Source organism: Dyella sp. AD56, from assembly GCF_002878475.1.
GTDB lineage: Bacteria > Pseudomonadota > Gammaproteobacteria > Xanthomonadales > Rhodanobacteraceae > Dyella.
Genome location: NZ_NRDP01000011.1, coordinates 112,564 through 227,906, shown reverse-complemented (window position 1 = coordinate 227,906; position 115,343 = coordinate 112,564). Strand labels below are relative to the sequence as shown.

Sequence of the window (115,343 nt, the reverse complement as noted above, 5' to 3'; positions counted from 1 at the left end):
TGAACAAATCTGCAACTCTCGACAATGGCATCACCCGTGAAGACGGCCGTTATGCGCTGCCCTCTACGACGCTGATCGATCTGCCCAAGGGTTACCGCCCCTCGAACGACGAGGAGTACATGAACCCCAAGCACCTGGCCTACTTCCGTAACAAGCTGCGCGAATGGCGTGAGCAGTTGGTGGAAGAGTCGCGCCAGACCATGGAGAACCTGCGTGATGAGGTGCGTGATGTGGGCGATGAAGCTGAACGCGCCACCCGCGAGACCGAAAACTCGCTGGAGCTGCGTACGCGTGATCGTTACCGCAAGCTGATCTCCAAGATCGACAAGGCCCTGCGCCGCATCGAAGAAGGCCGCTACGGCTTCTGCGAAGAGACCGACGAGGAAATTGGCGTGGAGCGTCTCGACGCCCGCCCGATTGCCACCTTGTCGCTCGATGCGCAGGAGCGTCGCGAGCATCTGCAGAAGCAGATGGGCGACTAAGCGGTCGCACCTTTGCCGTGTGCCGCATGAAACAAAGCCCCGCTGCGCGGGGCTTTGTTTTGATGTGTCTTGTAATGGCCGGGTCAGGCTTTCAGCGTGGCCGCGGCATACGCCTTGATCTTCGTCAGCATGGCGGCGAGGCCGTTCGAGCGCGTGGGCGAAAGGTGCTTCGCCAGGCCGATGGCTTGGATAAAGCTCGGTTCCGTGGCGACGATGTCGCGGGCGGAGCGGTCCGAATACACGCGTAGCACCAGGGCGATCAGTCCGGAGACGATGGCGGAGTCACTGGTGGCCTGGAAGTGCAGCTTGCCCGCATCACCGCTGGGCACCAGCCACACCATCGACTGGCAGCCGTGCACGCGGTAATCCTCGATCTTCAGGTCTTCCGGAAAGTCCGGCAATTGCTTGCCCAGGTCGATCAGGTACTGGTAGCGCTCAGTCCAGTCTCCAAAGAAGGCAAATTCGTCGACGATGTCTTGCTGCGCCTGTTCGGCGCTGGAAGTGGCGATGGCATTCATAGCGCCATTATCGCGCGTTTGAGCATGCGCCGCTTTTCTGCGCCCTCTCCCCTGTGGGGAGAGGGCTGGGGTGAGGAGTCAGTCTAGCCCCGTCATTACATAGGGGGCTGGAAGGCTGCTCAGCCCTTCACGACGCTCCAGCGCGTACCTTGCGCCCCATCCTCAATCGCGACACCCATCGCGGTGAGTTCCTCTCGGATGGCGTCGGCGCGCTTGAAGTCCTTGGCAGCGCGGGCGCTGCGGCGCTCTGCAAGCAGTGCCTCGACGCGCGCTTCATCAACGGCATCTTCGCCGCCAGCCTGCTTGAACCAGGTTTCCGGATCCTGTTGCAGTAGGCCAAGCACGGCGCCGGCACCGAGCAGGGTCGCCTTGGCATCGTGTCGGGCTTCAGGAGTGCTTGCCTGACGAGCGGTATCGGCCAGCTGGGACAGTTCGGCCAGTGCCTGCGGCGTATTGAGGTCGTCGCACAGTGCCGCCTCAATCGTCGCCGGAACGGGCAGGTTGGCCGTATCCACGTCGACATCGGCCAAGTCGCGCAGCACGCGATACCAGCCGTCGAGGGTGCTGATCGCCTGCGCCACAGCGCTGTCTGACCAGTCCAGCGGCTGACGGTAATGGCCGCGCAGCAGCAGCAGGCGCAAGGCCTCCGGCGGATGCTGCTTCAGCAATTCGTGCACCAACATCACGTTGCCCAGCGACTTTGACATCTTGCGGCCGCTAAAGGTCAGCATGCCGTTGTGCAGCCAGAAGCGGGCGAAGGTTTTGCCGCCGTGGGCGCAAGTGGACTGGGCGATCTCATTCTCGTGGTGCGGGAACTGCAGATCGACGCCACCGGCATGGATGTCGATGGTTTCGCCCAGGTGGGCCTCGCTCATGGCCGAGCATTCGATGTGCCAACCCGGGCGGCCGCGACCCCAGGGGCTGTCCCAGCCCGGCAGTTCGGGGGTGGAGGGCTTCCACAGCACGAAGTCGCCTGGGCTTTCCTTATAGGGCGCCACTTCCACGCGCGCGCCAGCCAACAGTTCCTCGGGGTCGCGTCCCGAAAGTGCGCCGTAGGCAGGGTACGAGCCCACCTTGAACAGCACATGGCCTTCCGCCGCGTAGGCGTGGCCGCTGGCGATCAGGCGCTCGATCATGGCGATGATCTGAGGGATGTGCGCCGTGGCGTGTGGCTCCACGTCCGGCGGGGCAATGCCCAGCTTGGCCATGTCCTCGCGATAGGCCTGGGCGTAGCGCGTGGTGATGCTTTCGATGCCCACGCCCAACTGCTGGGCCGCCGCGTTGATCTTGTCGTCGACGTCGGTGATGTTGCGGGCGTAGACCACGTTCGGATAGTGGCGGCGCAACAGCTTCGCCAGCACGTCGAACAGCACCGGTCCGCGCGCATTGCCGATGTGCACGTAGTTGTAGACCGTCGGCCCGCACAGGTACATCGTGACCCGGTTCGGGTCGAGCGGGGTGAATGGTTCTACGCGGCGCGTCAGGCTGTTATGGAGCGAAATCGGCATCGGTCGGGTGGTCCGGACGGTGGATAGCGGCGCCGGGCGGCGCAAGCCAGTCGCGCATCTTAACAAGCCGTAGAGCGCTCCGCAGGCCACAGGGCCCCGGCCTGCCGGTTGCCCGCCGGAACAGAGCCGGATGGATGAACAACGGCAGACGTTCGTCCAACTTTAGGACAACTTCTAAGCGTCGATTCAGAGTGAATTTGCTGGAATGGATGCTATGAGGTGCAGAGATGCGCCCCGAGTTGCTCCTTGCGGAGGTCGTAATGACCAAGTGGTTGTTCCCTGCGCTGGTGCTGTCCCTAGTGACCACTGGCGTGTTTGCGCAGGATGCGCGGTACCAGAATCAACAGAATGACGACAACACCCACTATGGATGGGCGGATGTGCTGCGCGTCGATCCGGTGTATGGCGTGGCACGCACCGAAGTGCCGCGCCAGGAATGCTATGACCAACAGGTAGTGCGTCAGACCCCCAGCCAGGGGTCGGCTGCCGGCACCATCCTGGGTGCTGTGGTGGGTGGCGTGCTGGGCAGTACCGTGGGCCGGGGCAGTGGCCGTACGGCGGCAACCGTGGTTGGCGCCGTGGCGGGTGGTGCCGTCGGAAACAGCGCCACTCAGTCGGGCGGTGGTGAGTACGAGACCACTGAAACCCATTGCCGACAGGTCAGCGAAGTGAGCGAGCAGCGCCGCATCATGGGCTATGACGTGGAATACCGTTACCGGGGCGAGGTGTACCTGTCCCGGCTCAACTACGACCCCGGCGAACGCTTGCGTGTGCGGGTGAGCGTTTCTCCCGCCGACTGAGATCCAGGCCGACATCGCCGCCTTCGGGCGGCGATATTCTATCCGTGGGCACTTGTTGTTGCATGGCAGCGAAATTCCCGTCATGATGCGAGTTCAACCTCCCGGAACTTCCATGTCCGCAGCCGTCTATACCGCCACCGTCCTCACTAGCGCCCGCATGGCCGCTGGGATGACGTCGCGTGCTCGCCGACCGCTGCTCCGCCAATTGGCCGGGTAGGCTGTCGCACGCGTTTAACGTGCATCGACGACAAAACCCGGCTAGCAGCCGGGTTTTTTTGTTTCTGGATTCCGACGATTCGACAAGGGCAACCTCCATCATGACGCTCCGCCACTTTCTGACCACCCAGGATTACAGTCGCGCTGAGATCGATGCGCTGCTTGAGCAGGCCTCGGCTTTTAAGCGCTCGCCGCGCGGCCAGCAGTTGGCAGGCAAGTCGGTGGCGCTGATGTTCTTCAACCCGTCCATGCGCACGCGTACCAGCTTTGAGCTGGGCGCCTTCCACCTGGGTGGCCATGCCATCGTGCTGGCACCGGGCAAGGACGCGTGGCCGATCGAGTTCGAAGTTGGCACGGTGATGGACGGTGATACCGAAGAGCACATCGCGGAAGTGGCGCGCGTGCTGTCGCGCTATGTGGACCTGATCGCTGTGCGAGCCTTTCCGAAATTCCAGGACTGGGCAGTGGACCGCGAGGACAACGTCATCAAGGCGTTCGCCAAGTACGCCACGGTGCCGGTGATCAACATGGAAACCATCACCCATCCGTGCCAGGAGCTGGCGCACGCGATGGCGCTGAAGGAACACCTGGGCAACCTGCAGAACAAGAAGTACGTGCTCACCTGGACGTACCACCCCAAGCCGCTTAACACGGCCGTCGCCAACTCGGCTCTGCTCATCGCCACCAAGATGGGCATGGACGTGACCCTGCTGTGCCCCACGCCTGACTATGTGCTCGACGAGCGCTACATGGAGTTCGGCTACCAGAACGCCAAGGAAAACGGCGGCTCGTTCAAGGTGAGTCACGATATCGAGGACGCCTACCGTGGCGCCGATGTCGTGTATGCCAAGAGCTGGGGCGCGCTGCCGTTCTTCGGTCGTTGGGAACAGGAAAAGCCGGTCCGCGAAGCCAATAAGCACTTCATCGTCGACGAGGCGAAGATGGCACTGACCAACAATGGTCTCTTCAGCCACTGCTTGCCGCTGCGCCGCAACGTGAAGGCTACCGACGCGGTGATGGATTCGCCGGCCTGCATCGCCATCGACGAAGCCGAGAACCGTCTGCACGTGCAGAAGGCGGTAATGGCCTCGCTGATGGGTCATCGCTGATCATGTACGTTCCCACGCATTTCAAGGAAGCGAACAGCGAGAAGCTGCACGCACTGATGCATGCGTATCCGTTCGCCACCATAGTGACGCACGGCGAGGGTGGTCTGGCGGCGAATCATCTGCCGCTTGAGCTGGTGGACGGAAAACTACACGGGCACGTCGCGCGCGGTAACGAGCTGTCGCGCATGGATGGTGCCGAAGTGCTGGTGATCTTCCGTGGCCCTGACGGCTACGTGAGTCCGAATTGGTACCCCAGCAAGCGGGAAACCCATCGCGAAGTGCCGACGTGGAACTACGCCGTGGTGCATGTGCATGGCCGCCTGCGTACGGTCAGCGATGGCGTGTGGCTGCGCACGCTGCTGGAGCGCCTGACCGATCGCCACGAAGCTGGCCAGCCTGAGCCGTGGCACGTGTCGGACGCGCCAGAAGACCACATTGAAAAGATGCTGCGCGCCATCGTGGGTCTCGAGATTTCCATCGAGCGCATCGAAGGTAAGTTCAAGCTGAGCCAGAACCATCCTGATGCCAATCGCGCGGGCGTGCATGCGGGATTGGGTGAGCGCGCCGGTCGTGGCGACGCGGAGCTGGCCGATCTCATGTCACAACAAGAAAAGGACAGGTCGTGAGCCATACGCATCAGCACAGCTACAAGGTCGACGTCACCTGGACAGGCAACCAGGGCACTGGCACCAAGACTTACCAAGGTTACGGTCGCGCGCATGAGATCCGCATTGCAGGCAAGCCGATGCTGGAGGGTTCATCCGATCCGGCGTTTCGCGGCGACGCCAGCAAGCACAACCCCGAGGACATGCTGGTGACGGCGCTGTCCACCTGCCACATGTTGTCGTACCTGCACCAGGCCGTGCTCGCCGGAGTGGTCGTCACGGCGTACGCCGACAGCGCAGAGGGCACGATGGAAACGGACGTCCATGGCGGCCACTTCACCGAGGTGGTGTTGCATCCAATCGTCACCATTACGGCCGACAGCGACCCGGCCAAGGCCGAGGCTGCGCACGATCCCGCGCACCACGGTTGCTTCATTGCCAATTCCGTGAACTTCCCGGTGCGCGTGGAACCGCGCATCGTGGTTGAATCCATCTAATCATTCCCGTTTAGCCATCCATTTCAGGATTCGCAAGTCATGAGCAAAGACATCGTTCTCGCCTTCTCCGGTGGCCTCGACACCAGCTTCTGCGTGCCTTACCTCAAGGAGCGCGGCTGGGCCGTGCACACCGTCTTCGCCGACACCGGCGGCGTGGATGCCGAGGAGCGCGCCTATATCGAGCAGCGCGCCAAGGAACTGGGCGTGGCGAGCCATGTCACGGTCGACGGCGGCCCGGCGATCTGGAATGGTTTCGTGAAGCCCTTCGTGCAGGCTGGCGAGGCCTATCAGGGTCAATACCCGTTGCTGGTGTCGGACCGCTACCTGATCGTGGACGCGGCCATCGCACGCGCCAAGGAACTGGGCACCAAAGCCATCGCGCACGGTTGCACCGGCATGGGCAACGACCAGGTCCGTTTCGACCTGGCCGTGAAGGCGCTGGGCGACTACCAGATCGTGGCGCCGATCCGCGAGATCCAGAAGGAACACACCCAGACGCGCGCTTACGAGCAAGCCTATCTGGAGGAGCGTGGCTTTGAAGTCCGCGCCAAGCAGAAGAGTTACACCATCAACGAGAATCTCCTGGGCGTGACGCTTTCCGGTGGCGAGATTGACCATTGGAAGACCCCGGGCGAGGGCGCACGTGGCTGGTGCAAGCCGCGTTCTGAGTGGCCGTCCGAAAAGCTCACGGTCACCCTTGGCTTCGAGAAGGGTGAGGCGGTGTCGCTCAATGGCGAGAAGCTGCCGGGCGCGAACTTGCTGGCCAAGCTCAATGAACTGTTTGCGCCGTACGGCGTGGGTCGCGGCATGTATACCGGCGACACCACCATCGGCCTCAAGGGCCGCATCGTGTACGAAGCGCCGGGCCTGATCTCGCTGCTCGCCGCACATCGTGCGCTGGAAGAAGCTGTGCTGACCAAGCAGCAGAACCGCTTCAAGCCGGAAGTGGCGCGCAAGTGGGTGGAAGTGGTTTACGAAGGTTTCTTCCACGATCCGATCAAGACCGACTTGGAAGCGTACCTGGCCTCCAGCCAGAGCACCGTCAACGGCGAAGTGGTGCTGGAGACCTCGGGTGCGCAGGTCACGGCGGTGGAAGTCCGTTCTCCGCACATCCTCAATGCCAAGGGCGCGACCTACGCCCAGTCGGCGGACTGGGGTGTGGAAGAGGCCGAAGGTTTCATCAAGCTGTTCGGCATGAGCAGCACGCTGTGGGCGGAAATCAATCGCGCCTAAGCATAGTCAGGAGCACGGCGTGATGGACGAGAACCTGCACATCTCCACCGACAAGAATCAGCTCGATCTGGCGCTGATTCATGGGTTCCTTTCGACCGGGTCCACCTGGGCGCAAGGCATTCCACTGTCGACGGTGCGCCGGTCCATCGAACACTCGCTGTGCTTTGGCGGCTACGTGAACGGCAACCAGGTGGCGTTTGCGCGAGTCATTTCTGACTTTGCGACATTCGCCAACCTGGTCGACGTGTTCGTGCTGCCCGATCATCGCGGCAAGGCTTACGGCAAGCTCATGGTGGATGCGGTGTTGGAGCATCCGGATCTGCAAGGGTTGCGCCGTTTCACGCTGGCCACCTTCGATGCTCATGAGCTTTACGCCCGGCACGGTTTTACCGCGCCTTCACGTCCCGAGACGCTGATGGAAATCTATCGGCCGGACATCTACCAGCTGGCTCGTTTCTGACGGGCCCGGCGACGCATCTATTACGACGGACTTCATGAGCTCATTACTCGACGACACCCTTCGACATCTTCGCGCGCTGGTCAGCTACGACACGCGCAATCCGCCGCGCGAAATTGGCACCGGCGGCATCTTCGATTACCTGCGGGAGAACCTGCCGGGCTTCGACGTCAGCGTGACCGATTACGGCGCTGGCGCTGTGACGCTGTATGCCGTGCGTGGAAACCCCAAGGTGCTGTTCAACGTGCACTTGGATACGGTGCCGGATTCGCCGCACTGGACGGCGAGCCCGCACGAACTTCGCGTAACGGAAGATCGCGCCATTGGCCTGGGTGCCTGCGATATCAAGGGTGCGGCCGCTGCCTTGGTGGCGGTCGCCAACGTCACCCAGGGCGATATGGCGCTGCTGCTTTCGACCGATGAGGAAGCGAACGATCCACGTTGCATCGCTGGCTTCCTCAAGGACAAGCCAGCGTACGACGCCATCATCGTGGCCGAGCCGACCAAGGGCGAGGCGGTACTTGCGCATCGTGGCATCCATTCCGTGCATATGCGCTTCAAGGGCAGTGCAGGGCATGCCTCGGGCGAACAGAAGCCCAGCGACAGCGCCGTGCATCAGGCCGTACGCTGGAGCGCGGCAGCGCTGGATTACGTGGATAAGCAGGCGCACGAGCGCTTCGGTGGACTCACCGGCCTGCGCTTCAACATCGGTCGCGTGGACGGCGGCATCAAGGCGAACATGATCGCCCCGTCGGCGGAGGTGCGTTTTGGTTTTCGTCCGCTGCCGACCATGGCGCCAGATCAGTTGCTGCAAACCTTCCGCACGCTGGTGGAGCCGCAGCCGGTGTCGTTCGAGGAGCTGTTCCGCGGCGATTCGCTGCCAGCCGGTGACACGGCCACTGCGGAAGCCCGTCGTCTGGCCGCGCGGGACCTGGCGGACGAGCTCAACATTCCCATCGGCAATGCCGTGGACTTCTGGACAGAAGCGGCCCTGTTCTCCGCCGCTGGCTACATCAGTTTCGTTTACGGCCCCGGCGACATTGCGCAGGCGCATACCGCCGACGAGTGGGTCTCGCTCGAACAGCTGAAGCACTACGCCGACACCATTCATCGCATCATCGACAAGAGCTAAGCAACAGTGGAAGCCCACAAGCACACCCGGAAAACCATCGTTCGCCTGCTTTCGAGCATGGGCAGTGCGAAGGAGATCCAGCAATACCTCAAGCGCTTCTCGCAGCTCGACGCCAAGCGCTTTGCCGTGGTGAAGGTCGGCGGCGCGGTGCTGCGCGATGATCTGCCGGCACTTACGTCCTCGCTGACCTTCCTGCAGCAGGTCGGCCTGACGCCCATCGTGTTGCATGGCGCCGGTCCACAGTTGGACGAAGAGCTGTCGGCCGCCGGCATCGAGAAGCACACGGTGAATGGTCTGCGCGTGACCACGCCCAGGGCGCTCTCCATCGTGCGTAAAGTGTTCCAGGACCAGAACCTGCGTCTGGTCGAGGCACTGCAGACCATGGACACACGCGCCACCTCGGTGCTGTCGGGTGTGTTCACGGCAAGCTATCTGGATCGCGACACCTACGGTCTCGTGGGTAAGGTCAGCAGCATCAACCTCGCGCCGATTGAGGCCAGCCTGCGCGCCGGTTCCATTCCGGTGATCGCCAGCCTGGGCGAGACGGAAGAGGGCCAGATCCTCAACGTCAACGCGGACTTCGCCGCCAATGAACTGGTGCGCGTGCTGCAGCCGTACAAGATCGTGTTCCTCACGGGTACGGGTGGCCTGCTGGACGACAAGGGCAACATCATCGACTCGATCAACCTGAGTACCGAGTTCGAGCACCTGATGGCGCAGCCGTGGATCAACGGCGGCATGCGTCTGAAGATCGAGCAGATCGCGGATCTGCTCAACGACCTGCCGCTCACGTCCTCGGTGTCGATCACCAAGCCGTCGGAGCTGGCCAAGGAGCTGTTCACGCACAAGGGCTCGGGCACGCTGGTGCGCCGTGGCGAGAAGGTGAAGCGCTTCGAGTCGTGGGAAGGTATCGACCTGGCGCGCATGCGCGAGCTGATCGAGTCGAGCTTTGGCCGCACGCTGGTACCGGATTACTTCGAACGCACCAAGCCGTTCCGCATCTACGTGAGCGAAAACTACCGCACGGCGATGATCCTCACCCAGGAAGATGGGTTGCCGTACCTGGACAAGTTCGCCGTGCTCGACGACGCGCAAGGTGAAGGCCTGGGCCGCGCCGTGTGGCAGGTGATGCGCGAGGAAAATCCGAAGCTGTTCTGGCGCTCGCGCCACGGCAATGCCGTCAATCACTTCTATTACGCCGAATCGGACGGTTGCCTCAAGCAGCCACGCTGGAAAGTGTTCTGGTACGGCATTGAAGACTTCGAGACGATCGCCCACTGCGTCGCCCATTGCGCGCAGCGGCAACCGACCTTGGTGGATTGAATCATGAGTACGACCAAACATCGCATCGGTATCGTCGGCGCGCGCGGCCACACTGGCGCCGAACTCATCCGCCTGGTGGCGGCGCACCCCGCACTGGAACTGGCCTTCGTTTCCTCGCGTGAGTTGGACGGCCAGCGCGTGGCCGATCAGGTGGACGGCTTCCACGGCGACCTGCGCTACGCCAGCCTCGATCCCGAGGCCGTGGCTGCGCAGGGCGCAGATGTTGTGGTGCTCGCCTTGCCCAACGGCAAGGCGGCGCCGTTCGTCGAGGCCATCGACAAGGCGAAGCAGGACACGCTCATCGTCGACCTGTCGGCGGATTACCGTTTCAACGAGAAGTGGTACTACGGCCTACCTGAGCTGACCCGCGAACGTTGGCGCGGCGAGAAGCGCATCAGCAATCCCGGCTGCTACGCAACGGCGATCCAGTTGTCGATCGCCCCGCTGAAGGATCTGCTCGCGGCACCGCCAGTGAGCTTCGGCGTGTCGGGTTATTCGGGCGCCGGCACCACGCCGTCCGACAAGAACGACCCGGAGAAGCTGCGCGACAACCTGATGCCGTACTCGCTTACTGGCCACATGCACGAGAAGGAGGCCAGCCGCCACCTCAACGTGCCGGTGGAGTTCATGCCGCACGTGGCGCCGCATTTCCGTGGCCTTACCGTCACCACGAATCTGTATTTGGCACGTCAGGTGAAGCGCGAAGATATCGTCAACCGTTTCAAAGCCGCGTACGAAGGCGAGAAACTGGTGCGCGTGGTCGAGGAAGCGCCTTGGGTCAGCCAGATCGCGCACAAGCATCACGTGGATATCGGAGGCTTCGCTGTATCGAACGACGGCAAGCGCGTGGTGGTGGTGGCGACGCTGGACAACCTGTTGAAGGGTGCGGCGACCCAGGCCATGCAGAACATCAATCGCGCCATTGGCGTGGACGAATACACGGCGATTCCGGTCGCCTGAGCGGGTGCCCGGCTTATGCCGGGCAGACCGGAATTCACCGTTTGCAGGGAGATACCCATGACCCAACCCCTTTGGCAGAAATCCAACATCAAGATCGACGCGCGCATCATGGCGTTCCTCGCCGGCGACGATGTGATACTGGATCGCGAGTTCTTCCTGCACGACATCACCGCAAGCAAGGCGCACGTCGAAGGCCTGGCCAACATCGGGGTCGTGAGCGCGGATGAAGCAGCGGCGCTCAAGCGCGAACTGGATGTGCTGGCGGAAGACTTCCGCGCCGGCCACTTCGTGCTGGACGATCGCTACGAAGACGGCCATTCGGCCATCGAGGCACGCCTGACCGAGCGCCTGGGCGATGCGGGCCGCCGTGTGCATACGGGCCGCAGCCGCAATGACCAGATCCTGGTTGCCACGCGCCTGTGGCTGAAGGAGCAGCTCGGCGCACTGGAGCAGCACTGCCGCGCCATCGCCAAGGTCTGCCTCGATCGCGCAGCGCAACCGGCGATTCCCTTGCCGGGCTATACGCACCTGCAGCGTGCCGTGGTGTCGTCGACTGGCATGTGGTTTGCCGGCTTCGCGGAAGGCTTTATCGACAACGCGTTGCGCGCACAGCAGACGGCGCTGCTGATCGATGCCAATCCGCTGGGTACCGCCGCCGGCTATGGCGTAAACCTCAAGCTGGATCGCGAGCACACCACGCAGGCGCTGGGCTTTGCCCGCATGCAGGTGTCGCCGATCTATGCACAGTTGTCGCGTGGCAAGTTCGAGATGGCCGTCCTCGAAGCCATCGCCGGTGCGTTGCTCGACGTGCGTCGCATGGCGTGGGATCTCTCGCTGTTCACCACGGCGGAGTTCAATTTCGTGAAGCTGCCGTCCGAGTACACCACCGGCAGCTCGATCATGCCGAACAAGCGCAATCCGGACGTGGTGGAACTGCTGCGCGCCAGTTACGCGAGCGTGGCGGCGGCCCGCACCGAGATCGAGCAATTGCTATCGCTACCGTCTGGCTACCAGCGTGACCTGCAGTTCTCCAAGGGCTCGTTGTTCCACGGTTGCCGTCATGGCCTGGCCGCGCTGGAGCTGGTGCCCGACCTGCTGGCGCGCATGGAGTGGAATGAACCGGCCATGCGTGCCGCGATCGAGCCAGCCATGTATGCCACTGACGTAGCCATTGAGCAGGCCGCAGCGGGCGTGCCGTTCCGTGATGCCTATCGCGCTGCGGCAGACGCCGCTGCCTCAGCGGGCGAAGGACGTACGCCGGAGGCCAGCCTCGCGGCCCGTGTGTCGCCCGGATCCGGTCATGACCTGCGTTTGGATGTGTTGCGCGATAGACTCGATCGTCTGGACGGCTAAACGGAGCATCGGCATGGGAACCGTCAGTACGGGCAGTGCCGAACATTACCGATGGGGACAGGGTTGCGACGGCTGGCATCTGCTGGCCGGTGACGACCTGAGTGTGATCGAAGAGCGCATGCCGCCGGGCACCTGGGAAGTTCGCCACCGGCATGCGTGCTCCCGCCAGTTCTTCTACGTGCTGCAGGGCGAGCTGACCCTGGAGCTGGAGGGGACGTCCCATCGGCTCGCGACAGGGCATGGCTTGCACGTGCCTCCCGGTGCGGCTCACCAGGTGCGCAACGACAGTGGTGCGGAAGTGCGGATGCTGGTCGTTTCGTCACCCCGCAGCCATGGTGACCGCATCGATGCACCCTTAGAGGCGAACCCATGAGCGACGCCATTTCTGCGCAGGCGTTGCCATCATGGCGCCGTGCCGTCCTCAAAGTGGGTAGCAACCTATTGGCCGCCGATGGCGGTGGCCTTACTCCGCGCTACGCCGCCGCCCTGGCGGGTTTCATCCAGGCGAGCCGCGTCGCAGGCCGGCAGGTGGTGCTGGTGTCGTCCGGTGCGGTGGCGGCGGGTCGTGCGCAGTTGCGCGCCCATGCGCCCAGCGGCGGTGATCTTGCTGCAAAACAGGCGTTGGCAGCGCTGGGTCAGGCACCCATGATCGCGCTGTGGCAGTCGCTCAGTCCGTGCCCGGTTGCCCAGGTGTTGCTGACGCATGACGATCTGCGTAACCGCAGACGTTATCTCAACGCGCGGGCCACCTTGCGCGAACTGCTCGCACTCGACGTGCTGCCGGTGGTGAACGAGAACGACACCGTCGCGGTCGACGAGTTGAAGTTGGGCGATAACGACAACCTCGCGGCCATCGTAGCGGCGCTGGTGGATGCGGACCTGCTGCTGATTGCATCGGATATCGATGCGCTCTACACAGCCGACCCGCGTCGCGATCCTTCCGCCGTACCGTTGGTACGGGTGGAATCGTTGACACCCGAGATCGTGGCCATGGCCGGCGGCAGCGGTAGTGCTGTCGGCACCGGTGGTATGCGCACCAAACTGGAGGCCGCCGCCAAGGCAGCGGCGGCCGGCGTACCCACGGCGCTGTTCAGCGGCAGGCATGACGACACCGTTGCAGCGCTTGCACAGGGCCAGTTGCGGGGCACCTATTTCGCGGCGGGGCGCAGCCGCATGCAGGCGCGCAAGTACTGGCTGCGTCATGCACCATCGGCGCCGGGATGCGTCAAGGTAGACGCGGGCGCCGTGAAGGCGCTGGCGAGTGGACGCGCCTCACTGTTGCCGGGTGGGGTGCTGGAGGTAGCCGGCGAATTCCATCGTGGCGATCTGGTGGAGATCGTCGACGCATCCGGTCGAGCCATCGCGCGCGGCTTGTGCCAGTACGGTGCAACCGAGGTACAGCGGCTGGCTGGGCGTCACAGTCGCGATATCGATGTCGTGCTTGGCTACAGCTATGGCGCCGAGATCGTGCATCGCGACGACCTTGCCACGTTGGCCGAGATCGAAAGCACGGGAGATATCGACGCATGAGTGACATCCGTTCACTGGCCATCGCCTGCCGCGATGCGGCACCGCTGCTGTCGGTGCTCGATACTCCGGCGAAGCGGGCGCTGCTGAATGACATGGCTGATGTCTTGTCGCGTCGCACAGCCGGTGTCCTTGAGGCGAACGCGAAGGACATACATTCAGCTGTTGAGAAAGGGCTGCAGGGTGCGATGCTCGACCGTCTTCGCCTGGACGAGGTGCGCGTGGCCGGCATCGTCCATGCATTGCGCGAGGTCGCGTCGCTGCCCGATCCGGTAGGGATCGTCACCCGTCGCGACACGCTGCCCAATGGCGTCGTGGTGGAGCGCGTGCGCATTCCGCTCGGCGTGGTGGCGATGATTTACGAAGCCCGCCCCAATGTGACCGCCGACGCTGCCGCACTCTGCCTGATGGCAGGTAATGCGGTGATCTTGCGCGGTGGTTCCGAGGCCCTCCAATCCAACCGTGCTATCGCCGCAGCCTTGCATGAAGCATTGCGCGCACATGGCCTGCCCGAGGCGGCCGTGACGCTAGTAGAGGACCTTCGCCGCGAGACCATGGTCGAACTGCTGCAGCTGAGCGACGTGGTGGACCTAGCCATCCCGCGCGGTGGCGAGGGTTTGATCCGCTTCGTCACGGAGCATGCGCGCGTGCCGGTCATCAAGCACTACAAGGGTGTGTGTCACCTCTACGTGGATGCTTCTGCCGATCTGACGCTTGCGTTAAACCTGCTGGTCGATGGCAAGACATCTCGCCCAGGTGTATGCAATGCGCTGGAAACCGTGCTGATTCATCGCGACGTGGCGAGCGACTTTCTACCTCGTGCCGCCACCGCGTTGCGCGAACGCGGCGTGGAGTTGCGCGGTGATGCCGCCACGCGTGCACTCGTACCCGGCGTGAGCGTTGCTGATGAGGACGATTACGCGGCCGAGTTTCTCGATCTGATTATCGCGGTGCGTGTGGTGGACAGCTTCGACGAAGCGATTGCCCATATTCGCCGCTACGGCTCGGATCACACGGAGGTCATTGCCACCAACGACGATGCGACGGCGAGGAAATTCGTGCAGTCGCTGCGCTCCGCGGTGGTGATGGTCAACGCCTCATCGCGGTTTTCCGACGGTGGACAGCTGGGGTTGGGCGCGGAGATCGGCATTTCGACGACGCGCTTGCATGCCTACGGCCCGATGGGCGCGGAGTCGCTGACTATCGAGCGCTTCGTTGTGCGCGGGGAAGGGCAAGTGCGGCATCCGGAAAGCCGCCTCGTCTGACGACGTCACTGAGCATCCAGGAGCGCATGCGTGCGCTCCTGGATGAAAGCTGTGGGCTATTTCCCAGTCTCGATGGCGTGGTGGTCGTAACTGATCACGCGTGTCATCTGCCACTGGCCGTCCTTATAGCGCCAGATGTTGAGGAACTTGCCAACGCCCACGCACTTGCCGGTATCGAGCTCGCAGAAGCGGTGTGAGCCAACTTCCATGGCGCCATAGTCCTTGATCGGATATACCTCGAGGGAGCCAACCAGTTCCCGGCGCACCTTGTGGCAGATGTTCCGGCGCGTGGCATCCACCACCGCGTCGCGGGATGTCATGAGGCCACCGGTGTCATGGTAGAACTCCACGTCTTCGCTGAAGTACCCGCCGAAGGTCTTCAGGTCGCAGGTGTTGTAGGCATCGAAGACCTTGGTGTCGAGCGCGGCGATGGTGTGGTTGAGGGCATCGCCGGTGGGAATGGCGTCTGCGCTCTGTGCGCATGCCGTAGAAAGTACGAATAAGGGGGCAAGCAGGCAGGCCAGTCGTGCGAGCGAAGCGTTGCGCATGGGCTTTCCTTGTCTTGATGGTGATGATGGCAAAGCTACTAACCATCCCGCCGGTGGTTAAACGGACGGCCAGACGTCCCGGTCACTGGTTCAGCGGGGCCGTGGCCGTTGCGACGTTAGCAGCCTGAGTTGTTCCAGCAGGAGTGCCACAGGTACTTCCAGGCGAGGCGGCAGGGCGCGGTGGATCAGCCAAGCGATCATGTCCATTTGGAAGTCGGTGACAGTGAGCACCTTGACCTGCTTGCGGTATGGACTGGCGGCCAACAGGTCAGGGGTGACAATGCCGATGCCCGTGCCACGCGCGACGAGTGACAGTTGCAGGTCCGAGCCGAAGGCTTCGACGCCGACGTTGCAGGGCAGGCCGCGCTCTTCCATGGTTCGTTGAAGCGTGGAGCGCATGCCGCATCCGTTTTGGCTGAGCACCCACGGGAATGCGGAAAGGTCTTTGAGCGACACGCGGCCGCGCAAGCCGAGCGAGGGCGCCGCCACGATGCGTATTGGCTGGCGGTCGAAGGCGTGAGCGGTCATGGCCTGTGGTGGTGGCGAGCTCTCCGACAGCAGTACCGCGGAAACGTCCAATTGCCCTTGCTCAACCTGTTCCATCAGCCCAGGCGACCAGGACGAGTGAACGCGCAGGGTAAGGCCGGGGAAGCGCAGGCGGAGCTGGTCGATGGGTCCGGCCAGGGCGCGCTCGGCGAGATACGGGGGCATGCCTAGCCGAAACTCTCCGGTGGGTTCCGTGTCGGTGCGGGCGAGCGCGAGCAGGCTCGCTTCCGCGTCCAGTAGATCGCGGCCTTTCCGGTAGATCTCCAGCCCCGCCGCGGTGGGGCGCAGTGGCTTGGATTGGCGGTTCAGCAGCTCGATGCCCAGCAGGGCCTCCAGGCTCTGTACCCGGCGTGTCACACCAGGCTGGGTAAGGTGCAACTGGGCTGCGGCCTGCACGATGGAGCCCGTGTCCACGACGGCGACGAAAGCCCTGACGTCTCGCGTATTCATGCGTGGATAGTCTCTTTCATTATGCTAAATGCGCATGAAGTTTATGAATATTATTCACTGTGATCATGGTCTGACTGTATTTAGCATCCATAGCCTGATGAATGGCAAGGCCTCAGGTCATGGAATATCGCTCCCATCGCCGTATCGAAATCGCTGCGGATGAAGTGCAAACGGAACTCACCACGCCGCTGACGCTGCTGTTCGCTTTCGCGGTGGGCGTCATCATCATCAACCTCACGGCCGCACAGCCGCTCGCTGGCCCCGTGGCCCGCGCCATGCACCTACCGGCCTCGCTGACCGGCCTCGTGGCTATGCTTCCGCAGTTGGGTTACGCGGTGGGCATGTTGTTCCTCGTGCCGCTTGCCGACTTGTTCGAGAATCGCCGCCTCACCACGTTCACGCTGGTGGCTTGCGCGCTGGCGCTGGGTGCGGCGGCAGTGGCGCAGCAGGCATGGTGGCTGTTGCTCGCGGTGTGCGTGGCGGGCACGACATCGTGCGCCATCCAGATTCTTGTGCCGCTGGCGGCGGCCATGGCAAGGCCAGAACATCGCGGTAGTGCGGTGGGCAACGTAATGAGTGGCGTCATGCTCGGCATTCTGTTGTCGCGTCCGTTCGCCAGCCTGATTGAAGGCACGTGGGGTTGGCGCGCGTGTTACGGCCTGTTGGGCGTCTTCGATGCACTGCTTGCCGTCGCCCTGTGGTTTGCCTTGCCAACACGGCAGCCGCCCGTCCATACCTCGTACCGCGGGTTGATCGCGTCCATGTGGTCACTCTGGCGTAACGAGCGGGTGTTGCGCCGGTATGCGGTGTCTGCGGCGATCCTCATGGCCGCGTTCAGTACCTTCTGGACGGGGATCGCGTTGCGCTTGGTGCAAGCGCCATTTCTGCTGGACAGTCACAGCCTCGCCTGGTTTGCCCTGGCCGGTGTGGCTGGCACGGTGGTCGCACCGTTGGCGGGCAAGGCGGGCGACCGTGGCTACAGCGTGGTCGGCATGCCCATTGCTCACGTGGTGGCTACAGCTGGTTTCGTACTGGCGGGCGTGGCCGGCGCGGGATGGCTGGGGCTGGATGTTGCAGGCCATCCGCGGCTGGCGCTGGGCCTGCTGGTGGTGGCGGCCATCGTGCTGGATGCAGGTGCCGTCGGTGACCAGACGCTGGGGCGGCGTGCCGTCAACATGCTCGATCCGGCAGCACGCAGCCGTCTGAATGGCCTTTTCGTCGGCGTGTTCTTTATCGGCGGTGGCGCGGGTGCCGTAGCCGCCGGCAGTGCGTGGGCCATCGCCGGCTGGACGGGCGTGTGCGTGGTCGGCCTCGGTTTGTGTGCGCTGGCTTTTGTGGGCGATGCGTTGGCACGGCGCGGCATCAGCCGCGCCGTCTGATCATCCCTGCTGCGCCCAGCGTCGGGTGGCTTCGACAAACGCTACGCAATCGGCAAAGCGGTTGTACAGCGGCGTCGGCGAAATGCGGATCACGTCCGGCTCGCGCCAGTCGCCGACAATGCCTTGCTCCATCAGGTACTCGAACAGGGCGCGGCCGCGCGCGCGGCCACCCTGCACGCGGATGGAAAGCTGCGAACCACGGCGTGCAGGATCGCGTGGTGTCACTACTTCCAGCACATCACTCAACTGCGTCTGCACCAGCCATTCCAGATATCCGGTAAGGCGCACCGATTTCTCGCGTAGATTCGACATGCCGGCGCGACGGAAGATCTCCAGCGACACGCGCAGCGGTGCCAGCGCGAGGATGGGCGGGTTGCTGAGCTGCCAGCCATCCGCGCCATAGGTCGGCACGAACTGCGGACCCATCTGGAAACGCGTGGTCTTGTCGTGGCCCCACCAGCCCGCGAAACGCGGCAGCGTGGTGCGCGCGTGGCGCCCATGCACGAAGGCGCCGCCGACGGCACCCGGGCCGCTATTGAGGTACTTGTAGCTGCACCAGATGGCAAAGTCCGCGCCGGTGTCGTGCAACTGCAGTGGCAGGTTGCCCACCGCATGCGCCAGGTCAAAGCCCACCATGCACCCATGGCGATTGGCCAGGCGCGTGATGGCCGCGAGGTCGAAGGCCTGACCCGTGCGGTACTGCACGCCCGGCAGCATCACCAGCGCGATGCGCGAGCCGTGCTCGGCCAGCACGCGCTCGATGGCTTCCATGGATATCGTGCCATTCGCTTCGTCGCCTTGAAGTTCGATCAGTGACGTAGCTGGGTCGAAGCCGTGGAAGCGCACTTGCGACTCCACTGCGTAGCGGTCGGTTGGGAACGAACCCGCTTCGATCAGAATGGCGTGGCGTTCCTGCGTGGGACGATAGAAGCTGACCATCATCAGGTGCAGGTTTACGCCCAGCGTATTCATCGCGACCACTTCGGACGGCTGCGCGCCCACCACGGCGGCAAGGTCATCGCGCACAAACTCGTGGTAGTTCATCCACGGCAGACGGCCCTTGAAGTGGCCTTCCACCGCCAGCCCGGCCCAGTCGTCCAGCTCGGCGCTCAGTGCATCGCGCACGGCGCGTGGCTGCAAACCCAGCGAGTTGCCGCAGAAGTAGTGGCTGTCGTGGCCTTCGTGCGGAGGAATCAGGAATTCGTCGCGAAAGCTGCGCAGCGGATCAGCGGCATCCTGGGCCTGCGCCCAGGCAAGGGTGGCTTCGAAGGGAGCGGACATCGGGGAGTCTCTTGCAGAAGCGTCGTGCTGATGGCGGCACGACGCGAATGAGCGGCTTACTTCAGGCGTGCGGCGATATCGCTGCAGCCTTTGTCGAACGCATTTTGCCATGCGGCGCCGGCTTGGCTTTGCGCCGGTCGCACGCAACGCAACTGGATGGCATGGTTGTTCTTGAACCAGTACCGCTCGCTGTAGCTGTACTGCGCGCCATTTTCCTGCGCGGTGTAGACGAAGTTGTCCGCCGCGCCGCCGGTGGCTGCCTGATAGCCGGTAAGGGCCTTGGCCTTGCCCATGGCGCCCGCGACGTATTGCTGGAACTCGCCGTTGTCGCTCACCTGCTTCACCGTGACGGAAATGCGGGCAAGGCTGTTGTTGCCGTTGGGCGACGGGTCGGGCACCTGGAACACGCGCACTTCCGGGTCGCCTTCGGTTTCCATGATGCCCATCCACTGGTCGGGCGTGCTGAAGGTGACACTGCCGCCCGCCATGCTGACGTCGGAAGCCTTTGCGGCTCCGCTGAGCACCAGGAGGCTGGCGATAACCGTATTGCGGAAGAAGCTCATGCCGTTTCCTGTTGGGCGTGGGGTTGGAATCGGTGCAACGGCAGCCCCAGCCATTCCAGGGCAGTGCCGTGGAAGAGCTGCGCGCGGTCAGCGTGACCGAGTTCGAGTGACTCGATACCGCTGCCCGGATGCTGTTCCCCCAGCGGGAAAGGATAGTCGGTCCCCAGCATCACGCGCTCGACCCCGGTCACATCCAGAAGGTAGCGCAGGGCCTGCGGGTCGTGCACGCAGGAGTCGAAATACAGGCGCTTGAGGTACTCGCGCGGGTTGCGCGGGTTGTCGGTGGCCACCAGGTCCGGGCGCATGCGGAAGCCGTGCTCGATGCGGCCGATGGACCAGGGGAAGCTGCCGCCGCCGTGGGCCAGCATCACGCGCAGCTTCGGCAGGCGCTCCAGTACGCCGCCGAACACCAGGCAGCAGCCTGCACGCGCCTGTTCGGCCGGCATACCGACCAGCCAGGGCAGCCAGTACTTGGGCATGCTGGCGGCGCCCATCATGTCCCACGGGTGCACCATGATCGCAGCGCCAAGGTCGGCCGCGGCCTCGAAGAAGGGGAACAGCTCCGGCGCGTCGAGGTTCCAGTCGTTGCAGTGCGAGCCCACTTGCACGCCCTGCAGGCCGAGCTCATCGATGCAACGCTCCAGCTCGCGTATCGCCAGATCCGGCGATTGCAGCGGCACGGTGCCGATGCCGGCATAGTGGCGCGGATAGTCGTTGCAGATCTGCGCCATCTGGTCGTTCAGGTGGCGATGCAGTTCCAGCGCCTGATAGCCCGGCGCCCAGTAGGAGAACAGCACCGGCACGGTGGAGACCACCTGCACGCTCACCCCGAAACGGGCGTAGTCGTCGATGCGCTGCTGCGGGTCGAAGGCGGAGTCCCAGACCTCCCGGAAGAACTTGCCATCTTTGTAGATGCGATGGCGCCCGTCGTTGTGGATCATCACGGGAAAGCGCTCGTCACCGAACTTGGCGGCAAGGTTCGGCCAGTCACGGGGCAGGATGTGGGCGTGCGTATCGATTTTGAGCATGCTCCAGAGTGTATGCCACGGCCGGGGCGCCGTCTCGGCGCGGTGCAGCGTAATCGGGAGCGCTCAGGGTCACCCGCTCAGGGGAAGCGAGATTCCGACAGCGCTGACGGAACCGCCGCACGTACGGCGCACGGGTGAACTACCGCCATTTGGAAGATGCAAAGCGCAAGGATTTCCCGTCATCATGGCGGGTGCCATCGCGTTCCCTTGCCGTGGGAGGCAACATGAAGTTCCTGGTCATGATTTACAACGACGACACCCTGCTCGATGCCCTGCCGGCAGGCGAGTTCGACACCATGATGCGCGGCTGTTTCGAGCATGCCGATGAACTGCGCGATCAGGGCCACCTGCTCGATTCCGTGCAGCTCGAATCCCCTGGTCAGATCAAGTCGTTGCGCATGCGCGACGAAAAAATGAGCGTGATGGATGGCCCATTCGCCGAGGCGAAGGAATACCTGGGCGGCTTCAACGTGATCGAGGCGGCGAACATGGACGAAGCCCTGCGCATCGCCTCGGAATTCCCGTGGGCGCGCACGGGGCGCATCGACGTATGGCCCATTCGAGATATCGATGCGGTGCGTCGCCGCGTGGGGGCCTGAGGCAGCGTTCCCAACGTAGCGGCGTACAAGTGCGCCGCTACAGAGGATAGGCCCGGCTTACACCGTTGCCGTGGACTTGCTGTGGCTGCGCCCCGTGATGTGCGCGAGCGTGTTCACGTTGTCTACCAGTCGGTCGCTGATGCGCGCGAGCAATTCGGCGGCCTGGCGGTCTTCAGCCATGTTCAGCAGTGCCGCGAAGGTGCGCTGCAGGCCGCGCAGGTCGGGTAGGTGTTCGGGAGCACGCTGCGCACGCAAGGCGTTGGCGATGGCGTGGAGTGCGCCGGCGGCGTGGTCCACGAAAGAACACATCTCCGCCGTTTCCGGCAGGCTGTGGTGATCATCGATCAGTGCTTCCAGCGTCATCGCCGTACGTGCGAGGCGGTTGCCGTTGGAAAAGAGCGCATTGGCCAGTTCCAGCAATGGCGCTGGCGTACCCGGTTCCGCGCGCATGCGGTCAAGCGATGCCTGCGCGTTGCTGCGTGCGGTGCGGGCTGCGGTGCGTGCTTCGCGGCGACCGTCGCGACGCTCGGGGCGGGCGAGTGCGTTGAGGTAATCGGCATAGGCATCGAGCATGTCTGAGAGGGCCGCACGCGCACGTGCACGCTCCCACGTGGGCCAAAGCACATAGGCCAGCAAGGCCATGCCGCTGCCCAGCGCCGTGTTGATCACACGGTCCAGTACCGCATCGCTGGAGTTCACGCCCTCGAACGACAAGAGGATCACCACGGTGCCGGTGAGCGCCGCGACCGCCACGCCGTAGTGTGCCGTGGCGAGATAGCGGAAACCCATGCAGAGCACCGCCATGAGTGCGAGGTGCGCCCACGGGTCGTGCGGTGTGAAGTGCAGCAGTGCGGTGGTGAGCACCAGGCCGAGTACCGTGCCGACCACGCGTAACAGACCGAAGTTGAAGGTCGCGGCAAAATCCGGGCGCAGCACAATGGCTGCCGTCATGGGTAGCCAGTAACCATGGGGCAGGCCGAGTTCGCGTGAGACGAGCAGGGTGGCCGAGAGCGTGATGGCGGTGCGTATGGCGTGGCGAAAAGCCACCGAATGCGGCGTCAGGTTTGCACGTAGGGTCGCGCGCGCCGAACTGCTGCGCAGCGCAGCGGGTAGCGGTGTTTCTGCGGCGGCGGCGCGCAATTCGCCACGGCTGCCGGCCCAGTTGGCATTACGTACGGCTGCGGCAAGCTGGCCCGATAGGGCGTGGATATGCGTGGCCAGGCCATCCGCATTGCCGCCATTAACGAGCAGGGCGTTCTCGCTGGCTTGCAACGTCTGCAAGGCGTGCTCGGCCTGTCGTGGCGACTCGGCTACCTCCAGCGCATCCGCGATGGCGGCAAGTACGCGCGCTGCGTCCCCGCGGAACATGGCGTGGATGGTGGGGTTGGCACGCAGCTCAGCCATGGCAACGAGTTCGAGGCGGATGCGTTCGGCCAGTTCCAACAGCACGCCGAAGGCCTCCATGGCGCGGCCGCGCGCATGGTGGCGTCCCAGCAGCGTGTGTTGCAGCGTGGTCATGGCATCGGTCAGCGCGGGCACGTCGGCGTCGTCATGCTCCTGCTGCCGCGCGAGCGACGATAGGCCGCGATATACCTCAGCCAGTGCATGGCGCTCCGGACGGTAGCGTTGCAGCGGCCATGCCGCTACCGAAAACAGCGTAAGCAGCAATCCACCGGCGAAGATCAATGCGGATGCGCCCAGGGCTTCGCCGAATGGTCGCGGTGTGGCGGCCGTGACCACCAACAGAATCATGCTGGTCATGCCCACGCGCGCCATGTCGGCGCCGAACACCACCAACATGCCACCGAAGAAGCCGAAGGCGGCGGTGGCGATCAGGATAGGAATCAGTTGGTCGCCGATCAGGAAACCGATCAGTGACGCCAGCCCGGCAGCAAGCGAGGCGAGCAGCAGCCGCGTCATGCGTTGGCGATAAGGGCCCGGCTGGTCCGAGAACATGGTGTCCAACGCACCCGCGCCAATACCAAGGCCGATGCCTGGGTGGCCAGCCATAATGCCAATCGCCAGCGGCAGGACGACCGCCGCGGTGTTGCGCACGACCACGCGCACCGGCACATCCGGTCGCTTGGTGGTGAGCAGGCTGTCGACGACTGTGGCGCGCAGCGAATAACCCGTCGAAGACATGGCGCGGCGAAGCTCCTTGGTGACGCACAGATTTTGCCTCAGTCAGCCTGAAGCAAACGCGACGAATCGATAGCTCTTAGCCGGCCGGTACGCCCGCGGTGCCACCACCGGCACCCAACTGTCGTGACAGCGCGTACAGAATGCGCAAATCCTGGGCGTCCAGCGTGTCGCCGCTTACGCCGACGTCCATGCCGCGGAAGTGGTGATGGAACGAATGCACTGCGGCGGTACGGTTATCCAACGGGTAGCCGATCAGCCCCAGTGCCGCCCACGGATCGAACCCCAGTGGCGGATCGACCAGCGACCCCTGTGGCCACAGGCCGAAGCCAGCCTGCGCTAGTTGCTGCCAGGGGAAGCGCGGGCCGGGATCATCCTTGCGGCCGGGGGCGAGGTCTTCGTGGCCGATGATCTGCGTGCGCGGAATACGCAGGCGGTCGGTGAGGTCGGCCAGCAGGCGCAGCAGACTGTCGATCTGCACCTGGGTAAAAGGCGAGTCGCCGTCGTTGTCCAGCTCGATGCCGATGGACGCTGAGTTCACGTCAGTGATGGTGCCCCAGCGACCGGCACCTGCATGCCACGCGCGCGCGCTGTCCTCGACCAGTTGGTAAATGTGGCCGTCATCGCCGACCAGATAATGCGCGCTCACCGGGCCGCCGCTGTTGGCCGTGCGCAAGGTATGCAGCGCCTGCGATGCGGAATGCTCGTTGGTGAAATGGATGACGATCAGCACCGGACGGCGTGCATCGTAGTTGGGTGAAGGCACCCACTGTGCGATGGGATTACGTACCGGCGTCGGCGCGCAGGCGGAAAGCACCGTCGCAAGGCATAGGGGCATCAGCCAACGATGCACAGCGAATCGGCGGGCGTGTGGGGCGTGGGGGCGCGACACGGCATTCCATCCTGGAAGGGAAGAGGCGAACGTGCCCCAGCCGGGCCATGTCGTCAAGCGAATAAAAAAGCGCCGGGTTACCCCGGCGCTTTGGACGTTGCATCGATCGTGGCGATCAGGCGCGGCCGGCGAACTCACCCGTCAGCGTATTCACCCACACTTTTTCTTCGTTGGTGATGTACTCGGGCACCTGGATTTCGACGCCGGTGTTGAGCTTGGCCGGCTTGGTGCGTTTGGTGGCGCTGGCGCCCTTCAGTTCCGGTGCGGTATCGACAACGGTCAGCGTCACGCTGGTCGGCACCTGCAGGCCTACCGGTGCATCGTCGATGAGCTGCACGTAGTAGCCCTCGACGTCCTCGACGATGTAGCCCGAGTTGTCGCCGACCAGTTCCGGCGAGAGAAGGTATTGGGTGTAATCCTCTTTGTCCATGAACACGAAGACTTCGCCATCCATGTACGAGAAGTTGGCCTCGCGACGGACCAGATCCATTTCCTTGAGATCATCGTCAGCGCGCAGGCTCAGGTCGAACTTGCGGCCGCCGGGGATCGAATACATGGTGAAGCGGAAGGTGACGTTGCCGCCACGCGCAGTCGGCGAACTGCGTTCGATGTCGCGCACCTGGTAGACGGTGCCTTCGTGTTCGACCACATTGCCTTTCTTGACGTCGGAAGCTTTCATGGATGTTTGATCGTTTGATGGGACGTTTGGTGGTCGTCATGTCAGCGCATGCCAGCAGAGGCCCTGCGCGGGGATGACAGCTGAAAAGACTTACTTCGGCTGCAGACGCACCGCGCCGTCAAGGCGGATGGTTTCACCGTTGATGTAGCGATTGCCAAGGATGAAGCCCACCGTCGTTGCGTACTCATCCGGCTTGCCCAGGCGCGAAGGGAACGGGATGGCGGCGGACAGCGATTCCTGCACCTGCGGCGGCATGCCATCCACCATCGGCGTCCAGAAGATGCCCGGGGCGATGGTCACCACGCGGATGCCGAAGCGGGACAACTCGCGCGCCATCGGCAGCGTCATGCCGACCACGCCACCCTTGGATGCGGAGTAGGCGGCCTGGCCGATCTGGCCTTCGAACGCGGCCACGGAGGCGGTGTTGATGATCACGCCGCGCTCGCCGTCTTCACCGGCTTCGTTGTTCTGCATCAGAGCGGCGCCGGCCTTGGCGACGTTGAAGCTGCCCACCAGGTTCACCATCACCGTGGTGGCAAAGGTGTTGAGCGGCATCGGGCCTTCTTTGCCCAGCATGCGGCCCGCGCCCAGGATGCCGGCGCAGTTCACCACCACGTTGAGGCCGCCCATGGCCGCACTGGCGGCGGCGACGTTCGTCGAGACACCTTCCTCGGAGGTGACGTCCGTGCGGAAGAAGTGGCCGCTCAGCGCCTTGGCGGCTTCCTGGCCCTTCTCTTCGTTCACGTCGAACAGGGCCACCTTGCCGCCGTTGGCGACAAGGTACTGGGCCACCGCGTGGCCGAGACCGGAGGCGCCGCCGGTGATGATCGCCTTGACCTGATTGAGCTGCATGGAGCGTCCTCGGACATGCCAAAAAGCCAATGGTAGCCGAGGAGGGGGCAGGGACGCGCGGGCGACAGGCGGGCGCGGCCCGGAGCGTCAGGCGTTTGCGCGCCGCAGCAAGGCAACCCACTCCTGAGTCTCACGCAGTTCCGCGAACGGCGCCACGCGCAGGGGTGGGTTCTGCGGCGCTTGCAGTTCCAATTGCCACACGCCCACGTCCCACCAGGCGTCGAGCTTGTAGCCCGAGCTACGCCACACGCCTGCCGGCGTGAAGCCCATGGCCTCGTGCATGGCGACGCTGCTCTGGCCGGGCAGCGTGATCACGCCGACAGCCTGGTTGATGCCCTGCAACCGCATGGCATCGAGCAGCGTGTAGTACAGGCGGCGGGCGATACCGCGGCGGCGTGCATCGGGGTGGACGTAGATGGATGTTTCGGCGATCCAATCGTAGGCAGCGCGCTCGCGGAATCGGCTGGCGTAGGCGTAGGCCAGCACTCGGCCGTTCTCCTCCCAGACGATCCACGGGTACTGACACAGGCGCGTAAGGATGCGCTCGCGCATGGCGTCGACACCCGGCAACTCGGTTTCGAACGTTTCCACGCCGTGGAGTACCGACGGCGTGTAGATGTCGTGGACGGCTGCAGCGTCGTCGCCATGGGCAATGCGGATCATTGGATGGCTTTCTCCATGCAGATGCTGCGCGGGTTGGCGCGGTGTTCGCCGAACGGTGGACAGCGACGATAACCAGCGTGCTCGTAGAGTTCCAGCGCCTCCGTCTGCGCGGTGCCGGTTTCCAGGCGAACCAACCCGCCACTGGCACGAGCGATCTCCGCTTCCAGCGCGTCCAGTAGCTGCTTGCCCAGCCCCAGGCCGCGGCAGGCCGGCAGCACGTACATGCGCTTTACTTCCACATAACCGTCATGCCGAACGAGTGCGCCGCAGGCCACCGGCGTACCGTCGATGCGCGCGGTCAGAAAGGTGACGTTGGGCGCTTTCAGTGCTTCGGCAGTCACCGGGTGTATGTTTCCGGTGGGGTAAAGTTCAGTGAGATAGCCGTCCAGCTCACGGATCAGCGGCGAGACGTCAGGCGCGTCTGGATCGTCGATTCCGAAATGCAGCCGGGGCGCTTTCTGCATTACTCGTATTTCCAGTTGCGCCGCTTGCCAGCGGCCAGCCACTCCAGTGTAGTCGCGATGCGTTTCGTGCGCGTGGTGTTGGTCTTCGCCTCGTTGATCCACTCCACGTAATCGCGTTGTGCGCTGGGCGGAAAGGCTTCGTAGGTCTCGCGGGCGGCGTTGTGCTCCTCCTTCGCGAGCAGGGCGGCTACATCCTCGGGGAGCATCGGCGGGGGCTTGACCGCGGCTCGTGCGCGTTTGGATTTCACGCCCGCTTCGTTAAGCGCCATCGCTTTGTGGATGTACGCCACCAGGGTTTCGCTGGGCGGCAGATCCTTCAGCGACATCAGTTTGCCGAACTGACTCGTGCCTTCTACGTTTTTACGGCCGACGATGTCCTTATAACGCCAGAAGCCTAAGGAGCAGTGTTGCTTGAAAGCCGCCATCGAACAGATGGGCGAACCCTTGTAGTTGAAAAAGGGCATGCTCCATTTGATGTCCTCCTCGACCTCGGGACACACCTCGTGCACGAGGTCACGCAGATGTTCGAGGATGGGTTGGGCGAATGGCTGCGCTTCCTTGATGTAAGTGCCAACGCGGTGATCACGGACCATGGTGATTTCCTGGGATTACTCTGATCGTTTCACTAGTAGGGGCGCTATTCCATGGCCCCTCGATGGGTGCAGCACTGGCGACCGCGGAACATGTATTTCGTTCGGGCGGAAACGTCTCGCCATAGAGATCCGTGTGCTCCTGTGCCGCGATGCGCGACACGTCCGAACAGTCCGCTCGCGCGGCGCCAGACCTCACACCCTACGAGCTTGCGAACGCAGATTCCACACTTCACCGAAGGGATCAGAGCATTCTTAAATTTCGCGGAGAAAAAACCGATCGCAGCTGAAATGCCCCGTGCCGCCCATCGGTGCATCGATGACGCGAAAACCATGGCGGAGATAGAGCTCGCGGGCCGCGTCCATGCCGGTGAGCGTTTCCAGGTAGCAGCGACGGAAGCCATGTGCGCGTGCGGCGTCCAGACAACGCAACATCATCGCGCTACCTGCACCAATGCCTCGCGCTTCGGGCAGGAAGTACATCTTGCGCAGTTCGCATACGTCGGTATCGCCGCCTTCCAACGGCGCAACGCCGCCACCACCGATCACTCGTCCGTCGCGCTCCACCACGAAGTACGCGCTGCGTGGGCGAGCATAGGCTTCGTACATGGCGTCCACCTCCGCGTCGTGGATGGCGAAGCCGGGGCCGTCGGCGCCGAATTCCGGCATGACGGCTCGGATGATGTTGGCTACAGCTGCGTTGTCGCGTGCTTCGATGGGGCGGATGCGGACGTCAGTCATGGCGTACCCTGCGGTGTGCGGTAGATGGTGCCGTCCTTCATCACGAAGACGGGATGCTGAAGATCGTCGACGTGTGCGCTGGGATCGCCAGCGAATGCGACGAGGTCGGCACGCAGGCCGGGAGCGATACGGCCAAAGCTATTCTGCTTGCGCAGGATGCGTGCGGCGACATCGGTGGCGGCATGCAATGCCTGCGGCGGCGTCATGCCATCGCGCACCATATTGGTGGGTTCGCGCCAGTTGTCGCCGTGGGTGAACACGCCCACGTCGCTGCCATTGCCGATGGTGACACCAAGCTTGAGGGCCGTGCGGAAGGCACGCTCGGCTTCCTTCATGCGCGCCGTGGGCTCACTTTGACCGGGCACGTAGTGTTCGAAATACTGCGCGGTGGATTCCACGGCCGTCAGCGTGGGCTCGTAGGCCGTGCCGTGTTGCTTGAGCAGGCGGAAGGTCGCCTCACTCGCGCGATAACCATGCTCGATACTATCCACGCCTGCTTCCACCGCGAGACGTACGCCTTCGTCGCTGGAAGCATGTGCGGCCACGGGGCGGCCGGAGAGATGCGCCGTATCGACGATGGCTTTCATTTCTGCCAGCGACAACGTGGGTTGCGTACTGCCGTCCACGCCGACGCGATAGTCGGCGTACAGCTTGATCCAGTCCGCACCATGGCCGGCTTGTTCGCGCGTGGCGCGGATGGCTTCGTCCACGCCGCTGATTTCCTGCGCGCCACTGGGCAGATCGATGTCGGGACGGAAACCGCGTGGTCCGGGACCGTAGCTGGCGGTTGCCACGATAGCTCGGGTGGCGACGAACATGCGTGGCCCGGGAATCATGCCTTCATCGATAGCGCGCTTGACCGACACGTCGGCGTAGCCGGCACCTTCGGTGCCGAGGTCCCGCAGGGTGGTGAAGCCGGCAAGCAGGGTGGCGCGCGCATGCGCTGCGGCTTCCAGTGTGCGGTAGTCCTGCGGCTCCTTCAGTACCTGATCGTTCCACAGTGTTTCGTTGTACGGGTGCAGGAACACGTGCGAATGCAGGTCGATCAAGCCCGGCGTGAGCGTGCTGCCGGGTAGGGCGATCCGTTGCGCGCCGGCGGGTGTCTTGAGCGTGTCGACGGGACCTACGGCGGTGATCGCACCGTCATGCACCAACACGCCCCATCCAGCGTGTGCGGCGTCGCCGTCGGCAGTCCAGACGCGGTCAGGTACCAGCAGAATGTCGCCCTTGGGCGGTACGGCGGTCGCGGCGGTGACACTGGTGATGGCCAACGCTGCCAGCAGTCCCGCCCAAGTCTTGCCCCGTGTCCAGCGCATCGCGTACTCCCCGTCGTCGATACGCCCGATTGTAGGGCGTGCTCAAGGCGTAGCGGGAGCCGCACTGGCGAGCTGGCGGGCGCAGGCATTGGGGTTGACCTGCGTGGTGGTGACGCAACTGGCAAAGTCTTCGGGCAGGCGTGTGAGCAACAGCGTATCGCCTTGGCGCATGGAGAAGACAGTAATGGGTGACTTGCAGTTCACCTGGCGGGTGCCGCACGAGCCGGGCAGCACCATGTAGTGGCATTGGCCGCTGTCGCTGCGAACACAGCGGAACGTAGCCAGTTCACCGGTGATCTGGATCTTGCTGTCGATCAGATCGATGCCGTTGACGACCTCATGCGTGTCGACGTTTCGCGTCGGCTCGCAGCCGGTAAGCGACAACAACAGATAGAACAGAAGAATCAGCTTTTCCATGGTGACCTCTCGTGATTCTGGGCAGCGTATGGCCGCCTACATGTTTCGGAACAACGTCATGAAGGGTTGGCTCACTACCAGCGTCTCAGGTCGCTGTTTCAGGCGCAGCGTGCCTTTGCCCGTGTCGTCGCGGACCACCGAAGCGACCGCGCGCAGGTTGACGATGGTGGAGCGGTGGATCTGCTTGAACACCGAGGGATCGAGCATGGCGGCCAGTTCACGGATGGGCTTGCGCAGCAGCGCCTCGCCCTCGGCCGTCATGGCGACGGTGTACTTGTTGTCGGCGCGGAAATACGCCACGTCGTCCACCATGATCAGTCGCGTTTCGCGGCCATTGCTGGCGGTGATCCAGGTGAGTGGTTCGGTGCGCGAGCCGGAATGAAGCATCACGTCACGCAGCAATTGGGAGAGCTGGGCCGCCTCGGCGGCCTTCGGCGCGGCCCGTGACTGCAGGCGCTGCATGGTGGCGGTAAGCCGCGTTTCGGTGATGGGCTTGAGCAGGTAATCCACCGCCCCTCGCTCGAAGGCATCGATGGCGTACTGGTCGTAGGCGGTGGTGAACACCACTTGCGTCTGCGGGCTGGCTTCCGCCGCGGCGGCAGCGACTTCCAATCCGCTGAGCCCGGGCATACGGATGTCGAGGAAGGCGATGTCCGGGTGCTGCGCATCGATGGCCTCCAATGCACTCGCGCCGTCTTCGCACTCGGCGACGATCTGCAGCTCCGGCCAGACACGGGCGAGCAGATCACGCAGGGCCGTGCGCAGCAGAACTTCGTCTTCGGCAAGGATGGCAGTGGTCACGACGCGTTATCCGGGGTGTCGGTGCGCAGGGGCACGGTGATCGTGGCGGCCACACCTTCCGGTGCGTTGCTCACGACGGAGAGCGATGCATCGGCACCGTAGATCAGGCGCAGCCGTTCGCGCACATTCTTCAGGCCGATACCGGTGCCACCACCCGCTTCGTTGAAGCCGCGGCCGTCGTCCGCCACGGTGATGGCGATGGCATCGTCGTCGCGGCGCGCCAGGATCCACACGCTGCCGCCGCCGGGCTTGGGCTCCAGGCCATGCTTGATCGCGTTCTCCACCAACGTCTGCAGCATCATCGGCGGGATGGCGACGGCACGCAGTGTGTCGGGCACGTCGATCTGCAGCGAAAGGCGGGGGCCCATGCGCAGACGCATGATCTCAAGGTAAGCGCGTGTGCGTTCCAGTTCGTCGCCGAGCGTGGACAAGGCATCGTCGCGTTGGGGCAGGGAGTGGCGCAGGTAGTGGATCAGGTGGCCCAACATGTGGTCTGCCTGCTGCGGATCGGTGCGCGTCAGGTACTGCGCGCTGGCCAGCGTGTTGTAGAGAAAGTGCGGTTCCACCTGTGCGTGCAGCAGGTTGAGTCGCGCGACGGTGCGCTCTTTCTCGTTCTCCGTCTGGCGGGCGCGCATCTGCTCGTTGCGGCGTTTTTCGGCAATGCGACGCGTGATGGCGCGGGTGATGCCTTCAGCATTTTCCAGGTTGGTGCCGTCATCCACGCGGAACCAGTCGCTCCACGCGCCGGCCTCGGGTTCGCAGATCAGGGTGACGCTGCCAATGCCGTCGCCGGGCGTGACGGTGGCGAAGATCTGGTTACGCAGATGGCCGAACCACTTGGACGGATCGAGCCGTCCCAACGGGTTGTGCGCGCCGTAGGGCTTGGGGCGCTGCACCTTGGCGCGGATCTGCAGGCTATCGCGAGCGCTTTCCACGTCTTCCGTGCGCGGCAGTTCGCGGATGGCTGCGTCGAGCAGATCGAAAGCCTCGCCCGCTTCGAAGGGAATCTCAATCTGGCGGCGCTGACGATTGCCCATCGTGCTGTCGTCGAGGTGGCCGGCGATCAGGCGCACGCGACGCAGATGCGTGACAGCAGTGGTCACCACCATGAGCAGGGCGATAAAGATCACCAGCACGAACATTGGCGCCGTGTCGCGATAACGGAACATCGGACTGTTGGCGAGCAGCAATGCCGCGAACAGCAACACGAAGAACCAGAACACGACGAGGCGTGCCACGAACATAAAGCTCTTCATTACGACTGCATCCTTGGTTTGGATGGGATGCGCCGAAGAATAACCAGCCCGTTCGGCGCCCGCCCGCGCTTTTCGATGAAAACACGCCCGGGGCGACGAAGCGGCCCCGGGTGGGAGTGAATACGGACAGGGGAGGGCGCGGGGAGTACCTGCGCTGGGCGGATCAGGCGGCCGTAAGCGCGCGGGTCACCCGGCTGGCCGTTTCCTTGTGCAACTGGCCGGCCAGCCAGGCGCCGGTGGCGACCAGGATATCCAGGTCGATGCCGGTTTCCATGCCCAGCCCGTGCAGCATGTAGACCACGTCCTCGCTGGCGACGTTGCCGGTGGCGCCCTTGGCGTACGGGCAACCGCCCGTACCGGATACGGAGCTGTCCACCACGCGCACGCCCTCCTCAAGACAAGCGAGGATATTGGCCAGCGCCTGCCCGTAGGTGTCGTGGAAATGCACGGCGAGCGCAGACATGGGCACTTCCGCGGCCACGGCCTTGAGCATGGCGCGCGCCTTGGCCGGCGTGCCGACGCCAATGGTGTCGCCGAGCGACACTTCGTAGCAGCCGACCTCGTACAAGCGGCGCGCCACGCGCACCACGTCGCTCACGGGGACTTCGCCCTGGTACGGGCAACCCAGCACGGTGGAGACGTAACCGCGCACTTTCACGCCGTCTTGCTGTGCGCGCTTCATCACTGGGAGGAAGCGTTCGATCGACTCGTCGATCGACGCGTTGATATTCTTTTGATTGAAGACTTCCGACGCCGCAGTGAACACAGCGATCTCGGTGACGCCAACCGCGCGTGCGCGTTCGTAGCCTTGCTCGTTGGGTACCAGTACGGGGTAGCTCACGCCGGGCACCTTGCGGATACCTTGGAACACCTCGGCGGCGTCTGCCAGTTGCGGCACCCACTTGGGACTGACGAAGCTGGTGGCTTCGATGGTTTTCAGACCGGTGCTGGAAAGGCGATCGATCAACGCGATCTTCACGTTGGCGGGCAGCAGGGTTTTCTCGTTCTGCAGGCCGTCTCGTGCACCGACTTCGACGATGCGGACATGGTTGCTGGTATTCATGCCGCCGAGCATAGCGCGTTCGTGCGGCGGAAGGCGGGCGCAACGGCCCGCCTCCGTGCCCTTACTGAAGCACGTCCAGGTGCATCTGCTTGAGGTAAGGATCGTACAGCGCCTGCGCCTGGGGGGCGGTCATGCCAGTGGCCGATCGGCCTTCCTTGTCCCTGGCCTGCACCGCGAGAACGTAACGGTCCTTGAGCAGCGCCGACACGGCATCTTCACTGGGACTGATCTTGGCGCCGACATAGATGACGATCGGTTCGCCCGCAGGACCGGTTTCAATGATCGGCATATAGTCCGGGCCGCCAATGACTTCCACCATTGACGGTTGCTGTTCCATCAATTTGCGGGTTTCCACGTAATTCTGCACGCTGAGTTGTGTCAAGGAGCGCGTTCCGTCGGCGGCTTGCTTGAACGTCTCCGCCGTGATCCCCGATTCTTTGTCGAGCTCGGGCGGGCGCGTGTCGGTAAGCATGATTTCCACTTGCTTGCCGCCATCCGTACCGTAAACGGCGCTAAGAGTGTTGAACGTGCAGTGCCAATACCAGAAGGGCAGGTCGCCGACGACGGACTTGGGTGGCATCGCCTTGGTCAGCGGATTGCTTTCGCACTTGGCGGTGGATTCGGCAAGCTCGTTGGCGTTTGAGGCATCGGCCGATCCCTGGGTGTCCGCCGGCGGGCTGGCCGCCGTGGCGTGGTCGTCTGTCGGCTTGCCGCATGCGGCAACCAGCAGGGTGAAGGCCAATAGCGCCGGAAGCCGCCGCAACAGCGGCGAGCCGAGTGTCTTACGCATGGTGCATTCCTTGCTGTGCTGAAAGAACGTCGCGGTTTGCCCGCGGCGCTGGAACAAAATTACTGGACGACCAGTTCCACCCGGCGATTGTTGGCGCGGCCGGCGTCGTCGGTATTGCTGGCGACGGGTGCCAGTGAGGCGACGCTCTTGGCCGCCATGCGTGCGGCCGGCACCTTGTAGTCGGCGGCCAGTGTCTTGGCCACTGCGTCGGCGCGATGCTGGGCCAGATCAAGGTTGTGCGCGAACTGCCCCTGGTTGTCGGTGTGGCCGACGATGTACACCTTGAGCTTGGGATTGTCGTTGAGCAGCTTCGCCATCTCCGTCAGCTCGGGCTTCGACTCGGGTTTGACGTCGGCCTTGTCGGTGTCGAAGTAGATGCCGTAGAGGGCGACCTTGCCGTCACTGTTCAGGGCGTTCTGCATGCTCTTGGCATCGAGTACTTTCACCTGGCCCGTCGCCATGGGTTTGGGTTCGACGATTTCCTCGTAGACGTAGTTGGCCTTGTTGGAATCGGTGTCGTCCATCAGGTAGATGAAGGCCCACGTATCGCCGTCGGGGCCGCTGCGCTTGGCCAGCACGGCGCGTTGCTTGTCGTTGAACGAGGAGGGAAACGCCACCGGCATGACGCGGCCCGAAATGACGACGACGTTACTGAACTCAGCGCCGCACGCCGGACCCTTGCAGCTGTACACGGTCTGGAATTTGCCAGCGGCGAGGGCCTGCTCGTAGTTGCGGCTGATTTCCAGCAGCGAGCGGCTGCCATCGATGCGATAGCCGATGCGCGTGACGCGACCTTCGAGCGGCATCATCTTGCCGTCTTTCGTCGTGATAGGTGCGTTGGGTAGCTCCGCTTCGTCGTAGTCGGACTGCTTGTAGCTCTTGATCTCGGCGCCGGTGAAGCGGCTCAGCAGGGGATGGTCCTTGCTGCCTGTCACGTCTTCTGCGTGACTGGCGAAGGTGGTGGTAGCGAGCAGCAGGCCGAGCAGAAGGGTCGTGCGCAACATCGTGGGTCTTCCTTGAAGTGGGACTGCCTCGTGGGCAGCGCGCCATTTGTACTCGCAAGATTCTTCGTATGTGTGACTGCGGGCTAACCCGGCCGTACGAATGTGCGGCGCTTCAATCTTTTGCTGGCTGAGGGCCAGGGCCGATGCGCAGCGAACCGGCCATCTGCTTGATTACCGGCCCCCAAGTAGCGTGATCCGCCGCGTCGTACTCGAATCGCACCGCGGCATACACATCGTTATGGATGGCCATCTTCTCGTACACGATGCGACCCTTCGGCGTCAGGCAGGAGAAAGCGATGAAGGTGGGTTTGTTCACCTCATACGACACCTTGCCGGGCGCGCAATGCGTTTCATCGTCGTGCAACAGGCTGGCCCGCGTGTCATCCGGTGAGGCGTACTTGCCCCAGACCGCGATGTCCGCCTTGCCGGATTTAGGCGCGAAATCCAGCCCATCACCCGATGCCGATTCGGTGCCCGGCACCAGAAGTTCGTCGGGATAATCCACCATATAGTCGTAGACGACGTTGTGATATGTGGCTGCGGTTTTATCCCGCATCTTGTACAGCGGGTTGGTCGGGTCTGCCCGCTCGGCGAACACGTTGAAGACCAGCCCCGCCGGTCCGATGCACTTGGGCAGCGCGGCGGCGGGATGCTCCAGCGTGAAGTCGACAAATCGCGGATGCGCCGCATCGACGTCTACGCCCAGCTTCACCAGGCCATTGGCCCCGTTGTCACGGAACTGATGCGTTGTCGCCCATTCGCCGTTAGGCAGAGCCTCGGACGTGTCGCCCGATTCGTCGGTTTCGGAAAAGAAGGTTGCCGTGCCATCCACGACGGCGTGGCAGTTCGACGCCGAGTCGTACACCACGTGATACCGGATGGCGCGTTTGCCATCGACCTTGGCGCCTTCGGCGATCGTGATCACCGTGGTGGCGCTTTGCTGCCGATCGGTCAGGGTGGTGCTGGCGATGGTGCGCAAGGCGGGCTTGTCATCCGCATGCTCCGATGCCGCCACGCCCAAAGCCAGAACCGGTATCCATAGGCCTGCGGCCCAGGTTCTCTTGTCGAACATTCGTCGAAACTCCCTTTATGACGATGATGATATGAGCGGGCCACGAGGTGCCGGCGCTGTTCCCCGCAGGCCACATCCGTTGCGCCGCGGGGATGGTATCCGTCAGTCGGCGAAGCGCAGTAGCACCGTGTCGGCTTCGACGAAGTCGCCTTGCGCAGCATGGATGCTCGCGATGTTGCCGGCGCGGGGTGCCTTCAGCGCCAGCTCCATCTTCATCGCTTCCATCACCAGGAGCTCCTGACCTTCTTCCACCGTGTCGCCCGCGCTTGCCTTCACCAGCACGATACGGCCGGGCATCGGTGCAACGATCTGGTTGCCGCCCGCCGCTTCTTTCGACTCCCACGCAAACGCCGCCGCGCGCTCGAACACGTGACGGTAGCCGTGAGCGTCGTGGACGGTCACGCGTGCAGCATCGGTGCGCACTGGCACGCGTACGGACTCGCCGTCGAAGCGCGCGCTGAGTGCCTCGTCGCCGAGTCGCGCACCCTGTACGTCACACGCGGTATCGCCGTGGTGCAGCCGGTAGTTGCCGTCATGGCCGTACGCTTCGACTTCGTGACGTTGGCCGTGCAGCGACAGCGCCACGATGCGTTTGCCGGCATGGCCCACACGCCATGCATCCGCACGCAACCACGGTGAGTGCGGGTCAGCGGGGTTCGCCACGACGCTGCGTTCGTCATGGATCAGCGCAGCGACGGCGGCTGCAAAAAGTACGCGCGCCTGGGGTGCCGCGTCGCCGGCCAGGAATTGGTCCAGATGGCGATCGAGGTAGCCGGTATCGATGCGGCCTTCGACCACCACGGGGTGGCGCGACAGGCGTTCAAGAAACGCAATATTGGATTTTGGTCCGACGATCTCGCTGGCCATCAGTGCATCACGCAAGCGCTGCAGAGCCTGCGGGCGATCGACGTCCCACACGATGAGTTTGGCGATCATCGGGTCGTAGAAGATGGTGACCGTGTCGCCTTCGATCACGCCGCCGTCCAGGCGTACATGGCGCGATGGCGAGGGCAGGCGCAGCTTGATCAGCTTGCCCGAGCCGGGCAGGAAGTTCTGGTCGGGATCTTCGGCGTATAGGCGCACTTCGATGGCGTGACCGTTTGCCTTGATCTGTTCCTGTGCGAGCGGCAGGGGCTGGCCGGCGGCCACGCGCAACTGCCATTCCACCAAGTCCAGTCCAAGCGTTTCTTCGGTGACCGGATGTTCCACTTGCAGGCGCGTATTCATCTCCATGAAGAAGAACTCGCCGCCTTGGCCGACGATGAATTCCACCGTGCCCGCGCCGACGTAGTTCACTGCCTTCGCAGCGGCCACGGCGGCGGCGCCCATCGCGGTGCGGCGTGCATCGTCGAGGAAGGGCGAGGGCGTTTCCTCCAGCACCTTCTGGTAGCGACGTTGCGCGGAGCATTCGCGCTCATTGAGATGGATGACGTTGCCTTGCGTGTCGCCGAATACCTGGAATTCGATGTGGCGCGGATGTTCGACGTAGCGTTCGAGGATGACGCGCGTGTCGCCGAACGAACTGGCTGCCTCGCGCTGTGCGGAGGCGAGCGCCGCGGCAAATTCAGCCTCGCTGTGCACGATGCGCATGCCCTTGCCGCCGCCGCCGGAGGCTGCCTTGATCATCAGCGGGAAACCCGTGCGGCGCGCTTGCTCGGCGAGCACCTCGTCGGACTGGTCCGCGCCGTGGTAACCGGGTACCAACGGCACGTCGTGCTTTTCCATCAGCGCCTTGGCCGCTGCCTTGGAACCCATAGCGTCGATGCTTTCCGGACGCGGGCCGATAAACACGATGCCGGCCTCAGTGCAGGCGCGTGCAAAGGCGGTGTTCTCGGACAGGAAGCCATAGCCGGGGTGAATCGCCTGCGCACCGCTCTTGCGTGCCACGTCCAGGATCACGTCGCCGCGCAGATAGGACTCGGTCGGCCGCGGGCCGCCGATCGGCCACGCCTCATCCGCCAGCCGCACATGCTGCGCGTTGGCGTCGGCCTCCGAATACACCGCGATGGTGTGGATGCCGAGGCGCCGGCAGGTGCGAATGACGCGGCAGGCGATTTCGCCGCGGTTGGCAATGAGTACGCGCTCGAACATGCGGCTTCCGGGGGACGGTGCGAAGCTGTCAAAACTAGCAGATTGCTGCGCTGCCGCCGATGCGCAGCGCAGCATGGGGCGCCCCAGTGGAGCGGGCTGGCGCTATTCGCCTTCCCAGTAACCGACCTGCATGTCCGCGCGCGTCACCATCCTGAAACCTTGCGGCGAACCATCGGCGGCGGGCGGGTACTCGGCAAGGATGCCGATCTTGCCGGTATCCGGGTAATCGCAGATCTCGGGCGTTTCCTTGGAGCTCACCGCGAGGTAGCGCATTTCGGTCGTACCGGTGTTGATGATCTGGTGCGCCTTTTCCGGGCCGCCAGGGGGACAGGCAATTACGTCGCCTACCCGGATCGGATAACGCTGGTCGCCGATGCGCACCTCGCCACTGCCTTCGAGGATGAAAAACATCTCCTCGTTGATGCGATGGTTATGCAGCGGAAATGCGCGCTTGCCCGGTGGCACGGCCGTGATGTTGTAGCCCAGTTTCTTCGCGCCAACCTGCATGGAGAAGCGGCCCATGCGCGCTTCGAACCGCTCGGCGGCGTCGCCGGTGGGGCCCATGCCGGGCGGGAAGGGCTGCAGCTCGACGTCGGCGATGTTGATGATGGGATGCGTCATGGTGTTATGCCCCTGGATGAAATCATTCCGGCGAGTGGCAGACGGCTTCGATGTTGTGCCCATCGGGATCGAGCACAAAGGCGCCGTAGTAATGCGCGTGGTAATGCGGGCGAAGGCCCGGTGCGCCGTTGTCCTTGGCGCCTGCTTCGAGTGCGGCACGGTGGAAGGCCATCACCGCGCCTCGGTTGGGCGCGGTGAATGCCACGTGCACGGCGCCCGTGGCGTGATTGGCCTGCTGCGACGTGCCGATCCAGAACGTGGGGCGGCCACTCATGCCGAAGCCTGCGTGTGCGCCATCGCCGGTCTGCTCTGCCGTGACTTCCATGACCAACTCGCCGCCCAGTGTCGCGAGCACCTTGCGGTAGAACTCGCGGCTTCGTTCGTAACCTGAAACCTGCAACCCTACGTGGTCGATCATGGCACCGTTCCTTTGCGCAATGGAGCGGCGAGTATGCGACAGAAAGCGTCAGCCCTGGTTACACCATGACGCGGCACGCTTGCCGAGGAACGCACCCAGTCCTTCCTGGCCTTCTGCGGACACGCGCAGGCGCGCAATGAGCGCGGCATTTTCGCGATCGATTTGCGCGGCGTGGTTTTCGTCGGCGCCAGCCATGCGCAAGGCAAGCTGCTTGGCTTCGGCCTGTGCCACCGGACCGGCCTTGGCGAGTAGGCCGAGCGTCGTGTTGACGGCGTCGTCCAACTGCTCGACGGGAACGCACTGATGGAGCAGGCCGATCTGCAAGGCCGTGGCCGCATCGAACAGTTCACCGGTGACGAAAAGGCGGCGCGCCTGGCGCAGCCCAATGGCGTGGATGACGTAGGGCGAGATCACCGCTGGCACCAGGCCGAGTTTCACCTCGGTGAGACCAAAGCGTGCCGTATCCACGCCAATGGCAATGTCGCAGCAAGCCACCAGCCCGACGCCGCCGCCATAGGCGGCGCCATTCACGCGGGCGATAGTGGGCTTGGGCAGGTATTGCAGCGTGCGCATCAGTGTGGCGAGGCGCAGGGAGTCTTCGCGGTTCTCCGCTTCGCTCGCACCGACCATGCTGCGCATCCAGTTCAAGTCCGCGCCGGCGGAGAAGCTGGCGCCTTCGCCCGTGAGCACGACTGCACGCACGTTGCCGTCTTCGCCCGCGTGCTCCAGCGCCGCGGTGAGTTCGGCGATCAGGCCATCGTCAAAGGCGTTGTGCACCTGCGGGCGATTCAGGGTGATGCGGCGGACGCCGCCGTGATCGGCGATCTGGATGCTTTGGCTCATGAGTCGCTCCTGCTGGGGAGCGACATCGTAAACCGAACCCTTCCCCACGATGTTCTTCGCCGAAGCGGCGCGCCTCAGTCCTTGGCCGGAAGCACCAGGAATTCCGCGGCTTCCAGGGCCGAGCCCTGCCAGTGGCCGGAAGACACATCGCGCCACCACGGTTGCACGGCTTCGACACGCGCGGGCTCCACGGCTTCACCCAGCCGCGGCATGACCAGGCCTTCGGGCACCTTGGCCAGCAGCACTTCTGCCGGTTCAGCCCACGGATGCATGGCGAGGTTAAAGGTGCCCCAGTGCACCGGCAGGAAGCGTCCGCTGCCAAGCTGGCGCCACGCGGTGATGGCGTTGTCCGGTCCCAGGTGCACGCTGCCCCATGAGGGATGGAACGCGCCCACTTCGATCATCACCAGATCGAACGGCCCCAACCGTTGGCCGATCTCCGCAAAGTGCGGCGACAGGCCCGTATCACCGCTGAAGAACACGGAATGCCGCTCGCCGCGCAATACGAAGGAAGACCATAGCGTGGCATTGCGGTCACGCAGGCTACGCCCGGAAAAGTGGTGCGACGGAGCAGCAGTGAGCCTCAAGCCGCGTGGCAGCGTGGTGCTTTCCCACCAGTCCAGCTCGATGATGCGTTCGGCCGGCACGCCCCACGCTTCCAGATGCACGCCCACGCCCAGCGAGGTGATGAACGGCACCTGCAGCTTTGCCAGCGCACGGATGCTCGAGTAGTCGAGATGGTCGTAGTGGTCGTGCGAGATCAGCACGGCGTCCAGCGGCGGCAACGCGGCGATGTCCACCGGCACCGGCTGGAAGCGCTTGGGCCCCATGAAGGAGAAGGGCGACGCGCGTTCGCCCCAGACCGGATCGGTGAGCACGCGTACGCCGTCGATCTCCAGCAGCACGGTCGAATGGCCCAACCAGGTGGTGCGCAAGCCGGTTTCCACCGGGCGCGTCCACTGCTGGCGGGGATCGAGTGAGGGCAGCGGCTTCGACGGTGTACGGCCTTCGCCTCGGAAGATGAAGTCGACCAGCGACGGCTTGTCGTCCTCGACGCGCGGCGCGCTGGAGCGGTAGGTGTTGACGAAGCTCTCGCCGCCGTACTGCGGGGAAGCTTGCATGCGTTCCAGGCGCAATCCGCCCGCATGTCGGTTGAACAGAGCCATGGAAACCTCGGCATCGATGTGGCCCGGCGGTGCGTTGTCGCCTCACCGGTATGGCTGCGCCGCCATGTCGTCGCGGCGCCTTGTTCAATGGCTATCGGGGCGTCGGCGTCCAGTTCCAAGTGCGCGCCACTGGCGGTGGTTCAGCCTTCATGTTCTTGCGGTGGTGGATGCCACGGCGGCAATGGGCCGCGCTGCAGTCCGCAGGGGAGTAATGTACAATGCGAACCATTCTTATTTGAGTTGGTGACCAGTGCGCCTGTCCGATCTTCCGAAAGGGGCTACTGCCGTGGTGGACCGAGTGGACGATGCTCATGCTTCCGACGTGATCGCGCAGCGACTGCGCGACCTCGGTTTCGTATCGGGCGAGCCGGTTCGCGTGGTGGCGCAGGGTCCGCTGGGCGCGGACCCGTTGCTGATCCAGATCGGCTCCACACGCTTCGCCCTGCGCCGCAAGGAAGCCGAGCGCGTGCTGGTGAACGCGGAGACCGTTGCATGAGTGCGAGCACCCTGCGCATTGCCTTGGTTGGCAATCCCAACTGCGGCAAGACCGCGTTGTTCAACCAGCTCACCGGTGGCCGCCAGAAGGTGGCGAACTACGCCGGCGTGACGGTGGAGCGCAAAGAAGGTCGCTTCACTGCACCCTCCGGCCGCGTGTTGCAGGTGTTGGACTTGCCGGGCACGTACAGCTTCGACGCCACCAGCCCCGACGAGCAGATCACCCGCGACGTGCTGGAAGGCAATTATCCGGGCGAGTCGGTGCCGGATCTGGTTGTCTGCGTGGCCGATGCGACCAACCTGCGCCTGCATCTGCGCTTTGTGCTGGAAGTGAAGCGACTTGGCCTTCCGGTGGTGTTGGCGCTGAACATGATGGACGCGGCGCGCCGCCGTGGCGTGGTGATCGACGTGGCGGAGCTGTCGCGCCGCCTTGGCATCCCCGTGGTGGAAACCGTCGCGGTGAAGCGCGATGGCGTGAAGGCGCTGATTGCCCAGGTCGACGGCGAGATTCCACAGGCCGCACCCGCACAACCCGATGACGCGGCCAGCCGCGCCGACCTTCACGTGCAAGTACGCGAACTGATGGCGGCCACCGTCACCATGCCGCGCGCCACCGCGAAGATCGACGATGCGCTGGATCGCTGGGCACTGCATCCGGTGTTCGGGCTGCTGATTCTCACGGTCGTGATGTTCCTGGTGTTCCAGGCGGTGTACGCCGCTGGCAAACCGATGTCCGACCTGATCGGCGATGGCTTCGGCTGGCTCGGCGAGCACGTCACCGCGTGGATGCCGGCGGGGCCGCTGCAAAGTCTGCTCGTCGATGGCGTGTTCGGCGGCCTGGGCACGGTGATCGGCTTCCTACCCGTCATCCTGGTGCTGTTTTTCTTCATCCTGGTGTTGGAGGAATCCGGCTACCTGCCGCGCGCGGCGTTCCTGCTCGATCGCCTGATGGTGTCGGTCGGTTTGACGGGGCGTTCGTTCATTCCGCTGCTTTCGAGTTTTGCCTGCGCCATCCCCGGCATCATGGGCACGCGCAGCATCACCGATCCGCGTGATCGCCTCTCGACCATTCTCGTCGCGCCGTTGATGACGTGCTCGGCGCGATTGCCGGTGTATGCACTGCTGATCGGCGCGTTCATTCCCACGCGCCGTGTGCTGGGCATCTTCAACATGCAGGGCCTGGTGCTGTTCGCGTTGTATGCGGCGGGCATTGTCGGCGCCATGGTGGTGGGTTGGGTGATGAAGAAGCTGCGACGCGATCGCAGCGAACACGCGCTGCTGATGGAGCTGCCGTCGTACCGCCTGCCGAAGGTGCGCGACGTGGCCATCGGCTTGTGGGAGCGCGGCATGATCTTCCTCAAGCGCCTCACTGGCGTGATCCTGGGCCTGACGATCCTGATGTGGGTGCTGTCCAGCTTCCCGGCGGCGCCTGCTGGCGCTACGGGCCCGGCCATCGACTACAGCTTCGCCGGTTACCTCGGTCGCGGTCTGCAGTACATCTTTTTTGCGCCGCTGGGTTTCAACTGGCAGATCAGCGTGTCGCTGATTCCCGCCTTCGCCGCGCGCGAAACCGCCGTGGCTGCGCTCGCCACGGTGTACGCAGTGGGTGGTGATGGTGCCGATAGCGCGGGTCTAGCGCAGGCGCTGGCGGCCAACTTCTCGCTGCCCAGCGCGCTGTCGCTGCTGGTGTGGTTCGCGTTCGCGCCGCAGTGTATGTCCACGCTGGCGGTGATCCGTCGCGAAACCAACTCCTGGCGCAACGTGGGCATCTCGTTCGGCTACATGTTCGCGGTGGCTTACGTGGCCTCGTTCCTCACCTATCAGATCGCGAGCTGGCTGACATGAGTACCGGTCTGGTCGTGCAGTACGTGATCGTCGGCGTGGTCGCGCTGTTCGGTGTGTGGATTACGTTCCGCAAGCTGGCGCCACGGCTGAGCAGTCGCTGGTTGGCAACGCTGGCGCTTCGTCTCGATCGTTCGGGGAGTGCCGCATGGCAACGCGCGTTTGCGCGTCGCCTGCAGCCCAAGCAATCTACCGGTAACTGCAGCGACGGTTGCGATACCTGCGGCTCCTGTGGCCCGAAGCCACCTGCGGCAGCGCGCGACGTGCATCCGCTGGAGTTCCGCCCGCGCGGTAAGTAACGCGCAACACCCCATAGCGATCGATCGGGACGCGCATAGCGTCCCGATCGTTGTGTCGCTTACCAGGCCGTACCGCCGGCGTAGTCGCTGGACAGGGTGGTGTTCAGCTGGGACAGAATGGTGGCGTCCGTGGTCACCAGACCCAACTCGCGGTTGTAGTTGAGCGAGGCCGAAGAGAAGTTCTCCGAGCCCACGAACGCGCGCGCGTTGGCGGTGCCGTAGTCGGCCACGATGGCCTTGGCATGGATGTACAACGGCGCCGTCTCGGCGTACGTGGTGATGTTCACGCCAGCCTTCTTCAGTGCGTTGAACTCAGTGGCATAGTCGTTGGCATCATTGGTCATGCACACGGTGACGGCCACGCCGCGCTTGGCTGCGTTCTCCAGCGCGGTGACGATGCTGCTGTAGCTCATCTCCTCGTTCTCCACCTGCAGGGTGGACTGCGCACTGTTGATCACATTGAGCAGTTGCGTCTTCGAGTTTGTCGGGCTCCACACCAGGTCGTCACCCACCGGCGGCGTGATGGTCTGAGAGGCGAAGTCCGCGCTGAAGGTGCTTTCGATGGCCGCGACGTCGGCCGCATCGTTCTCGATCACCGCAAAGTCGCGACTGGTGCTGTAGTAACGGCTGGTCAGGTTGAGCGACATGATGGCCGCGGTGGTGCCATCGACCACGATGGATTTCTCATGCGTGGCGTCGTACTTGGTCCAGGCCCAGACCGCCGTTGCACCACAGCTGTTGAGCTGGTTATAGGCGCTGAGGTTGTTGTTGTATTCAAGGTTCTGATCGAGGATCACGCGCACCGCCACGCCGTTGGCGGCAGCTTGGCAAAGCAGGGATTGCGCCTGCGTGTCGACCAGTTCGTACATGGTCATGTCGATGGTGCTGTTGGCCGACTGGATCAGGTTGTAGATCGGGGTCAGGCCCTGATCCGGTTCGATCACCAATGTCCGGGTGACCGTGCTGGCCGACGGCGATGCCGCCAGTGCCGGTGTCGCTACCGTGGCTAGGCCTGCGTACAGCAGGGTGGCGGTGACGACGGGTGCGCAGAGCGCGAACAGATTGCAACGAGACTTCATGACGAGCTCCCTTCGTGATGTGACGTTGGTTGGAGCGCAGCGTGATCGCCGCGCCTTTAGCCGCCCCATGCGTTGCCGCGGCAACGCGGTGAAACGCGCACGCCGGGGGTGATCCGTATGCGGCGGCAGTGCGCATGACACTGCGCTTATATGACAGGGAGCCTTCGCCGAGACTTGGCAAGTTCATGCGGTCAGGCACGATGCAGCTAGTGCTGTTTGCGCGTGATGTAGTTCACCGAAATGTGGTGCGCTGCCATTGCGGCAGTGCAGGTGGTGTGAAAAATTCAGGCACGTTGGCGCGTGTTTTTCGCGTGATCGCATGCGCGCGTTTCAGCGTATCGTGCGCGCCGATGCGTATCCGCTGTGCGTGTTCGACAACGACTACTGGTGATCGGAGGGTGATGCATCCATTGGCGGATTCATCTTGCGCAGTGCCGGATCATCCGGTTTCACCGGGCGGAGAATGCCGACCGTGACCGTGCCCGATCGCAGGTACGAGGTGAACTTCGGATCGTAGGGATCGGTGCTTTCGCGCAGTTGCTCATAGGCGATGACGCCGTCGGTCTGATGTACGCCGGTGACTTCGCCCGGCGCATTGGCGCGGATGCCGCCATTGCCCACGTCATAGTTGGCGAACGAGTCGTGGCCATTTCTACCCGACATACCGCCCACCATGAGGTGAGTCGCCGCTGAGCCAACGCGCGAGCCGGTGGCGGAGATGAGCACTTCGTGCCAGCGCGCCTTGGCACGCGGTAGAGCCGCTGTGTCACCGTACTTCGGCAGTAGCTCGCGCCAGATGATGTTGGCTTGATCGAACTGATCCGGTGTCAGGTGTGCATAGAGCAACTGCTTGGCGTACACGTACTGCGGCTCGTTGCGTTCCGCCGCCAGCGCAAACCATGCCATGGCGCGTGGCAGATCCACCGACGAACCATGGCCGTTGAGGTACAGCACGCCGAGGTTGTATTCAGCCGGTTTGTACGCCCAGGACGCCGATACTTCGAACATGGCGATGGCATGCGCGTAGTCACCTTTCTGGTTGGCCAGCGCGCCAAGGTAGAAGAAGTATTCGCCGGGGCGGCCGTCGTCCTCGGGACGATTGAACGGATCGGTGCGGCTGCTGGGAACGTCCGGAGTCGCGTTGTAGCTCACCACTTTCGGCGGCGGCGACTGCGTGTCGATGGGGATGGTGGGCAGCGTATCTTCCGCAGCGCTTAAGGTGGGCCAGAGCAGAAGCCCAGCGAGGACGATGGCCCGGAGAGAACCCGGCTTCAGGTGATTGCATACGCCCATGGCGACACCTCGCGTCTACCTGCAGAAGACAGCACTTCGAAGCTACTCTCATCTAGGTAGCGGGGCAATCGCCATGGCGATTGCCCGCGCGGGTTACGGGTGGCCGTTGTCGTCGGCCTTCGTGCTGTCCTGGTCTTTGGTGGCCTGGCCTTCCTTGTTGTTGGCCTGGGACAGCGGTCCCACGGTGGCCTGCCCGGTGACTGGCATCACCTTCGGGTCGTAAGGATTGTCGGTCGAGCGCAAGGCTTGATAAGCCACCGAGCCGTCAGCCTGATGCACGCCTGCCAGCTCGGCGGGATTGCCGGTGACATGGTAGCCGTCGTGAGTGTCGTAATTGGGCGACTGCATGTGATTGGGCGTGCCGTCGGCACCACCCACCATGATGTGCGCGGCGGACGAGCCCACGCGTGAACCCGTGGAGTTCTGCATCGCCTCACGCCAGCGTTGCTTGGCGCGCGGCAGCGCAGTCTCGTCGCCATAGGTGGGGATCAGTTCGCGCCAGATGACGTTGGCCTGGTCGTACTGCGCCGGCGTGACGTTGGTGTAGACCAGTTGGCGGGCGCGAATGTATTGCGGGTCGTTGCGCTCCGCGGCCAACGCCAGCCAGGCGAGGGCACGGGGAAGGTCCACCGGTGAACCCTGCCCGTTGAGATACATCACGCCCAGGTTATATTCGGCCGGCTTATACGCCCACGACGCGGCGACCTTGTACATCGCCATGGCGTGTGCATAGTCGTTCTTCTTGACCGCCTGCACGCCCAGCGCGAAGTAATACTCGCCCGGTCGGCCATCGTCAGTCGGCGTGTTGAACGAGCGGGAATTGTCTCCCTGTTTGTCATCCGCCGCTGCGGCGGCGGATGCTGGTGAGAGCACCACGGGTTTGCCGTCGGTTGGGATCTTGCGCTGCGAGAGGTCCTGATCGGCGAAAGCCGTGCCCGTTGCCAGCGCGAGCGCAGCAACGCAGAAAAGGAGCGATGAGGAACGCTTCTGCACGATCATGGCAAACCTTCCCTTGGTTGCGTGTGCTAACGGTGTGGCCGAACTTACTCCCGTGTCCGGCGCTCCGCAATTGTCCGCACGGCGGCGTCAGTCGGACGAAAGCTGCTCGTAGCGCGTCAGCAAGTGGTTGAAAACAGGCCAGAACGGCTGCGGCAAATGGCCGTCCAGACGATCAGCCAACACGTCCAGATGGGTGTGCCAGCCACCGCTGGTACTGATGAGGTCTGCTGGCTTGAGCTTGCGGTGCGTGACCGTCAGGCGTACCTGCCCGTGCTCGGGCGTGAGTTCGAAGGTGACTTCCGACGGGTCATCGAACCCGCCCCAGGTCATGGCAAGCAGGTGCGGCGGCTCGCAGGCAAGTACGCGGTGGCGGGACGACACGCCGTCCGCGTAGACCTTGAAACGTTCTGGTGGTGGTATCGGCGTTTGCGACAGCTCGATGTGATGGAAATGCATTTCGAACTCGCTGCCTACACGCTGCTCCATCGCGCCGGTGGCGAGCCATTGGCCGCGCTTGTCCGAGTCGGTGAGGTACGACCACACGCGTTCGATCGGACCGGGCAGCACGCGTTCGAAGCGGATGGTGTCGGTCGCAAGGCGCTGGCGTGAGGGATGGCGATGCAGGTTCTGCTGCAGGTGCCCGAGGATATCGGTCCAGCCTTGTGTCGTTGCGTTCGCCCATTCGGGCAGCACGTCTTCATGTAACAGCGTCAGCTCGCAACCGGAACCCACGGGGACGATATCGATGCTGACGCGCGTCATGGCATCCGAGTACTTGGGCACGCCGAAGGTGAAGACGAGCCGGCGCGGCCGGTCGATCTCCAGGTACTCGCCCACATGGTCCACGTCCTCACCGTCGCGTCGGTCACGAAAACAGAAGTGCCCACCGACGCGTGCATCGATGTCCACCTTCACCATCTCGCCGTTGGGTGCGGAGAACAGCCAACGCCCGGCCGTAGCGGGATCGAGCCAAGCATCGAACACGCGCTCGGGGCAGGCATCGAAGTGGCGAGTGATACGCAGTGTGCGTAGGGCAACGGTGTTCATCGTGGTGTCCCTTTGGGTTTGGGCTTGCCCGTGGCCGCGTCTTCGGCTCGGAGCAAAGCGTCGAGGGCGTCGAGCCGCTGGTTCCAGAACTGCTCGTAGAAACGCAGCCACTCATCGGCGACGGCCAGTGGCGCGGGCTCCAATCGGCAGATGTGAGTACGCCCCTTAACGATGCGGCGCACCAAGCCAGCGCGTTCCAGCACTTTTACGTGCTTGGAGGCGGCAGCCAGCGACATGTCGAAAGGAGCGGCGAGTTCGCCGATGTTGCGGTCGCCCTCGGCCAGACTGCGCAGCATGGCGCGGCGGGTGCCGTCGGTGAGGGCCTGAAAAACCGTGTCCAGCGCAGGGGTATTTAATTCAACCATAAGGTTGAATATGTGCCTGCATCAAAGGAAAGTCAACCATTAGGTTGAATATGTTGTCAGGTCCCGCTTGTCGGGGTGGTTGCGGGCTTGGCTCCAGGGCGCCAAAGCAACCGCGTCCGCTGGAGCCACAGGTCGGTACCCCACGCGGCGAGCGCGACCAGAGCCATGCAGGGCGGCCAATGGATCGATCCCCACATGCCCATGAAAAATAGCGAGTCTGGCAGTGCGGCCCAGCGGGTTCGCAGGTTGGCCGGTGGCAGTGGGTTACGGGCGCGGTAACGGCCGTAGGCGAGCGACGCAGTGGGCAGCAGTACGCCGAGGGTCACGCCGGTGTGCCCCGTGGCAAACCACACGAGAAGGCCGATGACACACATCACCGGAAGGAACGCGATGCGTAGCAATGGTCGGGGCTGTGCCGGTTCTTCCGGGCGCCGTTGCCAGAGCAGGAGCGCGACGAACGTGAGGTATGCCGCCCACGTCGCTGTGATCACGGCGGCGCTGATCAGCAGGCTGGCCGACCCTTGTTCACCATAGGGTTCCTCAAGGAGGAAGTACCACACGGTATCAAGCAGCGCGCCGAGCACGAGCAAGGTAGCGCATCGAATGATGCCGATCAGCACGCGCGGTCCCGTCACCACATGGGGGCTCGCCGCCGCGACGCAAAAGCGGATGAGCGCCGGGTCGATGGTGCGGGGCAGTCGTGCGGGCACGCCTTCGGAAAGGCGCCAGAGGAACAGGCCGAGCGCCGTCGGCAGGCCCGGAATCCACGCGGTCAGTACGACCCACCACCAGTGAAACGGTCGCTGCACCCAACGAAGGTAACGGCTGCTCTTCTTGATATCGCCATAGGGTTTCTTGGCGTCGCGCACTCGCACTGCGAGTCGTTCGGCGTTCTCCGGCAGCATCAGCCAGCGCACTTCCAACTGGTTCGGCAAGTCCTGCAGGGAAACGCCTCGGCTGGTCGCCAATTCGGACAGGCGGAAATAGTCGAACAGCACGCCAGCCAACGCGGTGGACATGGGCGGACGCTCGCGCACCAAAAGCTCCAGTAGCCCAGGCGCCAACTGCAGCCGCACGTCCCAACTGCGCAATACCGGTTGTGCGTGCAGTGCGGCCGCAGCGGGCTCGCCGGCCTGCTCTCGCGCGAGAGCGCAGAACCAGCGATAGATCACTTCTGCATTCACACCGGCGGGGTCTGCATTCCACGCCTCGACGGCCGGCTCGAAGCGCTGCACCAGCGTGTGTCGTTCGTCGAGATTCGTACGCAGTTGTTGGGTCTGAAAGGGATCGGGTCCCGCCAGTGCGTGATCCAGGCCGAAGAACTGCAGTGTGGCGTCAAACGAGGTGGCACCGATCGGCGGTTGGTCGCGAAACAGTCGGCGCAATACGGCGTGACCAGCTTGCTGCTTGATGCGCAGCGACCAGAGTTCGGGTCGTTCCTGCAGCCAAGTCAAAAGGGCCTGCGTATCGGACACTGCTGCGGTGTCGATATACGCAGTGGCGAAACCTTCGGCATCGAAGCGCACCGGTTCCATCGCAGGTCGCACGGGCGGTGTGTTGTCGAAGCGTACGGCGCGCCACGCAGGGGGCACGTGCGGAGAGGCCATCTCGCCGACTGGCGGTGATGCATCGTCGGTGCGCGGCGTCGGTGGGGCGCTAACCGGCGGATGCTCCTGCGGGATGGCGCGCTGCCTGCACCACGTTTGGGCGGCCTCGTACTTCTTGCGCAGCTCCTGAAACGCTTCCGGATCGACGTCGGGACGCGCTTCCTTCAGCCGTGCGGCGTAGGCACGCTTCAGCTCCCTTTCGTCGGCATCGTCGGGCAAGCCGAACCACGCCAGCGGCGAGGTCATACGTGGGCATCCAGCGTATCGAGCGCCTGACTCAGCTGGCGGCGGTGTTCGCGGATGAGGTGGTCATCCTGCGTGTCCAGAATGTTGCGAAACTGCGCGATCCACTGCTGCAACTGCGCGCGGGCGGCGATGTATTCCTCGTAAAGACGTTCGGCGCGTGCCAGCAGCGCGATGTTTTCGTGCTTGTCGCGCGGATGAATCTTGATCCCCTCCAGCGTCTGGAGGCGTGCACGGATGTCCGCGGGCGTGAGCAAGCCCGGATTCTGTTCGAGCACCAGTTCGTGACGCTCATTCGTTGCGAGCAGAGTGGCTTCTACCTGCAGCACGCCATTCACGTCGTAGGTGAAGCGTAGGTTCACTGCGTTCTGCGCGGCTGAGCGCTGCGACGACAGTGGGATCTCCAGCTCGCCCAGCTTGATGTTGCGGTCCGCCATGGGGTGCTCGCCCTGGTAGACCTCCAGCGTGAGCTTGGTTTGGTTGTCGCGGAACGGTAGGAAGGTTTCCTCGCGGCTTACCGGTACCGTGCTATTGCGATGGATGATCGGCGAGAAGAAGCCCGTCTGCTCGCGACCCTGTTCGTCGCGGCGGGATATCTTAGTGCCCAGGGTGTACGGGCACACATCGGTGAGAATGACCTCATCGAGACGCTGGTCGCGCGATTTGAGGCCGGCCGCAATACATGCACCGAGCGCGATCGCCTGATCCGGGTTGATGTGCCGCAACGGCAGGCGCCCGAACATGCGCGAGACCAGGCGGGCCACGAGTGGCATGCGGCTGGCGCCACCCACCAGCACGATTTCCGCCAGTTGCTCCGGTTGCAGGCGCGCGTCGCGCATCGCGCGTTCCAGCGGCGTGCGCATACGCTGCACGAGCGGTTCGCACAGTCGTGCAAAGCGCTCCTCGTCGATCTGCCAGTTCACTGGACGATCGCCGATACGCCACTCGATGCCTGTGCCTCCCTGCGCGCCAAGCTCGCGCTTGGCCTGCTCCAGGCGGCGGCGCAACTGGCCGTGTTCCTGGGGGGATAGCGTATCGATCGCGATCTTTTCGTCGCCGAGGAAAGCGCTTTCCATCACATCGAGGAAATCCTCGCCGCCGAGGAAGTTGTCGCCTGCGCTGGCATGTACTTCCACTACGCCGTCGAACATTTCCAGCACCGACACGTCGAAAGTACCGCCGCCGAGATCGAACACCAGGAAGCGCGAGCCGTCCGGCTTCTCCTGCAGGCCATAGGCGAGGGCGGCGGCGGTGGGTTCGTTGATCAGGCGTTCGACGCGAATGCCGGCCAACTCACCGGCCGCTCGCGTGGCCTTGCGCTGCGCATCGGAGAAATACGCGGGTACGCTGATCACGGCCTCGGTGATCTTTTCGCCGGAGACGGCCTCGGCGTCAGCGATGAGGGCTCGCAGGATCAGCGCGGACAATTCTTCAGGGCGGAACACATGCGTACCCAAGCGCGTTTCGCGCGCCGTGCCCATGTAGCGCTTGAACGTTGCCACGCTGCTGTCCGGGTGGCTGACCATGCGGTCGCGCGCCGCGCGGCCGACGATGATGTGCCCGTCGCCATCCACACTGACCACCGACGGTGTCAGCAGGTCACCCAGCGCATTGGGAAACAGAACCGAGCCATGTTCCCCGTAGGTACCGATCAGCGAGTGCGTGGTACCCAGATCAATGCCAACGATCATCCTTGCCATACCCTCCGTAGCGCTCCGGCAAGTGTAATCCGGAACGGCCCGGCTGGCGGGTGGTGGGGCGGGTACGCGCGCCTGAGACGGCGGCCGGGTAGAATCCGCCGATCTCCCAGGAGTGTCCCATGCAGCATATTCCCCCGATGGATACCGCCGTGCCGGAAGGCGATACCGCTGAGATCACCGTGCCGCCCACCATGCACCACCCTGCTGGCCATGGCCTGCAGGACACGCTGGACATTGCCGGTCACGATGAAGTCGAGCACGACGAAGCCTTGCGCAATTCGCAGTTGCGGGTGCCGCGCTAACAGGCTTTTGGGCTGCTCCTAAACCAGCAGCGTTTTCACACCCTTGCTTTCCAACGCCTCGACGTATTCCGCCGGGGCAGCGTCGTCGCTGATCACCATATCCAGATCGTTCACCGGGGCGATGACGGACAGGCTGCGCTGACCGAACTTACTGGCGTCGAGCACGGCGATGGTCTGGCGTGACACGCGGATCATCAGCGCGTTGAGCGAAGCCTCCAGCGGGTCGGGCGTGGTCACGCCGACCGCCGGGTCCAGCCCGTCCACACCCAGGAACAGGCGGTCGGCGGAAAGCCTCGACAGGGCCTGCTCGGCATCGGGGCCGGCCAGTGAGTACGAGGTCTGGCGCAACAGGCCGCCCAGCATCATTACCCGCACGGCGGGCGTGGCCGACAGCTCCATGGCGATGTTGAGCGCATTGGTGATGACCGTCAGTGAGGTCCACTTGCGCTGGCGGATCTGCCGGGCGATCTCCACCGTGGTGGAGCCGGAGTCGAGGATGACGGTCTCGCCGTCCTCGATCAGTCGCGCGGCAGCCTGGCCGATGCGCAGCTTCTGCACATGGTGGCGGGTTTCCTTGATATTGAGCGGCGTATCCAGTTGCGTCGTCGCGGCGGGCAGGGCGCCACCGTGGGAGCGGCTGATCGCACCAGCACGATCGAGCGCCTCCAGATCGGCGCGGATGGTCACTGCCGAGATGTCGAACAGGGCGACCAGTTCGTCGACCGTCGCGCGCCCGTTCTCATTGACCAGCTCGACGATGCGACGCCGGCGTTCTTCCACCAGTAGCTTCGGCGGGGGCAGGGCAGCCTTGCGTCGTGTCGTCATGGTTCCTTTCCTGGTGGGCTGGCCCGGTCCGGCATCATCGCGCGAGCTCTGTGGCCATCCTGCCACAGGCGAGAGTCAAGGCATGCCCAGTAGTCTTGCCGCGTTGTCGTGATAGAGCTTGCGCAGGATGTCCTGCGGCAGGCCCACCCCGTAGATGGACCAGCGCCCCTGCGGCGGTGCGGCGGAAGGAGCGTAATCGAAATACTCGTCTTCTGTCTCCAGGAAACGGTAGTAGATCTCGTAAAGCTCATCGCCGAGTAACTGTTGCGGCACATCGTTGCCGTAAGGGGGCGGCACGGCGTCGGTGCCAAACAAGATGCGGTCCTGGTAGCGCTCGAAGAAGCGCCGCGCCATGCGTGGCTGGCGCCCCAATTCACTGATGCGCGCGCTGATATCCACCTGCACGTTGGGGTGGCGGTCCATGCACGCGGCGATGGCTGCTAGATCTTCAGCCTGGTTGCCTACGTGCATCAGCACGAACGTGGTGTTCGGGTGCCGCGCGATCACACGGTTGCGTGCTGCCAGCAGGTCGCGGTGGCTGGGGTATTCCGGGCCGTAGAACGACCAGTCCGGATGCTTGGCCAGTTCCTCGTAGCGCTCGTTGGCGCTGTCGCCCGGCAGGAAGAACGCTTCCGGGTCGGAGGTGTGGATGAACACTGGCATCTTCCGCGCCGCGCAGGTTTCCCACATGGGATCGAAGCGTGCATCGTCCACGCCGACAAGCTCGCCCTGGTCGATGCCTTCACGCAGGTACAGGCCCAGCGTCTTCAATAGCTTCAGGCCCGCCGCACCGATGCGATGCGCCTGTTCGATCGCTTCGGCCTGCAGGCGTGGGTAGTCAGGCTCGGCAAACAGCGCGAACGACGGTTCCGTCATGGTGCGGAACCGTCCGGGCGCTACAGCGTCGAAACGCGCGATGGACTCCGCTAGCCCTTTGCCGGTGCCACCGGTCAGGTTGACCATGGTGCGGATGCCCTTGCGGTCCATCAGCGCCACCAGTTCGGCGGGATCAGCGAAGTACGTCATCGCCTCGCCCAGCGACACGCCATTGCGCGTTTCGCTCATCCAACTCAAGTGCGTGTGTACGTCGATGACCGGGAATGCCGGTTTTTCTACACGGGTCACCGGTACATGCAGCATGCTGCGCGGTTTGAAGTCGGTCAGGCGAAGATTCTCGCCGTCGGCTTTTGCCGCGGTTTGCAGTGGATTCTTGTTGCTGCCACCGCCGAGCATCGGCGGCGCGCAGCAACCGCAACCCGTGGGGGTTGCGGTGAGCAGGTGGCGGCGATCCAGATCGAATCGCCGCCGGGCGCGAGAGTTCGCGTCACGCATCGTGTATGTCCCGATCAGCCCGGATAGCGCGCCATGATGTCGTGCACCTGGCGGGTGAGCGCCACCGCCTGGTCGAACGGCCGCAGCCACATGTTGCGGCCAAACATCACGCCGCTGGCGCCGCTCTGCATGTAGAACTCGACCTTGCGCAGCACCGCTGCGTCATCGTCGTTCTTCTCGCCACCGGAGAACAGCACCATCGTGCGGCCGGCCGAACGCACCACGCGTGCGCAGCGCGCTGCGGCATCTTCCTGCAGCTTGTCGTAGGGCGCGGGCACGTTGGCCACGCTGTCGTTGGGTTCGTGCAGCTTCACGATGTCCGCGCCCAGTTCCAGCGCCACGCGTGCGGCGTAGTCCTGTGCGTAAAGCGTATTGGTGCCGCCCTTGGCGTTGATCGCGCTGCCGCGCGGGTACGACCACACCACCAACGGCATGCCGTAGCGCTCGCAATCCTGGCGCACTTTCTCGAACTGACGGAACTCGTCGTGCTGGCGCGGCGAGCCAACGTACATGGTGTAGCCCACGGCATCCGCGCCCAGGCGCACGGCGTCTTCCACGGATGCAAAGAGCGGCGAGGTCGCCTCCGCGTCGCTGGAGATATTGGTCTTGCCGTTGAGCTTGAGGATCAGCGGCACGCGACCGCAGTACTCCGTCATGTACTTCTCGGCCAGGCCAATGCCCAGCGCGATGGCAGAAAAGCCGCCGGCCTCGGCGAGCTCGAACTGATAGCTCGGATCGACGGCCGGCGGGTGGGGAAAGAAATCGGTCGGGCCATGTTCCAGGCCCTGGTCCAGCGGCAGCACCAGCAGGCTGCCGTTGCGCGGACCGCTGCCATAGAGCAGGCGCCACAGGCGGGTGCGCTTGCCATGCGAAAGAGCCAGCGAAGCCAGCTTGGAGGAGGAAAACGACGGGTCTTGCAACTTGCGTTTCATTTCGAATACCTTGTGTTTGAGGTTTCGTGTTGTTTCGTTTCACATCATATTTAATCAGATGCCCATGCCTGTCAAACCCTCCGTGACTGTTCCGACGCTGGAATCGCTGAAAGCCGCATCGCCCGCCGAGCAGGCGCGCCTGGGCTGTGCCGACACCGTGCGCGAGATCCTTCAGCAGCCCGATACGTGGCGTGACACGGCCTCGCGGCTGTCTGACCCCACCACGCAGGCGACGCTGCGCGAGCTGCTCGCAACGCAGCCAGAGCACATCGTGCTGACCGGCTCCGGCAGTTCCGTCTACGTGGGCGAATGCCTGGCGCCGGTGCTGCAAGAAGGCTTAGGCATTCCCGCCCAAGCGATTGCCGCGGGCACGTTGCTTACGCATCGTCGCGGCACCCTGCCCAAGGGACGTGGCCTGCTGATATCGATCGCGCGCTCGGGCGACAGCCCGGAAAGCGCCAGCGTGGTCGATCAGGTGCTGGAAGCGGAGCCGGACTACCAACACCTGGTGGTGACCTGCAATGTGCAGGGGCAACTCGCCACGCGCTATCGCAACGAACCGCGCGTGCGTGTGATGCAACTGTCGCCGCGCACCAATGACCGCAGCCTGGTGATGACCAGCAGCTTCACCAACCTGGTGTTGGGTGGTAGCGGCTTGTTGCATGTCCATGGCGGCCCTGCGGATGCCAGCCTGGCGGACCTTGCGGCCAACATCGCCACGCACCTGTTCGAACGCTATGGCGACGCGCTCGCGCAACAGGGGGCGGTCGATTTCGATGCTGCGCTGTACCTCGGCAGTGGCGCCGCGTTTGGTGCCGCGCGTGAGGCGGCATTGAAGATGCTGGAGATGTCCGGCGGCGCGGTGAGCGCGATGTGCGAGACCTATCTTGGTTTGCGCCATGGCCCGATGTCCTGGCTGGATCGCCCGTGCCCCGTCGTCGCCTTTCTGTCGAGTGCGCCAGCCGTGCGCGCCTATGAGCTGGACTTGTTGCGCGAAATCGCCCGCAAGAAGCTGGGTGGCGTGCGCATCGTGGTGGGCGAAGCGATTCCCACGGATCTGATCGGCCCCGGCGATGTCGCCGTCGAATTGCCCGGGCTGTCGAGACTGGACGAAGCGCAGCAGGCGATGGTGCACGTTGTCGCCGGTCAGGTACTCGCGCTGTTCCGTTGCCTGTCGCTGGGCCAGCAACCGGATGCACCGTCGCAAGGTGTGTTGACGCGCGTGGTGCAGGCGTTCGCCATTCATGGCGCGGAGAGCGGCACGTGAAGCCGCTGCTGATCGCCGGCGAGATCAACGTCGACCTGGTGCTCACCGGTTGCGAGCGCCTGCCCGAGTTTGGCGGCGAAGTATTGGCATCCGGCTTTCGCCAAGGTCCCGGCAGCTCGTCGATGATCTGCGCGATGGGCTTGGCACGTCTGGGTCATCCGGTTGCCTTCGCGGGCGTCACCGGTATGGATGGCTGGGGCGATTACTGCGTCGATGCGATGCGCGAGGCGCGCATCGACGTATCCGCCGTGCGTCGGGATGCCTCGCTGCAGACGGGCATCACCGTGGCGCTGTCATCGCAGCAGGACCGCGCACTGGTCACCTATGCCGGCGCCATCGGCGCGTTGCGCCAGGACATGATCACCGACGAACGTCTGGCGGGCTGCGGTCATCTGCATGTTTCGTCGTACTACCTGCAGGATCTGCTACAGCCGGGCCTGCGTGAATTGTTCGAGCGGGCACGCCGGGCGGGGCTCACTGTATCGCTCGACCCTGGTTTCGATCCGCACCAGCGCTGGGGCAGGGAGCTGGTCGCGTTGTTGCCGCTGGTTGATGTGTTCTTGCCGAACGAGCGCGAGGCATGCGCGATCAGTGGTGAATCCACCGCGCAGGCATCACTGCATGCCTTGCGCAACGGTCACACGCTGACCGTCGTCAAGCTCGGCGGCGACGGTTGCATCGCGTTGCAGGATGACGGCCCCCTGCTAGCCGTGGCGGCACACGCCGTTGACGTGCTCGACAGCACGGGGGCCGGTGATTCGTTCGACGCCGGTTTCCTGCATGCGTGGCGTCGCGGAATGACGCTGCGCGACTGCCTGCGTTGGGGTAGCGCCTGCGGTTCGCTTTCCACGCGTGGCATTGGCGGCACGGCCTGTCAGGGCAGCGAAGCGGATGTTCGCGCCATGCTGGAGGCAGCCGCGTGATTACGGTGGGGGGATTCAATACGGCGATCGACCGGTTGGTGACCCTCGATGCGCTGCAACCCGGCACCGTGCAACGCGCGAACGCCGTGCAGAGCTACCCCGGCGGCAAGGGCGTCCACGTGGCGCAGACCATCGCCGCACTGGGCGAGCCGGTACAACTGGTCGGCCTGATCGACGCGACGCATCGCAACTTCGTGGCGCGGCGGATGAGCGAGCGCGGCGTGTTGTTCCATGGCGTGGAAATCGGCGATGACCTGCGCCAATGCCTGGCGCTGCGCGAGCGCGACGGCCGCATGACCGAAGTGCTCGATCCAGGCCCGATGCTCAGTGCCGCTACTCGCGATGAACTGATCCGAACGCTGGGGCGCGCACTCGACAACAGCGATGCACTGGTACTCACCGGCAGCCTTCCACGCGGTTTCGAGAGCGACACCTATGCACGCATCGTGCGTCAGGCAAGCGGCAGCGGCATGACCTGCCTGGTAGATGCCAGCGGCGAAGCGTTGCGCCATGTGGCCGATGCGCGCCCCAGCGTCATCAAGCCCAACCGCGATGAGGCTGGGCAACTGGTCGGGCATCCGGTGGAGACGCAAGCACAGGCGGCGTCGTTGTTGCACGAACTCTACGCGAGGGGCGTTTTGCGTCCCGTGATTACGTTGGGTGAGCAGGGCGCATTCGGCTTCGACGGCGAAAGCACATGGCACGCCCGACTCGTGCTGAAACAGAGCACGAATGCGGTGGGCTCGGGCGATTGTTTCCTCGCGGGGCTGGCCGTTGCGCACGAGCGTGGCCTGAGCTTCGACGAGTCCCTGCGCCTCGCGGTGGCGTGCGGCGCAGCCAATGCCATGGGTGAGGAAACCGGTTTTGTGGAGCGGCGCGTCGTGCAGGCGCTGCTTCCTGACGTACGAATTCAGCGCATCGCGGTATCGACAGCAAGCGTTTGATGGCGCGCGTGGCGCGTTGAAGCCACGCGGGCGAAAGGGAGAGTTGTTCGCACCAACCAATCCATGGGGCCCGACTCCATGGGCAGTCATCTAGGCACCGCTACGAACGGGGAGTTCATGCGGTGCGACGACATAGACCACGGGGAGAGAGTGTTCATGAATACGCGGAAGGGTGGTTTTTCATGTAGTAACGGCCATCGCGAGGGGGCGATGCAGGCCAATGCACTGGTGATCGCCATGCGCCTTGCATGGGCTGTCGGTGGCGTGGCCTGGGGTGGCGCCGCACTGGCGCAATCTTCGACACCGCCAGCGGACACGTCGACCAACGCGTCGCCGAAGTCGCAGGCAAAGCAGGACGATGGCAAGGCATCCGAGAAGAACGCCAAGCAGCTGCAGCAGGTGACGGTGACTGGCTCCAACATTCGCAGCGTTGACGTGGCGGATGCACAGCCGGTGATCACCATCAGTCGCGCCGATATCGACCGACAGGGTTTTGCTACTGTCGGCCAGATTCTGCAGAACGTTTCGGCCGCCGCAACACCTGACCTGAGCATGTCGGCACCTGGCGATCTTGGCCCGAATCAGGGCGGACAGTTCATCAACCTGCGTGGCCTGGGTGCGCCACGCACGCTGGTACTGCTGGATGGCCAGCGCATCGGCGCGGCGCATGGCGGTTACACCAACGTCAACGTGATCCCCACGGCAATCATCGACCACATCGATGTGCTCGCCAACGGCGCATCCGCCGTGTACGGCTCCGATGCCATCGCCGGCGTGGTCAACATCATCACGCGCAAGGATTTCAACGGCGTCGAGCTCAACACCTATAACGGCATGTACGCGCCCCATGGCGATGGCGAGCAGAGCCAGTACGACGTGACGTTCGGCAAGACCACCGATCGTTGGGGCGTGGTGTTCAGTGCCTCGTACCAGAACCAGGAGCCGGTGTGGGCCAGCTCGCGCGGTTTCTCCAGCTATCCGTGGACGGATCAGCATCCCCTGTACGGTCGCTCGTACGTGGGCTACCAGCCTGTGATCACCAACGCGACCCTTCCCGATGGTAGCCAGCATTCCATCGTGCTCGGCCCGGGAGGCGACGGGTCCAATCTCAATGACTACCATCAGGTGGTCAAGCCGACTTACGGTCCGAACGGCGACGTGATCAATCCCGGTGATTACACGTACAACAAGGACGCCGGCCATCAGTACATGCTGCACACGGCCGACCGTACCAAGAACCTGTACCTGGATACGCATTACAAGATCACCGACAACATCACGGCCAGGTTCAACGCAGGCTACAACCTGGACAGCGAGTCGGCCACGGCGGGTACGGCCACCTTGTATAGCGGCATGGGCGGGCATGACAACTTCCCATCGGTGCTTTCGGCCCAGAGCTATTACAACCCCTATAACCAGCCGGGCCAAACACCGCAGGACGTGAACTTCTATCGCCGCATCGCTGGCGATACGTTCAACAGCTACAACAAACCCAAGAACACCCGTTACAGCGCGGGCCTGGACGGCGTGTTCAGCCTGGGCGAGCACACGTTCAACTGGGACGTGAACTACTACGACAGCAAGATCACCGGCGTGAACACGCGCACGGGGTATTTCAACCTGCCGAACGCGGCGAACGCGCTGGGGCCATCCTTCCGCGGTTCGGATGGCGTCGTGCGTTGCGGCACGCCGGGCAACGTGATCGCTGGCTGCGTGCCGCTCAATCCGCTGGGCAATGTCACCCAGCAAATGCTCGACTATCTGATGATCAACAGCGTCGAGCGCTATGGCAGTGAGGAAAAGGCAGCATCAGCGGACTTTGGCGGTGACTTGTTCTCCTTGCCGGGCGGACAGTTCACCTTTGCGACCGGCGTGGACCATCGCAACGTGTCGGGCTACGACGAGCCAGATGCCTTTGCCGCCGCCGGCAATTCGACCGATGGTGCGGTGGGCCCCAATCACGGTAGCTACTCCTTGAACGAGGCGTATGTCGAGGTCAACGCGCCGTTCCTGAAGGATCTGCCTGGTGCCAAGAGCCTCGCACTGGATGCCGCGCTCCGCTATTCCGACTACAGCAACTTCGGCAGCACCACCAACGCATCGTTCAAGCTGACCTGGCAACCGTTCGACGACCTGCTGGTTCGTGCGAGCTACGGCACCGGCTTCCGCGCACCCACCGTCAACGATCTCTATCAGGGCCTCTACAACGCGGGCGGCTTCACCGATCCGTGCGATGCGGTGTTCGGCCAAGCTACGTATGGCTATAGCCCCACGGTTGCACAGCGCTGCAAGACGGGATACGGCGGCGTTGCCGGCGTGCCGACGAACTTCCGCCAGATCGACAACACCGGGCAGCCGGTGATCGCGCCTGAGGCAGTTGGCGTCACGGAAAGCTTCAATGGCGGCAATCCGCATCTGCAACCCGAGACGTCGTACAACGGCCAGGTCGGCTTCGTGTACAGCCCATCCTGGCTGCAGGGTTTCAACGCATCGGTCGACTACTGGCGCTACAACATCCGCAACCTGATCACCGGCATCACCAATGACCAGGTGTTGGCCAACTGCTACCAGTACGGCCTCGAGTCGTCTTGCTCGCAGTTCCAGCGTCAGGCGGGCACAGGGCAGATCATCAACCTGATGAACCTGGAAACCAACGCCGGCTGGGAGAAGACGTCGGGCTACGATTTCAATCTCGCTTATGCCTTGCCCGAGTACGCTATCGGACGCTTCAAGCTCAACCTCTCCGGCACCTACGTCACCAGCTACAACATGCTGCCGACCGTAGGCTCGGCGGTGGTCTACGGCACCGGCATCGCGTCGTCCCAGACGGCCATGTCAGTGTGGCGCCTGCGCGGCAACTTCTCGGTGGATTGGGCATGGCGCGACTTTGGCGCCACCTGGACCATGCGCTACTTCTCGCCGCTGAAGGCGCCGTGCGCCTTCCCGCCGCCGAACACGCGCACCGCCTTCCCCTGCACCTTGCCCAACTACTACGCCCCGGGCGTGGGTCCGGAGCCGATGACACAGATCGCCTCGGTCACCTTCGACGACGTCCAGGTGTATTGGAAGGCACCGTGGAAGGCCACCATTTCGCTGGGCGCCAACAACGTGTTCAATCGCAAGGGGCCGTATATCTACGGCGGCTATGCGGGCAGCGATACGCCGTATAACTACAACGCGTCGTATGACATTGGTCGCTATGTCTACCTGCGTTACCAGCAGAAGTTCTGATCGGGCTTGACCCACGCGCGAGCCGCGGCACCTGCCGCGGCTTTTTTGATCCGGGCTGGCCGCGAACGATAGCGCGGTGCGGGCTAGGGCACGAAGAGAGGTGTGAACATGGCAGGGATTGGAGTTGGCCGTACTCAGCGGCTCATTGGCAAGTCACGTACATTGCTGGCATGCATGCTGCTGGCCGGGATGGCTGGCGCAGCAAGTGCAGCGGACGGGCATATGGCAGCCTTTTCGCAACAGGGCGACGCGTATCAGTTCGGCAATGACAGCATCGTCGCCCGATGGAAGATGGCCGACGGCACGCTGGCCGACATGGTGGTGGAGGATCAGCCGAACCATCAGGCGTTGCCGGTAACAGCGCCGATTGAACTGTCCATGGCGGACGGTAGCAAACTCGGTGTGGGGCAGTTGAAGGTGATCTCGGCACCCAAGGCCAGCACGCTGAAGGCAAACGCCAAGGCATCCCGCCTCGCGGAGCGTTTCCCAGGCAGCGCCATGCAGGCGAGCTTCGGTGATGCGGACGGTCGCTTCCGCATCGACTGGCAATGGGTACAGCGCGAAGGCTCGGACTATCTTCGTGCCATCGTCACCATCACCGCGCTGAAGCAGGACGAGAACATCAGCAAGGTGGCCTTGCTGCAAATGCAGGCGGAGGGTGCGGAAGTCGTCGGTGTCGTGCCGGGCTCGCCCATTGTCGCGGGGCATGATTACTTGGGCTTCGAGCATCCCCTCTCGTCCAGTGAAGTGCATGGCAAGCAAGCAAAGTTGTGGATCGAACGCGGCCTGCCACTGCCCAAGGGGCAGTCGATCACGTATTCGGCCGTAGTCGGCGTGACGCATGACAACCAATTGCGCCGCGATTTCCTTACCTATGTCGAACGCGAGCGCGCGCATCCGTATCGCACCTTCCTGCACTACAACTCGTGGTACGACATCGGTTACTTCACGCCGTACACCGAGGCACAGGCATTGGACCGCATTCATGCCTTCGGCGAAGAGCTGAAGGTCAAGCGCGGCGTGACACTCGACTCCTACCTGTTCGACGATGGCTGGGACGATCGCAGCGGCAGCTGGCACTTCAGCAAGGACTTCCCGCACGGTTTCTCGCCGCTGCGTGACGCGGCAGCCAAGTACGGTGCAGCGCCCGGCATGTGGCTGTCCCCGTGGGGTGGTTACGGCAAGCCGAAGGAAGAGCGCGTCAAGAACGGGCAGGCCGCCGGCTACGAAATCATCGATGGCGGTCTCGCGCTCTCCGGTCCCAAGTACTACCAGCGCTTCCACGACGCCGTAATGGATCTGGTGAAGAACGACGGCATCAACCAGTTCAAGTTTGATGGCACGGGTAACGCGGACAAGGTATTTCCGGGCAGCCGCTTCAGCAGCGACTTCGATGCGGCGATCCAGCTGATCGACGACCTGCGCGTGGCTAAGCCGGACCTGTATATCAACCTCACCACCGGGACCATGGCCTCACCGTTCTGGCTGCGCTATGCCGATTCGATCTGGCGTGACGGCGAAGACGACGATCTGGCCGGCGTGGGCACCAAGCGCGAGCGTTGGATCACCTATCGCGATCGCGAGACGTACCACAACATCGTGGAGAAGGGGCCGCTGTATCCGCTCAACTCGCTGATGCTCCACGGCATCATCTACGCCAAGGAAAACCGTCGACTCAACGCCGACCCGGGCCACGATTTCGCCAACGAAGTGCGCTCCTACTTTGGCACTGGCACGCAACTGCAGGAGATGTACATCACACCGGATCTGCTTTCCGCGCAGGACTGGGATGTGCTCGCCGAAGCCGCGCGCTGGTCGCGCACTAACGCGGGTGTGCTCAGGGATGTGCATTGGGTCGGTGGCGACCCTGGGCGATTGGACGTCTACGGCTGGGCCGCGTGGACGCCGACCAAGGCCATCCTCACCTTGCGCAACCCCAGTGACAAACCACAGCTGGCGGTGATCGACCTGGCACGGCAGATGGAGCTTCCGCCCGGTGCGGCGCATCGCTTCAATGCGCGCAGCCCGTGGAAGGAGGACGCGGGCAAGCCGGTGCTGAGTTTCGACGCAGACCAGCCGAGCACGATCACGCTGGCGCCGTTCCAGGTGTTGAACCTGGAGTTGGTACCGGACGCATTGCACTAAGTGTTCCCTTCGGCCGGCATCCCCCCGCCGGCCCTTGGTCCCGATGTATCGAGGGACCTGGCCTCGTCGTGAGACGAGGCCTTTCTTTATCTGCGGTAGCAACCGTTGAGCCAAGCTCCCTTTCACGAGGAGAGAAAACGGGCAAAGACGGGCAGTGACAGGCAACTATCACACTGATTGGATCAGATCTGATGGCGTTTCCACGTGCCACTGTCTGTTCTGCAATGGGTACTGCCTGCGTGGCGGACCGGCGTCGAAAAGAAGATGGATGCTGACGTTTCGGGCGACATGTTTTTCCGCCACGTATAAAGCTACATGCTGAGGAATGTGAGGCTTGCCAAGGGGACGCGAGGAACATATCAAGGCATGGCGCGTAGAACTGGCTGTGGCAGACGTGGGCAAGAATCGATTCTTGGCCGCCCTGCGTGGCGCGCTCAAGTTTGGGCTATACAAACGATGGATCGGTGTCGAGCGGACCATTGCAATGGTCCAGCATGAAAGACGATCAAGTGCCCACTCGCCAGCGTGTCTAACCCCTGTGCATCGCACACACGAGGGGTGGGCGGTAATTTCAGATCGTTCTGATGGACGGTGCTGTTGCTGCGTCGGTAGCGTCAAAAGAAATACCACCTGACGGGATCGCCAGGTCCGAACGCATGCCACGGAGGATGTTCCACGATGTCCCGTAGTGCCGATGTTCGTTACACCTTCACCCCTTCGTCTTCAGCCACCTCTTTTGAGGTCGTGAGCTTCTCGCTCGATGAATCCCTCTCGGCCGATGGGCTCCCATCCGATGACGGCACCCCGTTGCCTTATCGCTTGAGCGTCGAGCTATCTTCTTTCGACGACAACGTCGACTTCTCCACACTGCTTGACGCTCCAGCCCACTTCGCCATCTGGCGTGATGGCCAAGTGGTGCGACATGTCCACGGCATCGTCACGGCCTGGGACCAGGGGGATAGCGGCACACACCGGACGCGATATAGCGCGGTCTTAGAACCTGCGCTCGCCCGCCTCACGCTACGCAGCAATTGCAGAATATTTCAGCAACTGTCGGTGCCCGACATCATCGGCGTGCTGCTCAAGGAGCACGGCCTGTTGGGTGTGGAGTGGAACCTATCGGGTCCGCACCTGCCCCGCGAGTTTGCGTGCCAATGGAATGAGAGTGATTGGGCCTTTGTGCAGAGAATTTCAGCCGACGAAGGCATCGTGCTATCGATTGAGCACGAAGCGAATCACCATCAATTGATCTTCACCGACACCACGCAGAGCCTCCCCAAGGGCGGCGCGTTGATCTACGAGCCGCAAGCCGGCGGCACCGCCGATCAACCCAGCCTGCGCAAATTCCGCTACAGCCAGCGCATGGCCCCGACGAGTACCCGGGGGCGTGAGTACACATTCTGGAACGCCAAATATAATCTGGAGCATCAGGCGGCGCCGTACGCGTCCGAGGCGAAATTGGGGCGAGTCACGTCCGACGTCGAGGTGTCCAGCGAGTACGCCTCATCCGCGCCAAGCACGGCCGGGGCATCTGGGGGGAAATACGAGCGCTACCGCTATCCCGCCGATTACAAGAAGGATGAGGTTGGCAAGCCCTTCACGCGTACCCGCCTCAACGCCGAGCGGCGCGAGGCCGCGCAAGCCTTTGGCGAGGGCGATGCCGCGTTTCTCGTGCCGGGCACGTCGTACAGCCGCGCACGCTCCGCCACCCTGTTGAACTTGATCGACCCACCGCCGGCCACACCGCCACCGCCGCCCGCAACGCCGCTCACGCCCGAGCAAGTAGCGCAGCAGCGTGCCGCGCGCTACGTGCGCGTTGAAGCGGCCATGGCAAACACGGCGGTACGGAAGCGGCTCCGCCGCTGTGTGGTGACGATGGCGACGGAATGGTCCACGGCACTTTTTGAACAACACTGGAACTGGCTCAAAGGCAGGCCTAGCGACTCGCGTGGCATCGGCGTCGAGAGCTGTGTCAGCGATGATGTATACACCCGCTTTCAGCAACACTGCATGGCTTTGTCGTTTTGGGAGGTTGCGGGAATGCCGCTGGACGCGGGGCGGCAGGTGCATTTTCATCCGGGGGAGTTTATTTCGGCGTTCAAGCGTTGCGGGTGGTTGAGCAAGGATGAGTTTAAGAGGGTCTATCCACGAGCAACGCAGCAAAATGTGGACAAGTACCTCATCCACATCAACAAGGTTCGCAATAAATACTCACTAGTTGATGAACTGATTGGATCGCACTTTTTTGGGCAGGCAGCGGTTGAATCAAACCAACTGCTTTGGATGAGTGAGCTATCTAACGGCGATCCAATGACTTACTTTCGGCACTACGAAGCTGCAAAGAACTATGTTGGGTGGCTCGGCAACGTTGAATGGAACGATGGCGGAAAGTTCAGGGGGCGAGGCTTCAAACAGATGACGGGCCGTGGCAACTACCACAAGTACTGGACATATCGTGGATGGCTCGACCCAAAGTCAGTAAAGGATAACTGGTGGACCAATCTCGGTTGGTGGGGCCTTTCGGGCTCATACCATCAAGCGCAAGACGCAAACAAACCCGCAATACAGGATCAAGCAACTGTTGCGCGCCTAATTGCAGAAATGAGGCCGCCCATCATCCAGAATCCCGATATCGTGCAAATTGAACCATTCAATGCCATCGATACTGCAGGTTGGTTTTGGGCAAAGAATCAACTCAATTCCATCGCAGCCAGTGATGACACCGTGACCCTGACAAATCGAATTCGCGGTGATCGCGCGCGGAGCCCTGCGGACTTTCCAACTGCTGCGCACTACCAAGAGCGCGTAGATAGTGCCTCTCGCATCAGGGGGATACTCGGAGATTCGATATGATCAAGCGCGCCCTTACTCTCGCGATACTGAGTTTTGCAAGCGCTTCGGTTGCCGCTGGCGACTCCGAGGCCTTGAGCTACGCCCCGGCCCGAGGGATACGTATCGATGTCCTTTGCACAAAAGAGGCAAAAGGCATGGCGGTGCAAATAAACCTGCAACGAAATGGGCTCCAGGGTAAGGCCGTGATTGTCTCTCTACCCGAGGCGCACCCGTGCAGTGATGTAGTAAGCGTTGACGAAGATTTTGATGGCGATGGGGTCAACGATATAGCCATAAATGATCTATCCATGACGCCTATCTCATCGCGTCAAATTTTCCTCGTATCGATGAGCCAGGGTGCAGTCATTGCGGCCGGTCGCCTGCCGATTGATGCAAGTAAGGAGAAGTCCGGTAATTACGTCAGTGTTCAAACGAGCGGCGGCAGCATTGTGCGCGATGAATATTCGATCCGATACCACAAGTTCGTCTTGATAAGCTCATTCGAGAAAGTGGTTGCGGGTGACGTTTGCACCAGCCCAGTGAAGACAATCGTAAGCGATGATGCCTGCAAGGGAAGATTGATAAGCGCAAGCTTTGAACGGCCAGTGTGCATTAAGCACATGAGTCACAACAGCGCAGCAATCGTACCTAAAGATCGATGCAACTTTTCGTTGTGACGATCATGACTTGTAGCAAGTATGACTATGAGCTCATTCTCTATCGCCCGGCTAATGATGGCTGTTGCCATCGTGATAAGCATCGTGGCCCCCCAGTTGACCAACCAGCACATCAGCCAAACCGCATCGTTCACATCTTCGGCGCGTCGCCTCATCCTTCAAGGAAGCAACTATGTCCTTCCCCACTAAACGCCCCGTACTGGACGGCGACACCACCACCCACGGCGGCACCGTTCGCGCCACGGGCCGCTTTAAGGTGAACGGATGCCGTGTTGCTGTGCTCAATGACACGGTGCATTGCCCACAATGCGGCGCCGCGACGATTACCGAAGGGGACGCGACGTTGCGCGCCGGGTTTGGCGTGGCGTTGCACGGCTTTAGGACGTCGTGCGGCGCAACGCTGATTTCTAGCGTGTCGGTCTGAGTGGGTGACGAGGCTCTTGTCTTCGCCGCAGATCACACCTGCGTCATCGTCATACGCGTTGCGTGCCACCCACACAAAGCAAGCGGCATGGCGCCTGAGGACACCGACGGGTGCTCTCATTTGTCCGGTGGGGAATGTTGCTGCTTGGCAACTCCCGTGGGACACAGAGGGTACTGCCAACCGCCTCGCAAAGCGCCGTGACTAAGAGGACTTAAAGCAATAGCTGGTTACAAGCTTACATGCGGAACACGCCGTAGCGCTGCGGCTCGATCGGTGCATTGAGCGACGCCGAAATCGCCAGCCCCAGCACGCGGCGCGTATCGGCCGGATCGATGATGCCGTCGTCCCACAAGCGGGCACTGGCGTAGTAGGGGTGGCCCTGACGCTCGTACTGGTCGCGGATCGGCGCCTTGAAGGCTTCTTCATCCTCCGCGCTCCAGGACTTGCCGCTGGCTTCGATGCCATCACGGCGCACCGTGGCGAGCACCGACGCGGCCTGCTCGCCACCCATCACGCTGATGCGCGAGTTGGGCCACATCCACAGAAAGCGTGCGCCATAGGCGCGCCCGCACATGGCGTAGTTGCCCGCGCCAAAGCTGCCGCCGATCACCACGGTGAATTTGGGCACATGGGAGCAGGCCACAGCCGTCACCATCTTGGCGCCGTCCTTTGCGATGCCGGCGTTCTCGTACTTCTTGCCAACCATGAAGCCGGTGATGTTCTGCAGGAACACCAGCGGCACGTTGCGCTGGTTGCACAATTCGATGAAGTGCGCGCCCTTGAGCGCGGACTCCGAGAACAGGATGCCGTTGTTGGCGATGATGCCCACGGGATAGCCGTGGATATGCGCGAAACCGCACACCAGGGTCTTGCCGTAACGCGCCTTGAACTCGTGGAATTCCGAGCCGTCGACGATGCGTGCGATCACCTCGCGGATGTCGAACGGACGGCGACTGTCCTGCGGGATGATCCCGTACAACTCATCGGCAGCGTAAAGGGGCTCTGCTGGCGCACGCAGCGCCAGTGGCATGTCCTTCTTGCGGTTGAGGCTGGCGACGATATCGCGGGCAATGGAGAGTGCATGCGCGTCGTTCTCGGCGTAGTGGTCCGCGACGCCCGACACGGACGTATGGACATCCGCACCACCCAGCGCCTCCGCGTCGACCACCTCGCCGGTGGCGGCCTTCACCAACGGCGGGCCGCCGAGGAAGATCGTGCCCTGCTCGCGCACGATGATGGTTTCGTCGCTCATCGCCGGCACATAGGCGCCACCGGCCGTACACGAACCCATCACGACGGCGATCTGCGGAATCCCCAGGCCGGACATGCGTGCCTGGTTGAAGAAAATGCGCCCGAAGTGTTCCTTGTCCGGAAACACCTCATCCTGCAGCGGCAGGAACGCACCGCCGGAGTCGACCAGATAGATGCAGGGCAGGCGGTTCTCCAGCGCGACTTCCTGCGCACGGAGGTGCTTCTTCACTGTCATCGGAAAGTAGGTGCCGCCCTTGACGGTGGCGTCGTTGGCGACCACCAACACTTCGATGCCGTTGACGCGGCCGATGCCGGTGATGATGCCTGCGGCCGGTGCCGCATCGTCGTACATGCCGTGCGCAGCCAGCGGCGACAGCTCGAGGAACGGCGAGCCGGGATCGAGCAGGGCGCGGATGCGCTCACGTGGCAGCAGCTTGCCGCGGGACGTGTGCTTGTCGCGGGCCTTCTCGCCACCGCCTTCAGCGCTGCGCGCCAGTTCGCGATGCAGGTCGTCCACCTGACCCTTCAACTGCGCGCTGCTGGCCTGGAAGTCCGGGGAGCGGGGATCGATCTGCGACGCGATGACACTCATGAGCGGAAGCTGCCGTTCGTGGGGAGTCCCGGATGATAGCCGCCTGTGCTCAAGGGCTAAATCGGCGTCGCAGCATGAATCCGGGCAAGGCGTTGTGAACGCAAAGAAAATCGGCCGCATGATGCGGCCGCTGGCTTTTCATGGGCATAAGAAAAATCGGTGGTGCGAGGCGGCCGCCGGCTTTTCATAGGCACCAAAAAAAACCGACCGCGCAAGGCGGCCGCTGGCTTTTCTCAGGCACAAAAAAAACCGGCCGCGCAAGGCGGCCGGTTTCGGAAGTACACGAGTGTACTTAGTGACCAGCGGTCGAAGCGGCAGCCGGAGCAGCAGCGGTCGAAGCCGGGGTCGGCGCCGGCTGTTCGGCCGGGGCAGCAGCAGCCGCGGTCGAAGCAGCGGCCGGAGCCTGCTCTGCCGGAGCAGCAGCAGCCTTCTGAGCCTGGTCAGCAGCCTGCTGAGCCTGGTCAGCCGACTTCTGAGCGTCCTGCGCGGAATCCTGCGCGCCGTTGCTGCAAGCCGCCAGCAGCGCGACGAGCGCAGAGGCGAGAAGGGTACGCGTGAACTTCATGTTGAATCTCCTTTGCCGTGGAATGCCGTTTGGCGGGCGTATTAATAGCGCTTTCGCGGAAATTGCGCCACCTATTTATGTAAAGCAGCGAAACCGGGTTAACCCCGCTTTCATCGGCGGCCGGATGCCCGGCCACCGGTTCCACGACCTTACAGCAGTTCCACTGCGACGGCAGTAGCCTCACCGCCACCGATGCACAGCGACGCCACGCCACGCTTAAGGCCACGGGTTTTCAGCGCATTGAGCAGCGTGACCACGAGACGGGCACCGCTGGCGCCGATGGGGTGGCCGAGGGCGCAGGCGCCGCCGTTGACGTTGATCTTGTCACGCGGGATGTCGAGCTCACGCATGGCTGCCATGGCGACCACGGCGAAGGCTTCGTTGACTTCGAACAGGTCGACGTCGCTGGTCTTCCAGCCGGCCTTTTCCAGCACCTTGTGCAGGGCACCGACGGGCGCGGTGGTAAACCACTCCGGCTCCTGGGAATGGGTGGCATGGGCGACAACGCGGGCGAGGGGCTTGAGACCACGTGCCTTTGCGTCATCCGCTGACAAGAGCACGAGCGCGGCAGCGCCATCGGAGATGCTGGAGGAGCTGGCGGCGGTGATGGTGCCGTTCTCCTTGCGGAAAGCCGGCTTCAGCGATGGGATCTTGCTGATATCGGAGCGGCCCGGCTGTTCGTCGGTGTCGACCTTGATCTCGCCCTTGCGGCTTGCGACCGTCACCGGGACGATTTCATCGGCGAAGGCGCCGGATGCCTGTGCGGCCTTGGCGCGCTCGACGGATTCCGTCGAGAACGTGTCCTGCTCCTCACGGGTAAAGTGGTACTTGTCGGCACACAGCTCGCCGAACACGCCCATGGCCTTGCCGTCGTACGGGTTGGTCAGGCCGTCCCACGCCATGTGGTCGACCAGCGTGCCATCGCCATAGCGGATGCCCGTGCGTGCGTTGACCATGTGCGGCGCATTGGTCATCGATTCCATGCCGCCCGCGACGACGACCGAGGCCGAGCCGGCCTTGATCAGGTCGTGGCCCAGCATGAGGGCCTTCATGCCCGAGCCGCACACCTTATTGATGGTGGTGCAGCCGGTGGCGGCGGGCAGGCCGGCGCCGAGCGAGGCCTGGCGCGCGGGAGCCTGGCCCAGGTTGGCCGGCAGCACGCAACCCATGATGACTTCAGTGACATCGGCGGGGGCTAGGCCGGACTGCTCCAGCGCGGCACGGATGGCGGTGGCACCCAGCGTGGGGGTGGGTACGCCAGTGAACTGGCCGAGGAAGGAGCCAATGGCAGTGCGCTTGGCACCGACGATGACAACGCTGACGTCCGACATGGATATCTCCGCAAATACTTGAAGGGGTCATGCCCCGGTTGAGTCCGCCGATTATCGCAGCCCGCCAATGACCGGGGCAAACCGGTCATATTTGCGATCACAGTGCGATTCTGACGGTGTTTAGTTGCGATTTCGTTGTGTAAAGATGGGGACGTGCGCGGCAGTTTGATAGGGGGCCGCGCCCGTACTCTGACGAACCAGTGTCGACAGATCCCAATAGGGGCGGGGGCCTTTATGCATACGGTGATGCACGGTTTGCGCTACCGCCGCGGGGCGGTGCTGGTATGGCTGGCGCTTGGCCTGGGCGCCTGCGGTGGCGGGGGTGGCAATACAAAGCCCAGCCAGCCGGCCACCCCGCCCTCGACACCTTCGACGCCGCCGTCGACACCACCCTCGTCGTCCTCGGTGCCTCAGCCGCCCATCGATGCGCAGTTGAGCCTGACCAACACCTATGCCGCGCACAGTGCTGGCTATACCGGGGCGGGCGTCACCATCGGCATCGTGGATACCGGCGTGATGGCCACACACCCGGCGCTGGCGGGGCGTGTGATCAAAGAGCTGACCTATGTCGATTCGAGCACCAACAATCTCAGCATCGACGACGTCAATGGCCATGGCACCTACGTGGCAGAGATCGCGGCAGGCAAGCCGTTCGGGCAATTTGCCGGCGGCATCGCGACGGGTGCGGATATCGTGTCGGCGCGCATCATTGACGACAACGCGCCGGACGATAACGGTTCCACTGCATCGGCACCGGTGACGGGTTCCGATGCGATCCCCCTGGGGCAGGTGAATGCGGACCTGATCGCTAACGGCGTGAAGGTGATGAACAACTCCTGGGGTGGCATCAGCTGGGCCTCGACGGATACGGCGACAACGCAGGCTTTCGACAACGCATACGGCCCCTTCATCAATAGCTGGGGTGGTCTAGTGGTGTTCGCCGCGGGCAATGACTCGCAAGCCAATCCGAGCACCATCGCGGCGCTGCCGAGTCTGGCGCCCGATCTCCAGAAGGGTTGGCTAGTGGTCGTCGCGGTCAACAGCAACAGCCCAGCGCAACTGGACAGTTACTCCAACAAGTGCGGCATCGCGATGAACTACTGCCTGGGAGCGCCAGGCGATGTGATCGTGAGCGGCAAAAGCGACACCAGCACCAGCAACGAAACCTACTGGATTGTCGAAGGCACTTCACTCGCGGCGCCGCAGGTATCGGGCGCGGCGGCACTGGTGTGGCAGGCCTATCCGTACTTCACCAATGATCTGGTGCGACAAACTTTGCTGGGTACGGCGGATCCGCTCGGCGGCTCGCAACCCAACGCGACCTTCGGTTACGGTGAACTCGACGTCGGCAAGGCGGTGAATGGCCCCGAGCAATTCAACTGGGGTGATGTCACCGTGAGTTTCAGCGGCACCTCTAGCTGGAACAATCCGATCTCTGGCGCTGGCGGCTTGATCAAGCAGGGCACCGGCACGCTCACGCTGACGCAACCGTCCAGCTACACCGGCTTGACGCAGGTGCAGGGCGGCATGCTGGTGGCCGCATCGCTGGCATCAAGTGTGAGCATCGGAGCGCAAGGCGTGCTGAGTTCAACGCCGGCGATCGGCGGCTCGGTGACCAACGCGGGCGTGCTTGCTATGGCGGGCACGGATACCACGGTAGGCGGTAATTACGTGCAACAGGGCGCGGGTCGCCTTGCGGTATCGCTGGGATCAGCGTTGCGGGTGAGCGGCACCGCCACGCTGTCCGGTGGTGACTTGTATGTCACCGGCATCAACCAGGGTTACCAGGCCAACACGCATACGGACGTCCTGACGGCTAATGGCGGTATCTCCGGTACGTTCTCGGCGTTGAATGTGGCAACCGGCGTCCTGCTCAATGCCCAGCTCAACTACAACGCCACGGATGCGTGGTTGAACGTAAGTCAGGTACAGGCGTCTGCGGTCACTGGCGTCACCTATACGCCGGCATCGTTCGGCGCGGCGCAGCGCGTCGACGCCGCTTTCAGCCAGATCAATGCGCAGGTGGGTTCGGGTGCGACGGTGACGGGGAATCCATTGCCGAGCTCCTTCATCAGCGGCGCGGCGAGCCTGCAGCAGACGGCCACGGCCAGCGCCTTGCAGCAGTCGTTGAACTCGCTGTCGGGCCAGTTGCACGCAGCGAGCGCGGCAATGACCTTCGACGCGATGGATGCAGGCACGCGCGCCTTGTCCCAACGCTTCGACCAACTGGGCGACGTATACGCCACAGGTGGTTGGACACAGAACCTGGGCAGCTACGGCAGCATGGACCACAGCGGCTACAACAATGTGGGCTACGACCTGAGTGGCTGGATGGTGGGTCAGGATCGCCGCCTCGGCAGCAACGGCGTGTTGGGTTTTGCGGTGAGCCAGAGCGAGGATCTTGGGCGACTGGACGAATTCGCCGACCAGGGACGCAGCCGCGCTGTAGAGGGCATGCTCTACGGCGGCATCGTCCAGAACCAGTGGTATGCGATGGGCCGCCTCGGCATGGGCACGTATCGCGAAGACATGCGTCGCCATCTTGAATTGGGCAGCGACGTCGAGAGCGTCGCCAACGACACCAACGGAACCTACGACGTCGCCTACGGTGAAAGCGGCTACCGCATGCAGTGGGGCGGGGTAAACGTCACCCCGTACATGAACCTGCAGTACGCCAACATCCGCACCGATGGGTTTGATGAACTAGGCGGTGATGGCTTTGGGTTGAAAGCCGCGGCGCAGGCGATTGAACGCTGGCAAGCCGGTGCCGGCCTCCGTGCAGGGAGTGATTGGACGATGTCTGGCGGAAGCCGCTTGAGCCTCCAGGCGCACCTGTTGTGGCAGAGGGCTTTCAGCATGCGTGGCGATGTACTCGACGCCAGCTTCGCGGTGCTCAATCAGTGGGCGCCGGTGGGAGGCATCGGGCTGTCCCGCTATGGCGGTGATGCCGGCCTGAATCTGGCCTGGAGCATCTCGCGACGGGCCAGTCTGTCACTGGGCCTGGACCAGTACGTCGCCCAGCATGAGCACGGCAAGATGGATACGTTGGCCTACCGACTCGCCTTCTGACGACGGCTGCCGCTACTGGCGCCGTATAAACCTGCGCCCAGGGGATAGGCTTTCGGCCTATGATGCGTGCCGCATTTTTTCCGTAACCTTGTGCGATGATTCCGAAAGGAAGTGCTGGCGGAGTCCAGTAATGGACCGCGGCGCTAGGGGAAGCATCGGATGCCCAGCAAGGGCGTGCAGGGGGAACTATGGACGGTGGTCTGGGCGGAATGCGCTTTCGCCAGGTGAGTGTGTTTGTGTGGATGGCGCTGGGCCTGAGTGCCTGCGGCGGCGGTGGCGGCAATGGCAACGTCAAGCCGGCTTCGCCTTACACGCCACCTAGTCCTGGCTACCAGCCACCTTCGCCCGGCCAGGGCGGTGGCAGCACGCCGCCGACGACCCCGCCCACGACCCCGCCCACGACACCACCGACCACGCCACCGCCGCCTACGCCGCCAGCCGATGCGCAGCTGTCGCTGACCAACACCTATGCGGCCCAGAAGGCAGGGTTCATCGGAACCGGTGTGACGATCGGCGTGGTCGACACCGGCATCATGCGCAGTAACCCCGCGCTTGCCGGCAAGGTCACCAAAGAGCTGACCTACATCGACCCCAGCACCAACAACCTGTCGGTGGACGACGTCATCGGCCACGGTACGTGGGTGTCCGAGATCGCGGCGGGCAGCGCCTTCGGCAAATTCGCTGGCGGCATCGCGCCGGGCGCGTCGCTGGTGTCGGCCCGCATCCTTCCCGACAACGCAGGCGACGACAACGGCAGCACGGCACCTTCCACGGTGACCCCATCGACCGGGCTGTCCCTGCAGTCCATCAACGCTGACCTTATCAACGCCCACGTCAAGGTCATGAACAATTCCTGGGGCGGCATTACCTGGAATGCCAGCGACACGGCGACCACCAAGGCGTTTCACGACGCCTACAGCCCCTACGTCAATACGTGGGGTGGCCTTGTCGTGTTCGCGGCAGGTAACGATTCGCAGGCCAATCCCAGCACGACGGCGGCACTGCCGAGCATGCCCGGCGCGCAGGACCTCGAAAAAGGTTGGCTGGCCGTCGTGGCGGTGAACAGCAATAACCCCACGCAGTTGTCGAGCTATTCCAACAAGTGCGGCGTCGCCATGCATTACTGCCTGGCGGCGCCCGGTGAAGTCATCGTCAGCGGCAAAGACGACACCACCTCCAAGCAAAGCTACTGGATTGTCGGCGGCACCTCGTTCGCGGCGCCAGCGGTTTCCGGTGCAGCCGCGCTGGTGTGGCAGGCCTTCCCGTACTTCACCAACGATCAGGTGCGGCAGACGCTGCTTGGCACAGCCGACGATCTCGGTGCACCCGGCGTTGATCCGGTGTTTGGCTACGGCATGCTCGATGTGGGCAACGCAGTGAAGGGCCCCGGGAAGTTTGACTGGGGTACGTTCAACGCCACGCTCAATACCAACTCCACCTGGGGCAACGCCATCAGCGGCGCTGGCGGCCTCACCAAGGATGGTGCCGGCACGCTCACGCTGACACAGGCGCCGAGCTATCAGGGTGATACGCACATTGTGCACGGCACGTTGGCCGCGCCATCGCTCGCCGGTGCGCTTTACATCGACAACGTCGACGCCGTCATGACCGGCGCACACAGTTTCGGCGCGGACGTCCAAAACCTCGGCACCCTGGTCGTTGCTGGCGGCGACGTACACATCAGCGGCAGCTACTACCAGGGCTTCACCCCCACCGACGGCCAGACGGGGCGGCTCGCGTTGGAACTGGGGCGCACCCTCAATGTCGATGGCAAGGCCGTGCTCGCCGGCGGCAATCTCTACGTCATCGGCGCCATGCAGGGCTACGTCGTCAATGCGCACACCACCGTGCTTACGGCGAAGGGTGGGTTGACGGGGCAGTTCACCGGACTCGATGTAGCGCCGGGCGTGTTGCTGTCGGCTACGCCCGGCTATGACACCAACAACGCCTGGTTGAACGTCACCCAGGTGCAGGCCAGTGCCGTTAGCGGCATGAACTACACCCCGGCCTCGTACAGCGCGGCGCAGCGCGTGGACAATGCCTTCAGCGCCATCAACGCACAGCTCGCACAGGGTGGCTCGACGTCGGGCAGTGGCCCGGCGCCTACCGGTTTCGTCGAGGGCGCGGCCAATCTTCAGCAAACGCAGTCGACCGCCGCGCTGCAACGCTCGTTGGAAAGTCTCTCCGGCCAGTTGCACGCTGCCAGTACGGCAATGACGTTTGAGGCGATCGATGCGGGCACGCGCGCGCTGTCCGATCACTTCGACGGGCTGGTCGACACGCACGCCACCGGCGGCTGGGCACAGACACTGGGTTATCACGGCAGCATGAGCCGTAGCGGTTACGGCGACGTCGGTTACGACCTCAGCGGCTGGATGGCAGGCCAGGATCGCAAGCTGGGCAGCAACGGCGTGGTGGGTTTCGCGCTGAGCCAGAGCCAAGGCCTGGGCCGCCTCGCGGAGTATGCAGACCAAGGCACCAGCAACGCCGTCGAAGGCATGCTGTACGGCGGCGTAGTACAGGACAACTGGTACACCATGGGCCGGCTTGGGTATGGCACCTACCGAGAAAACATGCGGCGTCATCTCGAACTGGGCAGCGATTTCGCGGGCGTGGCCAGTGACACCAACGGTCGCTACACCGTGGCTTATGGCGAAAGTGGCTATCGCGCATCGCTCGGCGGTGTGCAGTTCACGCCTTACGCCAACATGCAGTACGCACATATCCAGCGTGACGGCTTCAACGAGCTGGGCGGCTACGGTTTTGGCCTGAAGTCCGGGACGCAAAACGTGGAGCGGTGGCAAGCCGGCGTCGGCGTGCGTGCCGGTCACGAGTGGTCACTCGCCGGCGGCGGTAGCCTCAATCTGCAGGGCCGGATGCAATGGCAGCAGGCGTTCGCCGTGAATGGTGATGTGTTCGACGCGAGTTTTACCGGCGTGGATCAGTGGGCACCGGTAGGGGGCGTGGGCGTATCGCGCTACGAGGGGCAGGTGGGGTTGTCGCTGGATTGGACGATGTCGGCGCGGTCGAGCTTGCAGTTCGGGATGGATCAGTATTTTGGGCAGAACGGTCAGGGGATGATGGGGATGCTCAACTATCGGTTGAATTTCTGAGTTTGAGATGGTTGCTTCCGCGTTGTTTTGGTGAGGGAGACGCGAAGCGTGGGGGTTACCTCAGTTCTTTATAAGCGCGAAACGCTTGGGACGCCTTATGCCCGCTCCCTCTCCCCTCCGGGGTGAGCGTTGGGGTGAGGGGCGGGTGCTCGCCTTATCGTTTCATTGATGCCGTCATCCCGGCGGAGGCCGGGATCCAGTTGCGTCAGTGATCGACTGTCGCCTCATGCGTTACGGCGAACTGGCCGCCTACGCGGCGGGCGTTTCGACCTTCTGCCGAAGGCCGAGTCACTTTTCTTTGCTTGCCCAAAGAAAAGTAACCCAAAGAAAGGGCACCCCGGATGAGGCGCCTTCCGGGCTTCGCCCTCCAGGTACGCGTGCGGGTTCCGGGCTTTTCGACGGGGCTCCTGCCCCGGCGAAAAGTGGCTGGCATCCCTGCCAGCCACCCCTGCGGGGCCTTCTCTCCACCCGCCCGCCGCCTCATACGGGGCCCGGAAGATCAAAAGCGAAAGCGGACGGCTCGTGCAGCTGCGCTGCACATCGCGTCGTGGCAGGTCGCCTTGCTTCTGCTCTAGGGCGCAATGCGAAAGCAAAAGCGAAAAGCTATGTCGTTACACATCGAGTTCCCCGCACCGATCGAGAAGCGCAGCGTCAGCTTTCCCTAGTCCAAGCGATCAAAAGCGTAGCGAAGCCCGCTTCAAGTCCTCTACGCATCAGCGCGATGTGCAGCTCTGCTGCACAAGCCGTGCGCTTTCGCTCTCGCATTTGATCTACCGGGCCCCCTGTGCGGCGGTGAGGGGTGGACGAGAAGGCCCGCAGGGGAATCGGCATGGATGCTGATTCCTTTTCGTCAGGGCAGGAGCCCTGTCGAAAAGCCCGGCCGCCCCTCACGAACTGGCCGGCGCAGCCGGCCAGCGCCAAGTGGGGGTGCCCTTCTCTTTGGTTACTTTCTCTTGGGCATGCAAGAGAAAGTGACTCGGCCTCCGGTAGGAGGTCGAAAGCCCGCGGCAGGCGAGCCAGATCGCGATCACGCGACAACCGAAAGCAATGTCACTGGATGACCAGCCATTCGGCTGTTGAAAAGCGCTTCCGGCCTACGCCGGGATGACGGCTAAAGATGAAACGCTGAGGCGAGCACCCACCCCTCACCCCAACCCTCTCCCCGAAGGAGAGAGGGAGCAAAACATCCAAGCGCATCGACCTGTGGCGAAGCAACCCAACCACAGACCCAGTCACCCACTTCCCAAATCAACAGAAAGCAGCAACAACCATCACGCCTTCCCGTGAAACAACTCCCGCCCAATCAACATCCGGCGAATCTCATTCGTGCCCGCACCAATCTCATAAAGCTTCGCATCGCGCAGCAGGCGACCTGCCGGGAACTCATTGATATAACCGTTGCCACCCAGCGTCTGGATCGCTTCCAACGTCACCTTCACCGCATTTTGCGAAGCGTTGAGCAGGCACGCCGCAGGATCGATGCGCGACTTCACGTTATTGTCGAACTGCTGCGCCACCATGTAAGCAAAACCGCGCGAACTCTGCAGTGCGGTGTACATGTCGGCGATCTTCGCCTGCATCACGCCGAAGGTGCCGATGGGTGCGTTGAACTGCTTGCGCTCGCGCACGTAAGGCAGGGAGATATCCAGCGCCGCCTGCATCAGGCCGATGGGGCCGCCCGATAGCACGAGGCGTTCGGTGTCCAGGCCGCTCATCAGCACGCGCACGCCTTCGTTCACTTCACCGACAATGTTCTCTTCGGGGATCTCGCAATCCTCGAACACCAGTTCGCAAGTGTTGGAGCCGCGCATGCCGAGCTTGTCGAGCTTCTGCGCCGTGCTGAAACCCTTCATGCCCTTTTCGATGATGAAGGCCGTCATGCAGCGACTGCCAGCGGGACGCGGCGCGGTGCGCATATAGACCAGCAACACGTCGGCGTCGGGACCATTGGTGATCCACATCTTGGAGCCATTGGCGACCCATACGTCGCCCTTCTTCTCCGCCTTGCAGATCATCGAGCCGACCACGTCGGAGCCGGCGCCCGGTTCGCTCATCGCCAACGCGCCCACATACTCGCCTGAGCACAGTTTCGGGATGTACTTGCGTCGCTGCGCTTCGTTGCCGTTGTGGTAGATGTTCTGCACGCACAGATTGGAATGCGCGCCATAGGAAAGACCGACCGAGCCGGACGCGCGCGAGATCTCCTCCATCGCCACCATGTGCGCGAGGAAGCCCATACCAGTGCCGCCGTACTCTTCCGGGATAGTGATGCCAAGAAGTCCCATGTCGCCAAACTTGCGCCACAAGTCGGCGGGGAACAGGTTGTCCCTGTCGATATGGTCGGCGCGGGGCGCGATCTCTTTTTCCGAAAACGCGTGCACGCTTTCGCGCAGCAGATCGATCTCTTCACCCAGCGGGAACGGACGCATACCTACAAACTCCGGAATTGCAGAAGGTGATCATGGTACCGCGCCGCTCGTTACAAGCCGTTGCGCGACGCACAACCATGGCCGCCCCGCGAAAGCGGCACAAGGCCTCAGGCCGGATTCAGCGTATTGGCAAGTTCGGCGAGTCGATCACGCTGAACGAGGATTTGCATGAGCTGGCCCAGCACGAGCCGAGCGGTTTCATCATCGATATGCGCAGCGAGTGGCTCCAGCAGGGCGGTATCGTCGGTACTGTCCTGCGCGGCAAGACCGTTGGCCAATGCATCCCCCAACTGTGCCAATGCATCCGCGGTGGTCTTGCCCGCTTTGGTCACAGCTTCGCTGGCGGTTGGTGAGGCGATGGCTGCTCTGTTCACGCCAAGCGCGGAGAGTTGACCGAGCAAGAGATGGGCAGCGGAGAGAAAGCGCAGTAGTGTCTCCGTACCGCGCTGATGTTGGCCGGGTTCGCGCAACATGTTGGCGAGCACGGCGCTGAGCGCGGCGCTTGCGTTGTGTGCATCACGACGCGCGATGCGGTAGTCGAGATCGTCGCGGCGGCCGCTGGCGTATTGGCGAATGATCTGCTCAAGGTAGCGCGCGTCGGTGCGCACCATGTCCGCGAGTACGTCGTCGAAACGCCGACCTTGCCAATCGGGCAGTACCCATCGCATAGCGAGTGCGGCAATCGCGGTACCGATGAGGGTGTCGAGCAGGCGAGGCAACATCGCGTCGTATCCGCTGCCCACCTGGTTGAAACAGAGCACTACAAACAGAGTGATGGCAGTCGTTGCCGTGGCGTAGCGACGCAAGCGGGCGGCGAAGAATGTCACGCCGGAAACAACGATCAACAGCATTTGCCATGGGCCAAACGGCACCAATTGGAGCGTGGCCCAACCGAGCACGAGGCCAGCGACCGTGCCCGCCACGCGCTGGGCCAGCCTCAGGCGCGTGGCGCCGTAGCTTGGCTGGCAAACCAGTAGGGTGGTCAGCAGGATCCAGTAACCATGCTTGGGGTGCACCGCATGCAGCACGGCGTAGCCCACCAGCAGTGCCAGCGCCAGGCGAATCGCGTGGCGAAAGCGAAACGAGCGCGGCGTGAGCTGCATGCGAATGCGGTCCCATGCATCGCCCAACGATTGAGGCGCGGGATCCTGCAGTACGCGTTCTCGCTTGTTTGTAGGCAGTTCCTCGGACGTATCGTTGGCCAGTCGCTGCTGGATGGCGGTCAGATTGCGCACCAGTGCGTCCACGGAGCGAAGCAAGTGTGCCGCGGGTGGGTGCGCCTGCTCGCGCAGCGCTATGAGCGCATCCTGCAGGTCGCGCACGGAAGCTTCGCTATCCGCATTCGTTCGAGGATGGGTGCGCAGACGCATCGCATCAGCGCGCTGCCGGCAAGTACCTGCCTCCAGTCGCAATAGATGTTCGCAGCGGAAAAGTACGTCGCTATGGAACAGCGATTCGGCGAGGGCATCGTACGGATAGTGCGCCGAGCTGATGCGCTCGTGGATATCCTGCGCCAGGAAATACAGCTGCAGGCGTTCGGCCGTCTGACCACGCGGGCGCCGGGCGCCAATGCGGTCGACCAGCATCAGCCGCGTGTCGTTCATCGCTTCGACCACACGTTCATTCTGCATCGCCTGCGACCATTGCATCGCCTCGCGATCGACACCGTGAACCGGCGTGAACAAGGCGGCCTTGCCTTCAAGGTAATCAGCAAGAGCATCAAATAGCCGCGCCAGCGACAAACGCACCGCCTGCTGTGGTGCCAACAGGCTCCACAACAGAGAAAGCACGCCATACCACGCGGCACCGGCGAGCAGCAGCGAGGGTTGATACCACCAGGGGCCGATGCGTGCCTGATCCGCGCAGATCATGGTGTAAACAGCGAGCAACAGGGTTGCGCCAGCCACCGTGGCATAGCGTTCGCTGGCCGCGCCCAACATGACCAGCGCAAAGGTGGATAGCGGCAAACCCACGGCAAACAGAAGGGGGTAGGGAAACAACCATTGCACGGCAAAGGCCGAGATGGCGAAGCAAGTCAACGTCAGCAGCAGCGTGGTCAGGCGGTTGCGCCAGTGGTCCTCCGTTTCGGCCAACGCGCAGGCGATGACGCCAAGCAGGATCGATACCACTTCCTCGGCGTGGCCAGTACCGAAGCACCAGGCAACCGCGCCACCCAGGGCCAGCAGCACGCGCAGGCATTCGGCGTAGCGGTCGGAGCCGCGGAGGCGGCGCCAGCGGAGGGTGAGGGAGTTGAGCATGGTGTGAGGATACGATGTGGCTGTTTTTTTGTTTGGATGGCGTTTGGTTGGGGATGTTCTGGGTGGTGGCGTTGTTGCGCTTGGCGTTGTCATGGGGCCGACCGTTTGGAAGGGGCGTAGACGCGAAGCGCTTGGGACGCCTCATGCCGGCTCCCTCTCCCCTTTGGGGAGAGGGTTGGGGTGAGCCCCGAAAAGGGGGTAAAGGTCGGGTGCTCGCCTTATCGCTTCATCTTTAGCCGTCACCCCGGCGCAGGCCGGGGTCCAGTAGCGGTATCGCTTGATTGCCGCGTGGCGGCGACCTGGCCGCTTACGCAGCGGGCGTTTCGACCTCCTGCCGAACGCGCCGTCACGGAGAGGGCTTAAAGCAGGCATCGCTACGCTTCCCGATCGCAGAGGCTAGGCAAAAGGGACGCTAGGCTTCCCGACCGGTGTGGAGAACTCACCACGTAACGGCATCGTCTCCGTCTACTGCCTTGGCTTTGTGTACTGGCTCTCTGCTCTAGGGCAGGAGCAACGCGACCTGCCGCGATGCGATGTGCAGCGAAGCTGCACGAGCCTTCGGCTCGGCGCTCTTGATCTTCCGGGCCCCGTATGAGGCGGCGGGCGGGTGGAGAAAAGGCCCGCAGGGGAATCGGCATGGATGCCGATTCCTTTTCGCCGGGGCAGGAGCCCCGTCGAAAAGCCCGGAACCCGACCGCGTACCTGGAGGGCGAAGCCCGCAAGGCGCCTCATCCGGGGTGCCCTTTCTTTGGGTTACTTTTCTTTGGGCAAGCAAAGAAAAGTGACTCGGCCTTCGGCAGAAGGTCGAAACGCCCGCCGCGTAGGCGGCCAGGTCGCCCCAACGCGACAATCAAACACCGAGGCCCTGGATCCCGGCCTGCGCCGGGATGACGGCTAAAGATGAAACGCTGAGGCGAGCACCCACCCCTCACCCCAACCCTCTCCCCGAAAGGGAGAGGGAGCAAAGCCTGCGCCACCTCATCACCCCACACACCAAAAAGAAAACGCCGGCACAAAGCCGGCGTCTCCATCAAACCAACAACCACGAAACTTACTGACCGCGCATGCGACCAGCAAAGCGCGGACCATGGTTGCCCATGCTCGGCAGCTTGATCTTGCCGATAGCGTCGATGCGCTCCTCAGCCAGACGGTCAGCGGCCTTGTAGGTCGGCACGCCCTGCGTCTTCGAGATTTCGAAGATGCGGCCCAGGTTGTAATAGATCGTGCGCATCATGCGCATGGCGCGCTCGCGGTTGTAGCCGTCGATTTCCAGCGACACGTTCATCACGCCGCCCGCGTTCACCGCATAGTCCGGCGCGTACAGCACGCCACGACGCTGCAGTTCGTCGCCGATGGCGTCGGTGGCCAGCTGGTTGTTGGCTGCGCCGCAGATGATCTTCGCCTTGATGCGGTCGATGGTCTGCTCGTTGAGCGTGCCGCCCAGTGCGCACGGCGAGTACACGTCGGCGTCGACGTCGTAGATCTCGTCCAGGCCCACGGCTTCGCAGCCCAGCTCGTCCACGCAACGCTGCACGGCATCCTTGTTGATGTCGGTGACGAACACCTTGGCGCCCTGTTCGCGCAGCAGCTTGATGAACTCGCTGCCCACGTGGCCGCAGCCCTGCACGGCGTAGCTGTACTTGCCCACGTCTTCGTTACCGTGCTTGACCTGCAGCGCGGCCATCAGGCCCTGCAAGGTGCCGAACGCGGTGAACGGCGACGGGTCGCCCGAACCGCCGTGCACCTGGTGCACGCCGGTCACGTATTCGGTTTCACGGAACACGTATTCCATGTCGTTGACGTCGATGCCGACGTCCTCGGCCGTGATGTAGCGGCCGTTGAGCGAGTTGACGAAGCGGCCGAAGGCGCGGAACAGCGCTTCGGACTTGTCCTTGCTCGGATCGCCGATGATCACGGCCTTGCCGCCGCCCAGATTCAGGCCGGCAACGGCGTTCTTGTAGGTCATGCCGCGCGACAGGCGCAGCACGTCGTTCACCGCGTCCTGCTCACTCTTGTACGGCCACATGCGCAGGCCGCCGAGCGAGGGGCCCAGCACCGTGTTATGGATCGCGATGATGGCCTTGAGGCCGGCGTCCTGGTTATGACAGAAGACGACTTCTTCGTGACCCGTTTTGGCGATGGTTTCGAAAATCATTGGAACGGAGACTCCATGTTTGGCGGTGCTGTGGGGACGGGCATCCGCAGGAATGGAGGCGGGGTTCGATCCAGTGCGACCCCGCCGGGACTAACAACTAAAGCCTTAAAGTCAAAACCCCGACCAGTGGTCGGGGCGATGAATTTAGTTGAATAGTCTAGTACGTCCCCGGGGCAAGGCTTGTTGCGATGCCGCAAGTGGTTGGCGTACGGAGAAATTTTCCGTAACCCCGTACGCCAGGGGGCGTCAGAACGTCACGGTTGCCCTGAGCCAGTAGTACCGACCCATCACGTCGTAGGTTGCTACGTCGGTGTTCGAGTTCGTCACATTGTTCTGGTAGAGCAGGGGCGGTTGTTTGTTGGTCACGTTGTCGACGCCCAGGTCCAGCCGCGTGTGCCAGGGGGCGAAGTCGTAGCCGGCCTGCACGTTGTGGTACGCATACGCGCCCACTCTGCGCACTACCGCCGGTATTGAAAGGTCGGCCGATAGCTGCTGCTGTTCGTCGGCACTGCCCACCTGCGTGCGGCCGATATAGCGGATGCGCCAGCTCGCGCTCCACGGGCCGCGGATCCAGTTCAGCGTGGCCAGCCCACGCCAGCGGGGGAAGTTGCCATAGGCGTAGGTGTACTTGCCGGCGTTGTGGATGGTGACCGCGGTGGGGTCCGCCGGGTCGGGGTTGACGTCATAGCGTGCTACGTAGGTCCAATCGAGGCGTGCGTTGAAGCGGCCGAAGCGGGTTTCGTCGAAGCGATAGGCCAGGGTGCCATCCACGCCCTTGGTGGATAGCGCGCCGAGGTTCACCGTGGGCTCCGACACGTAGTTGATGTTGCCGGTGTCAAAGCGGTGGATGAAGTTGCAGAACGGGCTGGCTGCGTTGGCGTAGCACTGGTTGAGCACGGTCTGTGCCGAAATCGCGGTAATGGTGTCGTTGAGGTTGATGCGCCATACGTCCGCACTCATCGACAGGCCCGGCAGCCATTGCGGGTCGTACACCACGCCGAAGTCGAACGATTTTCCCTGCTCGGGCTTGAGCTGATAGCCGGCCGGCACCGCGCCCGAGGTCTTCGCGGAGATCTGTGGATTAGCCTGCTGGTAACTGCCATCCACGGGCACGTTGGCGCAGGCCTGTGCGTGGCCGCCTGTGTAGAAATTGCAGGGATCGTTGACGGTCGGCGAATCGTTGGCAATGCCCGAATACAGTTCGTTGATGTTCGGGGCGCGGAACACTTGGGATACGGTGCCGCGCAGCAACAGGTTCTGTATGGGGCGCCACTCCAGTGCAACCTTGCTGCTGGTATTGCTACCTGCCGTGCTGTAGTCGGAATAACGCGAGCCGATGGTGATGTTCAGCGCTTGTGCCCAAGGCTTGTCCGCAAGCAGGGGAAACAGCGCTTCCGCATAGGCTTCCTTCACGTTGAAGCTGCCCGAAAGCACCGAGGTACAAAACTCCACGATGCCGCAAAGACCGTTGGCATCACCGACCGCCAGCGGATCGGTCCAGGTGGATGTGCTCTCCTTGCGATAGGACACGCCTGTAGCAAGGCTCACCTCGCCAGCGGGAAGGCTGAACAGGTTGCCGTTCGCGTTGGCCTCGAACTGCTTGACGATGTAGTCATTGGTGGCCGTTGGGTTGCGTTGGATATCGCGCAGCGCGGCAATGGTGGTCGGATCGTTGACGTTGAAGATATTGATCGGCGTGCAACCGGAAATCGGGCCGCCGGGTGTGCCGCAAGTGACCTTGCCGGTGGACGCATCGAGGAAGGATGGCCCCAGCCCCTGCTGCAGTTGCGCATAGTCGAGAAAGCCGTAATTGACGGACTTCTGTCGCACCTTGCCGTAGTTGAAGTTGGTGTCCCATTGCCAGGAGCTATCGCCGAAGTTACCGCGCAGGCCCGGCGTGAACTGCATGTTGTAGGTCTTGTACTGATAGCGACGGTAGCCCAGCGTGGTGAAGCGCGTATTGAAGTCGCCGTAGTTGTCTCCGGTCACACGATCCGTACCGAAGTTCACGCCGAAGGGGTTGTAATAGTTCTGCGCGGAGACCACGAAGTTATCGCCATTAGCGAACACCGGCACGGGCGCAATCTGCGAATCCGACTGGGTCTTGGTGTAGTAGAAGTTGGCGTACGCCTCGACGGCGTCCGTCAGCTTGTACTTGCCAATCAGGAAGAGGCTGTTGCGCTCCTGTGGCGTCTGCAGAATGTTGTCGCCTTGGTAGTTATAGGTATCGGCGTTGCTGTAGCAGTGATAGTTGTTGAGCGCGGTGGCACCGCTCACGCCAGGGTTGAGCGACACGCGCGAGCCACAACCGATCTGGCCGGCGACCGAACGGGGCAGGGTGATCGAGCCCGATGGCGTGGCGGAGGATCCGCTGACGATCACCTGCCCACCAGTGAGGTTGAGGGCATCGCGCGAGAACGCGCGAGAGCTGGCGGAAACCGCATCCAAGCTTTGGTGGTTGATGCCCGCCACGATGCTGCCACGCTGGCCTGTATGGCCTGCGGTAAGCGAGAAGTTGCGGCGGAAGCCGTCGCTGTGACTGCTCTCGCCGAAATCGCCGGAGAACTGCACGCCGTCGAACTTGTCCCGCAGGATGAAGTTCACCACCCCGCCAATGGCGTCCGAACCGTAAATGGCCGAGGCGCCGTCGCTCAGCACTTCAACGCGGTCAATCATGTTGGCCGGAATGCTGTTGACGTCGTTGTAGGCCAGGCGCACACCATTCACCAGGATGAGGGTGCGCTTGTCACCCATGCCGCGCAGCGAAATCGTGGCGGCGCCGGTGCCACCACCATTGTTGGTGTTGGCGTTGGTAGCGTTGCCGGCGATCGATGGCAGCTCCTGCACAATGTCGCCCAGCGTAGCTTTGCCGCTGGCTGCGATCTGCGAACGGTCGACTGTTACCACGGGATTGGCGGTTTCCACGTCCACGCGGCGGATGCGCGAGCCGGTGACGGTGACGCTTTCGAGTGTCTTGGCCTTGTCAGTGGTGGCCGGCGCGTTGTCGGCGGGTGGGGCGGCGTCCTGTGCGTGAACGATAGTGGGCGCCAGTACGGCCATGATCGCGAGATGCGCCATCAGGGCAAGCGTGAGCGGTTTAGGTCGGAACGTGGGCGGCTGGTCGTACGTGCGATGCATGGAGTTCCTCGCGTGACAGGTCGGCATGGGCTCGGGAGCTATTTCTGCAGGCAACACGGCGCCGTGTCGGGCAAGCCCAACCGAATCGTTTTGCCGTTGTAGAGGCGCGGCGGCGCGCGAGCGCCGAGTGCACTCCGTGACTGCCCGCCGTGATGGCGGCGGGCGGGTTGGCGTCCTCAGCTGTTGCCGAGTGCGCCGGGTTCCGTTTGCCAGTACACGGCGTAACGCTCGCCATGCACTTGATTGAGTGGTGCGACCGGCAGCTTGCCGTCGCGGGTTTGTGCTTCGAAGCGCAGATCCTGCGCCGACAGCACGTTCATCCAGGTCGCCTCATTCGTACCGCTCGCGGTGACCCGCGGTGCGGGCCACGGCTTCGGTTCGGGCTTGGGCGCCGCGTCGTAACCGCAGTACTGCATGTCGCGAGTCAGGCCCTTGTCGCCCAGGCGCGCCGCGAGCACCAGCGGACCGTAGAGCGTGGCCTGCAGGTTGTCGTCACCGGGTAGGGATTCGGTACTCAGGCGCATGGGAAGGTCCATCTCGACGCGATCACCGTCATGCCACTCGCGCTGGAGTGTCAGATAGCTTCCGGGCGAGGCAAACACATCGAGCGGCTGGTCGTTGATACGTACGCGAGCACCGCTGCCGATCCAGCTCGGCACGCGCAGGTTCAATGCAAACGTGGTGGGCGCGGCAAGAGACAGCTTCAACTTTGTGAGTGGTTCGCGCGGGAACGCGGTTTCCTGGCGCAGTCGCAGCTTCCGTTCCTTCCAATCCAATTCCGACGGTATGAACAGGTTGACGTACAGATCGTCGTGGTCGCGGAAGTAAATATTGTCGTTGAAGCGAGCGAACTCCTCGGCGCCAGTGCCGGTGCAGCACCAGAACGAGTCCGTGGGCGAGTTGTAGAACTTCGCGGCGCCTGGCTGCAACGGGTAGTAGTACAGCTTCATGCCGTCCCCATCCTGGGTGCCCAGGCGCGCGTTGTAGAGCGTGCGCTCGTAATAATCGAACGCGCGTGGGTCACCGTTCCACGCATAGATATGGCGCGTCAGTTTCATCAGGTTGTACGCCACGCAGCACTCGGCGCTGTATAGGCCAAGCTGGCCTTTGAGATCACCGGGCGGTGTGTTCCAGAACTCGTCGTTGCTCGAACCACCCGTGGCATAGCTGCGATTGCGCGTCACCGTTTCCCAGAAGAACTCGGCGATGCGTCGGTAGCGTGGTTCGCCAGTCAATTCGTAGCGGCGCGCAGCACCAAGGACTTTTGGTATCTGCGTATTGCTGTGCAGTCCCTGTAATTCGTCGCGATGCGCTGACAGCGGATCGAACAGTGATGCCTGATCAAAACGATGGGCGGCATCGAGATAGCGCCCATTGCCGGTGATCGCATAGAGCCGATACAGGCCGTCGTTCATGCCGCCGTATTCGGTCTTGAGGATGTGCGCCATCTCCGCGTCGGAGAAGCCGTTGAGCCAGCGCACCGTCCAATTGCCGATGCCCACGGCGACCTGCAACGCCTGCGCATTGCCGGCGTACTCGTGCATGTCGAGCATGCCGACGAGGATCTTGTGGATCGTGTAGAACGGCGCCCACACCTTCTGGCCGCTGCTCAGTCGGTCGAAGAAACTCGACGGAAACGCGCTGAGATAGCCGTTGGGTTGTTGGCAGGCTGCCAGCGCAGCAACCAGTTCATCACCACGTTGCTTCAACTCCTGATCGCCCGTGGTCGCATAGGCGATAGCCACTGCTGAAAGATAGTGGCCCCCCGTGAAGTGACCGCGCAATTCGCAATCGGGCTTCTCCCAGCCACCGAGCGGTTTGGCGCTGGACGGAATCCCCGCCTGCACACGGAACGTGTGGACAAGTCGGTCGACGGGAAGTGTGTGGAGGTAACGCTGATTATTCGCCGCTGCGCGGGAGAAGTCGCTGTCGAGCAAGCGCACCTGGCGCAGATCGAAGGGATACACACGACGAACTGGCTGATCCTGCACGCCAGGCGCAAAGCCAGGGGTTGCAGGCGTAGCCGTATCGGCCACGTCCGGCGCAAGCGCCATCGCTTTCGGCAAGACCGCGAGCGACGCCAGCGTCGTCGCTGCGCGCTTCAGAAAGCGTCTGCGGTGATCGACGCGTTCAGGCATGTGGCCTCCCCGACCAGTCTGAGCATCTCGTGTGGCGGTGATGCACTCCACCGCTCTGTATTTCATCCTGCCGTCACATAGGCAAATCGTCTTGTGTCATTTGCGGGAATCGCGTGCGGAATTCCGCACAGTTTTACGACGACGTTCTTTCGTGCGTTTCGCGCGCATAGATACACGCGAAACTATGGACGTGACACGTGATCGCCGTGCGTTTCGTGTTAGCTGGCAGCAGCGAGACGGCTGTTGCGACGCCCGTAGGCCAGGTACAGCACGCAGCCAAGCACCAACCAGATGGTGAAACGGATATAGGTGATCATCGGCAGCCCCCAGATCAGCCAGCAAGAGAAGCCCACGCCGATCAGTGGTATCAGCGGTACTAGTGGCGTACGGAAAGGGCGATGCAGTTCGGGTTGGCGCCAGCGCAGCACGGCCACCGCCGAGCAGATCACGATGAACGCGCCAAGTACGCCGATATTTACCAGCTTGGCCAGTTCGCCAAGGGGAAAGAGTCCCGCCGCTATCGTCGTGACGCCACCGAGTAGAAACGTGGAACGATGTGGCGTGCGCCAGCGTGGATGCACGGCAGCGAACCAGCTTGGCAGCAGGCCGTCGCGGCCCAGGCTGAAGCCGATGCGTGCGCCTGCCATCAGGTTGGCAAAGATCACACTGGTGATGCCGCAGACCGATGCCAGCGAAATCACCACCATCGCCCACGGCAACCCGATGCGGGTGAACGCGTTCGCCACCGGTGCTGCATTGTCCAGCGTCGTATACGGCACGATGCCGGTGAGCACGAGGCAGATGGCGATATAGAGGATCATCGCAATGCCCAGCGAGAGCAGCACGGCGCGGGGAAGGTCGCGTTGCGGGTTGCGCGATTCCTCCGCGGCGGTGGTGAGCATGTCGTAACCGAACACGGCGAAGAACACCACGGCCGCGCCCGTCACCACGCCATGCATGCCGAACGGCATGAAGGGATGCCAGCGCTCCGGCTTCACATAGGCCGCACCCGCGATGACGATCAGCGCCGCACCGGCGATCTTGATCGCTACGATCAGCGTATTGAAGCGCGCACCCCATTCCATACGCACGGCGAGCAGCGCGGTCATGAGCATCGAAATGGCGATGGCCGGAAGGTTCACGACACAGCCCGGTGCGCTTCCCCATGCGCCTTGAGCCCACACGGGCAGCGGTATGCCAGCTGCGTCGAGCAGGGCCTGCATGTAGCCGGACCAGCCCACCGCAACCACGGCGGCGATCAAGGCATATTCGAGCAACAAGTCCCAGCCGATGATCCAGCCGGCGAACTCGCCCAGCACCGCGTAACCGTAGGTATAGGCGCTGCCGGACACCGGGATGAGTCCCGCGAACTCCGCGTAACACAACGCTGCCGCCGCACTGGCGATGCCAGCGATGATGAAAGACAGCAGCACCGCGGGGCCTGCTTGCGTCGCAGCCACGGTGCCGGTGAGCACAAAGATGCCCACGCCGATGATGCCGCCGAGGCCAATGGCGGTGAGTTGCCATAGGCCCAGTACACGGCGCAAGCCGCTACCACCCCTCGCTGCATCACCCTGGAGCAATTCCACGGGCTTTCGTCGCAGCATGTCGTTGATCAGGCTCATCGGTGTCTCCCCGCCAAACTATGTTCTGGTTATGCGGGCGCCGGGTGTGGCGCCCGGTCTTGTCTCGCTGAACTACTTTGTGGCGTACGGTGACTTGCCGCCGCTTGCGATGAACTTGTCCACCTCTTGCTGCAATACCGGCAGTGGCACCGAGCCGAGCGAGAGCACCGTGTCGTGGAAGGCGCGCAGGTCGAAGCGCTCCCCGAGCGCTTTTTCCGCCCTGGTACGTGCATCCACGATGGCGAGTTCGCCCAGGTAGTACGACAGCGCCTGGCCCGGCCATGCGATGTAGCGATCCACCTCGGTCTCGATTTCGTGCTCGCTGAGCGCGGTGTTGTCGCGCATGAAGGCCTGAGCCTGCTCGCGCGTCCAACCCTTGTGGTGGATGCCGGTGTCCACCACCAGGCGACAGGCGCGCCACATCTGATAGCTCAAATAACCGAAGCGATCGTAGGGCGTGTCATACATGTCCATCTCTACGCCTAGTCGCTCGGAGTAGAGCGCCCAGCCTTCGCCGTAAGCGGAGATGTAGGTATAGCGACGGAAGTCCGGCAAGCCTTCGTGTTCGGCGGCCAGCGGCATCTGCAGGGCATGACCCGGCGCTGATTCGTGCAACGTCAGCGCGGTGAGCGAGTACAGCGGGCGCGACGGCAGGTCATAGGTATTCACCAGATAGATGCCCGGGCCACCGCGCCCGCCTGTGTAGAACGGGGCCAGATCGGCGGGCACCGGCTCGATAGCGAAGCGCTGCCGCGGCAGGCGGCCGATGTAGTTACCGATCTTGCCGTCCACACGCTTGGCGATCCACGCGGCGTCCTTGAGCAGTTCGTCGGGCGTCTTCGGGTAGAACTTGGGATCCGTGCGCAGGTAATGCAGGAACTCGGGGAAGCTACCCTTGAAGCCGCTGTCGTGGATGGTTTCATCCATCTCCTGATGGATACGCGCCACTTCCTTGAGACCCAGGCCGTGAATCGCATCCGGCGTCATGTCCAGTGTGGTGAACTCGCGGATCTGCGATTGATAGAACGCTTTGCCCTCCGGCATGGCTTCCGCCGCGAGCGTGGTACGCGCCTGCTTCATGTACGTGTTTTGCATGAAGTCCAGCAACTTCGCGTAGGAGGGAATCACCGAGCGCTGGATGGCATCACGGCCCTGCGCGCGCAACTGCGCTTGTTCGCTTGCCGGGATAATGGATGGCATCTTGCGGAACGGCGTGTAGAACAGGTTGTCGTCGCCCTTGGCATTCGCCACGTCAGCGATGGACTGATCGCGCCCGGTCAGCGTCACGCGGGGCACGCTGAAGCCACGGGCAAGGCCCGCCCGCATGTTGGCGGTCTGCTCATCGAAATAGCGCGGAATGTCCTTCAGTTGGTCGATGTAGTGGCGGTAATCGTCCGCCGTGCGCAGCGTGCGGCGCGCGGTGAAGCCCAGGTTGGTCCAGAACGCCGAGTCGCTATTGAACGGCATTTCCCAGGTGTGGAATTGCTGGTCGGCCAGCAATGTCTGGATCTGGTTGCGGTAGACGGCGTAGTTGACTGGATCATCGCCATGCAATTGGGTGGGCGACATCGCATCGAGCTGTTTCAGCACGTCGGCCCAGTAGCGTTCGCGCTCGGCCTGCGTGGCGGCGTCGACCTTGGGCAGGTGATCGGCCAGCGCGCTGTCGTGGCTGTCTTCGTCATCCTCCCCCTTGAACTGCGCTTGTCGCCAGGCCCACTCCCGTGTGTAGATCGTATGGAAGCGGGTGGTGGTGTCGTCGTCTGCGTGTGCCGGCAGCGTGGCGGCAAGCCAGAGTGTGCAGGCAAGGGCGAGGATGAGAGGCTTCATGTCGCTGTCCTAGGTGTATGCACCGGCAGGAGCGCACCTTGTGCTTGACACGTCGCGAGGAGACGGTCGTGCACAGGGCGCGCGCCTACATGGTGGCGTCGAGATCATGCGAAGGGCTGATCGATGGCGGGTGAGGGCGGCGTAAACCAGGCAGCGCCGTCCTCGGTGACGTAGAAATGGTCTTCCAGGCGCACACCAAAACGGTCGGGCACCACGATCATCGGCTCATTGCTGGCGCACATGCCCGGTTGCAGCAGCGTGTGGTCGCCACGCACCAGGTACGGTGTTTCGTGGATGCTCAGGCCGCAGCCATGACCGGTACGGTGTGGAATGCCTGGCAAGCGGTAGTCCGGGCCCAGGCCGGCCTTTTCCACCACACGCCGCGCAGCGGCATCCACGGCTTCGCAAGCGACCCCGGGCCGTATGGCCTCGAACGCGGCGCGCTGCGCGGCCTGTTCCAGTTCCCAGATGCGCGCCTGCTCCGAACTCGGCTGTCCGAAGATATAAGTGCGAGTGATATCCGAGTGATAGCCCTGCACGGTGCAACCGGTGTCGATCAACACCAGTTCGCCCGGTTGCAGGTATTGCTCGCCGGGAACGCCGTGCGGATAGGCGGTGGCCTGGCCGAACTGCACGATGCAAAAGGTGGAGCCGTTATCCGCACCCAATGCACGATGCGCGTCGTCGATGAAGCGCACGAGTTCGGTGCGACTGATGCCTTCCCGGATCAACCCTGCAGCGAGGCGATGCACGTGTAACGTCATCGCCGTGGCCTGCTTCATCAAGGCCAGTTCCGCCGATGATTTACACATACGGCAGCTGTCGACGATGACGCTGGCGTCGCTCAGCGGCTTGCCGCCGAGCACGGCGCGCAGTCGCTCGGCCACGACGTACGGTGTGGCTGGGTCGAGCGCCAGACTGCCAGCGCCCCGCTCGCGCAAGGCGTTAGCGACGAGCTGCTGCGGATCCTCGTGTTCTTCCCATAAGCGAACGTCGGCCGGAATGCGCAATACCGGCTTCAGCGAGCCTGCTTCGAAACCGGGGCAGATCACGATGGGCTCACCACGCGCGGTGAGCAGCATGCCCACGAGGCGTTCGCTGGCGCCCCACGGTACGCCGGTGAAGTAGCGCAGCGAGGTGCCCGCTGTGATCAGCAGGGCATCGACGCCTTGCTCGCGCAACAGGGCGCGAGCGCGCTCGATGCGTCGTTGGTACTCGTTGGCGTCGATCGGTGGCGCGGTGTCCTGCAAAGCCACGAGCGAGGCGCGTGCCTGTGCAGGATCGAGTCCACCGATCTGTGCATGCGTGCCCATCACGATGCTCCGTGAGCGAGATCGTCCGTGCGCCACGCGCCATCCACCAGACGTGCGATACCGCTGGGGTTGCCGTTACGCAACTCGTGCGGCAACTGCGTCTCGGGCACGTTGTCGTAGCTATGCAGCGCGGTGAAGCGCGTGATGGCCGCTGGCATGCCTACCGCTGTGAAACCCGGATGGCCGGTGCTGGGGTAGGGGCCGCCGTGGTTCATGGCTGGGCTCACCGCCACGCCTGTGGGCATGCGGTTGCCGATCAGACGCCCCACGCGCGGGCGCAATGCATGGGCAACGGTCGGCCATGCCGTGTCGTCGCTGCCATCGTTGCCGCTGTAGATCGTGCCGGTGAGATTGCCTTCGAACGCCTGCGCCACCTGCGCCATTTGCGCGACATCGCGCACGCGGACCAGCAGGCTGACAGGGCCGAAGGCCTCGGTCTGCAAGGCCTTGGGTGCGCGCAGGAAGGTATCGGCATCCACGCTCAGCAGCGTGGGCGCATAGCGGAAGCCGGGCTCGCCCACCGTGCCGCCGGCAAGCACCTCGGCACCGGCCTCGCACAAAGTCGCCACACCGTGTTGTAGGTGCTCCAGCACGCCACGAGAGAACAGCACGCTGGGTGCGGCCGCCGCGAAGTGCGACGTTGCGGTGGCGACAAAGGCGTCGCCGTCGGCGCTCTGCGGCACGATCACCACGCCGGGATTAGTGCAGAACTGGCCGCTGCCCATCGTGCAAGACGCGAAGAACTCCTGCGCAAGCGCCGTGCCGCGTTCGGCCAACGCACCCGGCAGGAGGAACACGGGGTTCACACTGGATAGTTCGACATAGGCGGGAATGCCTGCTTTGTCGGCTGCGGCTTTCAGCGCCAGTCCGCCCGCGCGGCTGCCGGTGAAACCCACCGCACCCAGACGCGCATCACCGGCGAGGCGCGCGCCTGCGGCGTAATCGAAGTGATAGAGCAACTGCACGGAAGCCGACGGCAGCCCGGCCTGTTGAAGCGCGACCAAGGCGATGCGCGCGAGGCGTTCGCTGGTCGCCGGGTGCGAGGGATGCGCCTTGGCGATCACCGGATTGCGTGCGGCGATGGCCGAAGCGAAGTCGCTGCCCGCCACGGCGTTGAACGCGAACGGAAAGTTGTTGGGGCCGAACACCAGCACCGGCTTGGACAGCGGCGCGCGATGTGAACGCAGACCGGTGGCGGTGTCGATTACCGGCTGGGTCCATGCGTAGCTGCGCACCGCTTTTGCGGCAAGACGCAACTGGTTGGTGGTGCGCGGCAACTCCACGGTGGCGAGTCGCGGTTGCTTGGGCAGCGCCGTTTCCGCGTGGGCGAGATCGACCAGCGCCTCGGCGTTCGCCTCGATGCCTGCCGCATAAGCTTCAAGAAACGCGGCGATGCGCTCAGGCGGCGCAGCGGCGAGTTCGTTGGCCACGGCGGAGGCGGCGCTGATCGCCGCCTCCAAATCTGCCGCACCACAAAGCGGGAACGCGGGCCCGATCGGGTCGCCCGTGGTCGGGTCTTCCGCTCGGAAGGCACCGAGCAGCTCGCGCGCCTGACGCCATTCGCCGCCGATCAGCAGAGGCTGTGCATTCATGTCAGAGCACCGGTGTGTGGGCGATGGCGTGATCAATCACGCGCATCGCGGCGTCGCGTTCGGCACCGTGCATGGCGAGACGCGGCGCGCGCACGCGTTCGCTGCCCATGTCGACCTTTTCCTGCACCAGTTTGATCAGCTGCACGAACTTGGGCACCGTATCCAGGCGCAGCAGCGGCAGGAACCAGGCATACAATTCGGCCGCCGCATCGGCGCCACCGTCACGCGCCAGTTCGAACAGCTTCACGGACTCCTTCGGATACGCATTGACCAGGCCCGCGATCCAGCCGCGCGCGCCCATCGCTACGCCTTCCACAATCGCGTCGTCCATGCCCACGAGCAGCTCGAGGCGGTTGCCCAGCAGCGAGCGCAGCGCGGCGAAGCGGCGCACATCGCCAGAGGATTCCTTCACCGCCTGCACATTCGGGAATTCATGCGCGAGTTCAGCGATCTGTTCCGGCGAGAAATCCGTCTTGTAGGCAATGGGGTTGTTGTAGAGCATGCAGGGCAGGTCGGTCGCGGCGATCACGGCGCGCAGGTGCGCACCCATTTCGCGCCAGTCGGTGGAGTAGACATACGGCGGCAGCACCATCAGGCCGGAAGCGCCCAGTGCCTTGGCTTGGCGCGCGAGGCGCACGGCTTCATCGGTGGACAGTGCGGCGATGCCCGGGATAACCGGCGCGCGACCGTCGAGCGCTTTCACCAGCGTGCGGATGATGTCCAGCTTTTCGTCGAACGAAAGCGTGGCTGCTTCGCCTAGCGAACCGAGCGGGACGATGCCCTTGCAGCCACTGTCGATCAGCGTGCGTGCGTGCTTGGCGAGGAAGTCGTGATCGACCTGGCCGTCGGCGGTGAACGGCGTGGTGATGGCGGGAATCACGCCGTGCCAGATGGATGCGTTGCTCATGATCAGCTACCTCGTTGTGCGTCGTCAGAAGGAAGGTTGGCAAGCCCGGCCAGCGTGGCTAGTCGGGCGGGGAAAATAGGCGGCCGTGCGCCGCTGCGGGGAAAGCGGCCAAGCTCAGCCAGCGCTGTGCCGCAGATGCGCCCTTGGCAGGCACCCATGCCGCAGCGTGTAGTGAGTTTTGCGGCCCGTGCATCGGTGAAACCGGCGAGCTCACCCATGCGTACGTCCTCGCAGCGACAGACCAGGGTGAGGTCGTCGGCGAGCTTGTGCAGGCGCGGATCGAGTGCGAAATGCTTGGCGAGCAGCGCGCCGAAGCACCGTTCGCTATCGCGTTGCATCAGTAGCGCGCCCGCGGCATCGGTATGGTTGGTGGCCATGTGCCCCGCAATGGCTCCTTCAACGCGTGCCACGGACAGGCCGCCGATACCGCAGGACTCGCCTGCGGCATACACGTTCGCCACGCTGGTGCGAAACAGTGTGTCGACCCGTACACGCGGATGGATATCCGTGTGGTCCAGCACGCAGCCGATCAGGGATGCGAGTTCGGTATTGGGTACGAGCCCATAACCCACGGCGAGCAAATCGCACTCCACGGTTTGCACGCCATGCGGGGTGTCGATGTCCACACGCTGCACGGTGCCATCGCCGTGGGCTTTGCGCACGAACGAGCCGAAGCGATAGGGGGTGCCCGCGAGACGCAGCCGAAGTCCGGCCGCTTGCCACGCACGTGCGGGCCAGTGCCGAAGTTGAGTGGCGAAGGATCGAACGGCGGCGGCGGAGGCCTGTTCGTAGATACCGAGCACTCGCGCGCCGTGCTTACGCAACGTATCCGCAGCGGCTAGCAGTAGCGGGCCGCTGCCACCGATCACCACGCGTTTGCCGGCTACGGGCCAGCCTTGCTTGGCCAGTGCCTGCAGGCCGCCGGCACCGGTGACACCGGGCAGCGTCCAGCCCGGGAAGGGCAGTAACAGTTCGCGCGCACCGGTGGCGAGCACCAGTGAACCGTAGGAAAGAAGCCGTGTGCCTTGGGGTGTCTCCACACGCAGCGCCGGTGACTCCGTCGCGACTACGCTGTGCTGTGCCAGCCATTCCACACCTTGCAAGCCGTCGACAACCTGGCGTGCAGCACGTGGCAAGGGATGTTGCACATCGTGTCGCCACACTTGCCCGCCGGGGCGTGGTTGCGCGTCGAGCAAACCCACCCGTGCTCCATGCGCAGCAGCCGTCTTCGCTGCGGACATTCCCGCAGGACCCGCGCCGATCACGAGGACGTCGTAGTGATCACGCATCGGTGACCACCTGCATGCCTTCGCTGGCCGGCGTCATGCATGCTCGCACATGGGCAACGCCATCCACCTGCACGCGGCATTCGAAGCACACGCCCATGCCGCACAGCGGTGCGCGAGGAGCGTCGTTCACCGAGCGGCGGAAACGCAACGTGACGTGAGCCACCGCAGCTGCAACGCTGGCGCCAACCGGCACATCCACTGGATGACCATTCACGGTGAGTCGCACCCGCGCAGTCATGCGACCAGCCTCGATGGCGCATACGGCGCGGGATCGATGGCGGGCTGGCGACCGTGGATCAGATCGATCATTAGCTTCGCGCTACCCAAGGCGGTGGTCACGCCAAGGCCTTCATGCCCAGCAGCCACCCATTGGTCGGCGGCATCAGGTACCGCGCCGAGATACGGACGTCCATCCGGTGTGGTGGGGCGAAAGCCGGTCCAGATGCGCAGCGCCTGCAAGTTTTGCAAACCCGGCACGAAGGCGAAGCTGCGTTCCAGCATGCGTTGCACCATGGAAGGCGATACAGCGGCATCGTTCGCGTGGAATTCGCGCGACGAGCCGATCAGGATCTGGCCCGTCGGACGAGGTTGCACGTTGAAGGCCACGCTGCTATCGGCATCGCCATGGGCGCTGTCGGCGTAGCCCAGTTCAAGCAACTGATGACGGATGAAGCCGGGATAACGATCGGTAATGACGAGATGGCCTTTGCGTGCCCGCATAGGAAGCATGGGCAGCAGTGCGGGCAGCGCGCAACCAGTAGCGACCAGCACAGGGCCGGACAGACGCGTGTCGTCATCGAGCAGTACGCCACCGCGCTGCAGTGTTTGCGCGCGGCGGCCTGCGTACAGTCGTGCACCGCGCGATTGCGCGCGTTGCACCAGATGGCTGGCGACGCGCGGCGGATACACCACGGCTTCGCGAGGCACCAACATGCCACCGGCAAGGCCCGGCACCAGCGCGGGTTCCAGTGCATACAGCGTTGCGGCGTCGAGCAGGCGCGCGTCGATGCCGGCGGCGCCCAAGCGCGCGATGCGTTGAGCGGCAGCGGCCAGTTCGTCGTCGTTGCGGGCCACCCACAACGTGCCACAGCGGCTGAATTCAGCCTCTTTCAGATCGGCGAATGCTTCCCATAGACGCAGGGAGTAGCGCGCCAAGGCGAGTTCGGCCGGGTCGTCATCCATGGCTACCAGATGACCCATCGCCGCCGCCGTGGCGCCACCGCCGATCGGGCCGGGCTCGATGATGGCCACGCGCATACCTTCCGCGCTCGCCGCGTCAGCGCATGCAGCGCCGACGATGCCCGCACCGATCACGATCAGGTCGAACGTGGCGGCCGTGCCATTCATTCCGCGCCGCTACCCCAGGTAAAGGCATCGGCCTCGTCGAACAACAAGGTGCTTTGCGCCACTACGAAGGCGGTGCCGGTGATCTGCGGAAGCACGCCGCGCTCACTGTGCGTGTAGCGGCCTTCAAAGACGCTGCCGAGGATGCTTTCCTGCATCCACGTTTCGCCGGGTGCCAGCTCGCCGTCCGCGGCGAGGCAGGCCAGCTTGGCGCTGGTGCCAGTGCCACAGGGCGAGCGGTCGTAGGCAAGACCGGGGCACAACACGAAGTTCCGGCCGTCCAGTCCAGCGACCGGAGACTTCGTGTTGACCTCGATGTGATCGATTTCACCGCCTTCCACGCCGGTGATGCCGTTGGCTTCCAGTGCGTGGCGCACGGCCTCGGTATAGGTGGTGAGCGCGCGCTGGTGCTGAATTTCCACCGGCAGCGGCGTGTCGTGGGTGATAAAGAACCAATTACCGCCCCAGGCGATATCGCCGGTGACAGTGCCATAGCCCGGCACGTCGACGCTGACGTCGGCGGCGTGGCGATAGCTCTCCACGTTGTCGATGGTGACGCGGCCGTCTTCGTGCAGTTCGGCGCCCACGGTGCCCACCGGCGTATCGATGCGGTGCTTGCCCGGGCCGATGCGGCCCATATGCTGCAACGTGCGCACCAGGCCGATAGTGCCGTGGCCACACATGCCGAGATACGACACGTTGTTGAAGTAGATGACGCTGGCGCATGCGCCTTCCGTCTTCGGCGGCAACAGCAACGCGCCGACAACGGTGCTGGAGCCGCGCGGTTCGCACGCAATGGCGCTGCGCCACTTGTCGAAGTCGCGACGGAAGCGCTCGCGTTGCTCCATCAGCGTGCCGTTGCCCAGGTCGGGAAAGCCGGCAATCACGACACGGGTCGGTTCGCCGCCGGTATGTGAGTCGATCACGTCTATGGTATGCATGGCGCTTATGCTCGCGCTGTATCGGCTGGACCGTCTAGAAAAGCTTGGCGTCCTGCGATGCGGAAATCGGCACAATGCACATTCACGTGTTCGGCCTATGCTGCAGTCGCAGCAAGGCTTGGCGCGGGGTAGAGGGCTTTCACCGAGATGAAGATTTCCGCCGACGAACTGGAAGCGCTATTTGACGCCGTGCCTGATGTCGTGTTCTTCGTGAAGGACAGCGAAGGGCGCTACACGCATGCCAACCTCACCCTGGTGCGACGCCTGGGGCTCAAGCATCGCAGCGATGTGATTGGTCGCAACGTGACTGAGTTGTTTCCCACCGCATTGGGTGGTTCCTATGCCACGCAGGACCAGCGCGTGCTCGATGGCGAGGTGATCGAGAACCAGCTTGAAGTGCACATGTTCTCCAATCGCGCCACGGGTTGGTGCCTGACCTGCAAGCGCCCCTTGCGACAGCGTGGCGAGGTGCGCGGCATTGTTGGCATTTCGCGCGATCTGGGCCGGCCGGACGGGCGTCATCCCACGTATGCGCGTTTGCGCCGGGTACTGGCTTATTTGCAAGAGCACTACGCCGAAGGCGTGCGCGTGGCGCACCTGGCGGAATTGGCGGACCTATCCGTGGCGCAACTAGAGCGGCACTTCCGCAAAGTGTTCCAGCTCACGCCGCAACAACTGCAGACCAAATTGCGCATCGAGGAAGCCATGCGCCTTTTGCACGGCAGCGAGAGCGTGGCATCTATCGGACTCGCCTGTGGTTTTGCGGATCAGAGCGCGTTTGCTCGCCAGTTCAAATCCACCGTAGGCATGACACCGCGTGATTACCGCGCCCTGGTGACGGCGGCTGGCGGAAGCCGGCGTCTGCCGGAACCCGACCTGGTGGTCTGAGGCCCAAAAAAAGCCCCGCACGAGGCGGGGCTTTTTTTTGGAGCCGTATGAGGAAGGGAATTAGCCCTGGACCCACACGCCGACATTGAGGTGCCAGCCATCGTTGCGCTGCACGTAGTGCGGATGCACGTAGTGGTAGCCCTGGCGCTCACCTTCCCAATGACCGTGGACCGCGATGTACTGATGGCCGTTCCAATGCCAGTAGCCGCGAGCCCAGATATAACCCGGACGGTGCGGGGGCTCTTCCTCGATCAACACGGTCGGCGGCGGCTGCGGAGCGATCACTTCCACGTATTCGCGCTGCACCGGTTGTTCCTCGACCACGACGGGGCGGGGATGGTGCACGGGCTGTTCCACGACGCAGCCGCTGGCCATCAGGGTCAGGGCGGTAAGTGCGACGAGACGAATCTGCATAGGTGACGTTGCCTCTGTGAAGAGTAAGTGAGTGTGGTGGTCGGACAATGACGCGTAAGGCTGAGGCTTACCTTTCTTGCGGATGATCGTTTTTTTTCTTTTACTGCAAGTATTTACGATGGTTTTGCGGGTCGGCCGCGGATGGCGTCCCGACCGTTTTGCCCTATGTGCCTGACGCAATGCCATTCCTATCCGGGAAGCCCGCGCGGCGTTGACGCTTCGCCGCAAAGATGTGCGGCATCAGCGGCCCCAATAGCCGCCATGCCAGCGCCAACCATCGCGCGCGTGTTCCCAGCGAGCCTGGTGATAGTTGTAGCCCGGGCGGCCACGGACCCAATAGCCACCCATCCAGACATGGCGGTGGCCGTCCCAGCGCCAGTAACCCGGCGCCCACACGTAGCCAACGCGCGGCGGCGGAACCACTTCATAGCGCGGCGGCGGCGGGGCGACGCCAATGCCGACCGACACCGATACCTGTGCGGAGGCGTCCGGTGCATAGGTCACGGCGCCGGCGCCCGCAACGCCTAGGGCCGCGAGCAGGGCGAGTTTGCGGGTGATGCTCAGCATGATGTTGTCTCCCTTGATGTCGGCCGCAACGTGCGGCTTCAGGGCGGGGAACGGCGCATTTCCCTGCCGTGTTGACGACTCGAGCCGGGCTTGTTCAGGTTTGTGTGGGCTTGTAGCGATATTTCGTTCAGTTTTCTTGACGGTAAAAGAACGAACGGTCGTGCTATTTTATGGCCCATGAACTCCGTCGCCCTCAGCAAACGCGCCACCACACGCGAACTCATCCTTGATCACGCCTACGACATGGCGCGCCGGGACGGCCTGGAAGGGCTATCCATTGGCTCGCTGGCGCAAGACGTGGGCATGTCCAAGAGCGGTGTCTTCGCGCATTTCGGTTCCCGCGAAGACCTGCAGTTAGCCGTGCTGGAACTGGGTCAGCAGCGTTTCCTGCAGCGGGTGAAGTGGCCCGCGCTGAAATTGCCTCGTGGTCTGCCCCGCATACGCGCCATCGTTGCCAACTGGGTGGACTGGGGGCGCGAGTACCAGAGCGGTTGCGTGCTGCTCACCGCCGCCAGCGAGTACGACGGCCGCGAAGGCCCGTTGCGTGACAGCGTGACGAAGAGCCAAGCTGGCTGGCGACAGGAGATGTGCCGCGCCATCGGTCACGCGATCGAGAACGGAGAGCTGGGCGCGGATACCGATCCGTCGCAGCTCGCCTTTGAAATCTACGCACTCATGCTGGGTCTGCATCACGATGCGGGCCTGTTTGGATTCGACGAAGCCTGCCGGCACGCGCTGGCAGGCTTCGAGCGCCTGCTCGCCAGCTATAACCCGCCATCGGAGCGGAGGACTGCGCCATGACTCGCCAAACCACCACCACCGTCAAACCCCGTCGTCGCGGCCCCGGGCCCATCACCATCGGCGCCGTACGCGCGGGCTTCGCACTGGGCAGCCGCATTACGCCGAAACGCGCGGTGCAGCGGGCGTTGCGGATCTTCATCACCCCGTTCGCCAGCAGCCGGGCGCGTGCACGGGCGGCCGAAGCGGGTCCGGAGATGCAGCGCGGTGAGTTGCAGGTCCGCGGCCAGCGCATCGCCACCTACACCTGGGGCGATCCATCGCGCCAGCCCTATGTACTGCTGGTGCACGGCTGGTCCAGCTTTGGCCTGCGCTACTTGCCGTGGGTGAAGCCCTTGCGTGATATGGGCTATGCCCTGGTGGCGTTCGACCAGCCTGGGCATGGTCTGAGCGACGGACGGCACTGCACGCTGCCCGATTTCATCGAGACCGTGCGCGAAGTCGGGCGCCATTACGGCGACGCTGCAGTGACCATCGCGCACTCGCTGGGTGGCGCGGCCGCTGCCCTGGCACAGGACGAGGCGTGGCATTCGCACAAGCTCATCCTTATCGCACCTGCCGCCGATCCGGTGGCCGCCACCCAGCGCTTCACGCATTTCGTGCGCCTGGGAGAACACCTGCGCGGCCGCCTGCATGACAGCCTGCAGGCGATGACGGGGATCAATATTCACGACCTGCAGGTGCACCGCCATTTGCCCTCGCTGGGGCAGCCGGCGCTGATCGTGCACGACATGGACGATCACGACGTGCCATGGGCCGAAGGGGAGCGCTATGCCCGCCACTGGCGTGGTGCGCGCCTGCACACCACGCAAGGGCTGGGGCATCACCACGTGCTCGACGCGCCGGAAGTGATCGACGTGTCCCTGGCGTTCCTGCGTGGCGAGAACGTCGGCGAACGTGTCGTGTCGTCGCCCAACTTGCCGTTTGGTGACAGCTGAGCGACAGCCGAAACGCCTCGGGCGCGACGGGGCTGAACGATACCGTTGCGCTCATTTCTGGCGAAAAACGACGCCACCACCGCGCCGCAACATGTTCCAAACGTAACCATCCTCTAAAATCGGGAATCCGACGCACCGCAGTCCCGGAGTCCCCATGAGTTCCCCCGCCCAGCACGTTTCCGCCAGCGCCGCCCAGGCGGAAAGCCGCCCGTTGCGTTTCGTCACCGCCGCCAGTCTGTTCGATGGCCACGATGCCGCCATCAACATCATGCGCCGCATCATCCAGTCGCAAGGCGCAGAGGTGATTCACCTCGGCCACAACCGCTCGGTGGAAGACGTGGTGCGCGCGGCGTTGCAGGAAGACGCCGATGCCATCGCGCTGTCGTCCTACCAGGGCGGCCACGTCGAGTACTTCAAGTACATGGTGGACATGCTTAAGCAGCACAACGCTGCGCACATCCGCGTGTTCGGCGGTGGCGGCGGCACTATCACGCCGGAGGAAATCCGCGAGCTGCAGGCGTACGGCGTCGAACGCATTTATCACCCCAATGACGGCATGAGGCTCGGCCTTACCGAGATGATCGAAGACGTCATGCACCGCACGCGTGCAGCGGCGGTGAAGCGCGCGACGGAAGAACAGTCGTCGGCCATCACGCCCATGGTCGATATCAGCAACGAGATCGCTGTGGGTCACGTGCTGTCCGCCATCGAGGAAGGTGAGCTGCCGGAAGCTGAGCTGGACCATCTACGCAAGCAGTGGAAGATGGCCGGCAAGCAGACGCCGGTGCTCGGTGTCACCGGTACCGGCGGCGCGGGCAAGTCGTCGGTGGTGGATGAATTGCTGCTGCGCTTCCTGCATGCATTCCCGCACATGCGCATCGCCGTACTGGCGGTGGACCCCACGCGTCGCCGCAGTGGCGGCGCGTTGTTGGGCGACCGCATCCGCATGAACTCCCTGCGCAGCCATCGTGTCTACATGCGTTCCATGGCCACGCGCCGCCAGCACGCCGCGACCAGCGCGGTGCTGCGCGACTGCATTGATTTCCTCAAGGCGCAGCCGTACGACCTCATCATCGTTGAAACCGCTGGTATCGGTCAGAGCGATTCGGAAATCGTCGATCTGGTGGATTTCCCCACCTACGTCATGACCAGCGACTACGGTGCGGCCAGCCAGCTCGAAAAGATCGACATGCTGGACTTCGCCGAACTGATCGTGCTCAACAAGTTCGATAAGCGCGGCGCGGAAGACGCATTGCGTGACGTGCGCAAGCAGTGGAAGCGCAACCGCACCGCCTTCACGCTCACCGACGAGCAGGTGCCGGTGTATCCCAGCATCGCCAGTCAGTTCAACGATCCGGGCGTGACCTGGATGTTCAGCAACCTGTGCCGCCTGCTGCGCGAGAAACTCGGCTTGCCGGCGGAAAAATGGACGCCGAACCTCGACACCACGCTGAAGGAGCCGCGCGCCACGGTGCTCATTCCCGGTGCACGCGTGCGTTACCTCGCGGAGATCGCCGAGCAAGGCCGTGGCATCAACAAGGAAATCGAACGCGAAGCCGAGTTCGCCAGTAAAGCTCAGCACTACTACGAATCGCTGAAAGAACTGGGCGACGCGCACCTGCCGCGCCAGTTGGCACGCTACGAGCCCGAAGCGCTGCACGAAGAGGGTGCCGACCGCACGTTGCTGACCCTGCGTCAGCGCTATAACGCGGCCATCAAAGAACTCAGCCACCACGCCATCCACCTGCTGCACGAGTGGCCCGCACGCTATAAGTCGGTGACCGACGAGTTCAACGAGTACAAGGTGCGCGACAAGGTGATCCGCGTGGATAACTACCGCGAATCGCTGAGCCATCAGAAGATCCCGAAGGTGGCGCCGCCCAAGACCAAGGATTGGGGCGACCTGCTGCGCTTCCTGCAGCGCGAAAACCTGCCGGGCCACTATCCGTACACCGGTGGCGTGTATCCGTACCGCCGTACCGGTGAGGACCCCACTCGCATGTTCGCGGGCGAGGGCACGCCGGAGCGCACCAACCGCCGCTTCCATTACCTGAGTCAGGGTGGTGCGGCCACGCGCCTTTCCACCGCGTTCGACTCGGTGACGCTGTACGGTGAAGATCCCGCGCCGCGTCCGGACATCTACGGCAAGATCGGCAATTCCGGCGTCAATATCGCCACGCTGGACGATATGAAGAAGCTGTATTCCGGCTTCGACCTCAGCGCGCCGAGCAGTTCCGTGTCGATGACCATCAACGGTCCCGCGCCGATCATCCTCGCGATGTTCATGAACACCGCGATCGATCAGAACATCGAGAAGTATTTGAAAGAAGACCCGGCGCGCTGGTCGGCGGCCGAAAAGAAGATCGCTTCGCAATTCCCGAATGGCCGTCCGCAATATTCCGGTGACCTGCCCAAGGGCAACGAAGGCCTCGGCCTTGGCCTGCTCGGCATCACCGGTGACCAACTGGTGGATGCGGACACCTACGCGCGCATCAAGGAAGAAACGCTGCAGACGGTGCGCGGCACCGTGCAGGCGGACATCCTGAAAGAAGACCAGGCACAGAACACCTGCATCTTTTCCACCGAGTTCGCGCTGCGCATGATGGGCGACATCCAGCAGTACTTCGTCGACCACAAGGTGCGCAACTTCTACTCGGTGTCCATCTCCGGTTACCACATTGCCGAAGCGGGCGCGAACCCGATCAGCCAGCTGGCCTTCACGCTGAGCAACGGCTTCACCATCGTGGAGTACTACCTCGCGCGCGGCATGCAGATCGACGATTTCGCGCCGAATCTGTCGTTCTTCTTCTCCAACGGCATGGACCCGGAGTACACCGTGATCGGCCGCGTGGCCCGCCGCATCTGGGCTCGCGCCATGCGCGAGCGCTACGGTGCCAGCGCGCGTAGCCAGATGATGAAGTACCACATCCAGACGTCCGGCCGTTCGCTGCACGCGCAGGAAATCCAGTTCAACGACATCCGCACCACGCTACAAGCGCTGTACGCGTTGTTCGATAACTGCAACAGCCTGCACACCAACGCCTACGACGAAGCCATCACCACGCCGACGGAAGAAAGCGTGCGCCGCGCGGTGGCGATCCAGATGATCATCAACAAGGAATTGGGCCTCAACTTCAATGAGAACCCCTGGCAGGGCAGCTACATCGTCGATGCGCTCACCGACATCGTCGAAGAAGCTGTGTACAAGGAATTCGAGGCGATCAGCGAGCGCGGTGGCGTACTCGGCGCGATGGACACCATGTACCAGCGCGGCAAGATCCAGGAAGAGTCGATGTACTACGAGCAGAAGAAGCACGACGGCAGCCTCCCGCTGATCGGCGTGAATACCTTCCTGCCGAAGGACCACGGCGGCGAGATCGCCACGGAGATCGAACTCATCCGTTCGACGGAAGGCGAGAAGGGCCAGCAGATCGAGAACGTGTTGGCCTTCGGTAAGGCGCGCAATGAGTTGGCGCCCGATAGCCTGAAGACGCTGCAGAACACGGCGCGTGATCGACAGAATGTGTTTGAGCAGTTGATGGAAGCGGTGAAGTACAACTCGCTGGGGCAGATCAGTCACGCGTTGTATGACGTGGGTGGTGAGTATCGGCGCAATATGTGAGGCCTGGGTTTTGATGCGCTTGCTTTCTCCCTCTCCCTTTCGGGGAGAGGGTTGGGGTGAGGGGTGGGTGCTCGCCTTACCGTTTCGATGAAACCGTCATCCCTGCGAAAGCAGGGACCCAGTGACTTTTCGCTTGGTTGTCACGTAGTCGTGATCTGGCTCGCCTGCGGCGGGCTTCCGCCCTCCTGCCGGAGGCCGGGTCACTTTCTCTTGCTTGCCCAAGAGAAAGTAACCAAAGAGAAGGGCACCCCCACTTGGCGCTGGCCGGTGAAGCCGGCCAGTTCGTGAGGGGTGGCCGGGCTTTTCGACGGGGCTCCTGCCCCGGCGAAAAGGGATCGGCGTCCTGCCGATCCCCCTGCGGGCCTTCTCGTCCACCCCTCACCGCCGCACAGGGGCCCGAAGGTCAAAAGCGCCGAGCCGTAGGCTCGTGCAGCTGCGCTGCACATCGCATCGCGGCAGGTCGCGTTGCTCCTTCTCTAGGGCGCAAAGCCAAGGCAGAAGAGAAAGACGATGCTGTAACGTGGCGAGTTCTCCACACCGGTCGGGAAGCGTAGCGTCCCCCTTATCTCGCCCCAGCGGTAGGAAAGCGTAGCGTCTGCTTTCCCTAGCCTCTGCGATCGGGAAGCGTAGCGAAGCCTGCTTTAAGTCCTCTCCGCCATGGCGCGTTGCGAAGCGCGCCGACGTACCCTCTGCGTAGCGGCGAAGGTGGCCAAGCCACAACGTTCCTCACCCGTTCGGGCTTATCCCATCGACATGCTGCGGGCGTTAGCCTGTCAGGCCATTTCTTTGGGTTACTTTTCTTTACTCCGGGCATCCTGCCCTCCGCCCTTCGGGCCGGCTTCGCCGTTCGCACGCGCTCCTGCGCGTGCGTGGGCCAACAAAGAAAAGTGACTCGAGCGTCCCACGGGACTAGCTTCGCGTCGTCGGCAGACGATCGAAACGCCCGCTGCGTAAGCGGCCAGGTCGCGAGAACGCGACAACCAAGCGATACCGCTACTGGGTCCCGGCCTGCGCCGGGATGACGGCTAAAGATGAAACCACGAGGCGAGCACCCGCCCCTCACCCCAACCCTCACCCCAAAGGGGCGAGGGAGTAGAACTGAGGCGTTCTGTGGGCTCCTCCAGCCACGCCCTTTGAGCGTGTGCCATGCCCATCGCATCCGCGAAACAGCAACGCGAATTCCACGGCAATAAATCTGAAATACGCCGCCCGAAAGCTTCAGAAAACCAGGTCAAGCCCTGTGCGAAGCACAGAAAGAACCGCCGCACACCAACCCCTCGCCACCCATGCTAGCCTCCGCCATCCACTTCGCCGGCGCCTCCCATGCTCACCGTTCACCACCTCAACAACTCCCGCTCCCAGCGTGTGCTCTGGCTGCTGGAAGAGCTGGAAGTCCCTTACGAGATTCGCAAATATCAGCGTGACCCCAGCACCATGCTGGCGCCGCCGGAATTGCGTGCCATTCATCCGTTGGGCAAGTCGCCAGTGATCGAGGATGAGGGGAGGGTGGTGGCGGAGTCGGGGGCTATCGTGGAGTACCTCGTCGACCATTACGACACGGGGCGCCTAGCGCCATTGCCGGGGATGCCCGACCGGCTACGTTTCACTTATTGGCTGCATTACGCGGAGGGCTCCGCCATGCCGCCGCTGCTGCTCAAGCTGGTGGCGTCACGCATTGCCAGCGCACCGATGCCGTTCTTCGCCAAACCCATTGCGCGGAAAATCGCCAGCAAGCTGCAGAGCACCTTCGTTGATCCGCAGTTGGCGTTGCATTTGCACTATGTCGACAAGGAACTTGCAGCCACGGGCTGGTTCGTTGGTGGTGAGTTCAGTGCGGCGGATATCCAGATGAGCTTTCCCATGGAAGCCGCGATGGCACGCAGTGGCATCGCCGACAAGTTGCCGAACATCGCTGCATTCGTGAAGCGTATTCAGCAGCGGCCAGCATACAAACGCGCACTGGAGCGTGGCGGTCCTTACGCATTGGGTTGACGGATGCAGGGAAAGTTGCGCACAGGGTGCGCTCCTGTTCTCCGCCGGGGGTTTGCGTCTCTCCGGGGATTGGCTGGACCCGTCGATTCGCACGGCGTTGTCTACAGGAGCGCATCCTCTGCGCAATGGCGTCGCTACGTGCGACACCATGAAATCAGGAAGGTTTGCAACCGGTGCCGCAGGTGCATAGTTGCTGCCCGCACACCCGACCTGCGGCTACCCGGCTGCAAGCCTTCCTGATCTCACGCGACTATCTATGACTATGGATGCGTGCCGTGGTTCCCGAAGGAAGAACGTCGGGAGGCACGATGCGATGACAGCGCGAGTTCTTACCAGTGGTTGCGTCGGTGCTGATAGGTCCGCGCCGGTGCAAACAGGCGTCGCTGGCTCAAGCACATCACAAGATAAAGCGACGAGAGCGCAAGGCCTCGCCATAGGGCTGCATCCTGTCCCGGTCGCAGCAGCAGTTCGACGATGGAAAGTGCGAACAGCAGTGCCGACAAAATCATGCCGACGGCGCGCCACCCTATGCTGCGGTGTTGATGCGTGTGAGTCTTCATACGTGCATTGTCGGTGTGCTCTTCGTAAAGAAGCGATATCGCTTCACTTAAGGCACCGTATAGATCACGTAAAGAAGCCCCAGCCAAGTCGGTTCCTGCGTCAGGGCGTGGGAATGCAGGTATGACAGGCCTTGCGGCTGGGTGTCCATTTATTGTTGCGGCAGCCACTGGCGTATCAGGAAAACTTCAAGTTCAAGAAGGGTTTTCTATCTGCAAGAGTTTTTTTCTTGAACGCTGCGTGAAGCGACAAGTTCATGCAAGCAAGCGAAAGGTTATCGCAGCTCTTGGGGAGTAACACATACGGATGCGTTCGATCCGTTGTTTCCATGGAGCGGCAGAGAGCCTCGTGAAGATCCCCATCCTCATGTATCACAACATCGCGGAGGTGCCCGAAGGCATCAACGTGTATCGCAGCCTGTATGTCTCGCCGGGTGCGTTTGCTCGACAGATGGCGTTGCTGCGCATGCTTGGCTATCGCGGTGTATCCATGTCCGACGCCATGCCCTATCTGCAGGGCGGCAAGGAAGGAAAGATCGTCGTCATCACGCTTGACGATGGCTACGTCGACAACCTCGAATGGGCGATGGCGACGTTGCGTCGCTACGGCTTCACCGCTACCTGCTATGCGGTGAGTGGATATATCGGCCAGTACAACGCCTGGGATAATGAGAAGCTCGGCGTGCGCAAGCCGCTGATGTCGGCGGATGAGCTTCGCGCCTGGCATGCGGGCGGCATGGAAGTAGGTGCGCACTCGCGCACGCACGTGCGGCTCAGTCGGTGCAGCGATCAGCAACAGCGCGAGGAGATCCACGGCTGCAAGGCCGAGCTGGAAGATCGCCTCGGCCTCGGCATTACGCAGTTCTGCTACCCGTACGGCGATTACGACGAACGCGCAGTCCACGCGACGCGCGAAGCGGGCTACGTCGCAGCCACCACCACCGATCGCGGACGCGCGACCGGTGGAGTATCCACCGACCTATGGCGCCTGCCGCGCATCCAGGTTGCGCGCCATCACCTGTTGCCGCAGGTGGCGGCAAAGGTGCTCACCCGTTACGAGGACAAGCGCACATGAAGCTGCTCTTCGTTGGCACCAATCCCGAGAACACCGGTGCAGCCACGCACTTCGTGGCGCTTGCACGCGCTTTGTTGCAGGCCGGGCACCCCGTGGAAAGCATCGTTTCCCGCCAAGGTCTGATCGGCGATGGCATGACGGCGGCGCGCGTGCCCGTGTTTCCTGGCAAGTTCCGCAATGTGCTCGACCTGCGTGGCTACACAGCGGTGCTGCGGCGCATTGAGTGGTTCGCACCGGATTGGCTGGTAGGTAATTTCGGCAAGGAATACTGGCCGCTGATTGCCTGTGGCCGCCTGACAGGGACACCGGTGGCGTTGTTCCGTCATCGCAATCCGCGCATGAGCCGGTTGTCCGAATACGGTATTCCGAGGCTGGCGCAGCGCTTCATCGCGGTGTCCGAATTTGCGCGGAATGCCTACTTGGATCAGGGCGTGCCACCGGACCGCGTGCACATCTCCTACAACCCGGTGGACATTCATGAGTTCCGGCCCGATCTGACACGGCGCATGCAAGTGCGTCGCCAGTTCGACATACCCGAGGACGCTATCGTCATGGGCTATGCGGGTCGGATGCACGGTGGCAAGGGCGTTACCCAGTTGATGCAGGCCGCCAACGCCGCTATGGCCGAGGAGCCTCGTTTGCACATGCTCTGGGTAGGCAGCGGAGCCGAGGAACACGTGGTGCACGCGATGGCGGAGCAGGGTGGCGCAGCGGGTCGTCACCACTTCACGGGTTGGGTGAATGATACGTCGCGCTACTACTGCGCGTTCTCGTTCCTGGCGTTTCCTTCGGTAGAGCTCGAAACCTTCGGCCGCGTGGCGATCGAGGCGCAGGCCTGCGGTGTTCCCGTGCTGGGTAGTCGCATCGGCGGCGTGCCGGAAACCATGGAAGACGGCATGACAGGGTGTTTGCTTGAGCCGGGCAATATCGCCGAGTGGCGCGGCGCCATTCTCGCCATGTGCAAGCCCGGCGTATACCGGCGAATGGGCATGGCTGCTCGCGTCCACGTGATGGAGCACTTCAGCAACGCGGCCGTGGCGCGGGATTTCGAACGATTGCTGCGCTTCGGCAGCGAGCCCGTGCATCACCTGCATCACGCCATTACCTAAGCGACCTACGGGACCGTTGCCGCGCCTTCACAAAGTCGCGACGCGAAAGCACTTGACTGTCGATTAACCAAGTGGTTAATTGAACGCATGGCAAATACCGACGACCCGCTGTCCACCACCTTTGCCGCGCTGGCGGACCCCACGCGGCGCGCCATCCTGACTCGCCTGGCCAGAGGCGAGGCGACCGTAGGTGAACTGGGCGAGCCGTTCGAGATGTCCGCGCCGGCCATCTCCAAGCACCTGCGGGTGCTGGAAAGCGCGGGGCTGATCGCGCGTGAAGTTGACGCCCGCTGGCGTATTTGCCGTCTACGTGCCGAACCCATGCACGATGCGCACGATTGGCTAGAAGCGTATCGCCGTCATTGGGAAGGCAACCTGGATCGACTGGTCGAGTTTGTTGAGCGAACCCATCGCGCCGAGGCAAAGCAACCTGCAAGCGGCGCACCACGTGCACCGAGGAAAAAGCCATGACCACCCAAGCCGCAACGTTCGAACTGGAAATGACCCGCCACATCCGCGCGCCGCGCGAAAAGGTGTTTGAAGCCTTCATCGATGAGGCCGCCATGGCCGCCTGGCACTGCCCGCGGGGGCTGAGCGTGGGCGAAGTGAGCGCCGACGCACGCGTAGGTGGGCGCTATCGCATCACCATGGTGACCAAGGATGGTGTGGTGCATGGCTCGGGCGGCGTTTATCAGGTCATCGAGCGCCCGTCGTTTCTCGCCTATACCTGGGCATGGGATGGCGAAGGTGAGGCGGCGGCACGCACGACGCTCATCGAAGTCACGCTCACCGAAAAAGACGGCGGCACGCAGCTCCACATGCGTCATACCGGTTTCCCCGATGCCGCCGTGCGCGACGATCACCATCAGGGTTGGACATCCGTGTTCAATCGCCTGGTCGATTATTTGGATCCGGAAGGCACAGCCGGCAACGTGGTGGTGGTGGGCAGCCCCATCAGCCCGTATACGCGCGCTGTGCGCATTGCGCTGGCGGAGAAGGGCGTGGCGTACGTGCTTAAGTCGGTAGCACCACACAAGCCTGAAGCCGATGCCATCCATCCGTTCGGCCGTATCCCTGCGCTGTACGACGGCCCGCTGGAGTTCTACGAAACGCGAGCCATCCTGCGCTACATCGACGAAGCCTTTGAAGGCCCGGCCCTGTTTCCCGCGGGTGGCGTCACCTCCCGCGCGCGCGCGGAGCAGTGGTATAGCGTGCTGAACGACTACGGTTACGATGCCATCGTCAAGCGTGGCGTGCTGCAGTACATGTTCCCTTCGGGCGAAGGCGGACAGCCGAATCGCGCAATCATCGATGCTGCCGTGCCTGATATCCATCGCCTGCTGGCTACGCTCGATGAGGGTTATGGCCCGCGCGATTACTTGGTAGGCAATACGCCGTGCATTGCGGATTACTTCGCCGCACCGTTGCTCTATTCGTTGTCGAAGATGCCGGGAGGCCAGGCCCTGCTCGCCAAGTATCCCAACGTGCAACGCGCACAGGCGGTGATGCAGGCGCGGCCCAGCTTCATGTCGGCCGAGCCGGATTTCGAAGGCAAGGGCGATGCGTCTAACGTCACGCCACTGCGCAAGGCGAGCGCAGCCTGACGTGGAGATGGAGCGGGCAACGCACGCCGTGGCGTTGCCCGTTCCTGCTACGCCTCAGTCGTGGCCCGCGACGCGCTGAAATGCGTTACGGCACAACCTCGTTCGCCGCTACTGCCAGCCCCGACACCACGCCAAGCGACGGGTCACCGTGCACCAGCGGGATCTCAGGGAAGCATGCCTGCACGCGGGCCTTCACTTGCGGCGAGCGTGAGGTGCCGCCGGTGAGGAATACGCTGGCGGGCAGGGCGGTAAGGTCACCACGCACCGTGGTGAGCGTGCGTTCCAGCAGGGTGAGGAACGGCTCGATGGCCGAATTCAGGTCGTCGTGCGTGGCATCCACGCCAAGGCCGGGCTCGATGAAGTCCAGCCGTGCGCGATGTTCCGTTGCGCCACTCAGCATGATCTTGGTGCGCTCGGCGGCCTGGTTGAGGCGTGTGGTGGCACCCAGTTCCTGCAGTGCGCGCAAACGCGGGCCGTAGGGTGCGGCGACAAGGCGATAGTTTTGTTTGCGGAATTCGCGTTGCTTGGGCAGGTTGTACACGCTGGCCGCTTCAACGAATTGATGCTGCGGTACACGCACGATGTCCTTGCCCATCAGTGGCATGAAACTGTGCAGGCTTACGCCCACGTCCAGATCCGTACCACCCTTGGGCAGACCCCAGTTGCGCGCGACCAGAGGCATGACGTTGCCACCCAGCTCCGCATGCGTCACGTCGGTGGTGCCGCCGCCAATGTCCACGATCAGCGCGTGCTGCCGTTCGTCGAGGCTCTTGTGGTAATGCATCGCCGCCGCAGCGGGTTCTTCGAGGAAACTCACTTCGTCGAAGCCCGCGGTGGTTGCC

General features: G+C 63.4%; 97 protein-coding genes and 1 pseudogene (2 of these 98 only partly in view). 39 read left to right on the top strand and 59 right to left on the bottom strand.

Translation table 11 applies throughout. The annotated features are described in order from the left end of the window. Nucleotides 1-482: the 3' portion of an RNA polymerase-binding protein DksA gene (dksA, locus tag DyAD56_RS09255; RefSeq protein WP_102302606.1), read on the top strand. Its footprint begins 1 nt before the window's first position; the window shows 482 of its 483 coding nt (coding positions 2-483); only part of the start codon is in view: it crosses the left edge, with 2 bases visible at nt 1-2; the stop codon is at nt 480-482. A gap of 83 nt (nt 483-565) precedes the next feature. Here dksA and DyAD56_RS09250 read toward each other — a convergent pair whose 3' ends face one another. Together DyAD56_RS09250 and cysS are read right to left on the bottom strand one after the other, a co-directional pair. Further along, nucleotides 566-1,000: a SufE family protein gene (locus DyAD56_RS09250; protein WP_102302468.1), complete on the bottom strand. Its 435-nt coding sequence runs from the start codon at nt 998-1,000 to the stop codon at nt 566-568. 119 nt (nt 1,001-1,119) lie between these two features. Continuing rightward, nucleotides 1,120-2,508, bottom strand: a complete 1,389-nt coding sequence (cysS, locus tag DyAD56_RS09245; RefSeq protein WP_102302467.1) for a cysteine--tRNA ligase — start codon at nt 2,506-2,508, stop codon at nt 1,120-1,122. Nucleotides 2,509-2,768: 260 nt separating this feature from the next. Between cysS and DyAD56_RS09240 the strand changes: the two genes are divergently transcribed. From DyAD56_RS09240 to DyAD56_RS09180, 13 genes are all read left to right on the top strand, one after another. Then, on the top strand, nt 2,769-3,308 hold the full coding sequence (locus tag DyAD56_RS09240; RefSeq protein ID WP_102302466.1) for a glycine zipper 2TM domain-containing protein: 540 nt from the start codon (nt 2,769-2,771) through the stop codon (nt 3,306-3,308). 317 nt (nt 3,309-3,625) lie between these two features. Then, a complete protein-coding gene (locus tag DyAD56_RS09235) occupies nt 3,626-4,633 on the top strand; it encodes an N-acetylornithine carbamoyltransferase (RefSeq protein WP_102302465.1) in 1,008 nt (335 codons plus the stop codon). 2 nt (nt 4,634-4,635) lie between these two features. After that, a complete protein-coding gene (locus tag DyAD56_RS09230; protein WP_102302464.1) occupies nt 4,636-5,259 on the top strand; it encodes an FMN-binding negative transcriptional regulator in 624 nt (207 codons plus the stop codon). Continuing rightward, nucleotides 5,256-5,735, top strand: a complete 480-nt coding sequence (locus DyAD56_RS09225) for an OsmC family protein (RefSeq protein ID WP_102302463.1) — start codon at nt 5,256-5,258, stop codon at nt 5,733-5,735. Before DyAD56_RS09230 ends, DyAD56_RS09225 begins: the two co-directional genes overlap by 4 nt. Nucleotides 5,736-5,774: 39 nt before the next feature. Next, nucleotides 5,775-6,968 (top strand): argininosuccinate synthase, encoded by a 1,194-nt coding sequence (locus DyAD56_RS09220; protein ID WP_102302462.1) that lies wholly within the window; start codon nt 5,775-5,777, stop codon nt 6,966-6,968. A 22-nt stretch (nt 6,969-6,990) separates the two neighbouring features. Beyond that, a complete protein-coding gene (locus DyAD56_RS09215) occupies nt 6,991-7,428 on the top strand; it encodes a GNAT family N-acetyltransferase (RefSeq protein WP_102302461.1) in 438 nt (145 codons plus the stop codon). 34 nt (nt 7,429-7,462) lie between these two features. Beyond that, nucleotides 7,463-8,557 (top strand): acetylornithine deacetylase, encoded by a 1,095-nt coding sequence (locus DyAD56_RS09210; protein WP_102302460.1) that lies wholly within the window; start codon nt 7,463-7,465, stop codon nt 8,555-8,557. 6 nt (nt 8,558-8,563) lie between these two features. Continuing rightward, nucleotides 8,564-9,880 carry an acetylglutamate kinase gene (locus tag DyAD56_RS09205; RefSeq protein WP_102302459.1) on the top strand — a complete coding sequence of 439 codons (1,317 nt, stop codon included), beginning with the start codon at nt 8,564-8,566 and terminating at the stop codon, nt 9,878-9,880. Nucleotides 9,881-9,883: 3 nt separating this feature from the next. Next, a complete protein-coding gene (gene argC, locus DyAD56_RS09200; RefSeq protein WP_102302458.1) occupies nt 9,884-10,840 on the top strand; it encodes an N-acetyl-gamma-glutamyl-phosphate reductase in 957 nt (318 codons plus the stop codon). Nucleotides 10,841-10,897: 57 nt separating this feature from the next. After that, nucleotides 10,898-12,193: an argininosuccinate lyase gene (gene argH, locus DyAD56_RS09195; protein ID WP_102302457.1), complete on the top strand. Its 1,296-nt coding sequence runs from the start codon at nt 10,898-10,900 to the stop codon at nt 12,191-12,193. Between the two features lie 13 nt (nt 12,194-12,206). Then, nucleotides 12,207-12,566 (top strand): cupin domain-containing protein, encoded by a 360-nt coding sequence (locus tag DyAD56_RS09190; protein WP_102302456.1) that lies wholly within the window; start codon nt 12,207-12,209, stop codon nt 12,564-12,566. Then, the gene (proB, locus tag DyAD56_RS09185) at nt 12,563-13,723 is read left to right on the top strand and encodes a glutamate 5-kinase (RefSeq protein ID WP_102302455.1); all 1,161 of its coding nucleotides are present in this window, start codon (nt 12,563-12,565) and stop codon (nt 13,721-13,723) included. The genes DyAD56_RS09190 and proB overlap by 4 nt, the downstream gene beginning before the upstream one ends. Beyond that, nucleotides 13,720-14,985: a glutamate-5-semialdehyde dehydrogenase gene (locus DyAD56_RS09180; protein WP_102302454.1), complete on the top strand. Its 1,266-nt coding sequence runs from the start codon at nt 13,720-13,722 to the stop codon at nt 14,983-14,985. Before proB ends, DyAD56_RS09180 begins: the two co-directional genes overlap by 4 nt. 56 nt (nt 14,986-15,041) lie before the next feature. Here DyAD56_RS09180 and DyAD56_RS09175 read toward each other — a convergent pair whose 3' ends face one another. Further along, entirely contained in the window at nt 15,042-15,533 is a 492-nt protein-coding gene (locus DyAD56_RS09175) for a nuclear transport factor 2 family protein (protein ID WP_102302453.1), read from the bottom strand. A 90-nt stretch (nt 15,534-15,623) separates the two neighbouring features. Further along, on the bottom strand, nt 15,624-16,529 hold the full coding sequence (locus tag DyAD56_RS09170; RefSeq protein ID WP_102302452.1) for a LysR family transcriptional regulator: 906 nt from the start codon (nt 16,527-16,529) through the stop codon (nt 15,624-15,626). 119 nt (nt 16,530-16,648) lie between these two features. Here DyAD56_RS09170 and DyAD56_RS09165 point away from each other — a divergent pair, with 119 nt between their 5' ends. Then, nucleotides 16,649-17,908: an MFS transporter gene (locus tag DyAD56_RS09165; protein ID WP_158241301.1), complete on the top strand. Its 1,260-nt coding sequence runs from the start codon at nt 16,649-16,651 to the stop codon at nt 17,906-17,908. On the opposite strand, the gene kynU is transcribed toward DyAD56_RS09165, so the two are convergent. The 3 genes from kynU to DyAD56_RS09150 are packed head-to-tail and all read right to left on the bottom strand — an operon-like array spanning nt 17,909 to nt 20,780. Further along, nucleotides 17,909-19,189, bottom strand: coding sequence for a kynureninase (gene kynU, locus DyAD56_RS09160; RefSeq protein ID WP_102302450.1), 1,281 nt, complete (start codon nt 19,187-19,189; stop codon nt 17,909-17,911). Nucleotides 19,190-19,245: 56 nt separating this feature from the next. Further along, nucleotides 19,246-19,752, bottom strand: a complete 507-nt coding sequence (locus DyAD56_RS09155; protein WP_102302449.1) for a hypothetical protein — start codon at nt 19,750-19,752, stop codon at nt 19,246-19,248. Next, on the bottom strand, nt 19,749-20,780 hold the full coding sequence (locus tag DyAD56_RS09150) for an amidohydrolase family protein (RefSeq protein WP_102302448.1): 1,032 nt from the start codon (nt 20,778-20,780) through the stop codon (nt 19,749-19,751). Before DyAD56_RS09150 ends, DyAD56_RS09155 begins: the two co-directional genes overlap by 4 nt. Nucleotides 20,781-21,004: 224 nt before the next feature. Between DyAD56_RS09150 and DyAD56_RS09145 the strand changes: the two genes are divergently transcribed. Further along, entirely contained in the window at nt 21,005-21,379 is a 375-nt protein-coding gene (locus DyAD56_RS09145; protein ID WP_102302605.1) for a YciI family protein, read from the top strand. Nucleotides 21,380-21,436: 57 nt separating this feature from the next. On the opposite strand, the gene DyAD56_RS09140 is transcribed toward DyAD56_RS09145, so the two are convergent. The 21 genes from DyAD56_RS09140 to DyAD56_RS09040 form a co-directional block, all read right to left on the bottom strand. After that, on the bottom strand, nt 21,437-23,521 hold the full coding sequence (locus tag DyAD56_RS09140; RefSeq protein ID WP_102302447.1) for an FUSC family protein: 2,085 nt from the start codon (nt 23,519-23,521) through the stop codon (nt 21,437-21,439). Nucleotides 23,522-23,597: 76 nt separating this feature from the next. After that, nucleotides 23,598-24,356, bottom strand: coding sequence for an N-acetylmuramoyl-L-alanine amidase (locus tag DyAD56_RS09135; protein ID WP_102302604.1), 759 nt, complete (start codon nt 24,354-24,356; stop codon nt 23,598-23,600). Nucleotides 24,357-24,525: 169 nt separating this feature from the next. Continuing rightward, a complete protein-coding gene (gene yeiP, locus DyAD56_RS09130; protein WP_102302446.1) occupies nt 24,526-25,089 on the bottom strand; it encodes an elongation factor P-like protein YeiP in 564 nt (187 codons plus the stop codon). 90 nt (nt 25,090-25,179) lie between these two features. Then, entirely contained in the window at nt 25,180-25,941 is a 762-nt protein-coding gene (locus DyAD56_RS09125; protein WP_102302445.1) for an SDR family NAD(P)-dependent oxidoreductase, read from the bottom strand. An 87-nt stretch (nt 25,942-26,028) separates the two neighbouring features. Continuing rightward, nucleotides 26,029-26,604: a GNAT family N-acetyltransferase gene (locus tag DyAD56_RS09120; protein ID WP_102302444.1), complete on the bottom strand. Its 576-nt coding sequence runs from the start codon at nt 26,602-26,604 to the stop codon at nt 26,029-26,031. After that, nucleotides 26,601-27,068 carry a GNAT family N-acetyltransferase gene (locus tag DyAD56_RS09115; protein WP_102302443.1) on the bottom strand — a complete coding sequence of 156 codons (468 nt, stop codon included), beginning with the start codon at nt 27,066-27,068 and terminating at the stop codon, nt 26,601-26,603. Before DyAD56_RS09115 ends, DyAD56_RS09120 begins: the two co-directional genes overlap by 4 nt. After that, complete coding sequence (locus DyAD56_RS09110) at nt 27,068-27,661, bottom strand: YdeI/OmpD-associated family protein (RefSeq protein ID WP_102302442.1); 594 nt, start codon at nt 27,659-27,661, stop codon at nt 27,068-27,070. The genes DyAD56_RS09115 and DyAD56_RS09110 overlap by 1 nt, the downstream gene beginning before the upstream one ends. Nucleotides 27,662-27,913: 252 nt before the next feature. Further along, the gene (locus DyAD56_RS09105) at nt 27,914-28,399 is read right to left on the bottom strand and encodes a GNAT family N-acetyltransferase (protein ID WP_102302441.1); all 486 of its coding nucleotides are present in this window, start codon (nt 28,397-28,399) and stop codon (nt 27,914-27,916) included. After that, on the bottom strand, nt 28,396-29,715 hold the full coding sequence (locus tag DyAD56_RS09100) for an amidohydrolase family protein (protein WP_102302440.1): 1,320 nt from the start codon (nt 29,713-29,715) through the stop codon (nt 28,396-28,398). Before DyAD56_RS09100 ends, DyAD56_RS09105 begins: the two co-directional genes overlap by 4 nt. A gap of 42 nt (nt 29,716-29,757) precedes the next feature. Continuing rightward, the gene (locus tag DyAD56_RS09095) at nt 29,758-30,132 is read right to left on the bottom strand and encodes a hypothetical protein (protein WP_102302439.1); all 375 of its coding nucleotides are present in this window, start codon (nt 30,130-30,132) and stop codon (nt 29,758-29,760) included. Nucleotides 30,133-30,168: 36 nt separating this feature from the next. Beyond that, nucleotides 30,169-30,933: a LytTR family DNA-binding domain-containing protein gene (locus DyAD56_RS09090; protein WP_102302438.1), complete on the bottom strand. Its 765-nt coding sequence runs from the start codon at nt 30,931-30,933 to the stop codon at nt 30,169-30,171. Then, entirely contained in the window at nt 30,930-32,189 is a 1,260-nt protein-coding gene (locus tag DyAD56_RS09085) for a histidine kinase (protein ID WP_102302437.1), read from the bottom strand. The genes DyAD56_RS09090 and DyAD56_RS09085 overlap by 4 nt, the downstream gene beginning before the upstream one ends. 163 nt (nt 32,190-32,352) lie before the next feature. Beyond that, nucleotides 32,353-33,252 carry a hydroxymethylglutaryl-CoA lyase gene (locus DyAD56_RS09080; protein ID WP_102302603.1) on the bottom strand — a complete coding sequence of 300 codons (900 nt, stop codon included), beginning with the start codon at nt 33,250-33,252 and terminating at the stop codon, nt 32,353-32,355. A 61-nt stretch (nt 33,253-33,313) separates the two neighbouring features. After that, nucleotides 33,314-34,042, bottom strand: a complete 729-nt coding sequence (locus DyAD56_RS09075) for a hypothetical protein (RefSeq protein ID WP_146010475.1) — start codon at nt 34,040-34,042, stop codon at nt 33,314-33,316. A gap of 59 nt (nt 34,043-34,101) precedes the next feature. After that, nucleotides 34,102-35,046 carry an OmpA family protein gene (locus DyAD56_RS09070; RefSeq protein WP_102302435.1) on the bottom strand — a complete coding sequence of 315 codons (945 nt, stop codon included), beginning with the start codon at nt 35,044-35,046 and terminating at the stop codon, nt 34,102-34,104. A 112-nt stretch (nt 35,047-35,158) separates the two neighbouring features. Further along, nucleotides 35,159-36,118: a hypothetical protein gene (locus tag DyAD56_RS09065; RefSeq protein ID WP_102302434.1), complete on the bottom strand. Its 960-nt coding sequence runs from the start codon at nt 36,116-36,118 to the stop codon at nt 35,159-35,161. 102 nt (nt 36,119-36,220) lie between these two features. Then, the gene (locus DyAD56_RS09060) at nt 36,221-38,209 is read right to left on the bottom strand and encodes a biotin carboxylase N-terminal domain-containing protein (RefSeq protein ID WP_102302433.1); all 1,989 of its coding nucleotides are present in this window, start codon (nt 38,207-38,209) and stop codon (nt 36,221-36,223) included. 102 nt (nt 38,210-38,311) lie between these two features. Continuing rightward, nucleotides 38,312-38,830, bottom strand: a complete 519-nt coding sequence (locus tag DyAD56_RS09055; RefSeq protein ID WP_102302432.1) for a cupin domain-containing protein — start codon at nt 38,828-38,830, stop codon at nt 38,312-38,314. Between the two features lie 22 nt (nt 38,831-38,852). Beyond that, entirely contained in the window at nt 38,853-39,248 is a 396-nt protein-coding gene (locus tag DyAD56_RS09050; RefSeq protein ID WP_102302431.1) for a VOC family protein, read from the bottom strand. Between the two features lie 48 nt (nt 39,249-39,296). Next, the gene (locus DyAD56_RS09045) at nt 39,297-40,091 is read right to left on the bottom strand and encodes an enoyl-CoA hydratase/isomerase family protein (protein ID WP_102302430.1); all 795 of its coding nucleotides are present in this window, start codon (nt 40,089-40,091) and stop codon (nt 39,297-39,299) included. A 74-nt stretch (nt 40,092-40,165) separates the two neighbouring features. Beyond that, nucleotides 40,166-41,257, bottom strand: a complete 1,092-nt coding sequence (locus tag DyAD56_RS09040) for an MBL fold metallo-hydrolase (RefSeq protein ID WP_233202354.1) — start codon at nt 41,255-41,257, stop codon at nt 40,166-40,168. A gap of 250 nt (nt 41,258-41,507) precedes the next feature. On the opposite strand from DyAD56_RS09040, the gene DyAD56_RS09035 reads away from it, so the two are divergent. The 3 genes from DyAD56_RS09035 to DyAD56_RS09025 are packed head-to-tail and all read left to right on the top strand — an operon-like array spanning nt 41,508 to nt 43,893. Further along, complete coding sequence (locus tag DyAD56_RS09035) at nt 41,508-41,753, top strand: FeoA family protein (protein WP_102302429.1); 246 nt, start codon at nt 41,508-41,510, stop codon at nt 41,751-41,753. Beyond that, nucleotides 41,750-43,597: a ferrous iron transporter B gene (locus DyAD56_RS09030; RefSeq protein ID WP_102302428.1), complete on the top strand. Its 1,848-nt coding sequence runs from the start codon at nt 41,750-41,752 to the stop codon at nt 43,595-43,597. The genes DyAD56_RS09035 and DyAD56_RS09030 overlap by 4 nt, the downstream gene beginning before the upstream one ends. Continuing rightward, the gene (locus DyAD56_RS09025; RefSeq protein ID WP_102302427.1) at nt 43,594-43,893 is read left to right on the top strand and encodes a DUF6587 family protein; all 300 of its coding nucleotides are present in this window, start codon (nt 43,594-43,596) and stop codon (nt 43,891-43,893) included. Before DyAD56_RS09030 ends, DyAD56_RS09025 begins: the two co-directional genes overlap by 4 nt. Nucleotides 43,894-43,952: 59 nt before the next feature. Here the strand turns inward: DyAD56_RS09025 and DyAD56_RS09020 are convergent, their stop codons facing one another. The 7 genes from DyAD56_RS09020 to DyAD56_RS08990 form a co-directional block, all read right to left on the bottom strand. Continuing rightward, nucleotides 43,953-44,972, bottom strand: a complete 1,020-nt coding sequence (locus DyAD56_RS09020; RefSeq protein ID WP_158241300.1) for a phospholipase D-like domain-containing protein — start codon at nt 44,970-44,972, stop codon at nt 43,953-43,955. A 381-nt stretch (nt 44,973-45,353) separates the two neighbouring features. Then, on the bottom strand, nt 45,354-46,265 hold the full coding sequence (locus DyAD56_RS09015) for a sel1 repeat family protein (RefSeq protein ID WP_102302425.1): 912 nt from the start codon (nt 46,263-46,265) through the stop codon (nt 45,354-45,356). Nucleotides 46,266-46,358: 93 nt separating this feature from the next. Further along, nucleotides 46,359-47,264 carry an SEL1-like repeat protein gene (locus DyAD56_RS09010; RefSeq protein ID WP_102302424.1) on the bottom strand — a complete coding sequence of 302 codons (906 nt, stop codon included), beginning with the start codon at nt 47,262-47,264 and terminating at the stop codon, nt 46,359-46,361. A gap of 87 nt (nt 47,265-47,351) precedes the next feature. Next, entirely contained in the window at nt 47,352-48,311 is a 960-nt protein-coding gene (locus DyAD56_RS24075; protein WP_199178925.1) for an SRPBCC domain-containing protein, read from the bottom strand. After that, the gene (locus tag DyAD56_RS09000; RefSeq protein ID WP_102302423.1) at nt 48,308-48,676 is read right to left on the bottom strand and encodes a metalloregulator ArsR/SmtB family transcription factor; all 369 of its coding nucleotides are present in this window, start codon (nt 48,674-48,676) and stop codon (nt 48,308-48,310) included. The genes DyAD56_RS24075 and DyAD56_RS09000 overlap by 4 nt, the downstream gene beginning before the upstream one ends. A 56-nt stretch (nt 48,677-48,732) precedes the next feature. Continuing rightward, entirely contained in the window at nt 48,733-50,529 is a 1,797-nt protein-coding gene (locus DyAD56_RS08995) for a hypothetical protein (RefSeq protein ID WP_102302422.1), read from the bottom strand. After that, entirely contained in the window at nt 50,526-52,217 is a 1,692-nt protein-coding gene (locus tag DyAD56_RS08990) for a molecular chaperone HscC (RefSeq protein ID WP_102302421.1), read from the bottom strand. The genes DyAD56_RS08995 and DyAD56_RS08990 overlap by 4 nt, the downstream gene beginning before the upstream one ends. A 128-nt stretch (nt 52,218-52,345) precedes the next feature. Here DyAD56_RS08990 and DyAD56_RS08985 point away from each other — a divergent pair, with 128 nt between their 5' ends. After that, nucleotides 52,346-52,528: a hypothetical protein gene (locus tag DyAD56_RS08985; RefSeq protein WP_102302420.1), complete on the top strand. Its 183-nt coding sequence runs from the start codon at nt 52,346-52,348 to the stop codon at nt 52,526-52,528. 18 nt (nt 52,529-52,546) lie between these two features. Here the strand turns inward: DyAD56_RS08985 and agaR are convergent, their stop codons facing one another. The 3 genes from agaR to DyAD56_RS08970 all read right to left on the bottom strand — a co-directional run bounded on the left by agaR (nt 52,547) and on the right by DyAD56_RS08970 (nt 55,617). Beyond that, a complete protein-coding gene (agaR, locus tag DyAD56_RS08980; RefSeq protein ID WP_102302419.1) occupies nt 52,547-53,353 on the bottom strand; it encodes a transcriptional repressor AgaR in 807 nt (268 codons plus the stop codon). Between the two features lie 75 nt (nt 53,354-53,428). Next, nucleotides 53,429-54,685, bottom strand: a complete 1,257-nt coding sequence (locus DyAD56_RS08975; RefSeq protein WP_233202353.1) for an amidohydrolase family protein — start codon at nt 54,683-54,685, stop codon at nt 53,429-53,431. A gap of 14 nt (nt 54,686-54,699) precedes the next feature. Next, the gene (locus tag DyAD56_RS08970) at nt 54,700-55,617 is read right to left on the bottom strand and encodes a fructose-bisphosphate aldolase (RefSeq protein WP_102302418.1); all 918 of its coding nucleotides are present in this window, start codon (nt 55,615-55,617) and stop codon (nt 54,700-54,702) included. Between the two features lie 64 nt (nt 55,618-55,681). Here DyAD56_RS08970 and DyAD56_RS08965 point away from each other — a divergent pair, with 64 nt between their 5' ends. The 8 genes from DyAD56_RS08965 (at nt 55,682) to DyAD56_RS08930 (ending at nt 68,060) form a co-directional block, all read left to right on the top strand. After that, nucleotides 55,682-56,884: a tagatose-6-phosphate ketose isomerase gene (locus tag DyAD56_RS08965; RefSeq protein ID WP_233202352.1), complete on the top strand. Its 1,203-nt coding sequence runs from the start codon at nt 55,682-55,684 to the stop codon at nt 56,882-56,884. Next, nucleotides 56,881-57,807 carry a carbohydrate kinase family protein gene (locus DyAD56_RS08960; RefSeq protein WP_102302416.1) on the top strand — a complete coding sequence of 309 codons (927 nt, stop codon included), beginning with the start codon at nt 56,881-56,883 and terminating at the stop codon, nt 57,805-57,807. Before DyAD56_RS08965 ends, DyAD56_RS08960 begins: the two co-directional genes overlap by 4 nt. Next, complete coding sequence (locus DyAD56_RS08955; protein ID WP_102302415.1) at nt 57,804-58,751, top strand: 1-phosphofructokinase family hexose kinase; 948 nt, start codon at nt 57,804-57,806, stop codon at nt 58,749-58,751. Before DyAD56_RS08960 ends, DyAD56_RS08955 begins: the two co-directional genes overlap by 4 nt. A 156-nt stretch (nt 58,752-58,907) precedes the next feature. Then, nucleotides 58,908-61,982 carry a TonB-dependent receptor gene (locus DyAD56_RS08950; protein WP_158241299.1) on the top strand — a complete coding sequence of 1,025 codons (3,075 nt, stop codon included), beginning with the start codon at nt 58,908-58,910 and terminating at the stop codon, nt 61,980-61,982. A 108-nt stretch (nt 61,983-62,090) separates the two neighbouring features. Beyond that, nucleotides 62,091-64,127, top strand: coding sequence for an enterotoxin (locus tag DyAD56_RS08945; RefSeq protein WP_233202351.1), 2,037 nt, complete (start codon nt 62,091-62,093; stop codon nt 64,125-64,127). Nucleotides 64,128-64,805: 678 nt separating this feature from the next. Beyond that, nucleotides 64,806-66,980 carry a type VI secretion system tip protein VgrG gene (vgrG, locus tag DyAD56_RS08940; protein WP_102302412.1) on the top strand — a complete coding sequence of 725 codons (2,175 nt, stop codon included), beginning with the start codon at nt 64,806-64,808 and terminating at the stop codon, nt 66,978-66,980. Then, nucleotides 66,977-67,636: a hypothetical protein gene (locus DyAD56_RS08935; RefSeq protein ID WP_102302411.1), complete on the top strand. Its 660-nt coding sequence runs from the start codon at nt 66,977-66,979 to the stop codon at nt 67,634-67,636. The genes vgrG and DyAD56_RS08935 overlap by 4 nt, the downstream gene beginning before the upstream one ends. A gap of 172 nt (nt 67,637-67,808) precedes the next feature. Beyond that, nucleotides 67,809-68,060: a PAAR domain-containing protein gene (locus tag DyAD56_RS08930; protein WP_102302410.1), complete on the top strand. Its 252-nt coding sequence runs from the start codon at nt 67,809-67,811 to the stop codon at nt 68,058-68,060. 235 nt (nt 68,061-68,295) lie between these two features. Here the strand turns inward: DyAD56_RS08930 and DyAD56_RS08925 are convergent, their stop codons facing one another. The 3 genes and pseudogenes from DyAD56_RS08925 to DyAD56_RS08915 all read right to left on the bottom strand — a co-directional run bounded on the left by DyAD56_RS08925 (nt 68,296) and on the right by DyAD56_RS08915 (nt 71,799). Next, nucleotides 68,296-69,903 (bottom strand): carboxyl transferase domain-containing protein, encoded by a 1,608-nt coding sequence (locus DyAD56_RS08925; RefSeq protein WP_102302409.1) that lies wholly within the window; start codon nt 69,901-69,903, stop codon nt 68,296-68,298. Nucleotides 69,904-70,207: 304 nt separating this feature from the next. After that, a pseudogene (locus DyAD56_RS08920) lies at nt 70,208-70,468 on the bottom strand (hypothetical protein); the annotation flags it as partial. Between the two features lie 149 nt (nt 70,469-70,617). Continuing rightward, nucleotides 70,618-71,799 (bottom strand): acetyl-CoA C-acyltransferase, encoded by a 1,182-nt coding sequence (locus DyAD56_RS08915; RefSeq protein WP_102302408.1) that lies wholly within the window; start codon nt 71,797-71,799, stop codon nt 70,618-70,620. 234 nt (nt 71,800-72,033) lie between these two features. Between DyAD56_RS08915 and DyAD56_RS08910 the strand changes: the two genes are divergently transcribed. Together DyAD56_RS08910 and DyAD56_RS08905 are read left to right on the top strand one after the other, a co-directional pair. Beyond that, nucleotides 72,034-74,868: an autotransporter serine protease gene (locus tag DyAD56_RS08910; protein ID WP_102302407.1), complete on the top strand. Its 2,835-nt coding sequence runs from the start codon at nt 72,034-72,036 to the stop codon at nt 74,866-74,868. 188 nt (nt 74,869-75,056) lie between these two features. Further along, a complete protein-coding gene (locus tag DyAD56_RS08905) occupies nt 75,057-77,981 on the top strand; it encodes a S8 family serine peptidase (RefSeq protein ID WP_102302406.1) in 2,925 nt (974 codons plus the stop codon). Between the two features lie 1,271 nt (nt 77,982-79,252). Here DyAD56_RS08905 and DyAD56_RS08900 read toward each other — a convergent pair. From DyAD56_RS08900 to DyAD56_RS08835, 14 genes are all read right to left on the bottom strand, one after another. Further along, the gene (locus DyAD56_RS08900) at nt 79,253-80,410 is read right to left on the bottom strand and encodes an isovaleryl-CoA dehydrogenase (RefSeq protein ID WP_102302405.1); all 1,158 of its coding nucleotides are present in this window, start codon (nt 80,408-80,410) and stop codon (nt 79,253-79,255) included. A 107-nt stretch (nt 80,411-80,517) separates the two neighbouring features. After that, nucleotides 80,518-82,668 carry a YccS family putative transporter gene (yccS, locus tag DyAD56_RS08895; protein WP_102302404.1) on the bottom strand — a complete coding sequence of 717 codons (2,151 nt, stop codon included), beginning with the start codon at nt 82,666-82,668 and terminating at the stop codon, nt 80,518-80,520. A gap of 1,051 nt (nt 82,669-83,719) precedes the next feature. Then, the gene (locus DyAD56_RS08890; RefSeq protein ID WP_102302403.1) at nt 83,720-84,823 is read right to left on the bottom strand and encodes a Glu/Leu/Phe/Val dehydrogenase dimerization domain-containing protein; all 1,104 of its coding nucleotides are present in this window, start codon (nt 84,821-84,823) and stop codon (nt 83,720-83,722) included. Between the two features lie 246 nt (nt 84,824-85,069). Beyond that, on the bottom strand, nt 85,070-87,961 hold the full coding sequence (locus DyAD56_RS08885; protein ID WP_233202350.1) for a TonB-dependent receptor: 2,892 nt from the start codon (nt 87,959-87,961) through the stop codon (nt 85,070-85,072). Nucleotides 87,962-88,137: 176 nt separating this feature from the next. Beyond that, entirely contained in the window at nt 88,138-90,099 is a 1,962-nt protein-coding gene (locus DyAD56_RS08880) for a glycoside hydrolase family 127 protein (protein WP_158241298.1), read from the bottom strand. A 218-nt stretch (nt 90,100-90,317) separates the two neighbouring features. Then, nucleotides 90,318-91,724, bottom strand: coding sequence for an amino acid permease (locus DyAD56_RS08875; protein ID WP_102302400.1), 1,407 nt, complete (start codon nt 91,722-91,724; stop codon nt 90,318-90,320). A 72-nt stretch (nt 91,725-91,796) separates the two neighbouring features. Further along, nucleotides 91,797-93,551 (bottom strand): DUF885 family protein, encoded by a 1,755-nt coding sequence (locus DyAD56_RS08870; protein ID WP_102302399.1) that lies wholly within the window; start codon nt 93,549-93,551, stop codon nt 91,797-91,799. A 104-nt stretch (nt 93,552-93,655) separates the two neighbouring features. Continuing rightward, the gene (locus DyAD56_RS08865; RefSeq protein ID WP_102302398.1) at nt 93,656-94,864 is read right to left on the bottom strand and encodes a Xaa-Pro peptidase family protein; all 1,209 of its coding nucleotides are present in this window, start codon (nt 94,862-94,864) and stop codon (nt 93,656-93,658) included. Beyond that, entirely contained in the window at nt 94,864-96,456 is a 1,593-nt protein-coding gene (locus DyAD56_RS08860) for an aldehyde dehydrogenase (NADP(+)) (protein ID WP_102302397.1), read from the bottom strand. The genes DyAD56_RS08865 and DyAD56_RS08860 overlap by 1 nt, the downstream gene beginning before the upstream one ends. Before the next feature lies 1 nt (nt 96,457). Continuing rightward, on the bottom strand, nt 96,458-97,363 hold the full coding sequence (locus tag DyAD56_RS08855; protein WP_102302396.1) for a dihydrodipicolinate synthase family protein: 906 nt from the start codon (nt 97,361-97,363) through the stop codon (nt 96,458-96,460). A gap of 2 nt (nt 97,364-97,365) precedes the next feature. Then, the gene (locus tag DyAD56_RS08850) at nt 97,366-98,652 is read right to left on the bottom strand and encodes an FAD-dependent oxidoreductase (protein WP_102302395.1); all 1,287 of its coding nucleotides are present in this window, start codon (nt 98,650-98,652) and stop codon (nt 97,366-97,368) included. Beyond that, a complete protein-coding gene (locus tag DyAD56_RS08845; protein WP_102302394.1) occupies nt 98,645-98,890 on the bottom strand; it encodes a 2Fe-2S iron-sulfur cluster-binding protein in 246 nt (81 codons plus the stop codon). The genes DyAD56_RS08850 and DyAD56_RS08845 overlap by 8 nt, the downstream gene beginning before the upstream one ends. Continuing rightward, nucleotides 98,887-99,999 carry an FAD-dependent oxidoreductase gene (locus tag DyAD56_RS08840; RefSeq protein WP_102302393.1) on the bottom strand — a complete coding sequence of 371 codons (1,113 nt, stop codon included), beginning with the start codon at nt 99,997-99,999 and terminating at the stop codon, nt 98,887-98,889. Before DyAD56_RS08840 ends, DyAD56_RS08845 begins: the two co-directional genes overlap by 4 nt. Beyond that, the gene (locus tag DyAD56_RS08835; protein WP_102302392.1) at nt 99,996-100,937 is read right to left on the bottom strand and encodes a 4-hydroxyproline epimerase; all 942 of its coding nucleotides are present in this window, start codon (nt 100,935-100,937) and stop codon (nt 99,996-99,998) included. The genes DyAD56_RS08840 and DyAD56_RS08835 overlap by 4 nt, the downstream gene beginning before the upstream one ends. A gap of 147 nt (nt 100,938-101,084) precedes the next feature. On the opposite strand from DyAD56_RS08835, the gene DyAD56_RS08830 reads away from it, so the two are divergent. After that, nucleotides 101,085-101,825 carry an AraC family transcriptional regulator gene (locus DyAD56_RS08830; RefSeq protein WP_102302391.1) on the top strand — a complete coding sequence of 247 codons (741 nt, stop codon included), beginning with the start codon at nt 101,085-101,087 and terminating at the stop codon, nt 101,823-101,825. 60 nt (nt 101,826-101,885) lie between these two features. On the opposite strand, the gene DyAD56_RS08825 is transcribed toward DyAD56_RS08830, so the two are convergent. Further along, nucleotides 101,886-102,239 carry a YXWGXW repeat-containing protein gene (locus DyAD56_RS08825; RefSeq protein WP_102302390.1) on the bottom strand — a complete coding sequence of 118 codons (354 nt, stop codon included), beginning with the start codon at nt 102,237-102,239 and terminating at the stop codon, nt 101,886-101,888. Nucleotides 102,240-102,479: 240 nt separating this feature from the next. Continuing rightward, the gene (locus tag DyAD56_RS08820) at nt 102,480-102,806 is read right to left on the bottom strand and encodes a YXWGXW repeat-containing protein (protein ID WP_102302389.1); all 327 of its coding nucleotides are present in this window, start codon (nt 102,804-102,806) and stop codon (nt 102,480-102,482) included. Nucleotides 102,807-102,983: 177 nt separating this feature from the next. Between DyAD56_RS08820 and DyAD56_RS08815 the strand changes: the two genes are divergently transcribed. From DyAD56_RS08815 to DyAD56_RS08800, 4 genes are all read left to right on the top strand, one after another. After that, entirely contained in the window at nt 102,984-103,607 is a 624-nt protein-coding gene (locus tag DyAD56_RS08815; RefSeq protein WP_102302388.1) for a TetR/AcrR family transcriptional regulator, read from the top strand. Then, the gene (locus DyAD56_RS08810) at nt 103,604-104,542 is read left to right on the top strand and encodes an alpha/beta hydrolase (RefSeq protein ID WP_102302387.1); all 939 of its coding nucleotides are present in this window, start codon (nt 103,604-103,606) and stop codon (nt 104,540-104,542) included. The genes DyAD56_RS08815 and DyAD56_RS08810 overlap by 4 nt, the downstream gene beginning before the upstream one ends. Nucleotides 104,543-104,696: 154 nt before the next feature. Beyond that, on the top strand, nt 104,697-108,164 hold the full coding sequence (locus DyAD56_RS08805) for a methylmalonyl-CoA mutase family protein (RefSeq protein WP_102302386.1): 3,468 nt from the start codon (nt 104,697-104,699) through the stop codon (nt 108,162-108,164). Between the two features lie 1,323 nt (nt 108,165-109,487). After that, a complete protein-coding gene (locus tag DyAD56_RS08800; protein ID WP_102302385.1) occupies nt 109,488-110,156 on the top strand; it encodes a glutathione S-transferase in 669 nt (222 codons plus the stop codon). 329 nt (nt 110,157-110,485) lie between these two features. Here DyAD56_RS08800 and DyAD56_RS24265 read toward each other — a convergent pair whose 3' ends face one another. Next, nucleotides 110,486-110,665: a hypothetical protein gene (locus DyAD56_RS24265; RefSeq protein WP_102302384.1), complete on the bottom strand. Its 180-nt coding sequence runs from the start codon at nt 110,663-110,665 to the stop codon at nt 110,486-110,488. Between the two features lie 415 nt (nt 110,666-111,080). Between DyAD56_RS24265 and DyAD56_RS08790 the strand changes: the two genes are divergently transcribed. The 4 genes from DyAD56_RS08790 to DyAD56_RS08775 all read left to right on the top strand — a co-directional run bounded on the left by DyAD56_RS08790 (nt 111,081) and on the right by DyAD56_RS08775 (nt 114,501). After that, on the top strand, nt 111,081-111,788 hold the full coding sequence (locus DyAD56_RS08790) for a polysaccharide deacetylase family protein (protein ID WP_199178932.1): 708 nt from the start codon (nt 111,081-111,083) through the stop codon (nt 111,786-111,788). Continuing rightward, complete coding sequence (locus DyAD56_RS08785) at nt 111,785-112,897, top strand: glycosyltransferase family 4 protein (protein WP_102302382.1); 1,113 nt, start codon at nt 111,785-111,787, stop codon at nt 112,895-112,897. Before DyAD56_RS08790 ends, DyAD56_RS08785 begins: the two co-directional genes overlap by 4 nt. A gap of 87 nt (nt 112,898-112,984) precedes the next feature. After that, complete coding sequence (locus tag DyAD56_RS08780; RefSeq protein WP_102302381.1) at nt 112,985-113,368, top strand: metalloregulator ArsR/SmtB family transcription factor; 384 nt, start codon at nt 112,985-112,987, stop codon at nt 113,366-113,368. After that, nucleotides 113,365-114,501: an SRPBCC domain-containing protein gene (locus DyAD56_RS08775; protein ID WP_102302380.1), complete on the top strand. Its 1,137-nt coding sequence runs from the start codon at nt 113,365-113,367 to the stop codon at nt 114,499-114,501. Before DyAD56_RS08780 ends, DyAD56_RS08775 begins: the two co-directional genes overlap by 4 nt. A gap of 85 nt (nt 114,502-114,586) precedes the next feature. Here the strand turns inward: DyAD56_RS08775 and DyAD56_RS08770 are convergent, their stop codons facing one another. Further along, on the bottom strand, nt 114,587-115,343 hold the 3' portion of the coding sequence (locus tag DyAD56_RS08770; protein ID WP_102302379.1) for an Hsp70 family protein. Its footprint extends 623 nt past the window's final position; the window shows 757 of its 1,380 coding nt (coding positions 624-1,380); its start codon lies beyond the right edge, outside the window — the gene reads right to left on this strand; the stop codon is at nt 114,587-114,589.

What these genes read in the sequence shown, in the direction of transcription:
- DyAD56_RS08890 (WP_102302403.1), bottom strand. Translation starts at nt 84,823, where the DNA reads ATGATTTTCGAAACCATCGCCAAAACGGGTCACGAAGAAGTCGTCTTC.
- DyAD56_RS08990 (WP_102302421.1), bottom strand. Translation starts at nt 52,217, where the DNA reads ATGATCGTTGGCATTGATCTGGGTACCACGCACTCGCTGATCGGTACC.
- argH (WP_102302457.1), top strand. Translation starts at nt 10,898, where the DNA reads ATGACCCAACCCCTTTGGCAGAAATCCAACATCAAGATCGACGCGCGC.
- DyAD56_RS08905 (WP_102302406.1), top strand. Translation starts at nt 75,057, where the DNA reads ATGGACGGTGGTCTGGGCGGAATGCGCTTTCGCCAGGTGAGTGTGTTT.
- DyAD56_RS08970 (WP_102302418.1), bottom strand. Translation starts at nt 55,617, where the DNA reads ATGAAACGCAAGTTGCAAGACCCGTCGTTTTCCTCCTCCAAGCTGGCT.
- DyAD56_RS09165 (WP_158241301.1), top strand. Translation starts at nt 16,649, where the DNA reads ATGGAATATCGCTCCCATCGCCGTATCGAAATCGCTGCGGATGAAGTG.
- DyAD56_RS09115 (WP_102302443.1), bottom strand. Translation starts at nt 27,068, where the DNA reads ATGCAGAAAGCGCCCCGGCTGCATTTCGGAATCGACGATCCAGACGCG.
- DyAD56_RS08785 (WP_102302382.1), top strand. Translation starts at nt 111,785, where the DNA reads ATGAAGCTGCTCTTCGTTGGCACCAATCCCGAGAACACCGGTGCAGCC.
- DyAD56_RS09070 (WP_102302435.1), bottom strand. Translation starts at nt 35,046, where the DNA reads ATGTTGCGCACGACCCTTCTGCTCGGCCTGCTGCTCGCTACCACCACC.
- DyAD56_RS08805 (WP_102302386.1), top strand. Translation starts at nt 104,697, where the DNA reads ATGAGTTCCCCCGCCCAGCACGTTTCCGCCAGCGCCGCCCAGGCGGAA.
- DyAD56_RS08885 (WP_233202350.1), bottom strand. Translation starts at nt 87,961, where the DNA reads ATGCATCGCACGTACGACCAGCCGCCCACGTTCCGACCTAAACCGCTC.
- DyAD56_RS08860 (WP_102302397.1), bottom strand. Translation starts at nt 96,456, where the DNA reads ATGAATGCACAGCCTCTGCTGATCGGCGGCGAATGGCGTCAGGCGCGC.
- DyAD56_RS09220 (WP_102302462.1), top strand. Translation starts at nt 5,775, where the DNA reads ATGAGCAAAGACATCGTTCTCGCCTTCTCCGGTGGCCTCGACACCAGC.
- DyAD56_RS09235 (WP_102302465.1), top strand. Translation starts at nt 3,626, where the DNA reads ATGACGCTCCGCCACTTTCTGACCACCCAGGATTACAGTCGCGCTGAG.
- DyAD56_RS09025 (WP_102302427.1), top strand. Translation starts at nt 43,594, where the DNA reads ATGAGTACCGGTCTGGTCGTGCAGTACGTGATCGTCGGCGTGGTCGCG.
- yeiP (WP_102302446.1), bottom strand. Translation starts at nt 25,089, where the DNA reads ATGAAAGCTTCCGACGTCAAGAAAGGCAATGTGGTCGAACACGAAGGC.
- DyAD56_RS08985 (WP_102302420.1), top strand. Translation starts at nt 52,346, where the DNA reads ATGCAGCATATTCCCCCGATGGATACCGCCGTGCCGGAAGGCGATACC.
- DyAD56_RS09250 (WP_102302468.1), bottom strand. Translation starts at nt 1,000, where the DNA reads ATGAATGCCATCGCCACTTCCAGCGCCGAACAGGCGCAGCAAGACATC.
- DyAD56_RS09040 (WP_233202354.1), bottom strand. Translation starts at nt 41,257, where the DNA reads ATGGCTCTGTTCAACCGACATGCGGGCGGATTGCGCCTGGAACGCATG.
- DyAD56_RS09110 (WP_102302442.1), bottom strand. Translation starts at nt 27,661, where the DNA reads ATGGTCCGTGATCACCGCGTTGGCACTTACATCAAGGAAGCGCAGCCA.
- DyAD56_RS08975 (WP_233202353.1), bottom strand. Translation starts at nt 54,685, where the DNA reads ATGCGTGACGCGAACTCTCGCGCCCGGCGGCGATTCGATCTGGATCGC.
- DyAD56_RS09105 (WP_102302441.1), bottom strand. Translation starts at nt 28,399, where the DNA reads ATGACTGACGTCCGCATCCGCCCCATCGAAGCACGCGACAACGCAGCT.
- DyAD56_RS08820 (WP_102302389.1), bottom strand. Translation starts at nt 102,806, where the DNA reads ATGCTGAGCATCACCCGCAAACTCGCCCTGCTCGCGGCCCTAGGCGTT.
- DyAD56_RS08835 (WP_102302392.1), bottom strand. Translation starts at nt 100,937, where the DNA reads ATGCATACCATAGACGTGATCGACTCACATACCGGCGGCGAACCGACC.
- DyAD56_RS09100 (WP_102302440.1), bottom strand. Translation starts at nt 29,715, where the DNA reads ATGCGCTGGACACGGGGCAAGACTTGGGCGGGACTGCTGGCAGCGTTG.
- DyAD56_RS09230 (WP_102302464.1), top strand. Translation starts at nt 4,636, where the DNA reads ATGTACGTTCCCACGCATTTCAAGGAAGCGAACAGCGAGAAGCTGCAC.
- DyAD56_RS09080 (WP_102302603.1), bottom strand. Translation starts at nt 33,252, where the DNA reads ATGAATACCAGCAACCATGTCCGCATCGTCGAAGTCGGTGCACGAGAC.
- DyAD56_RS09020 (WP_158241300.1), bottom strand. Translation starts at nt 44,972, where the DNA reads ATGAAGTCTCGTTGCAATCTGTTCGCGCTCTGCGCACCCGTCGTCACC.
- DyAD56_RS08945 (WP_233202351.1), top strand. Translation starts at nt 62,091, where the DNA reads ATGGCAGGGATTGGAGTTGGCCGTACTCAGCGGCTCATTGGCAAGTCA.
- DyAD56_RS09150 (WP_102302448.1), bottom strand. Translation starts at nt 20,780, where the DNA reads ATGCTCAAAATCGATACGCACGCCCACATCCTGCCCCGTGACTGGCCG.
- DyAD56_RS09170 (WP_102302452.1), bottom strand. Translation starts at nt 16,529, where the DNA reads ATGAATACGCGAGACGTCAGGGCTTTCGTCGCCGTCGTGGACACGGGC.
- DyAD56_RS09000 (WP_102302423.1), bottom strand. Translation starts at nt 48,676, where the DNA reads ATGGTTGAATTAAATACCCCTGCGCTGGACACGGTTTTTCAGGCCCTC.
- DyAD56_RS09190 (WP_102302456.1), top strand. Translation starts at nt 12,207, where the DNA reads ATGGGAACCGTCAGTACGGGCAGTGCCGAACATTACCGATGGGGACAG.
- DyAD56_RS08800 (WP_102302385.1), top strand. Translation starts at nt 109,488, where the DNA reads ATGCTCACCGTTCACCACCTCAACAACTCCCGCTCCCAGCGTGTGCTC.
- DyAD56_RS09055 (WP_102302432.1), bottom strand. Translation starts at nt 38,830, where the DNA reads ATGACGCATCCCATCATCAACATCGCCGACGTCGAGCTGCAGCCCTTC.
- DyAD56_RS08925 (WP_102302409.1), bottom strand. Translation starts at nt 69,903, where the DNA reads ATGAGTGTCATCGCGTCGCAGATCGATCCCCGCTCCCCGGACTTCCAG.
- DyAD56_RS09060 (WP_102302433.1), bottom strand. Translation starts at nt 38,209, where the DNA reads ATGTTCGAGCGCGTACTCATTGCCAACCGCGGCGAAATCGCCTGCCGC.
- DyAD56_RS09015 (WP_102302425.1), bottom strand. Translation starts at nt 46,265, where the DNA reads ATGGGCGTATGCAATCACCTGAAGCCGGGTTCTCTCCGGGCCATCGTC.
- DyAD56_RS08775 (WP_102302380.1), top strand. Translation starts at nt 113,365, where the DNA reads ATGACCACCCAAGCCGCAACGTTCGAACTGGAAATGACCCGCCACATC.
- DyAD56_RS08780 (WP_102302381.1), top strand. Translation starts at nt 112,985, where the DNA reads ATGGCAAATACCGACGACCCGCTGTCCACCACCTTTGCCGCGCTGGCG.
- DyAD56_RS08915 (WP_102302408.1), bottom strand. Translation starts at nt 71,799, where the DNA reads ATGTCGGACGTCAGCGTTGTCATCGTCGGTGCCAAGCGCACTGCCATT.
- vgrG (WP_102302412.1), top strand. Translation starts at nt 64,806, where the DNA reads ATGTCCCGTAGTGCCGATGTTCGTTACACCTTCACCCCTTCGTCTTCA.
- DyAD56_RS08815 (WP_102302388.1), top strand. Translation starts at nt 102,984, where the DNA reads ATGAACTCCGTCGCCCTCAGCAAACGCGCCACCACACGCGAACTCATC.
- DyAD56_RS09145 (WP_102302605.1), top strand. Translation starts at nt 21,005, where the DNA reads ATGAAGTTCCTGGTCATGATTTACAACGACGACACCCTGCTCGATGCC.
- DyAD56_RS09175 (WP_102302453.1), bottom strand. Translation starts at nt 15,533, where the DNA reads ATGCGCAACGCTTCGCTCGCACGACTGGCCTGCCTGCTTGCCCCCTTA.
- DyAD56_RS08910 (WP_102302407.1), top strand. Translation starts at nt 72,034, where the DNA reads ATGCATACGGTGATGCACGGTTTGCGCTACCGCCGCGGGGCGGTGCTG.
- DyAD56_RS08965 (WP_233202352.1), top strand. Translation starts at nt 55,682, where the DNA reads ATGCCTGTCAAACCCTCCGTGACTGTTCCGACGCTGGAATCGCTGAAA.
- DyAD56_RS09125 (WP_102302445.1), bottom strand. Translation starts at nt 25,941, where the DNA reads ATGCAGCTCAATCAGGTCAAGGCGATCATCACCGGCGGCGCCTCCGGT.
- cysS (WP_102302467.1), bottom strand. Translation starts at nt 2,508, where the DNA reads ATGCCGATTTCGCTCCATAACAGCCTGACGCGCCGCGTAGAACCATTC.
- kynU (WP_102302450.1), bottom strand. Translation starts at nt 19,189, where the DNA reads ATGTCCGCTCCCTTCGAAGCCACCCTTGCCTGGGCGCAGGCCCAGGAT.
- DyAD56_RS08810 (WP_102302387.1), top strand. Translation starts at nt 103,604, where the DNA reads ATGACTCGCCAAACCACCACCACCGTCAAACCCCGTCGTCGCGGCCCC.
- DyAD56_RS08950 (WP_158241299.1), top strand. Translation starts at nt 58,908, where the DNA reads ATGAATACGCGGAAGGGTGGTTTTTCATGTAGTAACGGCCATCGCGAG.
- DyAD56_RS08870 (WP_102302399.1), bottom strand. Translation starts at nt 93,551, where the DNA reads ATGAAGCCTCTCATCCTCGCCCTTGCCTGCACACTCTGGCTTGCCGCC.
- agaR (WP_102302419.1), bottom strand. Translation starts at nt 53,353, where the DNA reads ATGACGACACGACGCAAGGCTGCCCTGCCCCCGCCGAAGCTACTGGTG.
- DyAD56_RS08855 (WP_102302396.1), bottom strand. Translation starts at nt 97,363, where the DNA reads ATGAGCAACGCATCCATCTGGCACGGCGTGATTCCCGCCATCACCACG.
- DyAD56_RS08880 (WP_158241298.1), bottom strand. Translation starts at nt 90,099, where the DNA reads ATGCCTGAACGCGTCGATCACCGCAGACGCTTTCTGAAGCGCGCAGCG.
- DyAD56_RS08995 (WP_102302422.1), bottom strand. Translation starts at nt 50,529, where the DNA reads ATGACCTCGCCGCTGGCGTGGTTCGGCTTGCCCGACGATGCCGACGAA.
- proB (WP_102302455.1), top strand. Translation starts at nt 12,563, where the DNA reads ATGAGCGACGCCATTTCTGCGCAGGCGTTGCCATCATGGCGCCGTGCC.
- DyAD56_RS08790 (WP_199178932.1), top strand. Translation starts at nt 111,081, where the DNA reads ATGTATCACAACATCGCGGAGGTGCCCGAAGGCATCAACGTGTATCGC.
- DyAD56_RS09135 (WP_102302604.1), bottom strand. Translation starts at nt 24,356, where the DNA reads ATGCCCCTATGCCTTGCGACGGTGCTTTCCGCCTGCGCGCCGACGCCG.
- DyAD56_RS09210 (WP_102302460.1), top strand. Translation starts at nt 7,463, where the DNA reads ATGAGCTCATTACTCGACGACACCCTTCGACATCTTCGCGCGCTGGTC.
- DyAD56_RS24075 (WP_199178925.1), bottom strand. Translation starts at nt 48,311, where the DNA reads ATGAACACCGTTGCCCTACGCACACTGCGTATCACTCGCCACTTCGAT.
- yccS (WP_102302404.1), bottom strand. Translation starts at nt 82,668, where the DNA reads ATGCTCAACTCCCTCACCCTCCGCTGGCGCCGCCTCCGCGGCTCCGAC.
- DyAD56_RS09240 (WP_102302466.1), top strand. Translation starts at nt 2,769, where the DNA reads ATGACCAAGTGGTTGTTCCCTGCGCTGGTGCTGTCCCTAGTGACCACT.
- DyAD56_RS08935 (WP_102302411.1), top strand. Translation starts at nt 66,977, where the DNA reads ATGATCAAGCGCGCCCTTACTCTCGCGATACTGAGTTTTGCAAGCGCT.
- argC (WP_102302458.1), top strand. Translation starts at nt 9,884, where the DNA reads ATGAGTACGACCAAACATCGCATCGGTATCGTCGGCGCGCGCGGCCAC.
- DyAD56_RS09065 (WP_102302434.1), bottom strand. Translation starts at nt 36,118, where the DNA reads ATGTTCGACAAGAGAACCTGGGCCGCAGGCCTATGGATACCGGTTCTG.
- DyAD56_RS09155 (WP_102302449.1), bottom strand. Translation starts at nt 19,752, where the DNA reads ATGAGCTTCTTCCGCAATACGGTTATCGCCAGCCTCCTGGTGCTCAGC.
- DyAD56_RS08830 (WP_102302391.1), top strand. Translation starts at nt 101,085, where the DNA reads ATGAAGATTTCCGCCGACGAACTGGAAGCGCTATTTGACGCCGTGCCT.
- DyAD56_RS08875 (WP_102302400.1), bottom strand. Translation starts at nt 91,724, where the DNA reads ATGAGCCTGATCAACGACATGCTGCGACGAAAGCCCGTGGAATTGCTC.
- DyAD56_RS09050 (WP_102302431.1), bottom strand. Translation starts at nt 39,248, where the DNA reads ATGATCGACCACGTAGGGTTGCAGGTTTCAGGTTACGAACGAAGCCGC.
- DyAD56_RS09215 (WP_102302461.1), top strand. Translation starts at nt 6,991, where the DNA reads ATGGACGAGAACCTGCACATCTCCACCGACAAGAATCAGCTCGATCTG.
- DyAD56_RS24265 (WP_102302384.1), bottom strand. Translation starts at nt 110,665, where the DNA reads ATGATTTTGTCGGCACTGCTGTTCGCACTTTCCATCGTCGAACTGCTG.
- DyAD56_RS09140 (WP_102302447.1), bottom strand. Translation starts at nt 23,521, where the DNA reads ATGTCTTCGACGGGTTATTCGCTGCGCGCCACAGTCGTCGACAGCCTG.
- DyAD56_RS09030 (WP_102302428.1), top strand. Translation starts at nt 41,750, where the DNA reads ATGAGTGCGAGCACCCTGCGCATTGCCTTGGTTGGCAATCCCAACTGC.
- DyAD56_RS08850 (WP_102302395.1), bottom strand. Translation starts at nt 98,652, where the DNA reads ATGCGTGATCACTACGACGTCCTCGTGATCGGCGCGGGTCCTGCGGGA.
- DyAD56_RS08900 (WP_102302405.1), bottom strand. Translation starts at nt 80,410, where the DNA reads ATGCGTCCGTTCCCGCTGGGTGAAGAGATCGATCTGCTGCGCGAAAGC.
- DyAD56_RS09095 (WP_102302439.1), bottom strand. Translation starts at nt 30,132, where the DNA reads ATGGAAAAGCTGATTCTTCTGTTCTATCTGTTGTTGTCGCTTACCGGC.
- DyAD56_RS09180 (WP_102302454.1), top strand. Translation starts at nt 13,720, where the DNA reads ATGAGTGACATCCGTTCACTGGCCATCGCCTGCCGCGATGCGGCACCG.
- DyAD56_RS09045 (WP_102302430.1), bottom strand. Translation starts at nt 40,091, where the DNA reads ATGAGCCAAAGCATCCAGATCGCCGATCACGGCGGCGTCCGCCGCATC.
- DyAD56_RS09120 (WP_102302444.1), bottom strand. Translation starts at nt 26,604, where the DNA reads ATGATCCGCATTGCCCATGGCGACGACGCTGCAGCCGTCCACGACATC.
- DyAD56_RS08840 (WP_102302393.1), bottom strand. Translation starts at nt 99,999, where the DNA reads ATGAATGGCACGGCCGCCACGTTCGACCTGATCGTGATCGGTGCGGGC.
- DyAD56_RS09085 (WP_102302437.1), bottom strand. Translation starts at nt 32,189, where the DNA reads ATGAAGAGCTTTATGTTCGTGGCACGCCTCGTCGTGTTCTGGTTCTTC.
- DyAD56_RS08865 (WP_102302398.1), bottom strand. Translation starts at nt 94,864, where the DNA reads ATGGGCACGCATGCACAGATCGGTGGACTCGATCCTGCACAGGCACGC.
- DyAD56_RS08845 (WP_102302394.1), bottom strand. Translation starts at nt 98,890, where the DNA reads ATGACTGCGCGGGTGCGACTCACCGTGAATGGTCATCCAGTGGATGTG.
- DyAD56_RS08930 (WP_102302410.1), top strand. Translation starts at nt 67,809, where the DNA reads ATGTCCTTCCCCACTAAACGCCCCGTACTGGACGGCGACACCACCACC.
- DyAD56_RS08825 (WP_102302390.1), bottom strand. Translation starts at nt 102,239, where the DNA reads ATGCAGATTCGTCTCGTCGCACTTACCGCCCTGACCCTGATGGCCAGC.
- DyAD56_RS09075 (WP_146010475.1), bottom strand. Translation starts at nt 34,042, where the DNA reads ATGCGTAAGACACTCGGCTCGCCGCTGTTGCGGCGGCTTCCGGCGCTA.
- DyAD56_RS09010 (WP_102302424.1), bottom strand. Translation starts at nt 47,264, where the DNA reads ATGATCGTGCAGAAGCGTTCCTCATCGCTCCTTTTCTGCGTTGCTGCG.